The 115,343-nt window shown below is 54.9% G+C and carries 104 protein-coding genes (2 of these 104 cut by a window edge); 59 read left to right on the forward strand and 45 right to left on the reverse strand.

The features are described from left to right. Both DYY88_RS03330 and DYY88_RS25160 read left to right on the forward strand, forming a co-directional pair. Positions 1-205, forward strand: the 3' end of a protein-coding gene (locus tag DYY88_RS03330) for a lipase family protein (protein ID WP_039725383.1). Its footprint begins 551 nt before the window's first position; the window shows 205 of its 756 coding nt (coding positions 552-756); the start codon falls outside the window, past its left edge; the stop codon is at positions 203-205. Positions 206-291: 86 nt separating this feature from the next. Next, positions 292-444, forward strand: a complete 153-nt coding sequence (locus DYY88_RS25160; protein WP_496559536.1) for a DUF8639 family protein — start codon at positions 292-294, stop codon at positions 442-444. A 358-nt stretch (positions 445-802) separates the two neighbouring features. On the opposite strand, the gene DYY88_RS03335 is transcribed toward DYY88_RS25160, so the two are convergent. From DYY88_RS03335 to cbiT, 5 genes are all read right to left on the reverse strand, one after another. After that, positions 803-1,189, reverse strand: a complete 387-nt coding sequence (locus tag DYY88_RS03335) for a type II toxin-antitoxin system VapC family toxin (RefSeq protein ID WP_039725384.1) — start codon at positions 1,187-1,189, stop codon at positions 803-805. Continuing rightward, positions 1,186-1,407 (reverse strand): hypothetical protein, encoded by a 222-nt coding sequence (locus tag DYY88_RS03340; protein WP_039725385.1) that lies wholly within the window; start codon positions 1,405-1,407, stop codon positions 1,186-1,188. Before DYY88_RS03340 ends, DYY88_RS03335 begins: the two co-directional genes overlap by 4 nt. A gap of 499 nt (positions 1,408-1,906) precedes the next feature. Next, positions 1,907-2,566, reverse strand: coding sequence for a hypothetical protein (locus DYY88_RS03345; RefSeq protein ID WP_039725386.1), 660 nt, complete (start codon positions 2,564-2,566; stop codon positions 1,907-1,909). 155 nt (positions 2,567-2,721) lie between these two features. Beyond that, positions 2,722-6,951 carry a DEAD/DEAH box helicase gene (locus DYY88_RS03350; protein WP_039725387.1) on the reverse strand — a complete coding sequence of 1,410 codons (4,230 nt, stop codon included), beginning with the start codon at positions 6,949-6,951 and terminating at the stop codon, positions 2,722-2,724. Positions 6,952-7,146: 195 nt separating this feature from the next. Then, on the reverse strand, positions 7,147-7,746 hold the full coding sequence (gene cbiT / locus DYY88_RS03355; protein WP_039725388.1) for a precorrin-6Y C5,15-methyltransferase subunit CbiT: 600 nt from the start codon (positions 7,744-7,746) through the stop codon (positions 7,147-7,149). 344 nt (positions 7,747-8,090) lie between these two features. Here cbiT and DYY88_RS03360 point away from each other — a divergent pair, with 344 nt between their 5' ends. The 7 genes from DYY88_RS03360 (at position 8,091) to DYY88_RS03390 (ending at position 14,480) form a co-directional block, all read left to right on the forward strand. Next, on the forward strand, positions 8,091-8,993 hold the full coding sequence (locus DYY88_RS03360) for an RnfABCDGE type electron transport complex subunit D (protein ID WP_039725389.1): 903 nt from the start codon (positions 8,091-8,093) through the stop codon (positions 8,991-8,993). Between the two features lie 206 nt (positions 8,994-9,199). Beyond that, on the forward strand, positions 9,200-10,579 hold the full coding sequence (locus DYY88_RS03365; RefSeq protein ID WP_044150938.1) for a DUF2330 domain-containing protein: 1,380 nt from the start codon (positions 9,200-9,202) through the stop codon (positions 10,577-10,579). A 195-nt stretch (positions 10,580-10,774) separates the two neighbouring features. Next, positions 10,775-11,377 carry a hypothetical protein gene (locus DYY88_RS03370; RefSeq protein WP_130199312.1) on the forward strand — a complete coding sequence of 201 codons (603 nt, stop codon included), beginning with the start codon at positions 10,775-10,777 and terminating at the stop codon, positions 11,375-11,377. Positions 11,378-11,476: 99 nt separating this feature from the next. After that, on the forward strand, positions 11,477-12,220 hold the full coding sequence (locus DYY88_RS03375; protein ID WP_039725391.1) for a DUF554 domain-containing protein: 744 nt from the start codon (positions 11,477-11,479) through the stop codon (positions 12,218-12,220). Positions 12,221-12,522: 302 nt separating this feature from the next. After that, positions 12,523-12,972 (forward strand): tellurite resistance TerB family protein, encoded by a 450-nt coding sequence (locus tag DYY88_RS03380; protein ID WP_039725392.1) that lies wholly within the window; start codon positions 12,523-12,525, stop codon positions 12,970-12,972. A 191-nt stretch (positions 12,973-13,163) separates the two neighbouring features. After that, positions 13,164-13,670, forward strand: coding sequence for a DUF2085 domain-containing protein (locus DYY88_RS03385; RefSeq protein ID WP_039725393.1), 507 nt, complete (start codon positions 13,164-13,166; stop codon positions 13,668-13,670). Between the two features lie 72 nt (positions 13,671-13,742). Beyond that, the gene (locus DYY88_RS03390) at positions 13,743-14,480 is read left to right on the forward strand and encodes a 2-phosphosulfolactate phosphatase family protein (RefSeq protein WP_039725394.1); all 738 of its coding nucleotides are present in this window, start codon (positions 13,743-13,745) and stop codon (positions 14,478-14,480) included. A gap of 156 nt (positions 14,481-14,636) precedes the next feature. Here the strand turns inward: DYY88_RS03390 and DYY88_RS03395 are convergent, their stop codons facing one another. Further along, positions 14,637-15,854: a DUF3747 domain-containing protein gene (locus DYY88_RS03395; RefSeq protein ID WP_039725395.1), complete on the reverse strand. Its 1,218-nt coding sequence runs from the start codon at positions 15,852-15,854 to the stop codon at positions 14,637-14,639. Between the two features lie 353 nt (positions 15,855-16,207). On the opposite strand from DYY88_RS03395, the gene DYY88_RS03400 reads away from it, so the two are divergent. Next, positions 16,208-16,792, forward strand: coding sequence for a pentapeptide repeat-containing protein (locus DYY88_RS03400; protein ID WP_052288223.1), 585 nt, complete (start codon positions 16,208-16,210; stop codon positions 16,790-16,792). An 82-nt stretch (positions 16,793-16,874) separates the two neighbouring features. Here DYY88_RS03400 and DYY88_RS03405 read toward each other — a convergent pair whose 3' ends face one another. Next, the gene (locus DYY88_RS03405; protein WP_236146298.1) at positions 16,875-17,795 is read right to left on the reverse strand and encodes a lysophospholipid acyltransferase family protein; all 921 of its coding nucleotides are present in this window, start codon (positions 17,793-17,795) and stop codon (positions 16,875-16,877) included. A 209-nt stretch (positions 17,796-18,004) separates the two neighbouring features. Between DYY88_RS03405 and DYY88_RS03410 the strand changes: the two genes are divergently transcribed. The 4 genes from DYY88_RS03410 to DYY88_RS03425 all read left to right on the forward strand — a co-directional run bounded on the left by DYY88_RS03410 (position 18,005) and on the right by DYY88_RS03425 (position 22,508). Next, the gene (locus tag DYY88_RS03410) at positions 18,005-19,315 is read left to right on the forward strand and encodes an ABC transporter substrate-binding protein (protein WP_039725396.1); all 1,311 of its coding nucleotides are present in this window, start codon (positions 18,005-18,007) and stop codon (positions 19,313-19,315) included. A 135-nt stretch (positions 19,316-19,450) separates the two neighbouring features. Continuing rightward, a complete protein-coding gene (locus tag DYY88_RS03415) occupies positions 19,451-20,359 on the forward strand; it encodes a carbohydrate ABC transporter permease (RefSeq protein WP_039725397.1) in 909 nt (302 codons plus the stop codon). A 2-nt stretch (positions 20,360-20,361) separates the two neighbouring features. Next, a complete protein-coding gene (locus tag DYY88_RS03420) occupies positions 20,362-21,252 on the forward strand; it encodes a carbohydrate ABC transporter permease (RefSeq protein WP_039725398.1) in 891 nt (296 codons plus the stop codon). Positions 21,253-21,440: 188 nt separating this feature from the next. Then, a complete protein-coding gene (locus DYY88_RS03425) occupies positions 21,441-22,508 on the forward strand; it encodes an ABC transporter ATP-binding protein (RefSeq protein ID WP_039725399.1) in 1,068 nt (355 codons plus the stop codon). 39 nt (positions 22,509-22,547) lie between these two features. Here the strand turns inward: DYY88_RS03425 and DYY88_RS23955 are convergent, their stop codons facing one another. Then, positions 22,548-22,688 carry a hypothetical protein gene (locus DYY88_RS23955; RefSeq protein ID WP_160299500.1) on the reverse strand — a complete coding sequence of 47 codons (141 nt, stop codon included), beginning with the start codon at positions 22,686-22,688 and terminating at the stop codon, positions 22,548-22,550. Between DYY88_RS23955 and DYY88_RS03430 the strand changes: the two genes are divergently transcribed. The 4 genes from DYY88_RS03430 to DYY88_RS03445 all read left to right on the forward strand — a co-directional run bounded on the left by DYY88_RS03430 (position 22,687) and on the right by DYY88_RS03445 (position 26,244). Next, positions 22,687-23,661, forward strand: a complete 975-nt coding sequence (locus tag DYY88_RS03430; protein ID WP_052288224.1) for a hypothetical protein — start codon at positions 22,687-22,689, stop codon at positions 23,659-23,661. The genes DYY88_RS23955 and DYY88_RS03430 overlap by 2 nt on opposite strands. A 71-nt stretch (positions 23,662-23,732) precedes the next feature. After that, positions 23,733-24,479 carry an undecaprenyl pyrophosphate synthase gene (uppS, locus tag DYY88_RS03435; protein ID WP_130199351.1) on the forward strand — a complete coding sequence of 249 codons (747 nt, stop codon included), beginning with the start codon at positions 23,733-23,735 and terminating at the stop codon, positions 24,477-24,479. Positions 24,480-24,549: 70 nt separating this feature from the next. Continuing rightward, positions 24,550-25,350, forward strand: a complete 801-nt coding sequence (locus tag DYY88_RS03440; protein WP_039725401.1) for an SAM hydrolase/SAM-dependent halogenase family protein — start codon at positions 24,550-24,552, stop codon at positions 25,348-25,350. 114 nt (positions 25,351-25,464) lie between these two features. Next, positions 25,465-26,244, forward strand: a complete 780-nt coding sequence (locus DYY88_RS03445) for an ABC transporter permease (RefSeq protein ID WP_039725402.1) — start codon at positions 25,465-25,467, stop codon at positions 26,242-26,244. Between the two features lie 92 nt (positions 26,245-26,336). Here DYY88_RS03445 and DYY88_RS03450 read toward each other — a convergent pair whose 3' ends face one another. After that, positions 26,337-27,281, reverse strand: a complete 945-nt coding sequence (locus tag DYY88_RS03450) for a serine hydrolase (RefSeq protein ID WP_039725403.1) — start codon at positions 27,279-27,281, stop codon at positions 26,337-26,339. A 249-nt stretch (positions 27,282-27,530) separates the two neighbouring features. On the opposite strand from DYY88_RS03450, the gene DYY88_RS03455 reads away from it, so the two are divergent. Then, positions 27,531-28,220, forward strand: coding sequence for a GDSL-type esterase/lipase family protein (locus tag DYY88_RS03455; protein WP_039725404.1), 690 nt, complete (start codon positions 27,531-27,533; stop codon positions 28,218-28,220). Between the two features lie 366 nt (positions 28,221-28,586). On the opposite strand, the gene sigC is transcribed toward DYY88_RS03455, so the two are convergent. Together sigC and psbD are read right to left on the reverse strand one after the other, a co-directional pair. Continuing rightward, positions 28,587-29,846 (reverse strand): RNA polymerase sigma factor SigC, encoded by a 1,260-nt coding sequence (gene sigC, locus DYY88_RS03460; RefSeq protein ID WP_039725405.1) that lies wholly within the window; start codon positions 29,844-29,846, stop codon positions 28,587-28,589. 460 nt (positions 29,847-30,306) lie between these two features. Then, on the reverse strand, positions 30,307-31,365 hold the full coding sequence (psbD, locus tag DYY88_RS03465) for a photosystem II D2 protein (photosystem q(a) protein) (protein WP_039729310.1): 1,059 nt from the start codon (positions 31,363-31,365) through the stop codon (positions 30,307-30,309). Between the two features lie 236 nt (positions 31,366-31,601). On the opposite strand from psbD, the gene DYY88_RS03470 reads away from it, so the two are divergent. From DYY88_RS03470 to DYY88_RS03490, 5 genes are all read left to right on the forward strand, one after another. Further along, on the forward strand, positions 31,602-32,168 hold the full coding sequence (locus DYY88_RS03470) for a photosystem I assembly protein Ycf4 (RefSeq protein ID WP_039725572.1): 567 nt from the start codon (positions 31,602-31,604) through the stop codon (positions 32,166-32,168). Between the two features lie 80 nt (positions 32,169-32,248). Beyond that, positions 32,249-33,037: a peptidylprolyl isomerase gene (locus tag DYY88_RS03475; protein ID WP_039725573.1), complete on the forward strand. Its 789-nt coding sequence runs from the start codon at positions 32,249-32,251 to the stop codon at positions 33,035-33,037. A gap of 9 nt (positions 33,038-33,046) precedes the next feature. Continuing rightward, on the forward strand, positions 33,047-34,165 hold the full coding sequence (locus DYY88_RS03480; protein WP_039725574.1) for a beta-ketoacyl-ACP synthase: 1,119 nt from the start codon (positions 33,047-33,049) through the stop codon (positions 34,163-34,165). A 133-nt stretch (positions 34,166-34,298) separates the two neighbouring features. Then, a complete protein-coding gene (locus DYY88_RS03485; RefSeq protein WP_039725575.1) occupies positions 34,299-36,974 on the forward strand; it encodes a TIGR03960 family B12-binding radical SAM protein in 2,676 nt (891 codons plus the stop codon). A 5-nt stretch (positions 36,975-36,979) separates the two neighbouring features. Then, positions 36,980-37,771 (forward strand): hypothetical protein, encoded by a 792-nt coding sequence (locus tag DYY88_RS03490; RefSeq protein WP_130199313.1) that lies wholly within the window; start codon positions 36,980-36,982, stop codon positions 37,769-37,771. On the opposite strand, the gene DYY88_RS03495 is transcribed toward DYY88_RS03490, so the two are convergent. Further along, on the reverse strand, positions 37,754-38,896 hold the full coding sequence (locus DYY88_RS03495) for an extracellular solute-binding protein (RefSeq protein ID WP_052288244.1): 1,143 nt from the start codon (positions 38,894-38,896) through the stop codon (positions 37,754-37,756). The two genes, DYY88_RS03490 and DYY88_RS03495, sit on opposite strands and share 18 nt — an antisense overlap. A 1,101-nt stretch (positions 38,897-39,997) precedes the next feature. Here DYY88_RS03495 and DYY88_RS03500 point away from each other — a divergent pair. Then, entirely contained in the window at positions 39,998-40,372 is a 375-nt protein-coding gene (locus DYY88_RS03500; RefSeq protein WP_039725577.1) for a hypothetical protein, read from the forward strand. Positions 40,373-40,536: 164 nt separating this feature from the next. On the opposite strand, the gene DYY88_RS03505 is transcribed toward DYY88_RS03500, so the two are convergent. Continuing rightward, complete coding sequence (locus DYY88_RS03505; RefSeq protein WP_039725578.1) at positions 40,537-41,625, reverse strand: class I SAM-dependent methyltransferase; 1,089 nt, start codon at positions 41,623-41,625, stop codon at positions 40,537-40,539. A gap of 184 nt (positions 41,626-41,809) precedes the next feature. Further along, positions 41,810-43,228 (reverse strand): type I glutamate--ammonia ligase, encoded by a 1,419-nt coding sequence (gene glnA / locus DYY88_RS03510; RefSeq protein ID WP_039725579.1) that lies wholly within the window; start codon positions 43,226-43,228, stop codon positions 41,810-41,812. 660 nt (positions 43,229-43,888) lie between these two features. Between glnA and apcB the strand changes: the two genes are divergently transcribed. Next, a complete protein-coding gene (gene apcB / locus DYY88_RS03515) occupies positions 43,889-44,398 on the forward strand; it encodes an allophycocyanin subunit beta (protein WP_039725580.1) in 510 nt (169 codons plus the stop codon). A gap of 89 nt (positions 44,399-44,487) precedes the next feature. Further along, positions 44,488-45,795 (forward strand): FGGY-family carbohydrate kinase, encoded by a 1,308-nt coding sequence (locus DYY88_RS03520; protein WP_039725581.1) that lies wholly within the window; start codon positions 44,488-44,490, stop codon positions 45,793-45,795. 143 nt (positions 45,796-45,938) lie between these two features. On the opposite strand, the gene petG is transcribed toward DYY88_RS03520, so the two are convergent. Continuing rightward, positions 45,939-46,055 carry a cytochrome b6-f complex subunit V gene (gene petG, locus DYY88_RS03525; protein ID WP_039729373.1) on the reverse strand — a complete coding sequence of 39 codons (117 nt, stop codon included), beginning with the start codon at positions 46,053-46,055 and terminating at the stop codon, positions 45,939-45,941. Positions 46,056-46,265: 210 nt separating this feature from the next. On the opposite strand from petG, the gene DYY88_RS03530 reads away from it, so the two are divergent. Continuing rightward, a complete protein-coding gene (locus DYY88_RS03530; RefSeq protein ID WP_039729374.1) occupies positions 46,266-46,658 on the forward strand; it encodes a c-type cytochrome in 393 nt (130 codons plus the stop codon). 237 nt (positions 46,659-46,895) lie between these two features. On the opposite strand, the gene DYY88_RS03535 is transcribed toward DYY88_RS03530, so the two are convergent. The 3 genes from DYY88_RS03535 to rsmA form a co-directional block, all read right to left on the reverse strand. Then, positions 46,896-47,351 carry a DUF3531 family protein gene (locus DYY88_RS03535; protein ID WP_039725582.1) on the reverse strand — a complete coding sequence of 152 codons (456 nt, stop codon included), beginning with the start codon at positions 47,349-47,351 and terminating at the stop codon, positions 46,896-46,898. Positions 47,352-47,409: 58 nt separating this feature from the next. After that, positions 47,410-48,357 carry a 4-(cytidine 5'-diphospho)-2-C-methyl-D-erythritol kinase gene (ispE, locus tag DYY88_RS03540; protein ID WP_084606963.1) on the reverse strand — a complete coding sequence of 316 codons (948 nt, stop codon included), beginning with the start codon at positions 48,355-48,357 and terminating at the stop codon, positions 47,410-47,412. Between the two features lie 61 nt (positions 48,358-48,418). Continuing rightward, entirely contained in the window at positions 48,419-49,288 is an 870-nt protein-coding gene (gene rsmA / locus DYY88_RS03545; RefSeq protein WP_236146309.1) for a 16S rRNA (adenine(1518)-N(6)/adenine(1519)-N(6))-dimethyltransferase RsmA, read from the reverse strand. A gap of 396 nt (positions 49,289-49,684) precedes the next feature. Between rsmA and DYY88_RS03550 the strand changes: the two genes are divergently transcribed. The 7 genes from DYY88_RS03550 (at position 49,685) to DYY88_RS03580 (ending at position 56,920) form a co-directional block, all read left to right on the forward strand. Then, positions 49,685-50,698 carry a coiled-coil domain-containing protein gene (locus DYY88_RS03550; RefSeq protein WP_039725584.1) on the forward strand — a complete coding sequence of 338 codons (1,014 nt, stop codon included), beginning with the start codon at positions 49,685-49,687 and terminating at the stop codon, positions 50,696-50,698. A gap of 343 nt (positions 50,699-51,041) precedes the next feature. Next, the gene (locus DYY88_RS03555; protein WP_039729376.1) at positions 51,042-51,590 is read left to right on the forward strand and encodes a P-loop NTPase family protein; all 549 of its coding nucleotides are present in this window, start codon (positions 51,042-51,044) and stop codon (positions 51,588-51,590) included. A gap of 219 nt (positions 51,591-51,809) precedes the next feature. Next, positions 51,810-54,443, forward strand: coding sequence for a beta strand repeat-containing protein (locus tag DYY88_RS03560; protein ID WP_084606964.1), 2,634 nt, complete (start codon positions 51,810-51,812; stop codon positions 54,441-54,443). Positions 54,444-54,568: 125 nt separating this feature from the next. Continuing rightward, positions 54,569-54,997 (forward strand): cupin domain-containing protein, encoded by a 429-nt coding sequence (locus tag DYY88_RS03565; RefSeq protein ID WP_236146310.1) that lies wholly within the window; start codon positions 54,569-54,571, stop codon positions 54,995-54,997. A 106-nt stretch (positions 54,998-55,103) separates the two neighbouring features. Further along, positions 55,104-55,490, forward strand: a complete 387-nt coding sequence (locus DYY88_RS03570; RefSeq protein ID WP_039725586.1) for a nuclear transport factor 2 family protein — start codon at positions 55,104-55,106, stop codon at positions 55,488-55,490. A 6-nt stretch (positions 55,491-55,496) separates the two neighbouring features. Beyond that, the gene (locus DYY88_RS03575) at positions 55,497-55,832 is read left to right on the forward strand and encodes a VOC family protein (protein ID WP_039725587.1); all 336 of its coding nucleotides are present in this window, start codon (positions 55,497-55,499) and stop codon (positions 55,830-55,832) included. Between the two features lie 122 nt (positions 55,833-55,954). Further along, on the forward strand, positions 55,955-56,920 hold the full coding sequence (locus tag DYY88_RS03580; protein ID WP_039725588.1) for a 3'(2'),5'-bisphosphate nucleotidase: 966 nt from the start codon (positions 55,955-55,957) through the stop codon (positions 56,918-56,920). A 178-nt stretch (positions 56,921-57,098) separates the two neighbouring features. On the opposite strand, the gene DYY88_RS03585 is transcribed toward DYY88_RS03580, so the two are convergent. From DYY88_RS03585 to DYY88_RS23960, 3 genes are all read right to left on the reverse strand, one after another. Continuing rightward, positions 57,099-57,794 carry a DUF5666 domain-containing protein gene (locus DYY88_RS03585; RefSeq protein WP_039725589.1) on the reverse strand — a complete coding sequence of 232 codons (696 nt, stop codon included), beginning with the start codon at positions 57,792-57,794 and terminating at the stop codon, positions 57,099-57,101. Between the two features lie 81 nt (positions 57,795-57,875). Beyond that, positions 57,876-58,121: a hypothetical protein gene (locus DYY88_RS03590; RefSeq protein WP_039725590.1), complete on the reverse strand. Its 246-nt coding sequence runs from the start codon at positions 58,119-58,121 to the stop codon at positions 57,876-57,878. A gap of 85 nt (positions 58,122-58,206) precedes the next feature. After that, positions 58,207-58,356, reverse strand: a complete 150-nt coding sequence (locus DYY88_RS23960) for a hypothetical protein (RefSeq protein ID WP_160299507.1) — start codon at positions 58,354-58,356, stop codon at positions 58,207-58,209. Positions 58,357-58,366: 10 nt separating this feature from the next. Here DYY88_RS23960 and DYY88_RS03595 point away from each other — a divergent pair, with 10 nt between their 5' ends. Together DYY88_RS03595 and DYY88_RS03600 are read left to right on the forward strand one after the other, a co-directional pair. Next, positions 58,367-59,239: an inositol monophosphatase family protein gene (locus DYY88_RS03595; protein ID WP_039725591.1), complete on the forward strand. Its 873-nt coding sequence runs from the start codon at positions 58,367-58,369 to the stop codon at positions 59,237-59,239. Positions 59,240-59,299: 60 nt separating this feature from the next. Continuing rightward, a complete protein-coding gene (locus DYY88_RS03600; protein ID WP_044151011.1) occupies positions 59,300-59,695 on the forward strand; it encodes a HesB/IscA family protein in 396 nt (131 codons plus the stop codon). Between the two features lie 37 nt (positions 59,696-59,732). On the opposite strand, the gene DYY88_RS03605 is transcribed toward DYY88_RS03600, so the two are convergent. Next, entirely contained in the window at positions 59,733-61,547 is a 1,815-nt protein-coding gene (locus DYY88_RS03605; RefSeq protein ID WP_201278938.1) for an ABC transporter ATP-binding protein, read from the reverse strand. A gap of 860 nt (positions 61,548-62,407) precedes the next feature. Here DYY88_RS03605 and DYY88_RS25015 point away from each other — a divergent pair. After that, positions 62,408-62,896 (forward strand): hypothetical protein, encoded by a 489-nt coding sequence (locus DYY88_RS25015; protein WP_236146311.1) that lies wholly within the window; start codon positions 62,408-62,410, stop codon positions 62,894-62,896. Between the two features lie 7 nt (positions 62,897-62,903). Here DYY88_RS25015 and hpsE read toward each other — a convergent pair whose 3' ends face one another. The 3 genes from hpsE to DYY88_RS03625 all read right to left on the reverse strand — a co-directional run bounded on the left by hpsE (position 62,904) and on the right by DYY88_RS03625 (position 65,547). Continuing rightward, positions 62,904-63,875 (reverse strand): hormogonium polysaccharide biosynthesis glycosyltransferase HpsE, encoded by a 972-nt coding sequence (gene hpsE / locus DYY88_RS03615; protein ID WP_039725594.1) that lies wholly within the window; start codon positions 63,873-63,875, stop codon positions 62,904-62,906. Positions 63,876-64,029: 154 nt separating this feature from the next. Next, positions 64,030-64,464 (reverse strand): YggT family protein, encoded by a 435-nt coding sequence (locus tag DYY88_RS03620; protein WP_039725595.1) that lies wholly within the window; start codon positions 64,462-64,464, stop codon positions 64,030-64,032. Positions 64,465-64,848: 384 nt separating this feature from the next. Next, positions 64,849-65,547: an AAA family ATPase gene (locus DYY88_RS03625; RefSeq protein ID WP_201278939.1), complete on the reverse strand. Its 699-nt coding sequence runs from the start codon at positions 65,545-65,547 to the stop codon at positions 64,849-64,851. Between DYY88_RS03625 and DYY88_RS03630 the strand changes: the two genes are divergently transcribed. From DYY88_RS03630 to DYY88_RS03660, 7 genes are all read left to right on the forward strand, one after another. After that, positions 65,539-66,879 (forward strand): glycosyltransferase family 4 protein, encoded by a 1,341-nt coding sequence (locus tag DYY88_RS03630; protein ID WP_207223283.1) that lies wholly within the window; start codon positions 65,539-65,541, stop codon positions 66,877-66,879. The two genes, DYY88_RS03625 and DYY88_RS03630, sit on opposite strands and share 9 nt — an antisense overlap. Beyond that, positions 66,876-67,790 carry an NAD-dependent epimerase/dehydratase family protein gene (locus DYY88_RS03635; protein WP_039725596.1) on the forward strand — a complete coding sequence of 305 codons (915 nt, stop codon included), beginning with the start codon at positions 66,876-66,878 and terminating at the stop codon, positions 67,788-67,790. The genes DYY88_RS03630 and DYY88_RS03635 overlap by 4 nt, the downstream gene beginning before the upstream one ends. Then, entirely contained in the window at positions 67,787-68,800 is a 1,014-nt protein-coding gene (locus tag DYY88_RS03640) for an MraY family glycosyltransferase (RefSeq protein ID WP_039725597.1), read from the forward strand. Before DYY88_RS03635 ends, DYY88_RS03640 begins: the two co-directional genes overlap by 4 nt. A gap of 107 nt (positions 68,801-68,907) precedes the next feature. After that, positions 68,908-69,300, forward strand: coding sequence for a nuclease A inhibitor family protein (locus DYY88_RS03645; RefSeq protein WP_039725598.1), 393 nt, complete (start codon positions 68,908-68,910; stop codon positions 69,298-69,300). 418 nt (positions 69,301-69,718) lie between these two features. After that, entirely contained in the window at positions 69,719-70,426 is a 708-nt protein-coding gene (gene rpiA, locus DYY88_RS03650) for a ribose-5-phosphate isomerase RpiA (RefSeq protein ID WP_039725599.1), read from the forward strand. A 117-nt stretch (positions 70,427-70,543) separates the two neighbouring features. Beyond that, positions 70,544-71,728 carry an aldo/keto reductase gene (locus tag DYY88_RS03655; protein ID WP_367889256.1) on the forward strand — a complete coding sequence of 395 codons (1,185 nt, stop codon included), beginning with the start codon at positions 70,544-70,546 and terminating at the stop codon, positions 71,726-71,728. Positions 71,729-71,997: 269 nt separating this feature from the next. Next, on the forward strand, positions 71,998-74,136 hold the full coding sequence (locus DYY88_RS03660) for an FAD-dependent oxidoreductase (protein WP_063776163.1): 2,139 nt from the start codon (positions 71,998-72,000) through the stop codon (positions 74,134-74,136). A 116-nt stretch (positions 74,137-74,252) separates the two neighbouring features. Here the strand turns inward: DYY88_RS03660 and DYY88_RS03665 are convergent, their stop codons facing one another. From DYY88_RS03665 to pyk, 4 genes are all read right to left on the reverse strand, one after another. Beyond that, positions 74,253-76,109, reverse strand: coding sequence for an AMIN domain-containing protein (locus DYY88_RS03665; protein WP_044151012.1), 1,857 nt, complete (start codon positions 76,107-76,109; stop codon positions 74,253-74,255). Positions 76,110-76,468: 359 nt separating this feature from the next. After that, positions 76,469-76,906, reverse strand: a complete 438-nt coding sequence (locus tag DYY88_RS03670) for a protein tyrosine phosphatase family protein (protein WP_201278940.1) — start codon at positions 76,904-76,906, stop codon at positions 76,469-76,471. A gap of 8 nt (positions 76,907-76,914) precedes the next feature. Then, positions 76,915-77,697 (reverse strand): MOSC domain-containing protein, encoded by a 783-nt coding sequence (locus DYY88_RS03675; protein WP_039725601.1) that lies wholly within the window; start codon positions 77,695-77,697, stop codon positions 76,915-76,917. A 122-nt stretch (positions 77,698-77,819) separates the two neighbouring features. Then, positions 77,820-79,601, reverse strand: a complete 1,782-nt coding sequence (pyk, locus tag DYY88_RS03680) for a pyruvate kinase (RefSeq protein ID WP_039725602.1) — start codon at positions 79,599-79,601, stop codon at positions 77,820-77,822. 571 nt (positions 79,602-80,172) lie between these two features. Here pyk and crtR point away from each other — a divergent pair. The 4 genes from crtR (at position 80,173) to DYY88_RS03700 (ending at position 84,657) form a co-directional block, all read left to right on the forward strand. After that, positions 80,173-81,099 carry a beta-carotene hydroxylase gene (crtR, locus tag DYY88_RS03685; protein ID WP_039725603.1) on the forward strand — a complete coding sequence of 309 codons (927 nt, stop codon included), beginning with the start codon at positions 80,173-80,175 and terminating at the stop codon, positions 81,097-81,099. 82 nt (positions 81,100-81,181) lie between these two features. After that, positions 81,182-81,886 carry a DUF2301 domain-containing membrane protein gene (locus DYY88_RS03690; protein WP_367889257.1) on the forward strand — a complete coding sequence of 235 codons (705 nt, stop codon included), beginning with the start codon at positions 81,182-81,184 and terminating at the stop codon, positions 81,884-81,886. Between the two features lie 38 nt (positions 81,887-81,924). Next, on the forward strand, positions 81,925-83,133 hold the full coding sequence (gene dprA, locus DYY88_RS03695) for a DNA-processing protein DprA (protein ID WP_302849224.1): 1,209 nt from the start codon (positions 81,925-81,927) through the stop codon (positions 83,131-83,133). A gap of 120 nt (positions 83,134-83,253) precedes the next feature. After that, a complete protein-coding gene (locus tag DYY88_RS03700; protein WP_039725605.1) occupies positions 83,254-84,657 on the forward strand; it encodes a glycerol acyltransferase in 1,404 nt (467 codons plus the stop codon). Here the strand turns inward: DYY88_RS03700 and DYY88_RS03705 are convergent. The 5 genes from DYY88_RS03705 to sppA all read right to left on the reverse strand — a co-directional run bounded on the left by DYY88_RS03705 (position 84,629) and on the right by sppA (position 89,151). Beyond that, the gene (locus DYY88_RS03705) at positions 84,629-85,228 is read right to left on the reverse strand and encodes a DUF1802 family protein (RefSeq protein WP_039725606.1); all 600 of its coding nucleotides are present in this window, start codon (positions 85,226-85,228) and stop codon (positions 84,629-84,631) included. The two genes, DYY88_RS03700 and DYY88_RS03705, sit on opposite strands and share 29 nt — an antisense overlap. A gap of 61 nt (positions 85,229-85,289) precedes the next feature. Beyond that, complete coding sequence (locus tag DYY88_RS03710) at positions 85,290-86,030, reverse strand: HAD family hydrolase (protein ID WP_039725607.1); 741 nt, start codon at positions 86,028-86,030, stop codon at positions 85,290-85,292. A 111-nt stretch (positions 86,031-86,141) separates the two neighbouring features. Further along, on the reverse strand, positions 86,142-87,125 hold the full coding sequence (locus DYY88_RS03715) for a 30S ribosomal protein S1 (protein WP_039725608.1): 984 nt from the start codon (positions 87,123-87,125) through the stop codon (positions 86,142-86,144). A gap of 517 nt (positions 87,126-87,642) precedes the next feature. After that, entirely contained in the window at positions 87,643-88,044 is a 402-nt protein-coding gene (gene aroH, locus DYY88_RS03720; RefSeq protein ID WP_207223284.1) for a chorismate mutase, read from the reverse strand. 255 nt (positions 88,045-88,299) lie between these two features. Continuing rightward, on the reverse strand, positions 88,300-89,151 hold the full coding sequence (sppA, locus tag DYY88_RS03725; RefSeq protein ID WP_039725610.1) for a signal peptide peptidase SppA: 852 nt from the start codon (positions 89,149-89,151) through the stop codon (positions 88,300-88,302). 228 nt (positions 89,152-89,379) lie between these two features. Between sppA and DYY88_RS03730 the strand changes: the two genes are divergently transcribed. Then, entirely contained in the window at positions 89,380-90,396 is a 1,017-nt protein-coding gene (locus DYY88_RS03730) for a DMT family transporter (RefSeq protein ID WP_039725611.1), read from the forward strand. A 362-nt stretch (positions 90,397-90,758) separates the two neighbouring features. Beyond that, positions 90,759-92,063: a S41 family peptidase gene (locus tag DYY88_RS03735; protein ID WP_201278942.1), complete on the forward strand. Its 1,305-nt coding sequence runs from the start codon at positions 90,759-90,761 to the stop codon at positions 92,061-92,063. Between the two features lie 66 nt (positions 92,064-92,129). On the opposite strand, the gene DYY88_RS03740 is transcribed toward DYY88_RS03735, so the two are convergent. Beyond that, on the reverse strand, positions 92,130-93,245 hold the full coding sequence (locus DYY88_RS03740; RefSeq protein ID WP_039725612.1) for an ElyC/SanA/YdcF family protein: 1,116 nt from the start codon (positions 93,243-93,245) through the stop codon (positions 92,130-92,132). A 266-nt stretch (positions 93,246-93,511) separates the two neighbouring features. Between DYY88_RS03740 and larB the strand changes: the two genes are divergently transcribed. Beyond that, a complete protein-coding gene (gene larB / locus DYY88_RS03745) occupies positions 93,512-94,300 on the forward strand; it encodes a nickel pincer cofactor biosynthesis protein LarB (RefSeq protein WP_039725613.1) in 789 nt (262 codons plus the stop codon). A gap of 96 nt (positions 94,301-94,396) precedes the next feature. Here larB and DYY88_RS03750 read toward each other — a convergent pair whose 3' ends face one another. The 5 genes from DYY88_RS03750 to DYY88_RS03770 form a co-directional block, all read right to left on the reverse strand. Next, the gene (locus tag DYY88_RS03750) at positions 94,397-94,885 is read right to left on the reverse strand and encodes a GNAT family N-acetyltransferase (RefSeq protein WP_039725614.1); all 489 of its coding nucleotides are present in this window, start codon (positions 94,883-94,885) and stop codon (positions 94,397-94,399) included. A 12-nt stretch (positions 94,886-94,897) separates the two neighbouring features. Beyond that, on the reverse strand, positions 94,898-95,194 hold the full coding sequence (locus tag DYY88_RS03755; protein ID WP_130199314.1) for a hypothetical protein: 297 nt from the start codon (positions 95,192-95,194) through the stop codon (positions 94,898-94,900). 73 nt (positions 95,195-95,267) lie between these two features. Then, complete coding sequence (locus DYY88_RS03760) at positions 95,268-96,812, reverse strand: bifunctional aminoglycoside phosphotransferase/ATP-binding protein (protein ID WP_039725616.1); 1,545 nt, start codon at positions 96,810-96,812, stop codon at positions 95,268-95,270. Positions 96,813-96,878: 66 nt separating this feature from the next. Continuing rightward, positions 96,879-97,502, reverse strand: a complete 624-nt coding sequence (locus DYY88_RS03765; RefSeq protein WP_039725617.1) for a 50S ribosomal protein L25/general stress protein Ctc — start codon at positions 97,500-97,502, stop codon at positions 96,879-96,881. 51 nt (positions 97,503-97,553) lie between these two features. Continuing rightward, positions 97,554-98,891 (reverse strand): adenylosuccinate synthase, encoded by a 1,338-nt coding sequence (locus tag DYY88_RS03770; protein WP_039729389.1) that lies wholly within the window; start codon positions 98,889-98,891, stop codon positions 97,554-97,556. A 297-nt stretch (positions 98,892-99,188) separates the two neighbouring features. On the opposite strand from DYY88_RS03770, the gene DYY88_RS03775 reads away from it, so the two are divergent. The 3 genes from DYY88_RS03775 (at position 99,189) to DYY88_RS03785 (ending at position 102,812) form a co-directional block, all read left to right on the forward strand. Further along, positions 99,189-100,256, forward strand: coding sequence for an adenosine deaminase (locus DYY88_RS03775; RefSeq protein WP_039725618.1), 1,068 nt, complete (start codon positions 99,189-99,191; stop codon positions 100,254-100,256). Positions 100,257-100,432: 176 nt separating this feature from the next. Then, on the forward strand, positions 100,433-102,241 hold the full coding sequence (aspS, locus tag DYY88_RS03780) for an aspartate--tRNA ligase (protein WP_039725619.1): 1,809 nt from the start codon (positions 100,433-100,435) through the stop codon (positions 102,239-102,241). 172 nt (positions 102,242-102,413) lie between these two features. Beyond that, complete coding sequence (locus DYY88_RS03785) at positions 102,414-102,812, forward strand: DUF6464 family protein (RefSeq protein ID WP_052288246.1); 399 nt, start codon at positions 102,414-102,416, stop codon at positions 102,810-102,812. A gap of 208 nt (positions 102,813-103,020) precedes the next feature. Here DYY88_RS03785 and DYY88_RS03790 read toward each other — a convergent pair whose 3' ends face one another. Continuing rightward, positions 103,021-103,755: a circadian clock KaiB family protein gene (locus DYY88_RS03790; RefSeq protein WP_039729393.1), complete on the reverse strand. Its 735-nt coding sequence runs from the start codon at positions 103,753-103,755 to the stop codon at positions 103,021-103,023. A gap of 25 nt (positions 103,756-103,780) precedes the next feature. Beyond that, positions 103,781-104,995 carry a type IV pilus twitching motility protein PilT gene (locus DYY88_RS03795; RefSeq protein ID WP_044151018.1) on the reverse strand — a complete coding sequence of 405 codons (1,215 nt, stop codon included), beginning with the start codon at positions 104,993-104,995 and terminating at the stop codon, positions 103,781-103,783. Positions 104,996-105,294: 299 nt separating this feature from the next. Between DYY88_RS03795 and rpsB the strand changes: the two genes are divergently transcribed. The 3 genes from rpsB (at position 105,295) to DYY88_RS03810 (ending at position 108,195) form a co-directional block, all read left to right on the forward strand. Beyond that, positions 105,295-106,083, forward strand: a complete 789-nt coding sequence (gene rpsB, locus DYY88_RS03800; RefSeq protein WP_039725621.1) for a 30S ribosomal protein S2 — start codon at positions 105,295-105,297, stop codon at positions 106,081-106,083. Positions 106,084-106,142: 59 nt separating this feature from the next. Beyond that, on the forward strand, positions 106,143-106,802 hold the full coding sequence (gene tsf, locus DYY88_RS03805) for a translation elongation factor Ts (protein ID WP_039725622.1): 660 nt from the start codon (positions 106,143-106,145) through the stop codon (positions 106,800-106,802). A 265-nt stretch (positions 106,803-107,067) separates the two neighbouring features. Next, on the forward strand, positions 107,068-108,195 hold the full coding sequence (locus DYY88_RS03810) for a hypothetical protein (protein WP_039725623.1): 1,128 nt from the start codon (positions 107,068-107,070) through the stop codon (positions 108,193-108,195). 241 nt (positions 108,196-108,436) lie between these two features. Here the strand turns inward: DYY88_RS03810 and gcvH are convergent, their stop codons facing one another. The 3 genes from gcvH to DYY88_RS03825 form a co-directional block, all read right to left on the reverse strand. Further along, on the reverse strand, positions 108,437-108,832 hold the full coding sequence (gene gcvH, locus DYY88_RS03815) for a glycine cleavage system protein GcvH (RefSeq protein ID WP_039725624.1): 396 nt from the start codon (positions 108,830-108,832) through the stop codon (positions 108,437-108,439). Positions 108,833-108,912: 80 nt separating this feature from the next. Beyond that, positions 108,913-110,013, reverse strand: coding sequence for a glycine cleavage system aminomethyltransferase GcvT (gcvT, locus tag DYY88_RS03820; protein ID WP_039725625.1), 1,101 nt, complete (start codon positions 110,011-110,013; stop codon positions 108,913-108,915). Positions 110,014-110,118: 105 nt separating this feature from the next. Further along, positions 110,119-111,405 (reverse strand): Glu/Leu/Phe/Val family dehydrogenase, encoded by a 1,287-nt coding sequence (locus DYY88_RS03825; RefSeq protein ID WP_039725626.1) that lies wholly within the window; start codon positions 111,403-111,405, stop codon positions 110,119-110,121. A gap of 292 nt (positions 111,406-111,697) precedes the next feature. Here DYY88_RS03825 and DYY88_RS03830 point away from each other — a divergent pair, with 292 nt between their 5' ends. Further along, a protein-coding gene (locus DYY88_RS03830; RefSeq protein ID WP_084606967.1) for a bifunctional diguanylate cyclase/phosphodiesterase crosses the window boundary here: on the forward strand, positions 111,698-115,343 show its 5' portion. The gene runs 3,233 nt beyond the window's last position; the window shows 3,646 of its 6,879 coding nt (coding positions 1-3,646); its start codon is at positions 111,698-111,700; the stop codon falls past the right edge of the window.

Here is a 115,343-nt window from a genome sequence, read left to right on the forward strand (position 1 = left end):
TTCTTTTGATCAACGAGTACCCAACAGTTATCGCTTTGTCTACGGTTGGGATGTGGTGACGCGGGTACCGCGCCAGTGGCAAGGCTACGAACATGTGTCAGCGCTGCAACAGCTGGGCTCGCGGTGGACGTGGCGCGTGGTCAGCCGTCGAGTCTCAGACCACGACATTGATAATTACATTGACGCTTTAGAGGCTGAGGTCTAGTTTTCCCTCATGGTCGATAGAGGACTCACCCTGAAATGTAAACAACTGTAAAATTCAAGGGTAGAGACACGTACTCCAGCAACTCGATGACAGCGAATCACACCCAAAACTCACAGGGCGCCGCGACGAAAACGGCGGCGGCGACAACCAATGCTGACAAGATCTTGTGCCAGCACTGTGGACGGTCAAAAACGAATGGCATTAAGTGTCGGGGTTGGTGTCTGCCTGACGATTATTGAGCGATCGGGAAGTTGGCTGTCCTTAAGGGACCGGGTGCCTTGTGTTTGAGTCGTTAGTTATTTGTCAGGAAGCGCCCGAGGCACCTGGTCCCTAGCATCCATCAAGCATTCATACTCTGGAAAGCATTGGGATCGCCCTGCTCATGTCTTTCAGCTCTGAATCAGGGCGAGCAGTTCGTCGGTGGAGAGCTTGCTGCTGACATCGGTGCCCGTGAGCAGGCTGTCGGCCAGGTCGCGTTTGGTTTTGTGCAGGGCGACGATCTTATCTTCGATCGTGCCCTGGGCAACGAGGCGGTAAATGGTGACGGGGCGCTGCTGGCCGATGCGGTGAGCGCGATCGCTCTGGCATCGTCACCATCTACCAGAGTGTTTGACAGTCATATGATGCAAACGCTGGATCTTTTGAAACCAGCACCGCCGCTTCAGTTCGACTCTGGGCAATGAGCAGGCGATCAAAGGGATCTTTGTGATGCCAGGGCAACTGATCAAGCTCAATGATGTGATCAAGCGTGATGGGAAGAATTGAGATCGCGTTTTGACTTACCTGCCGTTGAACGATCTCAAGCAAAGGGGCTTGCAACTCAAGCTTGCCTAGATGCACTTTAATCTGGATTTCCCAGACGCTGACCAGACTGAGAAAAAGCGCACTATCAGGATTTTTCAGTAAGTCCAACGTAGTTTTCTGGATCTGACTCGACTGGCTATCCCACCAGATAAATGTATGGGTATCCAGCAAAAGCTTCATTCTTCACCTAGCCAGAAGCAATCGGATAGAGGCTCATCGAAATCATCTCCGATCGCGATCGCCCCTGGATGTAAGTCTGGCTGACGCTGGTTGACAGTCCGACTGTCGGATTGGGCGGGTATCTTTGCCTCCGCCCATTGCAACAACTGAGTTGCGAGATGCAACTGCTCTTGCCAACTCAAACGCCGAGCCTCTTGGATTAACTCTTGCAAGGTCACAGTTTACTTCCCTCCAGCAAGCTTGCTTTCAGCATATCTAATGCCAATTGGTGTGTGGCTATCGATCTCCGCAATTCCGGCAAGTGCTCGTAGCATTTCAGAATGTTGAGGTTATGCCAAGCAACAGCAACAGCAACAGCAAAAAGATAACAGATCACTACGAGGTGATGCTGTAGGCGAGATCGCCCCTAATCCTAGGTGTAGTGGTGTCCCTAAAAGTGTCTCCCCCGGGTGTGGCGATTTCAGTTCTGTTGTGCTACCTTGCATTCGGCCTTGAAGCTTGGGTCAGTTGTTTCGTAACGTACCAGGATCTCCTGAGGACACCGTAGAGGCTGCCCAGGAGGGGTTAGCTCAGCCCTGTGACCTTTATTCTGGCTAACTCCCGAGGGTTTTAAGGAACCTCCCTTCCTTTGGATCCCTAAGTCTGGCTCCAGGGTCCCCTCATGTCTTACCAGGGGACTCTGGGATTCTACCTAGGACGGCTTACCGTTTAAGTCAGTTAAGCTAAAGGGTTGCCTTTTTTCACGGTCTCTTCCAGCAGTGTCAAGAACCCTCTACGCTCCTCTTCTTCCTCTATTAACCTCTGCCTCTTCTGCCTCTCCCTTGCCATATCTACCGGATCTCTTCTTATATCCATCTCCATCACATTAACGGTTACAGGTGGCACGGGTTTATCTTGATAAAGCTCTTTGTTTTGTATTACTACATCCACTACCCGGTAGAACTTATAAACCTCTCTTATTTTTCCTCCGTCTGATATTGCTAGAGGAATATCCGCTATGAGGCTATCCATAGCAGTTTTCTGCATGATCGACTTACTTAGGCAAGTATTGATACTGGGGGCACTCCGGTCTCCTATCCATCTTTTTAACCCCTCTGAGAGAGTTTGCATCTCCTCTATGTTGTGATGTATTTCCGACATTAATAAAGTTCTGACGGCATCTGCTTCTTTTTCATCCTGTTGCTTTTGGTCCCTCTCGGATGCTCGTCTAGCTAAGACAAAGGCCAAAGTAGGACCTGTAGTAGCTTTGGCAAAGTCCCAGGCATAGCTACCGAGGGTCTCAGCAGGTTCCCCTATGGTCATCCACAGAGCACTCCCCCAACTCTCAATCGCCTCCAGGAGCCCCGTTAGTCCTTCTACAAAAAATTCCTCTACCATCGGTCTCATCTGAGCTAAACAGACCTATTTTGGCCCAACCTCCCAGGACCCGCCAACAGAAAAACCTTCCAGACTCCCGGGAGGGCTCTATGGTGCTGCGCTGTCTGCGAGCTACTCTAAAAATCCTGTGATTAGACTTTCAGGTATTGTCATTATCAGCCCTGAATCAAGGCTAGCAGTTCGTCGGTGGAGATCTTGCTGCTGACGTCGGTACCGGAGAGTAGGCTGTCGGCGAGGTCGCGTTTGGTTTTGTGCAGGGCGACGATTTTGTCTTCGATCGTGCCCTGGGCGACGAGGCGGTAAATGGTGACGGGGCGCTGTTGACCGATGCGGTGAGCACGATCGCTGGCCTGGTCTTCTACCGCCGGATTCCACCAGGGATCCATATGGATGACGAAATCGGCAGCGGTGAGGTTCAGCCCCGTCCCCCCAGCTTTCAGGCTAATGAGAAAGACATCGCCCTCGCCGTTCTGGAAGGCATCGACCCGCTTCTTGCGCGTCTTGGCCGGAGTGCTGCCATCTAGATATTGGTAGGCAATCTTCTGCCTGTCCAGATATTCCCGCAGGATGGTGAGGTGATCGACGAACTGGCTGAACACCAGAGCCTTGTGGTCGTTGTCCAAAATTTCCGCCAGCACCTCGCCGAACTGGTCGAGCTTGGCGCTGGGCAGACCGAGTTCGGGGCGCACCAGTTGCGGATTACAGCAGGCCCGGCGCAGGCGCATGATTTCCGCCAGCACTTGCAGGTGCTTTTGTCCGGCATTAGCGTCGCTGTCAGCCAGTTTTTCCACTGCTTCCCGGCGCAGGGCTTCGTAAAAGGCCATTTCGGGTTTGCTGAGCTCCACTTGCAGGGTGATCTCCGTGCGAGAGGGCAGTTCTTTGAGCACCTGGTCTTTGGTGCGTCGCAGAATGAAGGGCTGGATCAGTCGCCGCAGGGCTTCCCGCGCGGACTCATCGCGATCGCGCTCAATCGGGTTAGCAAACCGCTGGTTAAAGCTATCCAGCGACCCCAGCAGTCCCGGATTGATGAAGCGAAACAGATTCCACAGTTCCCCCAGATGGTTTTCAATCGGGGTGCCCGTGGTGAGAATCTTGAAGTCGCCTTGCAGAGCCATGGCCGCCTGCGATCGCTTCGTGTCTTGATTTTTGATGGCTTGGGCTTCGTCCAGCACAATGTTTTGCCACTGCACCTGGGCGAGCATTTTCGCTTCGTTGTCTTGCTGCAGCAGGCCGTAACTGCACACCACCAGATCGCCGGGTGCCAGGGTGTCGAGCATCTGCTGGCGATCGCCGGGACCAAACGGCTTCACCGTCAGGCTGGGGGCAAATCGCTCTGCCTCGCTGGCCCAGTTCATGCACACCGAAGTGGGGGCGATGACCAGGGTGGGGCCGGTGTCGCAGCGGGTGAGGATGAGGGCGATCGCCTGCAAGGTTTTGCCCAGGCCCATGTCGTCCGCCAGACACGCACCGACGCCCCAGTGAGCCAGCCGCGATAGCCACGTAAAGCCTTCGTGCTGATAGTCCCGCAGCTCCGCCTGGAGGGTTTTGGGGACTGACGGCTCGATGGACTGAGCGGTTTTGATGCGCTTGAGATGCTGTTTCCAGGCTTTGTCCACCTTGAGCTGGGCGACATCTTCCACCATGTCTTCGAGGGCGAGGGCGGCGAGGCCGTGAATGCGCAGGTCTTTACCCTTGCCGTCGGAGAGTCGCTGCAACGTTTTCAGCCGCTTGCGAAATTCATCGGTCAAGGCCAGAAATTGCCCGTCTGACAGTTCAATGAAGTTGCCGGAAGACTGGGCCATCAGCGCCATCAACTGTTGCAGATCCATCACCTGGGTGTCGCTGACCTGAATCTCGCCGCTGGCGGCAAACCAGTCTTGCTGACTGCGAATATTGAAATTGAAGTTGGACAGGCCCAACTGCTGCGACACGCGAAACTTTTCGCCCTCGGGCCACTCGATACAAACGCGATCGCCCATCTCCTGCAACTGCACCAATAGATTGAGACAGTCCTCGGGTTCGTCGATCACCCACTCCCCTTTGCTGGGCTTGTGGGTTTGCAGTACCGGACAGGTGGTTTTGAGCTCCTTAGCCCGGCGCTTCTCTTCCTTGAGATCTCGCTCGGTTTGCAGCCGCTTGCCCTCCACTTCCGCAATCACCGTTTTGCCGCCATCACCCGGCTTATAGTAAGACCCGCCTTCTGGGAAAGGATGGGCCAGCAGCGATACCCTGAGTCCTTCCCCAGCGGGCAACAGATGCACTCGGGGCGTGGGGTCGGCGGGCACTTCCTCAGCGGCAACGCCACCGCCAATGTCGGATTGAATGGTGATTAACGACGACATGCCCGTAATCGCCTTCAGGACTTGGTCTTTGGCGAAAGCGGGGACTTCCAGACGATTATCGGGCGCGAGAAGTTGGGCAATGCGGCGATGATCGGCGTTCACGTCTAGTACCTTGAGCCGAGTCGGCGTTTCCTTGAGGGCCAGTACCGCATCGTAGGCGTTGATTTGCGGCATCAGGGAAATGCGCAGGCGATCGCCCGCAATTTCCTTCACCAGCAGTTCGGGCTCCCCTTTCACCACATCGATGCGAATGTCGGGCATGTCGGCCCAAAACACGAGGGGATGCCCCACCAACGCCAGCAAGGCACCGTCCCCAAAGGTATAGGTCGGGGAGCCATAGTAGTAATACTGCTGATGTTCGACTTCTAAATGGGCGACGATTTGGCGATCCTGATCGGTCAGATAGTCGGGCGTGTCGCGGGGTGAGGTGAACCGCTTGAGGGAAATTTGCTTGCCCCGCGTCCAACCCCCTTTGGTGCTCAGCTTTTGCTCCACCGGCGTCAGATTCCAAAACTCCATGCCGGTGAACTGGAGCCGCCACGCCAGCCGAAAGACAGGTTTCGCCGCCGGACTGCCGGGAGCCACGGTTTTCGTCAGCTGGCTCAAAGCCTTGAGCGACAATTCCCACGGCTCTTGAATTTTGACGATATCCAACAGCGGCTGACTGCCGCACTCTTCCCGCAGAGCCTCGGCCAATTCGCCGTAAATGTCGTACTGCTCGACGCCTTCGCCCAAATGGGCCACCAGGGCCGCAAATTCCATGGCAAACCAGCCATAGTCGGCTCGCGAGGCATCGCGATACAGCCGCTCTAAATAATCCGGTAACCACCCACGAAAGTTGCCCGTATTCAACCAGTAAATACAGTAGGCTTCCAGCAGCGCCGGAATACCGGGAATGTCGAGAAAATAATCTTCGTTGCGCCGCAGGCGATCGGGGACCTTGCTAATCAGACCAGCCTGAATCTGAATCACCTTTTCCAAAAGGGACATGCTGTCATGTAGCCAGTGACCTTTGTATTGCTGCAATAGCTGGCAGCAAGCCAGCGCCTGTTTGTAGTCTTCGGGCTGACCCTGTTGCAGGAGCGCCAGCAAAAACATTGCCGTTGCTGGGGAGTCGAACCAGGCCGCCTGCGCCCCTTTCGATTTTCCCGCTTGTTTAAGACTGGTGCGAAAATCGGCGATCGCTTCCTCCACATCGCCCGTCAGAAATGCGATCGCGCCCTTCAGCGCCAGATACTTACTGGGTTCCTCCCCCGGTGACGATTCCGATAAAATTCCACTGGCTTCGCGCAAATGCCCGCGCAACCAGAGCTGCTCAATGTAAACCAGCGTTGTAGCCGCATCGAGCTGGTTGTCTTGATACAACGCTTCCACGTTATCAAAAGCAGTCTCCGCTGCCTCCCCGGTGCGGGCGGCTTCGGCCAGGGTCAGCCGCAGCCCATATTGCCGAAATGCCAGCGAGAGGGAGTCAAACCAGTCGGCATCAAAGGGATTATTGACGATGTGTTGCAGGATTTCAGGAAACGATCGCGTCCGCCGCCAATAGGCTTGATCTGCATCGGCCAACAGTTCATCAATTTCGGCGGTGTCTTGGCGATAAATGGCGATGCGTAATTCTCGCAACCAGGCGGTTTCATCCACAAAGGTACGCGGGCCGTGGGTGTTGTAGCGGCGTCGCGAGGCCACTTGTTGATGGAGGGCCTGGACAATGGGCTCAAAGGTGCCGAGGGCGATCGCATCCCGCACCACAATATCCACCAACTCATCGGGACATGCTGGTCCCAGACCCCGTTCTTGAATCAATGCCCCGGTTTGCAGCATTTTGGTCACCTGGGCGCTGAACTGCGGCGCGGTCAAGGGCTTGATGCGACTGCGTCCCGCCCATTCCGGCATGACCGAGTTCCAAATTTGGCCCGCATTCACCCGACTCACGGGCTCATAATAAATGGCAAACACCTGGGCGATCGTCCGCTGCACCTCAGGCAGTTGCCGATAGGTGTTTTCTAAACGTTGTTGCTGTTGAGCAGGTGAGTTAGCAGCCATCGTTGAACATCCAGTTGCGGGATAACGTCAGTCAGAGCGAGTGAAGCTGAATCGACCAAGCGGGTTGCGACATCAAGAATTTCGGTCATCTTAAAACGCTTTTGGCGATTGATGCGATGGCTAGCTGCTAGGGGACGCACCCTTCCCACCAACAGGGGACGCACCCTTCCAAAGGGTGCGTCCCCTGATAGGCGCTTAATCGAGCTTTTCACCACTGAGCAAAAAGACCGGATCGATCGCCTTAAACACCTGCTGATGGCCCCGTGTTTCTAACCGATTGATCGCGGGCTGCACAATCTCGACATTGCGGACGCAGAGCTGGGCAAAGGTTTCAGCAATGCCATACAAAGTTTCCAGCGTGCCCGTGGTGACGACGAGACGCCCCCCGCTCGGCAGGTGATGCCAAGCCGCTTCCACCACTTCGCGCATAGATTTGCCCCCTTCGATCATCACGCAATCGGGGTGCGGTGGCAGGGTGTCCAAACAATCAGGGGCCATTCCTTCCACCACTTGCACGTTGGAGAGTTGAAAGCGATCGCAGTTCAGCCGAATCAGGTTCGCCACCTCGGGATCGCGCTCTACCGCCACCACCTGACCCTGGGGACACAGCAGCGCCGCTTCCACCACCAGGGTGCCAGTCCCCGCGCCCAAATCCCAAAGCTGAGCATCGGGCTTCAGGCGCAACGCCCCCACCATTAACAGCCGTACTTCCCGCTTACTGATGGGAATGCCGGGTAATTGCTCAAACAAGTGATCGGGAATGCCGGGGGTAACGTAAGGCCAAAGAGGTGCCATAGGGCGATCGCTCAAAAGATACAGTCAGGGGATACCGGCTGCGCCTGAGTTGGGCGCAAGTGGGGAAGCTGCGGCCCCAATCATTTGGTCACTCTAGCTCACAGCCGCCATCAAAATCATCCACCCGAGAGCTGAGTCCCGGACTGACGCAGCCAGTCATCGCTATCAACTTAAGGGCGTTGGCTGAATCCTGAAGCCGACACTATGTCACAGATAAATGTGATAAGTCGCCCGCCTGACGGCTTTTGCCCAATGCTGTTACAGAAGCTGAAACAAGGCCACTGATTTCCAGAGTGCGTCGTCATACTAGCCACATGCTGTTGCACTGATTGGAGCTCTGGCCGATGTTTCGAGACGCCCGTGACTATCAGATTTTATTTTTATCGCTGTTTTTGTGTTTGGGGTTGGCTACGCGCGATTGGACGCTGCGACCCGCCGTGATTGGGGTCGCGATCGCCACTACCCTGCTGACCCAAACGCTCTTGTCGCTATGGTGCAGCTATCAAGCGGCCAGTGTGGGAGCAACGGGCGAACTGTTGTTGCCTGTCACCCTCACCACTGGCACCTCCAGCCCGCGCTGGCAACTGATCCGGGAAAACTTTTCGTTCAATTGGCGGAGTCCGCTAATTTCGGCGTTGGGGCTGAGTTTATTACTGCGGGTCGATCACTGGCCCACGATGGCGTTAGCGGCGTTTGTGGCGATCGCCAGCAAATTTTGGCTCAAAGTCGATGGCAAGCACTGCTTCAATCCGGCCAACATCGGCATTATTGCCGCGCTGAGTTTCACCCACGACGCCTGGGTATCGCCAGGGCAGTGGGGCGAGGAAATTTGGTACGCGCTGATTTTTCTCGGAGCGGGGGGCATGGTGCTCAAGCGGGTGGGCCGCTGGGACACGACCGCCGCTTTTTTGGGCAGCTACGCCCTGCTCGAAGCGATGCGAAATCTGTATCTCGGCTGGACCTGGGATGTGTGGCTGCATCGCCTGTCTAGCGGATCGCTGTTGCTATTTGCGCTATTCATGGTGACGGATCCGCGATCGATTCCCAATGCGCGGCCAGCGCGACTGATCTGGGCGCTGAGCATTGCCGGACTGACCTTCGTTTTGCGGAATTATTTTTATCTCTCAACCGCCGTGTTTTGGGCGCTCTTTCTCCTATCGCCCCTGACGATCGCCCTTGATCGCCTGTGGCAATCCGACCGCTTTGTCTGGAAAGTCGGGACCGCCCGCAACCCCGTGATTGGTTAGCGCCAGTGCCGATTGCAGCTTAGGAGCAGTAGAGCGCTGACGGCGACACTAGTGCTGCATGGCCGAAATAAGAATACCCTGCCAGTTTCTACCCCCCCTGGCTCCCCAGCCCCTCTGCTCATCACGAATGGTATGCAAACTTCCGCCGAGCGGTACTGGTGCCATTGCGACCGCTGAAACAGGTCTGTTGAATTCAATGAATACCCATGAAAAATTTGCGTGTTGTCTTAATTGGGGCGATCGCGGTGATTGCCTGTCTCTGTTTTGCTCGTCCCGTATGGGCTTTTTGTGGCTTTTACGTGGCGAAGGCCGATACCAGTTTGTATAACGAAGCGTCGCAGGTCATCATCGCGCGGGATGGCGATCGCACCGTGCTGACCATGGCCAATGACTATCAGGGCGAGGTGAGCGACTTTGCCATGGTCGTGCCAGTGCCGACGGTGCTGCAAGAGGGTCAGGTGAATGTGGGCGATCCGGCGATCGTGCAGCGGCTGGATGATTTCAGCGCTCCTCGCCTGGTGGAATATTTTGACCCCGACCCTTGCGCCCCCGTTCGCCTGTTTGATGAAGCCGAATTGATGCTGCCAGCGGCGGCTCCCCAGTCCGCCGATCGCGGGGCCGCCAGCAATGAAGCCCTGGGGGTGACGGTCGAAGCGCAATTTGCCGTGGGCGAATACGAAATCGTCATTCTCAGCGCCGAGGAATCCAACGGGCTGGAAACCTGGCTCATCCAAAATGACTACAATATTCCGCGCGGTGCCAGCGAACTGCTACAGCCCTACATTCGCCAGGGGCTCAAGTTCTTCGTCGCCAAGGTGAATCTGGATGAGTTCGATCGCGCGGGCTTTCAACAGTTGCGCCCCATCCAAATCGCCTACGAGTCGCCCCGCTTTATGTTGCCGATTCGCCTCGGCATGATGAATGCTCAAGGCGACCAGGATTTGGTGGCCTACCTGCTGACCCCCGACGGCCAGGTGGAATTGACCAACTATCGCACCGTCAAAATCCCCTCTGATGTCAATTTGCCAACCTATGTGGAAGAGGAGTTTGGTGGGTTTTACAGCGCCATGTTTCAGCGCAGCTACGAGCGGGAGAACAAAGAAGTCGCCTTTTTGGAATATGCCTGGAGCATGGCGGGCTGTGATCCCTGTTCGGCAGAGCCGTTGAATGCGGCGGAACTGCGACAGGCGGGGGCGTTTTGGGTCGCGCCCAACAGCTCCCCGTGGGAGAGCAATGTCTTCATCACCCGTCTGCATGTGCGCTACTCCCGCAACAAATTCCCCGAAGATTTGGTCTTTCAGCAAACCAACAACCAGGAATTCTTCCAAGGTCGCTATGTGATGCAGCATCCCTTTTTGGGGGAGGCCACCTGTCCGGCGGGGCGCGACTATCGGCGATCGCTGCCCGCCCGCTTTGAACAAGAGGCCCAAACCCTGGCCCGCCTCACCGGGTGGGACATCAACGACATTCGCCGTCGGTTGCCCGCAGTGGGGGTGCGCCCCGTCGATGAGTCCGACGACTCCTGGTGGGAAGAACTGTGGCAGCGATCGAGCCAACTGTTCCAGCAAGTCGCTACAGCGGGATAAGGGAGAGCCCACCGCTCAGTTTTAATCAACAGTCTTCGTGCGGTGCCTTCCCTGTGACAATGGGGGAGGCATTTTTTTGCCTAGAATTTCCGAACTCAGCCACCGAACAGTACCAACATTGCCAAATTCCGGTAGTGAAGCAGATCCGAACTTATCACCGTGGGAACTCTAAAGCTAGATTTTCGGGTGGCCATCATGAGTTCTCAAAACGACGAAGACCTGCACCAGTATTTATCTCAACAACCGCGACGACAACCCAAACCGAAACGCCAAGTCAGCTCATTGACTTTCTCGTATGAGAAATGGAAGCAACAACAGTCAAAGCAGGCAGTTCTAAATTCTTTGAAGAACTTACCACCGTGGATATGGTTTGTTGGTTTGTTGGGTGGAGTATTTTTGTTTTCGCTGACGCAGCCATACCAAAGTGGTCCTGTTTCTGATGGCAATTTGGCTAACTTCCCACCGCCAAATCCCACGCATGAAGTCATCTCCGATGGTCAATCTGCTGTTTTAGTCACAAACGCTGCACCAGAAACAATGAGGCTAACCTTGAAGGGAGACAAGGACTACATCTTTGTAATCGAACCTTGTCGTGACTGTGGCTACACAGATGATCCGCAAGTCGGTCAACAGTTTTGCGATCGCGCTCCCGAGCAAGTTATTTACGTATCACCCGGTGAGTACGAAGTTTTTGTGAGTTTTGGAGGCCGAATTAATCGCTTTCGCAGCGAGTGGAGCCTCACCGAAAACTGGCAGTATGGGCAATGCATCTTTGCCCGAAAATCATGGCAACCCTGAAACAGCTTGCACCAAGTTCAGCCAAAGTTGCATCAATAATGTCCAAATGATTCTTCCCTGTGAGAATGGGGAAGGCATTTTTTTGCAGATAGAAAAAGTATGTTGAGCTTTTGGGCACGCACCAGCGGCACATGGATCAATGTGGCCACGGTCCTCGTCGGGTCAGGATTGGGCCTCTTGCTGCGGCAGCATTTGCCGCTAGCCATGCAGCAAGTCATCACCCAGGCGTTGGGGCTGCTGACCCTCGTGATTGGGTTTGCTATGTCACGCAGCTTGTTTGAGGTGCAGGCTGGCCCGATTGATGGCGTCATTTTGGGGCTGTTGGCCCTGGTCATCGGCGGTCTACTGGGGGAATGGTGGCAGCTTGAGCAAAAGTTGGTGGCGATCGGCGACACCCTCAAGGCCAAAGTCAAAGGGGGCGGGCGCTTTACCGAAGGATTTGTTGCCGCGAGTCTGCTCTTTTGCATTGGCCCGATGACGATTTTGGGCAGCCTCAACAATGGCCTGTCCGGTGACAATGCTCTGCTGATGCTCAAAGCCGTGATGGATGGCCTTGCCGCGATCGCGCTCACGGGCTCTTACGGCATCGGCGTCGGCTTTTCCGCATTCACAGTATTGCTGGTGCAGGGGGGGCTGTCGCTGCTTGCTGGGAGCCTGTCCACTGTGATCGTCGATCCCACCACCGATCCCTCGGTGATGCTCACCACGGGCATTGGCGGCATGATGATCATTGGGTTGGGCCTGGGCCTGCTGGAAGTCAGCAAAATCCGCGTCGCCTCATTTCTCCCTGCCCTGGTGATGGGGCCATTGGTGGTCGCGATCGCCCTACGCCTGCCTCAGTGAAGACATTCAGTGGGCGGGCATCCTTCAATGAGGGGAGCGCTAAGGAGAGATGGGGAGTAGGGGAGATGGGGAGTTGCAGTACCAGGAGCTAGGGGGCTAGGGGGAGGGGGAGCTAAATTCCTGAAAATAGGCTACTGATTTTGGCCTCACTCACCCTGCCACTCATCCACCCTGCCACCCTCACACTCATCCACCCTGCCACTCTCACACCCTGCCTGTAACAACTCCGTAAAAACCGCTGAGACTCTTAGCAACCTGAGCCATGATGGGGAAGGTTTACCGTGTAGGGACTTCGGGGACGTATGGGGTTATTCGATAGCGTATTTAACGAAGGGCAAGCTGAGCAGCAGATTGAACTCAAGCCAGAAGAAGCGTTTGCTGCCGTCGCCTTGGTGGCGATCGCCGCTGATGGGTATTTATCCGACCAAGAGGGGCGCGACATGACCCATATGCTTGAGCGGATGCACCTGTTTCAGAGCTACTCTCACGAAGTCATGCACCGCATGTTTGACAAGCTATTGTCCATCCTGAAAATTCAAGGCCCTGGCAAGCTGATCGATTTGGCCAAAGCGCAACTGCCCGCCGATCTGCGGGAGACGGCCTTTGCGATCGCCACCGATCTGGTCTTGTCTGATGGCACCGTCACTGCTCAAGAACAAGCCTTTTTGGATGACCTCTATCGCATTCTTGAAATTCCTGGCGACACCGCATTGCAAATTGTGCAGGTAATGACCATCAAAAATCGTGGTTAACGTGGCGAAGGCTCCGATATCCCCAAGAGGGATCGCTTCAGGCACCCGGTCCCTGGGGCACGACCTTGATGTCTGGGTTATCCAGCAGGGACCGGGTGCCGCCGCGTGATGTCATCAAAAAAATTGCGATCGCCCACGCGACGGCACTGAGGTGTTTACAATCATTAACAGTGTATTGAGTCGTTTCCCCGATGCAAGGTTCTGTTTCTGCGCGTCCGTTTCAGCGAACTTGGTTAAGTTGGTTTGCTGACCTAGTATTGTTGGCTATGGTGAGCGGGCCATTTGCCGCGCCTTTTTTGGCGGCATCGGGTATCCCCATCCTGGTGCAGATTAGCGACATCATTTATTTCATGGGGCGACAGGTTTGTCCTCAACCGGAGATGGGGGTGGCGCTGGCGGGCGACCACATCGCGGCGGTGTGTATGCGCTGCTACGGCACGATTTTTGGCCTGATCGGGATGCGCTGGCTCTATCAGCGCGATCGCGGCCAATCGGCCTACTGGTTAGATCAGTATGGCTTAGTGGGGTTTGGCCTCACCTTTGCTCTCTGTATGGCTTATCCCGCCGAGTTGGCGCTGCAAGGGTTTGACTGGTGGCCGATGGATAACGTCCGTATGACTCTGTTCGGGGCGATCGCGGGGATCGGCCTTGGAGCCTACATCATGCCCATCTTCCATGGTCATCCCAAAGAAGATTGATAACCTTTTGGGATGCTCTGCCCCTAGAATGAAAAGTTGGCACCGCTAGCTATGTTGGAGCATCCCTGATTTGTGAAGGTATTTGTCTATCACACCCCCGAAGAAGTTCCGGAAGGAAATTTACCCGATTGCGCGATCGCGATCGATGTTTTACGCGCCACCTCGACCATGGCCGCCGCTTTCAATGTTGGTGCTGAGTCCATTCACGTCTTCAGCGACCTCGACGAACTGCGCACCAAAAGCGACGCTTGCCCAGCCGACAAACGGCTCCTGGCAGGAGAACGAGGCGGGGCAAAAGTTGAGGGGTTTGATTTGGGCAATTCACCCCTCGACCATACCCAAGAGCGCTCCCATGGTCGCCACTTATTCATGAGCACCACCAATGGCACTCGCTGTCTACAGCGCATTCAGCAAGCTCCGGTAGTCATTACCGCAGCCCTCACGACTCGCCAGGCTGTCGTCAACTTTGTGCTGCAACAAAACCCGGCTGAGGTGTGGCTAGTGGGTTCTGGCTGGCAAGGCGATTATTCGTTAGAAGATACCGTCTGTGCCGGGGCGATCGTCCACCAGTTAGCCGCTCAGTTAGGCTCTGATCTCAAAACGCTGGCGGGCAATGACTCCGCGATCGCCGCCGTGAGCCTGTATGAGCAATGGCAAGACTCTTTGCTAGAACTGCTGCAATGCGCGAGCCACGGTCAACGCCTGCTGGGCCTCCATCAAGAAGAGGATCTGAAATATTGCGCGCAACTCGACGTGTTGGATTTGGTGCCCATCCAATCCGAACCCGGTACGCTTGTCCTCAATTCCTAAATCGATCTGCTCAGCTGCTAGCTTCCATAAAACAGCTTGTATAGCAGGACATACCCTTGCCATACAGGCTGTTTATCAGGAGGAAGCGATCGGGGTTGGCCCCCTCCTGACCATATCGTCATCAACTTAGCAGCTAGATGATGCTACCCACGCCTATTAGGGCAGAGGGGTTGCACCACAATCGACCATGCGGAAGGTCGCCGCTGTCGTGTAGTTACGCAACGAAGCTGCATTGGGTTGGAAGGCCGTGCCTCGCTCGTTGTAAGGCGTCGCGATATTGCAGTAAGCCGACATCATGGCGATGGTTTCTTGGTTCCAGTGACCTGCCGTGTCAGAGAAGTTAAAGACATCTCCCGTCGGCGTTAACCGAGCTGCCCGCACATCTTGGGAACCCGCCGCCACGATTTGCTCAGATGCCCGCCGCAACATTGACATCACCTCAGCCCGCGTCACGGTATCCGTGGGGCGGAACAAGCCACTGGGATCCCCTGCGAGAATACCCCGACTTGCCAGGGCAGAAATCTTGGCCGCACTCCAACGATTTGCTGGCACATCGGGGAAGGGGGCTCGCGTTGTCGTATCGGGGATGGTGAATCCTCTAGTCCTGAGTGCTTCTACCACGATGGAAGCCGCCTCTTCTCGGGTGACGGGCCGCAGCGGATCAAAGTTGCCGTCGGTGCCCCCAGCGACGATCCCCATGTTGTAGGCAGCGGTAATCTCAGCCGCATAGATATCTCTCTGAATATCAGGGAAGGGATATTGCGGCGGCGTGGTTGGCGGTGTAGTTGGCGGCGTGGGATCGGTGACAATCGGGCCGTCATCTAACAATGAAGCCAGCGATGCATCATTGGTGTAATAAAAATGGCTCAGCCGACTCCCGTCATAAAAGCGCTGAGTAATGCGCCAACCGGGATCCAAATCGATTTCCATATAGCCACCGGGGACGATGCCCCCCGTACGACCAATGACAAAAGAGCGGCCCCGGAGAGGTTTACCCAGCAGCAGTAACTCGCCGTTACGCTCTTCAACAGTCAGGGCATACTGGCCGCGCAATTCTTCTCCCCCAACGCGAATGGAGTAGGCGTTGGAATCAAACCCGGCGCCACAACCGCTGTTAACTTGCCACAGGGGCTCTACAATGCCCGGGTTATCGCCATTAACAGAAAAGCAGTTGGCCCCAGGTTGCGTTTCGCGAATTAGCCAGAGTTTGTAAGGGACGAGACTGCCGGCAGGAATGGCCACCGAAATCATGCTGCTTTCGTCTACTTCAACGGCTTGAAAATCGATCGCTTGAGCCGACGTAAAGCTCCCCATGATGCCAACGGTGGTGGCGGCGGCGGCCACCATCAATTTCAATGCTTTCACTGATTTCATAATTAACTCGTTGTATCTCACTCTTTTTAGAGACGGTTGCTGGTATGTGCGAGTGCCCTCAGAGGCCATGGACTGCTGAAACGTAACAGCGGTGATCAACGCGGGCAACGAAAAGGGAATCCGGCGAGTTTGATCAACCAAGTCTAGGTAACTTGAGGCATGGCTATTATGAAAGGAATCGCGGAGGCAGGAGCCGATTTGTTCCAAAATATTTAGGAACTCTTTCCGGATGCGGTGTTTTTTCGAAGAAGTGTTTCATCGTCCTGCTTTTGGCTTGAGAGTAAAGTGTTGGGCGGGGCATGCTAGGAAAAGTTCTCTAAACAGTCTCCGACTAGCGATAGGAAAAGGATGCGATGATGCGCTGCGATCGCCCGGTTCAATCTTTATCTTTCTGCTCTACGTTGGTGCTGGCCGTATTGGGAGTAGCGGCTTGGGCAACGCCGGGTCGCACTTTGGATGAGGCCGCGCTCAGCCAGCTATTGCAGACGCGATCTTGCCCTCGGTGCGATTTGTCGGGCGCTGATTTGCGGCGTTTAGATCTGAGTGGAGCCAACCTCGAACAAGCTGATTTGTCGGAGGCCAATTTCTTTCAGGCCAATCTGGACAATGCGGATTTGAGTGGGGCCAATCTGACCGGGGCGTATTTGACCTCGGTGTCCGCGATCGCGGCTAATTTCAACTCGGCTCAGCTTGATCAAAGCCTGATTTATTTGAGTGACTTTACCGACGCCTCACTGTACGAAACGCGCTTTGGCAGAGCGTTTGTCGAGCGCACCCAATTTGTTAACACGCTGATGGTGGGGGCCGACTTGAGTGATGCCACCCTGGTCAGCGTCAATTTTCAGGGAGCGATTCTCTGTGGGGCCGATATTGCCTATGGCGATTATCGCTATGGCTGTGTCTCGGAGCCAGCCGGCGAAGCCGTCACCAATGAATGAAGCGCTCGCCGAAAGCAAATAACACCTGACCATTGTCTAGGCTGACTAGAGCAATCTCGCCGTGGCTCACTCTTACACCCTGCTACCCCGTCACCCTGCCACCCTCACATTCGACCACAAGCTGATCGAGGTGCTGCTGCATCGTCCTCTCGACTAGCCGATAACACTGATCGACATAGGCGCGATCGCGGGCAGCGGCTTCGCCATACCGCTCGAACCAAATCGGCGGACAAATACGGGTGTGGATGGGGCGCGGAAAGGGAATGTTGGGCAGCGGGCCGATCGCGAGCCCCCAGGGCCAACCGAGATAAATCGGAAATACGCTCGGGTCAATGCCAAATAGCCAGGGAATTTGACCGGGGGCGATCGCCTTGATGTTGTCGTAAATTTCCGCCAGCACAATCAGCGTTTCGTGCGCGCCATGGGAAATCATCGGCACAATCGGGACTTCATGGGCCAGGGCGAGTTTGACAAAGCCCTGATTGCCATTGAGAAAGATGCGGTGTCGCAGCGCATAGGGGCGAAATACATCCTTGGCGCCGCCCGGATAAATCGCTAAACTGGCTCCCCGTTTGAGGGCCGCGATCGCCATGCGCGGTTCCGCCCGGATGGCGCCCATATGCACTCCCATGCGGGCCACTGCAGGCATGATGATCTGCCACATGCGCGAATCCATCAGCGCATAAATGAGCCGTTCCGTCCCAAATTGGTGAAACCATTCGTAGGTCATGGCCAGCGTATCGGGTGCCGCCAACCCGCCATTATGAGAACCGATCAACATCACCTGACCATCGGGTATGTGCTCCCATCCGTCGGTTTGGGTGTGAAAGTAGGTATTCGTGACCCACTCCAGTAGCGGCAATAACCGCTCAATATTTTCGGGGGAGCGCTCGTCTAAAGATAAACCGCTGAGCTTATCGGGGGGGGCGATCGCCGCTTGCTGGGCCAGTTCGCAAAAGGGGCGAAAGCGGTTCTGCCAATCAGTCAACACCTGCAAAGTCAAAAATCTTCTCGCAAACAATATTTATTAGTGTGGCCGACAGCTGCCGAGCCTCCACCGCTTTCTTCAGCCCTCCACGCAATTCTTAAAATTCTATTTATCGATAGAGGAGTGATCCCCTCTTTAGATGGGTGAAGGTCGTTGTTGTCTCGGATTCAATGACTATATGGATAGTCAAGTGCGGCTATCCGATTGGTGAATTGGACAGCTTGATGACTCACACTCTTCGCAACTGGCTTCACTTCGGTAGACGTCAACTGCGTCGCTGGGTGCTGCTGGCGATCGCAACCGGCATGACCCTTGCCGCGATCGGTGCGGTGGGATGGTCACAGTCCGAGCCCATTACGATTACGTTCCTGGTTAGAGCGGTGGAGGCGCAGCAGCTGCAACTTCTGGCCGACGAGTTCGAGGCCGAGCATCCCGATATCAAGATTGACTTAGTGGAAGGGCCGAATGCCGCCGACAACGTCGAAAACCTCTACACAACCTCGTTTCTACTGGGCGACTCGCCCTACGATTTGGTCTACTCCGACGTGGTGTGGATTCCTAAGTTTGCTGCTGCCGGGTGGTTGCAAGATTTGAGCGATCGCGTCAGCGACGACGACCTCAGCGCCTTTTTGGATGCCGACGTGGCCGCGGGCCGCTATCAGGGAGGACTTTATCGGATGCCCTTCCGCTCCGCCATGGGCATGCTCTACTACCGCACCGACCTGCTGGACGAAATTGGTGCGGCTCCCCCCGAAACTTTTTCCGACCTGATTCAGGCTTCAGAAACCATTCAAGAAACGACCGACGTGCCCTATGGCTATGTGTGGCAAGGGCTTCAGTACGAAGGCTTGGTTACCAATTTTGTCGAGATTATTGCGGGCTACGGCGGCTATTGGGTGAATCCAGAGACCCTGGAAGTCGGGCTCGACAGCGAAGCGGGCATCAACGCCGTCAAGTTTATGAAACAGGTCATCGACAAGGGCATCACTCCCGCAGGGGTGACCAACTATTTGGAAGAAGATTCCCTGCGGGTGTTTGAAAACGGCAACGCCGTCTTCTTGCGGAACTGGCCCTACGTCTGGGCAGAAGCCAATAAGGACGGTTCCCCAGTGCAGGGCAACATTGCGTTGAAGCCAATGGTGCACGCGCCTGACGAAAATCCAGCGGCGTGTCTAGGCGGTTGGGGCTTTGGCGTCGCCGCGTCTACCTCGCACCCTGAGGAAGCCTGGGAAGTCGTGGACTTTTTCACCAGTCGCCAGGGGCAAAAGCAGTTCGCGCTGGAATACGCCTACGTGCCCAGTCGCCGCGACCTGTTCACCGATCCTGACATTCTCGCCAAGTTTCCCCATTACGAGCAGCTGCTAGAAGTGGCCGAAACGACCGTGCCACGTCCGCCCATTGGTCAATACGCGCAACTTTCTGACATTTTGCAGCGCTACCTGAGCTCAGCCCTGACGGATCAGATGACGCCCGAAGCCGCCATGGCTAAGGCCGCCGGGGAAAGCCGTCGCGTCCTCAACAGCGATCGCGCCTAGCTCCTCCGCCCCTCTGCTCCTCCGCCCCCTGGCTCCCAGGCTCCCCTGCCCTCCTTTTATCCCAGGCTCCCCTGCCCTCCTTTTAATTGTTGTTCTCATTAATTGTTGTTCTCAAGAAAAGAGTGCGATCGCGCCATGACTCAAGACTACATTCGCCAAAGAGAGCACCGCACGGGTTGGTATCTCACCATTCCCGCTGTGCTGGTGCTGCTGCTGGTTTACGCTTACCCCATCATCTGGGCCTTCGTTTCCAGCCTATTCACGGAAAACCTCAGCACCAATCTGAACCGTGAGTTTTCTGGCTTAGACAACTATGTGCGGCTGGCACTCGACGGTCGCTTTTGGAACAGCATTTGGAACACAGCAGTGTTCACCGTCGTGTCCTTAATCTTTGAGTTAGGACTCGGGCTGGGCATTGCCCTCACCTTAGACCAAACGTTTCGGGGACGAGGATTTGTCCGCACCGCCGCGATTTTGCCCTGGGCCTTGCCGACGGCGCTGATCGCCCTCGCCTGGCGCTGGATTTTCAACGACCAGTTCGGCGTGTGGAACGACATGCTGGTGAACTGGTTTCACATCATTCCCGACTCCATCAGTTGGCTAGGCGATCCCGTCTGGGCCATGGTGGCGGTGATTGCCGCTGACGTGTGGAAGACCACGTCGTTCGTCGCCATTTTGCTGCTGGCGGGCCTGCAATCGATTCCCCAGGATCTTTACGAAGCGCACGCGATCGATGGGGCATCCCCCTGGCAGAGCTTTCGGCAAATCACCCTGCCGCTGATCATGCCGCAGATTCTCATTGCGATGCTGTTCCGCTTTGCCCTGGCCTTCGGCATTTTTGACTTGGTGCTAGTGATGACGGGCGGTGGCCCCGGCGGCGCGACGGAAATGGTGTCGCTCTACATTTACGACACCGTCATGCGCTATCTGGACTTTGGCTACGGTGCCGCGTTGGTGGTGGTCACGTTCCTGATTTTGATCAGCGTGGTGGCGATCGCTGGTCTCAGCATTTCCAAATCACGTACTGCAACGGGGGTTGAATAATCATGACTACTGCACCACAGCCTGTCACACCACAGTCGAGTGAGTCTCAGGGGCGCAGCATTCCCTGGCAGCGCATCGCCATGTGGGCCGCCGTCATCTTCACGGTGTTATTCAGCCTCGGCCCACCCATGTGGGAGCTGCTGACCTCCATCAAGACGAACGACGCCATTACCGCCGATTCCGTCGTCTACATTCCTTCGTGGGATCAGTTCACGTTCGAACACTATGTGCAGCTGTTCACCCTCAACCAATTTCACATCTACATCTTGAACAGTTTGTTCGTCGCGGTGGTATCGACCCTATTGTGTTTAGGCATTGGCTCCCCTGCCGCCTATGCGCTAGCCCGGTTGCGGATTCCCGGCGAGCGTATCGTGCTCACCTGTGTCATGGGCGTCACTCTATTCCCCTATATCCTGCTGTTCTTGGGACTGTTGCGATTGGTGCAGTTCACGGGACTGGCCAACAACTACCTGGCGCTGATCATTCCTTACACCGCCATCAACATGCCTCTGACCATTCTGGTGATGCGCAGCTTCTTCCAACAGTTGCCCAGAGATCTGGAGGATTCCGCCAAAGTCGATGGCTATAACGTCATCCAAATGCTGTGGCAAATCATTCTGCCGATGACCCTGCCCGCCTTGGTCACCACCGGCATCCTGGCCTTCATCTTTGCGTGGAATGAGTTCATTTTTGCCCTTACCTTCATCACCCAAGAATCGATGAAAACGATTCCCGTGGCAGCGGCGCAACTCGGCGGCACCAGCCTGTTTGAAGTGCCCTATGGTCCCTTAGCCGCCGCGACCGTCGTCGGCACCCTGCCGCTGGTGCTGCTGGTGCTGTTCTTCCAGCGCAAAATCGTCCAGGGCCTCACTGCTGGCTCCGTCAAAGGCTGATTCCATCTCCTCCTCTGTACGGGCGAGGCATTTTGGGAACAACGTGACGGTTCTCATCCGCATAGTGACAACCCATCAACCTCTGTACGGGCGAGGCATTTTGGAAACAACGTGACGGTTCTCATCCGCATAGTGACAACCAAAATGCCTCGCCCCTACCCGATCCACCCACCTACCCCAACAAACCCATGTCTACTCTCGAACTCGAAAACCTGACCAAAGCCTACAGCCGCAAAGTTGTGCCCGTGAAGGATCTCAGCCTCAGCGTGGGCAACAACGAGTTTTTGACCCTGGTGGGGCCGTCTGGCTGCGGCAAGTCCACCATTCTGCGCGTCATCGCGGGGCTAGAACAGGCCACTGGCGGCAAAGTCCTGATCAACGGTGAAGACGTGAATCCCCTGCCGCCGAAGGAACGGAACATCGCCATGGTGTTCCAGAGCTATGCGCTGTATCCCCACATGACGGTGTACGAAAACATCGCTTCAGGGTTGAAGCTGCGCAACATGCCAGCGGGCGAAATTCAGAAGCGCATTCAAGATGCGTCGCAGGTGCTGGGTCTTGATCCGCTAATGGATCGCCGCCCCTCCCAGCTTTCGGGCGGACAGCGTCAGCGGGTGGCCTTGGGCCGCGCCCTGGTGCGAGAGCCAGACGCCTTTTTGCTTGATGAGCCGCTGAGTAACCTGGACGCTCTGCTGCGAGAGCAGGTGCGGGCCGACCTGAAGCAGATCTTCGATCGCCAAAAGTCGCCCGTGGTGTACGTCACCCACGACCAGACCGAAGCGATGACTCTCTCGACCAAGGTGGCAGTGCTCAGCGAAGGCTACTTGCAGCAATTGGGTACCCCCACCGAAATCTACAAGACACCTGCCAATAAATTTGTGGCCGGATTCATCGGTAGCCCCCAGATGAATTTGATCGACACCGAGCAAGTCGGTGGCGCGGTCCTGTTGGGCGACTTCAAAGTGGCGATGCCCGAAGCAGCACAGTCTCAGAGCACGGTGGTTTTGGGCATTCGGCCCGAACATGTGCGATTACCTGAGGAAGGTGACAGTCAAACGATTCGCGGCGACGTCTTTTTGGTCGAAAACCTGGGCATGAGCGACCTGGTGAGTCTGCGCGTCCACGGGGATGAAAATCTGGTGATCCGCTCTTTGATTCCCGCCGACGCCACCTGGCAGCGAGAAAACTTGGAACTGGCGATTCCTCCCCACGCTGTTCACTGGTTTAGCACTGAAACGGGAGCCCGCATTGAATAAGGCAAGGCTCGCGATCGCGCCTCAATGCTTGCATTGGAGCTAAACGACCAGCGTGATCACAACCGACATTTTCCGACCTTGAAGGGCGGATAAGTAACTGCGGTAACGGACTTTGACCGACTGACGATCGCTGAGGCAGTGGCTAAGTTTGGCGAGACACCACACCTTAGGTATCGCCATGACTTACGTCCTCACTGAGAATGTCCGCTATACAGATTTGGCGGGGGAATTTGCCCCCAGGATGAACGGGCTGCAAATCTTGCAGCGGGTGCGGCGACTGCGGCAGTGCTATGTCACAGAAGCGATTTTGTGCGATCGCTTAGCCGAGTTGCCCCAACAGCTCGCCCATCCCACCGTGCGCCCTTGGGGTGCGATCGCTTGGGGCGACGTCCATCCCGACCAACTCATTGGCATCGACCGCGCCACCTTTTGCGCCACCCTGCTCGGCACCATCAATACCGAAGCGCCCATTCGCGGCTACACCCAGAGCAGCCGTCAATATTTAGCCCAGCTGTACCCGGCCATGGCGCGATACGTTGGGGGGCAACTCGACGAGTCTGGCAAGCTGGTAGAGGTGGGTCTCTGGGAACGGGAAGAGAAACGCCACACCCCCGCCCTAGCCAAGCTCTACACCCTACTGAGTGGCGAAAAGCCGGACATCGTGCCCCATGCGGCGCGGCCCTATCAACCCGCCGCCGACCCCCACGAAAACCTCTATCGCCACGGACTCCATCGAGTCGCCACCGAGTATGGCGCTACCTGCTTATACATTTGGATGATGGCCCACTCGACTGGCGCCTTGCAGGCGGTGCTGGCCGAGTTGCTCATTGACGAAATCAACCATATGACTAAGTTTTGGGGCTTTGGCATGTGGGCCTATCCCGATTCTTCGCTAGTCAAAATTGGGCACACCTTAGGGCAGGCTATGGTGCGGAAACTGAGCGATCGCACCACCCAAGGCAGTTTATTGCACACCCTCCGCCGCATGATGCACGAGCTGGCTTGGCAACAGTGGTCACCGTCCCATCGTCTGGCGCTGCTCTATACCTTCGACCAGGTGATTAAAGCCCTGTGGGACTGGAATCGCACCCTGACGCCAGCCCATTTAGACAGTCTGTTTGGTCCCCCGCCCGCAACCGCGAAGACCCCCTAGTCGTCTAAGACTCAGCCCCGCCATCAACTCACTCACCCTATTTGAATTCACCCTTTATGACGTTTGCCACTATGAAAACCTTGCCTGTGGATCTGGATCGCGATCGCCTGCCTCGACACGTCGCCTGCATCATGGACGGGAATGGCCGCTGGGCCAAAGCTCGCGGTTTGCCCCGCATTGCGGGCCATCGCCAGGGCGCGCGCATCCTCAAAGACTTGGTGCGCTGTTGCCAAGACTGGGGCATCCCCAACCTAACGGTTTATGCTTTTTCGACCGAGAACTGGCAGCGCCCCCTGCAAGAAGTCGAGTTCCTCATGCGCCTATTTGAGCGGCTCTTGCAGAAGGAATTGGCCGAAATGCACCGAGAAGGGGTGCGGCTCCGGTTTCTTGGTGATTTGTCCGCTCTCCCCGCCACCCTCCAAACCGCCATGCGCCACGCCTGTGAAACGACCGCTGACAACCGAGGCGTCACCTTTAACGTTGCGGTGAACTATGGAAGTCGACTAGAAATCACCCGTGCCTGTCAGGCTCTGGCCGCCCAGGTACAGCAGGGTCACTTACAGCCCGCCGACATTGACGAAACCGCCATCAGCCGCCAGCTGTATACCCTCGATGGCCCCGACCCAGATCTGCTGATTCGCACCAGCGGTGAACAACGCTTGAGCAATTATCTGCTCTGGCAGTTGGCCTACACCGAACTGTATTTCACCGATCGCTACTGGCCTGATTTCGACCGCGTGGCCTTTCATGACGCCCTGTTGGCCTATCAGCAGCGCGATCGCCGCTTTGGCAAAGTTCCCACCGCCCTGAGCGCCTAACGGAGTCTTGCTGCACGAGCGGCCAAGATCTGGGATGCTGAGGGCGGAAGCCGCACTGGGAGACTGCGCCATGCCGCCGCCAATTACCTTGCTGACCGATTTTGGCGATCGCGATGGCTATGTCGGTGTGATGAAGGGCATCATCGCGGGCATCTGTCCCGCTGCGGCGCTCATCGACCTGAGCCACAACATTCCCCCGCAAAATCTCGCCGCCGCCCGGTTTACCCTGCTCAATGCCTATCCGTTTTTTCCGGCGGGGACGGTGCATTTGGTGGTCGTCGATCCGGGTGTGGGGACGGCCCGCCGGGCGATCGCCCTCCAGACGCCCCAGGGCACTTTCGTAGGGCCAGATAACGGGGTGCTCAGTGGCGTTTTCGATTCCCTGCCAATGGCAGATATCAACGCCGTAGAACTGACCAAGCCCGAATATTGGCGATCGCCCCAGCCCAGCCAAACTTTTCACGGACGTGATATTTTTGCCCCGGCGGCGGCCCACCTCGCGGCGGGGGTTGCCATTACCGAACTGGGCAAAAAGCTCGATCCGCAAACGCTGATGCGCATCGCCATTCCTCAACCCAAGATTTCAACCGAGCAGATTATTGGCTCCGTGCAGCATATCGATCACTTCGGCAACCTCATCACCACCATTCCCGCCACCGCGATCGCCGATCGCCATTGGGTAATGCAGGTCGGCTCGGTAGAAATTCCCGTGGGGCAAGCTTACGGTGAGGTGGAGATCGGCCACGCGATCGCCCTCGTCGGCAGTCATGGTTGGGTCGAGATCGCCCTCAACAGCAGCAGCGCCCAGGCCCGGCTCCGACTCGCGATCGGCGATGAAGTGAGACTCATTGCTAAAGGGAAGTCTGATTAGCGATCGCCTGACGGCCTGAGAGCGGTGATGAACCTCAATCACCGGTCGCCGTAGTTGTATCTGGGCAAAGAGACGTATCATTGCAGACTGAGGCTAGGCGAGTTTTTGAGATCTATGAGTCTGTCGCGCATATTTGTCGTTGCCACCAACGTTTACAAGGAAGTGATTCGCGATCGCGTCTTGTACCTCATGGGGCTGTATGCCTTGCTCATGTTTGCTGCCGCTGCCCTGCTGCCCAGCGTGGCCGCCAATGCCCAAGACAAAATCATTCTCGACCTCGGCATGGCGGGTATCCACCTGCTGGGCCTCGTTGTCACCGTCTTTGTCGGCACGGGCCTCATCAATAAAGAAATTGAGAAAAAGACGGTGCTGGTGCTGATTTCTAAGCCCATTAGCCGTCTGGAATTTATCTGGGGAAAGCATTTCGGCCTTTCGGCAGTGTTGGCGGTGCTCCTGGCCTGCTTAACGGTGATTTATTTCGCCGTGCTCGTGCTCAATCAAATTGAGTTCACCGCCGTCAGTCTGCTGCTCGCTATTTTCTACACCTTTATCGAGTTGATGTTGCTGACGGCCGCGGCCCTGCTGTTCGGAGTGTTCACCAGTTCTTTACTGGCAACATTGTTGACGATTGGGGTCTACCTCATGGGGCATTTGAGCCAAGACATTGTGGCCCTCGGCAAACTGACTGAGAGCCCCCTCTTTCAACGAGTGACCAGTGCCATGTACCTGGTCTTGCCCGATTTAGAACGCCTCAACTTTCGCAACGAAGCCGTCTACGGCATGACCCTGTTTCCATCCCCGCCAGAACTGCTGAGCCACTTACTGTATGGCTTGCTGTACACAGCGCTGCTGCTCACGATCGCCGTATTCATCTTCGCCCGCCGCCAATTTTAGGCCATGGGGATCGATTTGGTTTGAACAGTCGTCTCGGCTGTTCATCGTCAAGCACTGGATGATTCCAACAGCACTCGATCTTGAGGCCAGTCTCATCCCTCAGGTTTATTCTGGGCCAGTAAGGTACGCATCACAAAGGGCAAAATCTCCTCGTTTTGGCTGTGTTCCGCCCCCTCAGTAAAGACCACCAGCTGAAAGGGTGAGTAGCCATCGAGTTCGACGTAGACGGCATCATGGCGCACTTTGCTGGTGAGTCCCGCCTTTGACCAGAGCGCCGCCTGCAGCGGCAAGCCCGCCCCGAGGAACCCCGTGACCTGATTTTCCGGATCGGCAGCAAGAACACGCGGATCGAGCGTGCGACGCATGAGGGCCATCATCATTTGCGATCTCGCTCCACTCACCGCCACTCCCCCCACAATGCTGTGCAATAAACGTGACGTGGCTTCCGTGGTCAGCATATTGCGGTTTTCGTATGCTTCTCCCAGAAAGAAGCGTTCGCGACCGTAGGGACCATCACACCAGGTTTTTTGGTTGGCGTTAATGGTTTCTAATTCGGCCCACTGGAGCGACTGCAAAAAACGGTTGATAATATTGCGCTGAATCTTCCACGTTTCAAACGGGCCAGGTGGCAATTCCGGGCCGCTCGTGGTGCCCGTGAGCACGTCAATCACAAACCCTGTCGCATCGTTGCTCGAGTCCACAATCATGTCCCGCAGGGCGCGTTCCAGCTCAGGGGTAGCGGGCACCATGTCCCGTTCTAGCCACTCATGCGCTGCCACTAAATAAAACAGCTTCACCACACTCGCCGGATAGATGAGCTCAACGCCCCGATAGCTGGCCCCACGCGGTCGATGCTGCCAAAAATCTGCGATGCTAATTGCTCCCCCCGTGTTGATCGGAAACGGCGGATCATAGACTAGCCAGGTGGCCGCAATTTGGTTACGGGCCAACCGAGGAAACGCCTCCCAGGTGGCTTCTAGCACTTGGTCTAAAACCGTTTGTAACTGAGCATCTCGCTCAAAAAAAGTTGCCGCCACGATCGCGCGTCCATTTCCCTACATATCAGATCAACCTTACCGGGTTATGGCCGGAGACATGACGCTGAAGCCGAATTTCTCAGGCACCTCAGGTCAGCGACGACGGTGAGTCCGAGAGCGATCGCCATCCCCCCGAAATCACAGTTAGAAGCGATGATTATTTGAAAAGAAATCTCGGGAATGCTAAATTCCGTTAGAGACGTAACAGAAAGTTACGCACCTCCTTTAACCTTAGTGAGCAACCTGAACATGATGGCGGTATCTCCGTTTTCGCGATCGCTGGGCCAATCTCCCCAGCCTGCTGAAAAGCGTATCGTCGCCATTGGAGACAGTCTGGTATACGGATTTGGTGACCCTGAAGGGGGCGGCTGGGTTGAGCGGTTGAGACGACAGTGGCTACAACCAGAAACCCCCGGTCACGCCATTTATAACTTGGGGGTACGGGCCGATACGACTCACCGGGTGGCCCAACGATTGGTGCAAGAGTTTCAAACCCGAGGTGAATTTCGCAATCGCGTACCAGACTTGATTTTGCTCTCGGTGGGCCTGAACGACACATGCCGAGTTGGCAAGCCTGATGGTCGCCCGTTCACAGAGTTCGCCCTGTTTCAGGCACAAATGTTAGAGCTGTTGGAGACGGCTCAAGCACTCTGTCCGGTCATGTTTATCGGCATGACCCCTGTGATTGAAACACAGATGCCCTTTGCTGAAGTCCTCTATTACAACCAAGTTGACCAACACCGCTACAAGGAATTTACCAAACGGGCCTGCGAGCAGCGAGATATCCCGTACTTAGATGTGTTGGATTTGTGGCACCGTCGAGGAGAATCTTGGTGGCGATCGCGCATTGCTAGCGATGGTCTGCATCCCAACGTTTTGGGCTATCGCTCTCTACTCGCCGACATCATGGATTGGTCTGCTTTCCGCAGTGTGCTGTAGTGGCGGCTTTCCTGACGACTTCGTTATCTTTGCACTGAGCCCACTTGCAAGCGTGGCGCCTCCAAGATTACTTCACACAAAATCAGAGCACTGTTGCAGCCATAGCGCCGCGTAGATAGCTCCGTGCATCCCCATGCTGCGGAACAAGGGGCTTAAGTCCCTTGCCTGTTAGTACCTCACTGCGGACTGCTATAACTGAGTTTGCACAGCGATCGCTGCTAACCGATCATTGTGCTCAGCAACCGTCCCACAGCACCACTCCGGACAATCATCAATGCAAAACACCCTCTCAATAAAGCGCTCAGGCTGATCAAGAGGGTGTTGAATGAGGACCGCTTTGGTCGTCAGTTAGAGGCGGTTGGCAAATTAGCCCAGCGCTTCTAAATAATCGCGCACGCGGTTACGACGCTTAGGCTGGCGCAGCTTTTGCAACGCTTTCGACTCAATTTGGCGCACCCGTTCCCGAGAGAGTTCTAACGTACGGCCAATCTCAGCCAGAGAATAGGGTGTGCCATCTTTGAGACCAAACCGCAGATGAATGACATCCCGCTCGCGATCGGTCAGCTCCGACATGAGCTGTTTCAAATCACGACGCAGCGACTCTCGCATCATTAACTCTTCGGGCGAGATGCTGTCGGTTTCTAATAGTTCGCCCAGCTCGGTGTCGCGCTCTTTGCCCACCTTCGTATCTAAGGAAACTGATCGCGGTACCCGCACCAACACCTCACGCACCTGCTCGGGTTCCATCTTCAGTTCCCGCGCGATGTCTTCTAATGAAGGCGTATGGCCTTTCTCTTGCGAAAGCTTGCGCTGAGCCTTCTTAATTTTGTTGAGCTTTTCGGTGATGTGGACAGGCAGGCGAATGGTCCGGCTTTGAGTGGCGATCGCCCGGGTGATGCCCTGACGAATCCACCAGTAAGCGTAGGTGCTGAACCGATAGCCTTTTGTTGGATCAAACTTCTCAACGGCTCTTTCGAGTCCCAGAGTTCCTTCTTGAATCAGGTCGAGTAGCTCCAGCCCTCGGTTTTGATATTTTTTCGCGACCGAAACCACTAGGCGCAGGTTGGCTTTGATCATGTGCTCTTTAGCCCGGACGCCTTCCCGAATTACGATGTCAAGTTCATCAGTGGTAATCCCAGCCAGCTCCGCCCAAACACGTTTACCTTCCATCAGGGTCGGCTTGAGGTCAGCCAAAAGGACATCTGACTCTTTGGCCCATTTTTCTAAGGAGGGGCGATAGCCGAGATGGGACGTTAAGCGATCGCGGGTGCGCATCAGCCGCGCGTAGACTTCCAGCACTCCACCACTTTGCTCACCCGTACTGTCCCGCAGTTCAATCATTTCCATGTAACGCTGTACATGCTGCGCTTCAGAGACCTCTTCATCCCGTTGCAGTAAGCGCACTCGGCCAATTTCTTGTAAGTAGAGGCGCACGAGGTCCGTGGTGCGGCGAGTCTTGGTCTGACTCACACCAACCGTGACGCCGGCAATCAGGTCATCATCATCCGATGCCATTAAATCGGCTTCTTCCGGCGGGGCAACTTCAGTCAGCCCCTGCTCATCCTCCAAATCTGGATCAGTCAGAACCTTGCTCGTGGTATCCGGTTGGCTGGTGGTGTAAGTCATAGGACGTATGAAGTATTTCCAGGGTGGCACGGTGAGGTGCCGTCAGCTATGGGCTTAATATGCCCATTTGCCACGACTTAGCATCAAGGGAATGAGTTCCAAGTTACGAACTGAAACTCCCCAGAGAAGCCAAATGAGGACTAGGCTTAGTGTATGGAGTCGATTGACTCTGCTATGTGACCTGGGTCAGGTCAGTAAGATAACCTTCGTCACGCGATCGCTCGATTCCAGAAGTTTTTCGAGATTTTTCACAGTCGACTCACCCCTTTGCCAGCGACCAACACCGTATTGGGATGTCAAGTGCCCTCCGAACGAAGCTCGACTGCTTTCCCAACAGCTCAATCTAAATCGCTCAGGTATCCCAAGGCAGAGCATTTCCCAGCCGCAGTCCAAACATGGGCATAAAAAAAGAGCGCCCGTTATGCGGACGCTCTTGAGTGCAGTTTTCCTAAATTGGTGTCTACAGCGCGTTACCGCGAGGCAACACCTCTTCAGGGAATACAAACTTCTCGTGGGGCTGGTCGGTCGGTGCCATCCAGGCCCGGATACCTTCATTCAACAAAATGTTCTTCGTGTAGAAGGTCTCAAACTCAGGGTCTTCCGCCGCGCGGATTTCCTGAGACACGAAGTCATAGGCCCGCAGGTTCAGACCCAAACCCACGACGCCCACAGACGCCATCCACAATCCCGTCACTGGCACAAACAACATGAAGAAGTGCAACCAGCGCTTGTTCGAGAACGCAATCCCGAAAATCTGCGACCAAAAACGGTTCGCAGTCACCATCGAGTAGGTCTCTTCGGCTTGGGTCGGCTCGAACGCCCGGAAGGTGTTGGAACCGTCGCCATCTTCAAACAGCGTGTTCTCCACGGTCGCTCCGTGAATCGCACACAGCAGGGCACCGCCTAAGACGCCCGCTACCCCCATCATGTGGAAGGGGTTCAGCGTCCAGTTATGGAAGCCCTGGAAGAACAGCAGGAAGCGGAAGATGGCTGCGACGCCGAAGCTGGGGGCAAAGAACCAGCTGCTCTGGCCCAAGGGGTACATCAAGAAGACGGAGACAAAGACGGCAATCGGGGCGGAAAACGCGATCGCGTTGTAAGGCCGCAGTCCGACCAGACGAGCGACTTCAAACTGACGCAGCATGAAGCCAATCAGGCCGAAGGCACCGTGCAGAGCGACGAAGCTCCACAAGCCGCCAATTTGGCACCAGCGCACAAAGTCGCCCTGGGCCTCAGGTCCCCACAGCAGCAGCAGGGAATGGCCCATGCTGGCAGCGGGAGTGGACACTGCCACGGTCAAGAAGTTACACCCTTCCAAGTAGGAAGAGGCTAAACCGTGGGTGTACCAGGAAGTTACAAAGGTGGTGCCGGTCAGCCAGCCCCCCACCGCCAAGTAGGCGCAGGGGAATAGCAAAATACCAGACCAGCCGACGAAGACGAATCGGTCGCGCTTTAGCCAGTCATCGAGAACGTCGAACCATCCTCGCTGGGCTTGCGCTCGTCCCATTGCTATGGTCATAGCGCGATTCTCCATCTATAGCTAGAAATCCAGCATGTCTAGCATGCAAGACTTTGCAGGTTTATTGCAAAGCTGCGATCGCATTAACGGAAACCCTGTACTCTGTGAAACGAGTCTCAGCCCCGTCAATGCATCCTATTGCGAGCCACAGAGGCTCTTAACTAGGAAATGCAGGTTTCTAATTATGATAGGGAGAGATCTAAATTTTTACAATCTGATACTTAAACTCTCAGAGCATGACTGCATCAATTCAAACTAGTACCGATCGCGTTTTGAAATATTCCGTTCTGGGAGCCCGCCGCTTCAGTAACTATTGGTGGGCAACGATTGTGAGCCTCGGTGCCACCGGATTTTTCTTGGCTAGCTTGTCGAGTTATTTGCAAACGAACCTACTGCCGTTTGCTGATCCCACTTCATTGATTTTTATTCCTCAAGGCGTGGCCATGGGGTTTTACGGGGTCGCGGGCATTACCCTCGCGAGCTATCTCTGGGTGATCATCGCCTTAGATGTGGGGGGCGGTTACAACGAGTTCAATAAAGAAACTGGGCAGGTGCGAATTTTTCGCTCAGGTTTTTTTGGCAAAAACCGGAAGATTGAAATTGAGTATCCCCTCGACAATGTACAGGCCATTCGCGTGGATATTCGTGAAGGCTTGAATCCAAAGCGAGCCCTCTATCTAAGAATCAAGGGTCGTCCTGATATTCCCCTGACGCGGGTGGGGCAGCCTTTGCCCTTGTCTGATCTCGAAAATCAGGGGGCGGAACTTGCTCGCTTTTTGCAAGTCCCGTTAGAAGGACTTTAAGCGAGCTCACTGCTTAGCAGTGAAATCACTGAGTAAGGCCGCTATGGTGGCTTGATGATGCAAATTGGAAATTCGTCAATATGATGCAGCAACTGCGGAAATGGAGTTGGACACTCTGTCTGGTCGTCATGGTGGTCGGCCTGACTGCCTGTACTAATACAGAAGACACCAGTGCGGCCTCTGAGTCGATGGATGAAACTACGGCGATCGATACTCCCGTTGAGGAAGCCGGCGAAGCGCCTGTTGCCTCTGAATCAGGCACAGTGCCAGCCGGGCTGCCAGTCCTGAATGGGGCGGCCACGGTGGAGATGCAAATCAATGGTGGCACCGTCGTTATTGAGGTAGATGGCGATCGCGCCCCGGTCACAGCGGGTAACTTTGTTGATTTGGTCGAACGCGGGGTTTACGACGGCGTCTCTTTTCATCGCGTCGTCAAATCGCCGGAACCCTTTGTGGTGCAAGGGGGCGACCCCCAAAGCAAGGATCCTTCGGTATCGCCTCAGATGTTAGGCACAGGCAGCTTTACTGATCCCGATACCAATGAACCTCGGTACATTCCGCTGGAAATTCAACCGAGTGGTGCTGACAGCCCGCTTTACAGTCGCACTTTTGACGAAGCCCAGATCGGCGAACCTCCGGCCTTGACTCATACGCGGGGAGCCGTAGCGATGGCGAGATCGCAGCTGCCCGATTCGGCCTCGGCCCAGTTTTACTTTGCTTTGGCAGATTTGCCTTTTCTGGATGGTAGTTATGCCGTGTTTGGTTACGTGACCGAAGGCATGGACATCGTCGATAACATTGAGCAGGGCGACATTGTTGAATCGGCCACGGTGGTGTCGGGGATTGAAAATCTCCAGCAACCGGAATAGAAACTTTCAATGACGGTGGTCGTTACGGGCATCGGTTTGGTGTCGGCTTTGGGGGCCAATGCCGACCAAACTTGGCAACGCTTACTGCGAGGGGACAGTGCGATCGCCCTCCGCCAGCCATTTTCGGAACTGGAGCCAAGACCGCTGGCCATGCTGGGCAAGCAACCGGCTCATTTGGACCCGTTGTTGACCGCCGCGGCTCAAGCCACCATTCAAGACGCCGGACTGTCAGGACAGTTACCCAACTGTGGTGTCGTTATTGGCAGCAGTCGCGGGCATCAGGCCCAGTGGGAACGGTTTCTCACGACTGGCCTGATCGATGATTGGGCAGCCAGCCTGCCGCACATGGGCGCGATCGCTGTCGCTCGGCACCTGGGATCGCAAGGTCCGGTCTTGGCACCGATGGCCGCTTGCGCCACGGGGGTGTGGGCGATCGCTCAAGGGGCTGACCTGATTCGCTCGGAGCAGTGCGATCGCGTTCTCGTTGGCGCAGGCGAAGCGGCCATTACGCCGCTCACTTTGGCCGGTTTTGAGCAAATGCGGGCACTGGCGACAACGGGCTGCTACCCCTTTGATCAGCGACGCGAGGGCTTGGTACTTGGCGAAGGAGCGGCTCTGCTATTGCTGGAATCCGAGCATGTGGCCCGCGATCGCTCCGCTCGTATCTATGCTCGGCTGCTGGGAGCGGGACTCACCGCCGATGCGAATCATGTGAGTGCGCCGGATGCCACCAGCTATGCAGGCGGGTTGGCAGCCATTCGCACTTGTCTGGAACGCAGTCAGCTAGCTCCAGAAACGGTCGATCTCATCCACGCCCACGGCACCAGCACCCGGCTAAATGACCTTTATGAGAACGAATTGATCCAGGCCGTCTTTCCCCCATCCGTCTGGGTAACAGGAACGAAGGGGGCAACCGGTCATACCTTGGGGGCATCGGGAGCGATCAGCGCGGTGATGTGTGTGCTGGCACTGCATCACCAAATCGTGCCGCCTTGTGTCGGTTTGCGAGATCCCGCCTTTGATCTGAGGTTGCCCCAGACAGCTGTGCCGACCTCGTTGACCACCGCCCTCTGTTTTAGCTTTGGCTTTGGGGGCCAAAACGCAGTGATTGCCATGAGTCGGCCTTAACGTTGAGCAATAGTCGCACAAGGGCAGCCGCGTCAATATTTGGTCACTGATCCCCGCGATCGCCGCTAAACCGAGGGAAGCTTTTCGCTATAGTGATGCTTGCGCTGACTTGCATGTTTTCAAAGGTATTGCCGTGGCTGTTGCCGTCGAATCGCTGCTCAACACTGGGATCAATAAACCCGCTCGCTATTTAGGAAACGAACTGGGAGCAGTGCATAAGCCCTGGCATGAGGCCGATGTGCGCTGGGTGCTCACCTATCCCGAAGTTTACGAGGTGGGCGCGTCTAACTTGGGGCACATCATTCTTTACAGCATTTTGAATGCCCAGCCCCGACAACTGTGCGATCGCGCTTACCTGCCCGCTGCCGATCTCGCCACCAAACTCGCTGAGGCCGACCTGCCCCTGTTTGCGGTGGAATCGCGGCGATCGCTCCCCGACTTCGACATTTTGGGCTTTAGCCTCGCCTATGAATTGGGCGCAACCAACATTTTGGAAATGCTGACCCTGGCCCGAGTTCCGCTGACTTCGCAGGAACGGGATGCCGATGGTCCCTGGAATGTTGAGACCGGAAGCTGGCCGCTTATTTTTGCCGGAGGGCAAACCGCGACTTCCAATCCCGAACCCTACGCCGAATTCCTCGATTTTGTCGCGCTGGGGGATGGCGAAGAACTGCTGCCCGAAATTGGCCTGGTCATCGAAGAAGGCAAAGCTGCTGGCCTAACTCGCGAGGAGTTACTGCTGGATCTCGCCCAAGTGCCCGGCGTTTATGTGCCTCGGTTCTACGACATGGCGACGGATGGCTCGGTACATCCCAACCGTCCCGATGTGCCGGCCCGCGTGCTGCGTCGGGTCGCGACACCGATGCCCCATTACGCGATCGGCTTGGTGCCCTATGTGGAAACGGTGCACGATCGCCTCACGGTCGAGATCCGCCGGGGCTGCACGCGGGGCTGTCGCTTTTGCCAACCGGGGATGCTCACTCGTCCCGCCCGCGATGTGGATACGACGGAAGTCGTGGATGCGATCGAAAAAGGGATGCGAGCCACCGGCTACAACGAATTTTCGCTGCTGTCCCTCAGTTGTTCAGATTACCTAGCGCTGCCAGCGGTGGGATTAGAGGTCAAAAATCGCCTGAAGGACGACAACATATCCCTCTCACTGCCCAGTCAGCGGGTCGATCGCTTTGACGAAAACATCGCCAACATCCTGGGGGGAACGCGCCAAACCGGGCTGACCTTTGCGCCCGAAGCCGGGACGCAGCGAATGCGCGACATCATTAATAAAGGCTTGACCAACGAAGAACTACTGCGCGGCGTGAAAACGGCCTACGAACAGGGCTGGGATCGCGTCAAGCTCTATTTCATGATTGGGTTGCCCGGAGAAACTGATGCCGATGTGCTGGGCATCGCCGAAACGGTGCGCTGGCTACAACAGGAATGTCGCCAAAAAGGCCGCAAACCCCTGAAGGTAAATCTCACCATTTCCAACTTCACGCCGAAACCCCACACGCCCTTTCAGTGGCACAGCGTCTCCACCAGCGAGTTTTTGCGGAAACAGGAACTGCTGGGGGCGGAGTTCCAGAAAATGCGGGGCATCAAAGCCAACTTCACCGACGTGCGCATTTCCGCCATGGAAGATTTTGTCGGCCGGGGCGATCGCCGCCTCTCCGCTGTTGTTCGTCGCGCCTGGGAATTAGGGGCCGGGATGGATTCTTGGTGGGAAAGTCTGGAGCGCGCCTTTGGCGCTTGGACGCAAGCGATCGATGAAGCGGGTCTTTCTTGGAAATATCGCCAGGTCGAAACCGGGGAATGGAACCTGATGGACACCCACACCGCCGATCAGGTCAGCAACCTCGACAGTCCCCTGCCGTGGGATCACCTCGACACCGGCATTGATAAACAATGGCTCAAAGATGACCTGCAACGTGCGTTGGAAGCGGCTACAGTACCGGACTGTTCCTTTGAAGGATGCTCTCACTGCGGTATCTGTGGCCCCGACTTTGGCCACAACGTCGTGGTGCCGCCGCCGCCCATTCCCGATTTCACCGGCCATTTTCAGCCCAACCAAAACCGGGCACAGCGCATTCGCGTGTGGTTGGGCAAGTTGGGGGAATTATCTTTACTCGGCCATCTGGATTTAGTGCGCCTGTTTGATCGCGCCGTACGGCGAGCCGCCCTCCCCGTGGCGTTTACTGGCGGCTATCATCCCGGCCCCCGCATCTCGCCCGCCAATGCCTTGCCCTTGGGAGCCACCAGCACCGGTGAAATCGTCGATTTTGAACTGACCCAACCGCTTGAGTTAACCGAGTTTCGGGAACGATTGGCGGCGCAGTTGCCAGCCGACATGCCCGTCTACAAAGTGGCCGACGTGTCGCTAAATGACCCCTCGGCGACGAAATCGCTGGATCAGGCGGAATATGTCTTGGCCATCGCCCTCGAGACAGATCCGGAGTTAGCGGCATCCCCTGATTGGCAGAGCTGGCTCGACGACATTCTGCACCGTGATGAGATCGCCTGGGAACACACCACAAAATCGGGCAAAAAGAAGCAGGTCAACTTGCGCGATCGCCTCTTTGAGTTGACGATGGCCGAGACGGCGGAGACGGTCCTCATGCCTGACCGCCTGCAACGGAACAATCTGGGCGCTCAAGCTATCATTCGATATAGAGGTAGCTGTCGTAACGACGGTACTCTGCTGCGTCCGGAGCATGTCGTTTACATGCTGGAGCAGGCGGCAGGCGTGCCCATTCAGCTACTCCATGCCCATCGTTTGCGGCTCATTTTAGAGTCGGCCTCGGTCACAGTCTGAGGCCGATGAGCGGCGCTCCCCTTGGTGAAAACCCGCCGGAGATGGGCATTGTTCAACGTCATGCAGCGATCGCTGCATTGCCGACCATGCCAACTTTTGCCGCGCCTTCTCTCACAGCACGTTTTCAGCGGGTCGCTTGGGGCAGCCTCATCGGCGGCATTGTCTTGGCGGTTGGTCTAGCTAACCGTGCCATCGCCCAAACGCCCGCCCCCCCCACAGGGATGCCGGCTGAGGAGGCGATGCTGCAATTATTAATCGATATTCCGTCCAGCTACGGCAACGATTTGGGCTTCTTTGAAGAAGCCGACGAAAACTGGCCAATCGTTTCTCAAGATTCAGTCTCGCTCTTCCAAGCCACGCTGCCCAGCGTTTGGTGGAGTCGCGATAGTCTGCCGACCCTCTGGCGAGTTTCGAACGACACCATTATCAGGGTGGCAGGCTATCGCCTCGTTCGCGGTTGGACGGCGTTTTACAGTCAAACTGCCGCCGCGCCAGTGATTGATGTGCAAGTTGACCCGCAATATTGGAACCGCTTTAACGACTTTCAGCAATTTGCCGTGCTGCGACAGCTTGGTACCGCTGGGATGAACTATGGGCACCACGTCAGAATTTATAACTCGATCGATTTGGCCGGGATTCACGCCTGTGACTTTAGCAATATTCCCGGCATCAATGACCGACCCAGCCAAGAAGTCCCCACCGCTCAACTACTTGATGTGAATTGTGAGGCCGCTATCGGTTCATTCGTAAACTATGAAATCCCCAACTTTGGCGATGACCTATTCGCGCCCCCGTAATTGCTGCCATAGCTGGTTGTAGTTAGCGATCGCGGCATCTGCCAAAGGTTCCACAAATTCGCTGTTTTGCAACTGGGCAGGGGCAGGCATCACCGTATTCGCCGCCAACTCAAAGTCGAAGTCTAACGGCTGATCGGCCAATAACAATGGCGACAACCCCTGAGTCAATAGGCTTAGAGGGGTTACCACGTCGGGTTGCCACCAATAGCTGAGCCAGGCTTGCTCAAAGTCAGACATTGGCATCGTTGCAGTTGCGGCTGTTCCCTTAGGACGAGTCCAAACGTCTGCGGATAGCAGCGTACCCGGCTCAGGAGCCACCGCTTGCAAATAGCGATAGCGCGACAACAGCGGCTGGATATCACCGGACCACCCCACGGCCACGGGCGCATCACCAATCACGAGCGACTGTAAATAGGTCGTCGTGTCATAGGCCTTAACTTGCGTTCGTAAAGTCTCCAAAGCTGACACCACATCCGCATGACTGGCCGGATCGGGATCATTCACGGAATGATTGAATGCCTTGAGCATGAGCCCCAGCACCAAACGGGGATGATCAGGCAAGATGATGCGCTCTTGCAACTCTGCTCGCAATAGATCAGACCAGGTGGTGGGCTCCCAACCTAATGAATTAAAAAAACGGCGATCGTACACCATCATCAGATGATGCCAGCGGTAGGGCGTCCCCCAAGTCGGCCCAGTCGCCGACAACAACCCGTCCTGACTGCGCTGAAGTAAACGCGCCCAAGAGTCGGGTAAAGACTCCCAGCCAGCAATGGCATCAACATTATCCAGTGGGCTGATCAATTCCTGTTGAATGGCTGGCAACAGCCAATAATCGCTCAGCAAGGCCCAATCGGCTCGACGCGGCCCAGCCTCAGGAGTGGCTGATTGAGCTGCCGCTTGCCAAGCCTGCAACTGTTGGAAGAGCGCCACCAAACTCTCCTGGGCTTTGAGTCGGAGCACGATGTCCGCCGATTGGCGGCTCTGTAGATCACGGAGCATTTGGGGCGATAGCGCCCCCGCGATCGCGGCCACCAGCAAAGTATTGTCTGAGCGACCTTGGCAAGCGGTCATAGAGGTCGCCATAACGGCCATGAGCCCCATCAGCAGACGTCGTCGATCCATACACTCCCAACCGTCATTCCAGAGAACGTAACACCGTGGCCAATGGCGCTGGGCCAAAGCTCTACAAGCCTATCAAACTGATCGCCCTTAGAGTTGGTGTGCCGACCTTAGCGAGCCTGACGTGGTGCGGTTCAACGTGATCGAGATAGAGGGCCGTGGTGGCTCATGCAAGCCCGTCTGACGGGGTTGACTCGGAGAATACCCACTTAAATCGGTGTCACTTTCACCATGCCGATGCAATGCGATCGCCGAACACATCACATTCCGCCACCGCATCGAGGCCCCGACCTCTGCACCAGCCATCCTCTAGCATAGGGGTGCCCTCTTTCCCAAAATAGAGGCCCAATCGCCCTCAAGACGCCAAAGACAACTTATGGAAAATAATGATATTTCCGCTCCGGAAATGATTACTCAGCAACACTTTTTCTGATTCAAAAGCAACTCGGAAAATTTTCTTGGAAACTCGCCATCGCTAACTCATTTAGGGCGATCGCTAACCTCTAAATTCCAACCAAGCGTTCCTTATGCCGTCACACCATTCTCGACATCGTTAGGCTTGAACATTTAATTCTCTGTGCTGACAAAACCGCCAAAAAACCGACCTGTCCATGGCGCTCAAACCCCATCATTACTTCCCATTCCGCAAAATATTTTCGACTCCAGTGCTAGTTCTCCTTTAGCAACAAGAATCGATCAACACCCCTGAAGCATCACTGAAATCTTCGTAGGCAGATAATTCGAGGCCATAGTATCCCCAGATTCTCTACCCAGCAACTCAAAATCTCTAGCCCTCAGCACAACTGCCTAACTGCCGACCAATCAGTCAAAATCTCGACATTTCTAGGGTTGTATTTTCAGACAAAAACCGTCTCAGCCCCTAATCTCAGATTCCTCAATTCAGGGAGTCTTCACCTTTCCGAAAAAGAATTCACAAAAGCACATCAAAAAATCTATAAGTACAGCAAAGGGAAAGTGCATTCAGCGACAGATTCTTAAGCTGACATAAAATATCAACAAACTTTAAATCCCTCTGTAAAATTGGGGCATTGAAAAATACTGGCTATAGGATGGAGATCATTCTATTCAGAGCTTTAGCGTCATATGCAACCAATCGAGTCCCAGGTCACTTTGCTGACCCAGAAAGTTGACGCACTTCATCAGCTAATTGATCAAGTCAATTATCGAGTCACTGAGATTTTGTCGTCTTCTCAGTCGCATTCAGCAGCAGGTGTATTGCTAGATGACCATTCCGCCGCCTCAACGCCATCGACTGGTCACATTCATCGTGGCGAAGCCTTGCTCATGCACAAAGACATTCTCATGGATTCTGTTTATCTAGAAACTGACCGTACGGGGGAAGAAAGCACTTTGTCGCCCGAAATTCAAATTCAACGGTTGACGGCTCAGCTGACCGCTGCCTACAACCGCATCGCCACATTGGAAGAGCAACTGCTGGCCAGTCGCGCACACTATTAGAACAAGCAGAACAAGGCCGCTGCCATCTTCCTCCGTTATCAAGCAATCGCTCAGCGACGTATTGCCGAGTGATTTGTCGAGCAGCTTTATTGTCTGAAATTGAGCGATCGCGTCAGATTCTAAACCTGAGCGCGATCTCTTGTATTGCTTTTCCCAACCTGGCATCAAGCGCCCGGTTTTCGAGCGACCCAATATTTGCTGAACAGGTGAATCTCGGTATCAATCTCCGTGAAGCCCGCCTGCGTCAAGCGATCGCTCAAATTGTCATAGGTGTAGTCTCGATAAAACGGTTCATGAAATAGCTCGGGAAAATTGATCATGATTGGCTCTAACTCCGGCGTATCAATTCTCTGAATCGAGTCACAGATAATGAACGTGCCGCCAGGCTTAGTCACCCGATAAGCCTCATCAATCACTTGCTGCCGCACCGGCCCCGGCAACTCATGAAACAGGAACACACACACCAGGGCGTCAAAAAAGTCGTCACGGTAGGGCATATCCTCTGCTTGCCCCTGCACGAGTTGCGGCAAGGTGCCAGGGGTTTCTGACAGCAGCTGATTGGCTTTACGCAAATATGCTGGCGACAGATCAATCCCAAACAGCGAAGCATCGGGCAACACTTGGCGCACCATCCTCAGAGTACGAGCTGTGCCACAAGCGACATCAAGCAGTTTGGGCTGTACCCGTTGCAGCGATTGTGTATCAGATGACGATGTTGGCGTTGTCGATGCCGACAGGGCAGCTTTGAGTGGCTTCAGAATCCGCCGCCGCATTGCGTCAGTCACCCCGCCAAACAGCAACTCCACCTGCGTGTCATACAGGTTGGCCGAAAGATCACTCAAATATCCATTGGTCTGGTTATGAAAGTTGCGACGGTAGTAGCTGGGATAGAGCGTCGTATCAATCTCTGGGTCAAATGCCGCAGTCTGCTTGTCTTCGGCGCGATCCCAGATAGCGGGAAGATCTAACCAGATCGCAGGATAGTACTGAAAAAAGTCCTGCCAGGGGTTGTCAAACAATAAAGACTTGTCGTAAATTCCCGCTTCGGCATCTTGCCAATCGGTTTCAATCAGCGCTTGACGACGGCGGTCAATGTCGGCCAAAAATTCCGGGGTGATGGATTTCAGCTCAAATTTAATGTTGGGACGCAGCCATAATCGCAGTTGAGTCGCGATCGCTTTATGGCCCAAGCCAAAGTAATTTTTACCCTCTTGAAAGGCTTGATAGGCCAGCTTAGTCAAAGTGTCAGGCATTGGCAGCAACGCAGAATTGGAGTCAAAAACAGAACGAATATTATGAATTGTAACGAATACACCTTGCCGCTACCGAAGCGAGAATATTTTTCTTCCCAAAAAAGAAAAGGCCGCCCGCAGGCGACCTTTTAACCACAGATTCACAGAGGGAGTTGAACGCTCTGTTGCAACTTAGATTGCGACCTTAGCAATCGTAGTAGAGAGACAACTCGTAGGGATGAGGCCGCAACCGCATGGGGTTAACCTCATTATCGAGCTTGTACTCAATCCAGTTTTGGATGAAGTCTTCAGTAAAGACACCACCGGAGATCAAGAACTCGTGATCTTCCTCAAGCGCTTTCAACGCATCCAACAAAGAACCAGGCGTTGAAGGAATCTTCGCCAGTTCTTCAGGGCTGAGGTCATAGATGTCCACATCGAGGGGATCACCGGGATCAATCTGGTTCTTAATGCCGTCAATACCGGCACAAAGCATGGCAGCAAAGGCCAAGTAGGGGTTGGAGGTTGCATCAGGGCAACGAAACTCCAGACGCTTTGCTTTCGGGTTATCCCCAGAGAGCGGAATCCGCACCGAAGCCGAGCGGTTGCCCTGAGAATAAGCCAGGTTCACCGGAGCCTCAAAACCAGGCACCAAACGCTTGTAAGAGTTGGTCGTCGGGTTTGTGAAAGCGAGCAATGCCGGGGCGTGCTTCAGAATGCCGCCGATGTACCACAGAGCAGTTTGGCTCAAGCCCGCGTACTTATCACCGGCCATCATGGGCTGCCCATCTTTCCAGATGGACTGGTGAGTGTGCATCCCAGAACCGTTGTCATTGAACAAAGGCTTGGGCATGAAGGTGACCGTCTTGCCGTACTTCTTGGCGACGTTCTTGATGCAGTACTTGTAGATCATCAACCAGTCAGCCGCTTGAATCAGCTCACCAAACTTGATCCCCAGTTCACACTGTCCACCTGTCGCTACTTCGTGGTGATGCTTCTCAATGGGTACACCTAAGCTGGCCATGGTCAGCAGCATTTCGCTGCGCATGTCTTGGGAAGTATCAGTCGGCGCAACAGGGAAGTAACCTTCTTTGTAACGAGGCTTGTAACCCAGGTTGCCGCCTTCTTCCTCACGGCCCGTGTTCCAGCGACCTTCAACGCTATCGACGTAGTAATAAGCGGAATGCTCGTTTTGGTCGAAGCGAACGTCATCAAAAATGAAGAACTCAGCTTCTGGACCAAAGAAAGCAGTATCACCAATGCCACTCGATTTGAGGTAGTCGATCGCCTTAGTTGCCACCGCCCGAGGACAACGCTCATACAGCGCCCCAGTCCGCGGCTCCTTGATGGTGCAGATCATGCTCAAGGTCGGTTCCGCATAGAAGGGATCGATCCAAGCGGTGTCTGGATCGGGCACCATCATCATGTCGGACTCGTTAATGGCTTTCCACCCCCGAATACTGGAACCGTCGAAAGCGACGCCATCGGTGAAGCTATCAGCATCAATCTGGCTGACGTGTAGGGTCAAGTGCTGCCAGATGCCCGGCAAATCGATAAATTTCAGGTCGACTAATTGGATATTTTCATCCTGAATTTTTTTCAAGATGTCTTCAGCGGTCGCCATGTATTACTCCTTATACTGTCTAAGTCCGCAAGGGCAACTCGTATTCATTGGCTAGTACAGTAGACACCACGTTTTAAGAAGCGGCAAGGACTGCTGATTGCACAATGCAGTCACTGTTGATCCTCTCAATGGCCAATGCACTTAAATTTCTAAGATGTCCGCGAACCAAGCCTTAAGTTGTCTGACTCATCCTATGGATAGGGATTCGCGTCTTTTGTATCAGTTTTTACGAAAGCTGAAACCCATTGCTCAGACGAATATTCAATTGCCGCTTTCGGCTTGCATTGACTGGCAAGCCGCACCCATTTGCCGCCAACACACCGGCAAATAAAGCCTTGACACACTCATTTTTGTAGAAGGTTCCCCTTGCTGTCGAGCAGCCGCATATTGCGAAATGTATCTGAATGTAACAATCACCTGGGGGTTTCTTCGTCTTTCTCATTGGAGTCACCTGCGCTCTCAGGTCGCGTGATAGACTGGCTTCTGGATTGCTCAAGAGTCGATGAGCCAAGCTTTTCGGTGATTTTTAGCTGAGTGGTTCAAGGGAAATTTTTTTCCTGAAAATGCTGGTTTAGATTTGGCATTTTTTCTCATACGCGCGATCGCAATTCCGGTGCGACTGGGCTGGAATTTTTAAGACTGATTGGGAGAAGAACGTACATGCGGGATGCCGTAACGACATTAATCCGAAATTACGATTCGAGAGGCCGCTATTTGGATCAACTGGCCCTCGATTCTCTGAAAGGCTATTTTGATACTGGCTTGGCGCGGGTGCAGGTGGCGACCATGATCAGCGCTAAAGCCGCTGAAATTGTGAAAGCAGCCGCGAGTCAACTGTTTGAGACCGTGCCGGAACTGATTCGCCCCGGTGGCAATGCGTATACCACTCGTCGGTATGCTGCCTGTCTGCGCGATATGGACTACTACTTGCGCTATAGCAGCTACGCGCTGGTTGCCGGCAACGAAAATGTGCTGGATGAGCGGGTGCTGCAAGGTCTGCGCGAAACTTACAACTCCCTGGGGGTGCCCATTGCGCCCACGGTGGTCGGCATTCAAATCATGAAAGATATGGTCAAGGCCAAGGCAGCAGAAGCGGGGATGGAAGATACCAGCTTTGTTGACCAGCCGTTTGACCATATTCTGCGCGAGCTCAGCGAAGTGAGCGTTTAATTCGATTTTTACTATTCCACTTGAGAAACTGGAATGTGGGGTGCCTAACGGTGCCCCTTTTTTTTGCTGATTGATTCGCCGAGGGCTGCATGGTTTACGCTGCCGGTCTGGATTTTGGAACATCTGGCGCTCGCTTAGTGGTCATGGATGAGGCCCAGCGGCTGCTCACCGAGGTGCGAGTTGAGTTTGCGGAGACTGACCGATCGTGGGATGTGACGTGGTTGCAGGCGCTAGAGGCGTTGTTGAGGCAGGTAGAGCCGGGGGTGCGATCGCAACTCGACGCGATCGCCATCAACGGTACTTCGGCCACGGTCTTACTCTGTGACGATCACGGACAGCCGGTGACGGCACCTCTGTTATATAACGACGATTGCGGCCAGGCTTGCATCTCCCAAGTCGCGTCTGTCGCTCCCGCTGGCAGTCCTGCCCGCAGTGCCACCTCCAGTCTGGTCAAGTTGCTGTGGTGGGGCGCGCACTTATCCGCAGAGCGCCAGGGACGCGCCCGATATTTTCTGCATCAAGCTGATTGGTTGGCCGCACATCTGCATGGCCATTGGGGGCGCAGTGATTATCACAATGCCTTGAAGCTGGGGTACGACGTGGGAGGACTGGCATATCCGGATTGGTTGCTGCAGTTATTAGAAAGCGAAGGGGGCAGGCAGTGGTTGCCCCAGGTGCAGGCTCCGGGCACCCTCTTCGGGCTAGTGAGCACAGCGGCGAGCGATCGCTATGGCATATCTCGCGACTGCATCGTGATCGCAGGAACCACCGACAGTATTGCCGCCTTTTTGGCCAGTGGAGCGCAGGCACCTGGGGATGCCGTCACGTCCCTTGGCTCAACCCTGGTGATCAAGCTTTTGAGCCACACACGGGTCGAAGACAGTCGCTATGGCATTTATAGCCATCGCTTAGGCGACCTGTGGCTGGTTGGGGGCGCGTCGAATACTGGCGGCGCCGTGTTGCGGCAATATTTCACCGATGAGGAATTGGCGAGTCTCAGTCAGCAAATTGATAGCGATCGCCCGTCACCGCTGGACTACTATCCCCTGCCGCGCCCGGGCGAACGCTTTCCCATCAATGATCCCCAATTGCTGCCGCGCTTGAGCCCACGCCCCGCCGACCCAACGGACTTCTTGCAGGGCTTGTTGGAGGGCATGGCCCGCATCGAGGCGCAGGGGTATGAGCGGTTGATCGCCCTCGGGGCCACACCGCCCACTCGGATTTTTACCGCTGGGGGGGGCGCGCAAAATCCTGCCTGGACGCAGATTCGTCAACGATGGCTGCCCGCGCCAGTCATGACGGCAGGCTCGACGGAGGCGGCGATCGGTACTGCCAAGTTGGCCCTGCAAGGCTATGCTCAGGCCCAAGCAACGGCGGCGATCGAGGGTTCAACCTGAGTCACCCCCACCGCCCGGGAGCGACAGCTGCACGACACAAAAATCCCCTCTGTCGAACCAAACGTCAACAGAGGGGCGATCGCCCACAAGGAGCGGCCGAAATACTGGGACCACCAGGCACGGCAGCCCCAGAGCGAGCCAACTTAATCTAGGTCAAGCTGGTTGCCACGGCGATATTGCAGGTAGGCAGCCACAAACAAACCAGCCAGAGTCACCGGAATGAGGCCCAATACAATTCCACTCAATAGAGGTTCAACCACGCCAAACGGCTCCTTACTAATGACAAGCAATCAAAATTTTGGTGAGATTTTATTATCCCATCCATGCCGAAAAGTACCCAGATTGCAGCCCAAATCTCGGCCAACCACTTAATCTTTCGCAACACAGAAACCTTAAAGGAAGCTGATTGCAGCTGCTTTCTGAGATATCTTTAAGCTATGTTAATAACGAAACGTAATTCTTTGGACGCTTTGGCTGATAACGCACTTAACCCGGATCACTCCAAGCCAGCTTCGGCTACTTCACGCTGGCTGCTGTGGGCGACCGTAGCGATCGCGTGCCTATTGGCTACGTTCTTTGTGGTGCGCCATGTCCAAGCGGCGGCTGATCCCTATGTACAAGAGGTGTTGGCCCTGCAGGGCGATCGCGATCGCGGCCAAGAAATTTTCCAGATGAACTGTGCGGTTTGTCACGGCATTGAGGCCGATGGCGAAGTTGGTCCCAGCCTTTTAGGCGTTTCAGCCCGGAAATCTAAATCCAAACTGATTCAGCAGGTTGTTAGCGGCAACACTCCACCGATGCCCCAGTTTCAACCAGAAGCTAAAGACATGGCCGATCTATTGGAATATTTAGAGCAGCTTTAAGCCGCCGTCATATTGAAGCAAGGGCCTCCAATCAATGCAGGCAAGCCTCAGTATTGATGACTTGAGGCTAAAAGTTAAGTGCAGTTAGGTGTTCTCTAGAAATAAATTCCCCATCGTAGGTTGGTGTCGAGGAACGAGACCCAACATGCTTGAATCCTTGATACTGTTGGGTTTCCTGACGTCAACCGCAACCTACGCCGCACCTTCTTTCAGGTAATTTCTTTTTCAGAGATCTCCTCAGTTGTATTCGCCCCCGACAAAATCGGCCTGAGCATGGTCTGGGGTCGGCCAGTCTTCGTTTTCGCCCCCGACAATCACTTGCTCGATTTCAACATAATCCTTACTGAACTGCTGTAGCGCATTGATCAGCACATCGAGGGCCAAGGCGTCTGAGGTGCCGAGATCAAACCAGCAGCGCGCCCAGAGGCCTTCATATTCCACCGGGCTCATATTGTGCATCAGCGATACCAGCGTGTCATCCGCTTGGGAGTCGTCGTAGTGCATGTAGCTGATTTCGAGTCCGGTATCTTGCACTTGCAGATTTTCGGCATTAAAGCCACCAAGTTTGCCTAAGAAAAACCAGGAATTCAAAATTTCATCAATATATTGCTGCTCCATGGAGGAGGGGACGGTGGAAAACTGGATCCAAATCCAAAGGTTAAAAAAGTCACATTCGCGGAATTGGATTTGCATACTGGGCTATCACTCCTTCATCAACAGTCTTTCATCAACAATGCGCTATGGACCCAGACTAGGACTCAAGCAGCTGCAAACTGCTGGGCAGCAGGGGGGCCACCCAAAGTCCGAGTTCCGCCTCTGAATAATGCGATCGCATTTGCTGCACGATGCCCTCAGCGGCAGCTTGGCTAGCAGTCAGGGTAAAGAGGGTAGGGCCAGAACCCGACATCAGCGTCCCCAGCCCGCCACAGCTGGCGAGGGTAGTTTTCATCGCTTTGACATCGGGGTGGGCGGGCAACACAACCTTCTCTAAGTCGTTATAAAGATGTTGACCAATCGCGGGCCCATCTTGGTGAGCGATCGCCGCCATCATCGGACTGGCATGGAGCTGGGCTTTGCGGGTTTGGCTAGCAGTCGCCACATCTAAATAATTATCGGCAAAGGCTTGGCGATAGCTTTTATACGCCCAAGGCGTGGAAACCGACAACGTGGGTGATTTAGCCAAGACTACATATAAGCCGTCGAGGCCATGCAGCGTATCGATTTGTTCGCCGCGCCCCGTGGCGATCGCGGTGCCCCCAGCAATGCAAAAGGGAATGTCAGAGCCGAGTTCAGCGGCCAGAGTTTGCAGCTCGATCTGGGTGAGGCCCAGCTGCCACAGCATATCGAGCCCCACGAGAACGGCAGCTGCATTAGCGGAGCCCCCCGCGAGTCCGGCCCCAACGGGAATATTTTTCTGGATGGTAATTTCGACGCCGCCTTGCTGCGTCATTACTTTGGGGAACCGCTGGTGCAGCAGGGCTGCTGCCCGATAGGCCAGGTTGCTGGCGTCGCTGGGCACCTCGGGATGGTCGCACCGCAAGCGAATTTCGTGAGCCCCCAGGCGACGGACGGTCACTCGGTCAGCCAAGCCTACACTCTGCATCACCATCACGAGTTCGTGATAGCCGTCGGGGCGATCGCCCACGATCTCCAGGTACAGATTAATTTTGGCCGCAGCCGAGAGGGAATAAGAATCCATAGCGTCTTCCATAAACCAGGCCGCGCGCCCTAACCGTTGTTAGCGACCAGAGCGGTGCCCCTCAGGGTGAATATCCTTCCTCAAGCATCTTATTACTCAACGCTACCCAATCGGTGACGCTCAAGTCTTCGGCGCGGACATTATCGGCAATGTTCAGAGTCGTGAAAAATTCCAGGAGCCGCGATCGCTCAATCAAGGGCGACAAATTATTCCGCAGCATTTTGCGCTTGCTGCCAAAGCCTAACTTCAGCAAGCGTTCTAACAAAGCGGCATCGATCGCGACATCGGGAAAGGGACGGGGTCGCAGACGAATCACTGCCGACATCACTTTGGGGGGCGGCTGAAACGCCTTGGGCGGCACGGGGCAAATGATTTCGCACTCTGCCAGGTATTGCACTTTGACGGTGAGGCTCCCGGCCGCTTTTGATCCCGGCGCGGCACAAAGGCGATCGGCAATTTCTTGCTGCACCAGCAGCACAATCGAGCTCAACGGGTGGGGATTGGGATGCGAGATCGTCCCCAAGAGCTTTTCGAGAATCGGGCCGGTAATGTAATACGGGATGTTGGCAACCACCTTATTGGGAAAATCACCCGCCATTGCCGTAGCAATCTGTTCCCAGTTGAGTTGCAGAATATCGCCCTCAAGGAGCTGAAAATTTTGGGCAGCGGCGAATTGCGATCGCAAGCGCTCAGACAAATCTCGATCAATTTCGACCGCGAGTAGCTCCGCGACGTGGGGCAGCATTCGCTGGGTCAAAATTCCTGTACCGGGGCCAATTTCGAGGATGCGATCGCTCCCTTGCAGTTCTGCCGCCGCGATGATGTTAGCCAACACCGCTTCGCTCTTTAGCCAGTGCTGACCAAAGCGTTTGCGCGTTTTTGCTGAAAAAGTCATGCCGTCGCCCAGGCTCAGAGTTAGGTAGGGCTTCATCCTACCCCATGCTCAGAGCGGGTTTTCTCAATGCACCGCGACCAGAGGGACCAGCGCATCGTCTGACCCGATCACAGCCGCGAATAGATGCATGAATGGGGGGATCGCGGGGGAAGCGCCGGTCAGCCAACGAGATGGGCATAAAAAGTAAGCATCGCTTTCGACAGCCATACTGGGTCCCTTCAGCCCCCTATACTGTGAAACAGGAAGGGATATTGGCGCAGCGAGTCCTCGGCTTTTGGTCGGTGATTCATCAGTGATCTAGGCGTCCAATTTTCGCAAAGAAATGTCTCATAGATAACAAGTGTGGTGTAGTGAACAACATTTTCTGAGGCGCCTTGTTACATTAAATACCCAACTTTAGGAACTGCTCGCTTCTCGCCGTGTGTATCCGCTATGCAACAGAGCCATTCTCTAGATTTCAAGCTCGTTCAGCGGGTGTGTCTACTTCAGCAAGCGCTTGACCAAGCCTTAGATTCCCTAGATGAATTAACCGCACAAGTACAAGACAAATATTGGGTTGAGACTCAGCTCGCTAGCACTGAGAAGTACGCCAACGTTCAGCAGCAAGCGATTAACCATCTCAAGCAGCAACTGGCACAATTTACGGAAATCCAGGATCACCTATTGGGGGTGATGGGGTTTCGGCTCAATGAACTGATTGATCAGCAGCAGCAAGGGTTTGATCAGCTCAATCTGCAATTTCAACAAAGTCATACCGAACTGCAAACCTATCTGCAATACCTCACCCAACAGCAGCAAGCGGGCTCCATGCTGCCCAAAGATGCCGATGCGTACTATCGATCGCTAGAAGAAGAGGTGATGGTGGCGCGATCGATGGCGGTGCATCTGAGTCAGTATTTAGGCTTAGCCAAACAACATCTTGATCACCTCAATACTGATTTGGATAATCACCATCTCAATCTCGGGCACATTATCCAGACCATTCAAGCGATGATTGCTGAGCTGGCAAAATTTGATCAAACACCTACTAGGCCGCAGCCACAGGCAGTGCAACCCCACCAGACCTTGACGGAGGTATCGGATAAGCGATCGCCTGCCGACCTCGACACTGCCGACCCACCGGATATCGAGGCGTTGCAAGCCACTGTGCGCCGACAAGCCGCCCGCATCCAAGAGTTGCAGGGGGCACTCGCAGCCCATGTTGATCAGGAAACCCGACTGCGCCAGCGGTGCCAAAAAGTAGCCGTAGAGCGCGATTACTATTACCGCCAGCTCCAACAGCAAGCATCGGCTTCTAAGGCCAAGATCGAGCCCTTGCCGTCGGCGCCCACATCATCATGCCCCTCTCCTCAAGCCGATTCTGACTTGCCCAGAATTCCTCAACGCCGCCCGCGATCGCGGCCTTCTCAGCCCATTCAACCCTTGCGCTTGCCAGAAGAGCTTTAGTGCTGCGATCGCTTTGCCCAGACAGGCATCGTCGTCAGTCGAGGAGAATCGCCACTCGCGCTAACCCAGGCGTCAGGTCAAGCGAGCTGGGCGCAAGTATTTGACATCGCCAAGCCATCGCTGTGCTTGTCGTTGATGCTAAGGGTCATCCAAATAAATGACCGTTAAATGACCGTTCGACGACTGGATTGTGTCACTCTCTGATGGGAAAAAATGGCCCACCTCGGAGAGTGATTTTTGAGAGGCCGAGTCGTGAACGGATATTTTCAGGTTTTTGGGAACTCACGTTGAAGTGAGTCACAAACCAGACCAATTTCTGGGAGGACGCCAAGAGGACGCCAAAATGCAAAAGGTCGCAGTCTTTGGGAATGCAGGGGCTGGAAAATCCACCTTGAGTCAAAAACTGGCCGACATCACCGGGTTGCCGTGGGTGCCCCTCGATGCCATTAAATATCAACCCGGTGGGGCCGCACTGCCCCCCCATGAATTCAAAGCCGCTCACGATGAATTGCTCCAGCAAGATCAGTGGATTATCGACGGTTTTGGCTCTCTTGACACCGTGTGGCAACGGTTGGCAGCGGCCGATACCCTGGTGTATCTCGACCTGCCCGTGGGGCGACATTATTGGTGGGTGACGAAACGATTTTTGCAAAGTGCTTGGTCACCGCCTGCGGGCTGGCCCGAACACAGCCCATTACTCAAGGGGACGCTGAATGCTTACTACACCGTGTGGCTGTGTCACACCAAACTGACACCGAGATATCGCGACTATGTGGAGCAGGCAAAGGGTGGCAAGTCGGTTTACCATTTGCGATCGCCCCAAGCCATCCAGCAGTTCTATGAGGAGATCGCGGAACAACCAGCCAGCTATGCTCCCAAGCAAGAACCATGACACCACCGACTAAATTTTGAAACAACATCAGCCAATGTCACCTTTACCGCAGCGAGCAACGAGCCAGTCATACAGGCCGGTCTAGCAACCCGATCGCACACATCTCATCAACAAATCACTATTCAATCGGTTGACAAAACTCAACTTAGCATTCGCGCTTTTCTCACGGGGCTTGGGTAATCTCACAGAGATAGTTGACATCGTTAACAGCGCATCCGCATGAGTTACCAATCTCTGATGAGCCTTTTTCTGGGTAGCCTGACCGTGAGTGGGGCGATCGCGCCAGCCGCTTGGGCTCAAATTTCTGACTCCCGTCCGGCGATCGCCCAAGCCACGGGCACCGCTAGCGACTTAAACATTCCCGCGCGCTTGCATGTGGAGTATCAGAACTTTGCCGGAGATGGCGAAGGCTATGGCCGATTAGAGGGCTTGATTCCCCTGGGGCAAACGCCCGGGCAGTCGCTGACCTTTTTTAATCCCCAAGTGGTTTGGGATGCAACCTACGGCACTGTCGGCGGTGGGCTGACGGTCGGCCACCGCTGGCTGCAGGACGACACCATTTTCGGCGGATATGTCAGCTATGACCTGCGCCAGACCGATGACAGCACCTTTAACCAAATTGGGCTGGGCCTGGAAGCCTTTGGCGATAGCTGGGATGTGCACTTGAACGGCTATTTGCCTGTGGGCGATACCCGTCAGCAGGTAGGCACGACGGGGGGCACCGCCAACCAGGTAACCGATGCCTTTTTTCAAGGCAACAATCTGGTGCTGCAACTGGGTGGACAAGTCATCGATGAGTATGAGGCCGCGCTAGGCGGGCTAGATTTAGAAGGCGGCATCCAGCTCACCGAGTTTGCCAATGGCGGCGACCTGCGGGGCTATGGCGGTCTGTATTATCTGGCGGGCAACAGCAGCGACAGCGTAGTGGGGGGCCGGGTGCGACTCGCCGCCCGCCCGACGCCCTTTTTTAACCTGGGGCTAGGACTCCAGAGCGATGGTTTGTTTGGTACGCGGGTGCTGTTTTCTGTCGGGGCTACTTTTCCCGGCTATGGGGCCAGCACGCCCCCGCCAACGGCATCGACTGAGGAAGAAGCGCGATCGCCCCTTTGGGCCAGAGCCGGCGAGTCGATCACCCGCAACAACACGATTTGGGTTGATCAGCAGGTTGAGGTAGTCGGGGTGCCCACCCGAACGGAAGTGGCCGTCAATCCGGCAACGGGCCAACCTTACGTATTTCTCCACGTGATTCCGGATGGGGGCGACCCCAATACTGGCGACGGGACTATTGCCAGTCCTTTCACCACCTTGGGCACGGCGGGCGGCGCAGTGACCACGGCTTTGGGCACGGTCAACGCGGGCAATATTGTCTACGTCCGTCCTGGCGACACCGCTACCAATCCCCTCGCGGCGTTCACCATTCCCGGAGAGGTGCAGGTACTATCCACCGCGTTGGCCCGAACGTTGACCATCAGCACCTCGCTGGGCACGCAGTCGGTGCTGCTACCGGAGTCTGGCACGGGTACGCGCCCGCTGGTGGATGGGGGTGGGGGAGCCTTTGCCGTATCGATGACGGGGGGCAACAACGTGCTGGATGGCTTTAGTCTGCGCAATGCCGCCGATACGCTGCTCATTGATGGGGCAGCGGGCGCGATCGCCCGCAATAACCTCTTAACGCAATCCACAAACACGGGCATTTCGATCACCAATGGTTCGTCGAATGTCCTCATCGACCAGAACGATATCTCCCAGGCGGCAAACCTGGGCATCTTGGTGAGCAATGACTCCAGCGGTGTCACGCTGCAAAACAACACGATCGCCACCACGGGGGATGCCGCCATTGTTACCGAGGGCGACAACACGACGATTCAGAGCAATCGCTTGGCTGATGTCGGTCTCGGCATCATTGCGACGGGTAATGCGGGGCTCACCATCCGCAGCAATACCCTCACCAGCGTGGGGACGAATGCCCTGCGAGCAGGCACCGCTGCCCCCGCCGCCATTACCATCTCTAATGCCACGGGCACGATCGCCATTGATGGCAACACCATCACCAATGTGAGTGGGGTGACGCCGCTCATTGTCCCGGCAACTCTGCAAGCCTGGGCCACCGAAGCGGGGGGAATTTTCATTGGTAGCGATACCACAACGGGTGACTCGCTGGCGGTGTCGATTACCAACAACACGATTACCGACACGCGGGCGACCTCAGCCAGTGGCGATGCGATCGCGGTGGCCTTTGCCAACCTAGCGGGCGGCACTGCCGCGACCCCCACCGCCACCGTCACTATCTCCGGCAACACGGTGAGCAATATCGGCACGGTGGAAGCAGGGCAGCGCCGGGGTGACGGCATCCGCATCGGCCTTGAAGAAGACAGCGTCATCAGCAACTTGAGCATTACCAACAACACCCTGACTGGCCTTGCTGACGATGGTCTCGACCTCAGCCTCGGCCTATTAGAAGCGGCGACAGTTCCGGGAATCGACGCGAGCAATGCCCAAATCCAGGCGGCGACCATTAGCGGCAATCAAGTATCCGATGTGGCAGGCGACGGTGCGATCGTGCGCGTCACGGGCAGCAATAGCCGCGCCATTTTATCGGTGCAAAATAACAACCTGAATGCCGAACAGTTTGATGCAGCGGTGGCCGATACCGCTGCCCCGCTTTCCACTACCCTGTGCCTGGAACTGTCCGGCAATACCAGCACTGCAACACCAGGCTTTAACCTGACCACTGCTGGAGTTTTCGCGATCGTCGATCTCGCTAATTTAGCCGCAAATAATACTGGTACCGTTAACTTCACGCCAGGGGTAGGCGCTTTCACCAATCTCCCCAGCCTGAATAACTGTCCTTAAAGTTGACCTGACCGCCCAGGGATTCACGCTCAAGGGTGGATGCTGAACCGAGCCAATAATCGCGATCTCCCCAGGCCAGTCAGCAGTCAACGTTTAGCACCAGGCGATCGCTGTATGATTCGCTCATGAATCAATCGATTTTTAGCGCGGTTACCGACGGGCAAAAAACGATGGCAAAAACCACTGCACCTTATTGGAATCCTTTGCAAGCAAATCATGCCGACCAGTGGACTGCGATCGAGGGCAGCAACGGCCTAATTGAGCAGTTGTTTCTCGCTGTCGATGAAGTCACCGGCGACTTTACCCGGTTAACTCGTTTTAAGGCCGGGGCCGATACGTCAGAGTTTGGGCCACAGATCCACGACTTTCCCGAAGAGATTTTTATCGTCTCAGGGGAGCTCTATGACCAAGCCTGCGATCGCTGGCTCACCGCTGGTGATTACGCGAGTCGGCCCCCCGGAGAAGTCCACGGCCCGTTTATCGCCAAAACCGATTGTCTCGTGTTGGACTGTTCTTATCCGAGTCAGGTCATGCCACATGCCGCGGACAGCTGAGCCCCCATCGGCCCCCAGCCGCGATCAGAATCGACGCTGACGACCAACCCCGCAATGGTTGAGGATCATGATTGACGATTTGCCCTGATAGACCGGGAGCCCTGCCATGAGCACTAGCCTAACCAGCGAAATTCAAGCGGCTGAAGCAGCTTTGAGAGAAGCCATGATGACCTCCAATGTGCCCCACCTCGATCACCTGCTGGCGGATAACTTGGTGTTTACCAACCATCTGGGGCAAGTCATGACCAAACAGGCCGATCTGGAGGCCCACCGTTCAGGGGCGATCGCCATCCACCAGCTAGATCTGTCAGATCAGCAGATCACCCTCCTGGGTCAGGTGGCGGTCGTCACCGTAGCGGCTGACATCAGCGGCACCTTTGCCGCGCAACCTTTTGCCACAACGTTACGATTCACCCGAGTTTGGCAAGCTCAGGCCCCAGGCCGATGGCAAGTTAGAATCGCCCAAGCAACGGCTGTTGTTCATCCTGCATAACTCACTGTGAAACGATTCCATATTGCGATCGCCACCCCCAACATCACTGCCACCGTCCAAGACTACACCCAACGATTGGCAGCAGCGCCAGTGCTGGTCGTGCCTGGAGAATACGCCCTGTGGCGCACCGAGACGCTGAATTTTTCCGTCCGTCAGGACTCGACTTGCCCACCCGGAACGCTGCGACATCTCGGTTGGGAAGACGATGACGCCCCAACCTTCACCGCCGCCACTGACTGTAATGGTCTGCTGTGGGAGCAGTTTGCCGCGCACCACCAAGCCGCCGAAATCCACGAAATTTGGCCGGGCACCTCATACCTGACTGAGCCGCCGACCGCATAATCAGGCAGCCCCTGGCGGCCTCCGACAAAACACGTAAATCACATCATCGAGAAGGTCGATTTGGCTGAGGCGCTTGGGTAAACTAAGCCTGAATTTTGGCCCACTGGGACGAGGAATATTGCATGGCTTACGAAACTGAGTTGGCGATCGCACAAAAAGCGGTGATGGCCGCCGCCCAACTTTGCGAAACGGTACGCCGCGACATGGTGCCCGAAGCCATGGAAAAGCAAGACAAAAGTCCCGTCACCGTCGCCGACTATGGCTCTCAGGCGATTATTTGTAAGGCATTAAGCGAGGCGTTTCCCGGTGATCCCGTGGTCGGGGAAGAAGATGCCGCCGAACTCAAGCAGCCAGAAATGCGAGATCGCCTCCAGCAAGTGACCCAGTTCGTCAAGGGCGTGATGGGCACCGTCACCCCAGAAGATGTGACCCAATGGATTGACCACGGCAATGGCACCCCCGCCAAACGCTTTTGGACTCTCGACCCCATCGATGGCACCAAAGGCTTTTTGCGCGGTGACCAATATGCGATCGCCCTCGCCCTGATCGAAGACGGTGATCTCAAAGTCGGCATTCTCGGCTGCCCGGCGCTGGATTTGGGCTACGGCTCCACTGGCCTGCTGTTTACCGCCGTGCGGGGCGAGGGCACCTATATGCAGCCCATTGCGGGGGGTGACGCCAAGCAAGTCAAAGTCGTGCAACCCGGCGACGCCGAGCGACTCCGCTTTGTCGAGAGTGTGGAAGCCAGCCACGGCAACCAGTCGGAGCAAGAAGCCGTCGCCAAAGCCGTCGGCATTACCCAAGCTTCGGTGCGCATGGATAGCCAGGCCAAATATGGCGCCGTCGCCGCTGGCGAAGCCGCCCTCTATCTGCGTCTGCCCTCGCCCAAATATCCCGACTATCGCGAAAAGATTTGGGATCATGCCGCTGGGGCGATCGTGGTCGAAGAAGCCGGGGGGAAAGTTACTGACATGTATGGCAAGCCGCTCGATTTCTATTCCGCAGCGAAGATGAACGATAACCGGGGCGTGGTCGTCAGCAACGGCACTATTCACGCTGAGGTGATGTCGGCACTGCAGGCTAGTTAGGCCGTTCCAAGAGACTGTCCCCTAATAGAGGGATTAACAGGGGACGGTTCCCTAACAGGCCATCCGCAACCATCGGATGAACGAATAGGGGACCGTCCCCTTACAACCAGGAAACCATCCCCGTTGATGTCCGAGATTGCTGGATGGGCGATCGCCGTAACGGCGTGCATGAGAGCAATTACAGAACCACTAAATCGGCGCGCGATCGCGGCATCACTTCATCATTCTCATCAAACTGGCTGCTAAACCCCGTCACCTCAACCCATTGACCCACGGTTAAATTCGCCAGCGCTTCCGGGTCAATCTCAGTAGACTTAGCAATATAGATTTGAATTTCGCCCGTCTCATCTTGCAGCCAGAGGCGATCGCCGTAGGGGGCATCGGCTTTCAAGGGTCGACTAATCTGTCCCTTTACAGTCACAATCTGACCATCTAAGACCTGCCCTGCCTGGGCCGTTGAGGCCACCAGCGGCGAAATCGGCAACAGTGGGCGCTGACTGCGCACCCAATCAGTTAATCGCAGCATCTGCTGACCGTGACCATCATTAACCAGTTCACCCGTCACCTGAACCGTGTCGCCCACATGTAGCGGTGTCGGCTCCTGAGTGGTCACATAAATGCCACCCGTCACATCTTGAATCGCAAAGCCCGCGTCCAGATTTGCTGAGCCAAATGCGCCACTGGGCACCGTCACTCGGCCAGTCACCGTCACCGCAGCCCCCTCTGGCAGATGCCGCGCCTGATGAATAAAACAGGTTTGCGGAAAGGCGATCGCGCCAGACATGGCTCCCAGCCACAGGGCCACAACCAGCAGTCCAAAGATGAGCCAACGTTTTCCCGCTGACGTCATTTCAACCCATTGCCGTGCTGCCATAACTCACTTCACAGTGAACTCGGTGATCAGAATCACTGTATACCGAGGACGCTGACAGTCTCAGCGGCATTGAGAAAGACCTTAACAATAGAACTGACTGCGATCGAGCACAATTTCGCCGTGGTTGGGCATCCACGCAATCCAGGTCGTTGGGGATTCTGGCAGCAATAGCTGAGCCTTGTGCAACGGCGGACCCTGGGGCGCTTGAGTCAGCGTCACCCAATCACCGCGCCGGGGAGCGAGTGTGCAGTGCACGTAGCGGCGCGGGCGATCGCTCGCCAGCTGAGGCTGCAGCACACAACCGGGAAAATGAGTCAAAGGAGACATAGCAGTCACCAACAATTGGGGCGAAGCGGTGAGAGCATTCCTAAAACGTATCGAGGAATACAAATCAACCGACTTGTATATAACCTTACATCACAATGCGGCCTGGCACCGATGCGGGCTGCTTTTGGTACCAGATGTCATTCCCGTAGCGGCAACCCGGCTCAATCTTGACACCACAACGGCGATCGCCGCCCTCAGTCAGACCATTAATCGTGATAATGGAAGCGCTGCTCATCCCCAGTGCCATGTCCTCCCCCCCCACGCCCCGTCAAATTTTGGAAACGCTGTTGCCGCCCTTGCGATTGGCAGCGGGCTATGCGCGGCACATTCAAGACAACATCGTTGCCCAACCCGCCAAAGCTGGCCCTAACCCATTTTCAACGGCCCTCACCGATGCCGACCTATCCGTGCAAACGTTTGTCGAAGTGGCGCTGCTCGGCAGTTTTCCCAACCTCCGGTTTTATGGCGAGGAGTTTGAGCAGTCTTACAACACCAAGTATTTTCGCGCGATCGACTTGGGGCCAGCGGGCGATTATCTGGTGACCCTCGATCCCATCGACGGCACGCGCTTTTATATGGATGGCTTTCCCAACTATCAGATTATTTTGACGGTGCTCAATGCCGCTGGCTTTGAGGCGGTGCTGGCGGTGAGTCCGGCGGAAGATCAATATTTTTACGCGCTGCGCGGGCAGGGCACCCGTGTGGGTCAACTGGCCCAAGCCTTAGATGACTGTGAACCGCTCCAGCGCTCACCGAATCAGGCGGTGCTTTTAGGAACGCGCATGGCCCCGCTGAAGGACAAGTTGAGCGATCGCTACACCGTCATCAGCGTGTCAGAAGACTATTCCACTGATCAGCCGATCCCTAATGTGAATGGCATTCTCAAGGGACATCTTGGGGGCGTCATTCTCGCAGCGGGCAAATTTATTGACGGCGCAGCGCTGGCGTTTTTGGCGCAAGAGGCAGGCTGCATAGTCACCGATCATCAGGGCCAGCCTTTGCCCCGGCTGGATGAATGTATCGACTATGCTTGGCCGGGGCTCGCGATCGCCGCCTCCCCCGATATCCACCGCGATTTGCTCACCGCCCTCGAAGGATTTCAGATTCCCTCGGTTTAGGTTTACGGCGGTCGGCTTAGCGATAAGCTAGACACTGCATGATGAAGTTGTCCTGTTGCCATGATTCACCTGAGTCAAAGTGCCATTCGTGAACTCAAACGTCTGGAAGCCAGAGATCCCTACGGCAGTGGTGTCGTGCGCTTAGCCGTATTGCCAGGGGGCTGTGCGGGCCTGGTCTATGATTTGCAGTTTCGTCAGGCGACAAAGGCGACGGATGAAGTCTTGAAAATTGATCAGCTTAAATTTGTGATCGCGGCGGAGCACCTGGCCAGTTGCGACGGGCTCGCGATCGACTACTCCGAAGACTTGATGGGGGGCAACTTCCGCTTTACCAATCCCCTCGCGCAACAAACCTGTGGCTGCGGCGTGTCCTTTAGCTTGGAGGCCACCCCCCATGCCCCCATCCCCGACTGCAGCGAAACCGAAGCGTCCCCCTTTCCGACTAGCCCTGCGTAGGTTCAGCCGTGCAGTCGGGGATGCGAATCATCCATCCTTACTGATAACCCGCCGCCTGCATCCGAAACAGACGCGCATAGCGGCCATTTTGGGCTAGCAGCGCTTCATGGGTGCCATACTCAATCACCCGTCCGGCGGATAGCACTAAGATTTCGTCCGCCCGGCGCACGGTCGAAAAGCGGTGGGAAATTAAAATCGCCATCTGATTTTCCGTTGCAAGCCGAAACTGATCAAAAATTTGGGTTTCTGCCTCCGCATCCATCGCTGAAGTGGGCTCATCTAGCACCAACAGGTCGGCATCGGTACGCATGAAAGCTCGCGACAGAGCAATTTTTTGCCATTGGCCGCCCGAGAGTTCTTGTCCCCCCCGAAACCAGCGTCCCAACTGCGTTTGAAAGCCGTCGGGCAGGGTCTCGATGAAAGGCTTCGCGGTGCCTTTTTGCGCCGCGATCGCCCACTGCGATTCTTGCTCTAGCCGCTGCACATCGCCCACACCAATGTTTTCACCCACTTTGAACTGGTAGCGCACAAAGTCTTGAAAAATGACGCCAATGCGCTGGCGCAACACCGCCACGTCCCATTCCTGTAAATCCCGACCATCCAGCAAAATCCGGCCCTGGGTCGGCACGTACAACCGGGTCAGCAGCTTGATCAACGTCGTTTTGCCCGATCCGTTTTCCCCCACGATCGCTAGCTTTTGGCGCGGCTTTAGATGAAAGGACACCGCTGACAAGGCCAGTTTGTCTGACCCGGGATAGGTGAAAGAAACCTGCTCAAAGCGCAAACCATCCGTCGGATCAGGACCAGAGCTAGCGGTGCCCTCCGTCTGGGGAATCGGCTGCTCCAAAAATTCATACAAGTTCGACAGATACAACCCGTCTTCATACATGCCGCCGATCGCCGTCAAAATGGCGGCAAACGCATTCTGCCCCTGACGAAATACGGTGAGGTACATCGTCAACTCACCTAGGGAAATACGGCGGGCGATCGCGGCCAACACAATCCAGCAATACGTCCCGTAAAAAGCCGCAGTGCTCAACAGTCCTAGCCCATAAGTCCACCCACTGCGCCGCACTGTCAGATCCCGATCTTCGCCATAGAGCTGGTCAAAAATGGCCTGATACCGTTGCAGTAGCATTGGCCCCAGCTGAAACAGCTTGACCTCTTTGGCATAGTCTTCACGCCCGAGCAACACTTCCAAATAGTTTTGGCGGCGGGTTTCGGGCGATCGCCAGCGAAAGAGCCGAAAGGCTTGCCCCGCAAACCGCGTCTCCGCCACAAACGCGGGCACCGTGGCCCCCAACAAAATCACCACCGCCCATCCCGAAAATTGCAGCAGCAGGCCGCTGTAAGTCAGCAGCGACAAAGCATTCTGCATCAGGCCAAAGGTGCGGTTGACCATACTCAATGGCCGACTCGACGCCTCCCGACGGGCTCGATTCATCTTGTCGTAAAACTCCGAATCCTCAAAGTAGGACAGCGGCAGTTGCTGCGCTTTTTCAAGAATCAGCAAATTGACCTTTTGGGCTAGTAGCGCCCGCAACAGCGACGTACAAAGATTTAGCCCCTGTCGTGTCCCGGCAAGCGCCATCACGAGTACTGCTTCGATGGCGAGATACCGCAACGCTTGATTACGATCCGCGATCGCTCCCGACTCCGCCGCTTGAATCACGCCATCCACAATCAACTTGCCAAAATAAGCGATCGCCCCTGGCAACAATCCAGAAACCAACGTACACAACGCCAGCGCGATCGTTAAGCGGCTGTGAGTTTGCCACACTAACTGAATAGCCCGGCCACAATATTGATAAATATCGAGCGTCCCTTGCCAAAAAGCTAACTGACGCTGCATTGCTCGCTGCCAACGTCGTCTGTGTCGTCTCACCATCCTCTCAGCATACCGGGCTTGCCGCTCATCCTCACTATTCAAAGCCTTGCGAAAAAGTATTGCGACTAGACATCATCTAGCCTCGGCCCAGACATTGAGAAGTTCCACCATATCAAACGCTTAAATCGATGCTGACAACACCTTGCAAGACTGGCATTAAAGCGCCTTAACCTTGGCAAGAAAAGGAAACAGCAGTGCTAGCTAATTGACACTCAACACAGCATTTTGACAACTGGCAAAATCCCAACATGCGTGTAAGTTCCTCGTAACAAGTGTGCCCCTGCCCATTGCCAGGGCAGACCTATGACCTTTCGATACAACATTCAAGCAGAAAAGATTAAACCGCCAAAAGATCAAATCGCCACCAGCACTTACAACTCATTACTTTTTTAAGCTTTATTCCCCAAAACCATGGCAGACTTCTTAAAATATTCAATATATGGATGTATCTTGTCACCGAACTCCTGAAGCAACATGCAGGCACAAGGCTGACGAAACTTAACGACCTCTAAGCATTTATCGCCTAAACTCAGATGCTCGTATTTATCATCCCCCTCAAAAGTCAAGAGGTCTCCAAGTCTTGGCGGTTAACCTGCAAATTACTTGAAAGATGTCTTCGCTCAATTTGCAGTCAGACAGACCCGCACTTTAGAGTATTAGTAGTCTGCAATAGCAAGCCAGAAATTCCATACTCTCACTCTCAAATCGAGTATCTAGAAGTCGATTTAAAGACCCCAAAAACCTACGAAGAAAAATCTTTTGACAAAAGTCAAAAAACGATTTTAGGTCTGATGTACTCACAGAAATTTTCTGCGAGTCACGCCATGGTTGTTGATGCTGATGACTGCGTTAGTAACCGCATCGTCGCTTTTGTGAATAGTCACCCAGAATCTGATGGCTGGATCCTGAAAAAGGGATACATCTACAAAGAGAATGACCTCATGATGCGCCGTGAGGGGTCTAGGTTTAACCAATTATGTGGCTCTTGTAATATCCTAAAATTCAAGCTTTACCCTTTGCCTGAAAACACTGATCACTTTTCGGATGAGCTCATTTATTTTTATAGCGGCTTCAATCACGGCAAGTTCGAGCGTTTTTTCAAAGACCAAGACGTGATTCTAAAACCACTCCCCTTTGCTGGCGTCATCTATATCATTGGGAATGGCGAAAATATATATCAGAATGACTTCTCAAAAATAAACGGATCACATCAAGGAAAATTATTTTTTCACATCAAGCAAATGCGAAAGCTTCGACCTTTACTGCCTCCAACAAGACGTGAATTTAGTCTTTATCCAATATCAAGAGCGTAAATCAAGCTTAATCAACCTCTCCAACCCGCTTTTGTGTCCAACGTGATTTCAACATACTAAAAGGACTCACAAATGTTCCTAGCCTGTAAGCCAATTCTATTTTTCTGAGAATAGTTTCCTCATTTTTCTTCTTTTGAAAAGGTAGTACATAGCTAACCAACTTGTAAGAATCATGAAAAATATGAAGAGGCGTCAGGAAAATGTTTTGCCATAGTGTGTAGCGAGCTACTCGAATTTGGTGTCGACAAAGTCCGGTGCCCCAGGCAATTTTCAATAAGTATTCTTCTTCAAGCCTTGCATTAGGGATATCGTGATCCATTTCCATTTCAGGGTTGTACCAGATTTCCCAACCGGCTTTTTGAATATGAACGAGGGCCTCAAGGTCTTCTCCTCCCACCATTGAACCTCCTACCCTACCAGCCAAAGATAAAGAATCGGGCACATGCTTGAGCCAGGCCTCTCTTTTCACCACTAAACCTGCTCCTGGTGGCAGCATACGTTTTTCAGGCAGATATTCAAACGAATGCTGCCCTTTTTCGACAACCGCTAAAAAGTATTTAATTTTATTCAGATAGGGCGGCGGCGATGTGCCAAATTTTCCGTGAATTTGCCCCCCAAATGCACCTATCTCAGGATGCACCTCAGCAAACGCAATTGCTCTATTCACCCAGTTTGGGAACAACAAGTTATCGTCATCGACAAAAGCCACTAAATCAGAATTTGCTTCTTTCAGAGCTCTTGTCCGCGCAAAAGCTAATCCTTGCTTTAGTTCGACGACATATCGAACCTTGCAAATCTCCTTGAAGGCAGACTGATATGCTTGCACTACTTGGAATGTGTTGTCTTTGCTAGCATTATCAACTACTAAGATTTCCCACTGTTCTGGTGTCACATCGACTTGCTTCGCTAAATGCTCAAACACCTTAGGTAGACGTGACTCGCCATTATATGTGCATACAGAGACTGTAATTTTAGTCATGCCTATCGCCTTGATTCACCATCGATTCATTCGTATAAATTGCAGGTTTTCAGAATCTATGGCATTGACATTTTTACCTGATAAAAATATCCAAAAATAAGGAATTCCAATCACAAGCAAGCACTGTTGATCAGACCAACTCCATCAGATTGCTTCACTTTTGGGCCGGTTCAGGTCCTTGTAAATAGTTGACGAGGGCGATCGCCAACCCACCCAGCAGCCCATAAACAGCCATGGCAACCAGCACGTTTAAATCGAAAATACGTGAGGCATCGGCATTCGTGGGGCTAATGAATAAGGTAGAAAACGGCCGCATAAACGGAGCCGATAGATTCATGATGAAGCTGGCAAACATATTCTCTAGATTGGCCAACGAGATTCGCAGCAAAAAGCGAATAGCTAACAAGATTTCGAGAGCTCCGACGAGTAAAGCAATTGAGTTGCGAATCCAAGCGAGGGTGCGATAACGATTGGCGGCTTTCAGGCGCTGCTTTTCTTGCTTGAGGATGAGAGCTTCGCGCTCTTGCTGCAATTGGTACCGTTGTTCGCGTTCGTTAGGGTTTTGGGGACGATTGGGAGGTTGATTCATCGGGAGTTACAGCAAAGTAATGATTGACAAATAAATGAACTGCTTTTTGTTGCTTTGATATTAGCGAAGAACATAGCTATCGATAATCAGCGTCAATGCTCTCCGGTAAAACTGTTGCGGTGATGCTAGGGCGCATGATTCCAGCAGTAAGTTTGTTGCCCACCGGCACAAAGGTTAAGCAAAGTTTCGGCTGAGACTGGCCGCCGCTAATTGATAACTGGAACCGCTGATCAAACGTAAAATGTGCATCCCGCATTCTCTCGCCTCTTCGGGAAACTGCGAATAGACGGCATTGCCAATATAGTTACCAGCATAGGAAGTTCAGCGTATGCTGCTCGTTTTTTTAGGGTTTCTCTACATTCCCTAGAACGCGAGAGTGCGCTTTTAGTCGCGAGTCGTTGCCGGGTGCTGGGTGGCCGATCGCAAACGGATGATTTCTTTGCCCAACTGCTCAAACTCCGCTGAAGCTTCGATCGCGGAGCGTCCGGCTAGATCAAAAACCGTAGCCCGTTGCCCAAAGGAATCGGCCACGATTTGGCGCTGGTGAATGATGGTTGCGAAGGTCGGCACCTTCGCTTTTTTGAGAATGGCGATCGCCTCTTCCTTGAGGCGCGTGCCCTTGACTGCTCGTGAGAACAACACTCGGGCATCGGGCAGTCCCTGGCGAGCTTTCCGAATTTTCCACGCCAGGCGAATCGCATCTGCGGCGCTGCGCAGATCGACGCCGGTGGGCTGGCACGGGATAATCGCCAAATCGGCACCGGCGAGAATCGCTTTCGTCGCATCGGATAACCCAGCTGGCCCATCGACAATGCAGTAGTCATATTGCTGAGCGATGGTGGGCACCTGCTGGCGCAACGCTGCCGGTGATTGCATCACCTGATAAGGAATCTGCACATCAATCAGTCCCTTAAGCCAGATGGACGACGATCGCTGGGCGTCGGCATCAATCACACAGACGGTATGCCCCTGACTCTGCAGCCAGTAAGCCAAATGCACGGAAGTGGTGCTCTTCGCACACCCCCCTTTTTGATTGACTACGGCCAAAATCGTCACGTGCTCACCACTCGCTAGATGCTGCATATGTACTGCATTATGGCGGGCGATCGCAACATCGGAGCCATCAACGACACAGCCGGATGGTCAACGGTGGGCGAGATCCGGAATTTCGCAGAGCCGGGCGCTGGCCTCAGATGGATGACACTGCCCCAGGTCACCCAGCCTGAAGATTACCGCGATCGCTGTCCGCTCGTTCCCGCCGCCCCATTACTATCAAGATTAGTTTTGGAACGTGCTGAACCCATTGTGAGAATTTTGTTTGTGATTACCCGCGCCGATACGGTGGGCGGGGCCCAGGTGCATGTGCGGGATCTGGCGCAAGCCTTGATAGGCGATCGCCACGAGGTTTTAGTGGTGACGGGACAGGCGGGGGCCTACACCCAAGCGTTGATCGAGCGGGGCATTCCCCAAATTGCCATTGCCCATTTTGGTCGCGCCATTAGTCCGCTGCCGGATGTCAAAACTCTGCTGACACTGCGACAAATCATTCACTCTTTCCAGCCGGATCTGATCAGTACTCACTCCAGCAAAGCCGGGTTGCTAGGCCGCCTCGCAGGTCGTTTGTCCCAAGTTCCCTGTTTGTTTACGGCCCATGGCTGGGCGTTTACGCCCGGTGTCCCCCCTCGACGTCGACAGGTCTATCAAGCAATTGAAAAACTGGCAGCCCCCTGGGCCGCCAAAATCATTTGCGTGTCGGACTACGATCGCCAACTGGGCCTCCAATGCGGCATGAGGGCAGATCGCCTGATCACCATTCATAACGGCATGCCCCAAGTCGCGGCGCAGCACCAGGCGAAGCCAAGTGGCAACAATCCCGTCGTGATGACCATGGTGGCTCGGTTTGATCAGCAAAAAGACCATGCCACCTTGATTCGAGCGATCGCGGGAATCCCCAATCTTCAGCTCCAGTTAATTGGCGACGGCCCCACGCTGCCAACCGTACAAGGCCTCGTTGCAGCATTAGGGCTCACGTCGCAGGTGAAATTTCTCGGCTTCCGCTCCGATATTGCCGACTGTCTCGCCCAATCGCAGATTTTTGCCCTCATTTCCCATTGGGAAGGCTTTCCCCGCACCATCTTGGAAGCGATGCGGGCAGGGTTGCCAGTGGTGGCTACGCAAGTGGGGGGCGTCGCGGAAGCCGTGTTGGATGGCGTTACCGGATTTTGCATTCCGCCCGAGGATGAGGCGACACTACGGCAGCGATTACAGCAGCTTGTGCAAGATGCGCCGCTACGGCAACGGTTGGGCGCAGCGGGTCGCCAGCGGTACGAGGCACAGTTTACGTTTGAGCGCATGTATACTCAAACCTGCCAAGTGTATGAGTCTGTGTTGTCAGCTAGCGAGGCCAACCCATGAAAACGCCACTGCTGCTGACGGGTGCGACGGGGTTGATGGGTCAACTGCTGGTGGAAGCACTGGGTCGCGAGCGGCCCGAACAACCCATTGTCTGCATCACTCGGACGGAGGAACGCCACCAGCAATTGCAGGCGTTACATCCGCAACTGACTTTTCTAAAGGGCGATACAGCGATCGCTAGTAGCTGGGATGCGGCCTTTGCTCAACACCCACCGGAAACCATCATCCACTTAGTGCAACTGCGGCAGGTGCCCACCCTGTTAGCCAGTTTGCAGCGGGCTCAGTTGACGCCGCGCCTGATCATTATTGGCACGACGGGGGTCTATTCCCGTTACAACCAGTACTCGCAGGAATATCGCGAGGCGGAAGCGGTTTTACAGCAGTATGCAGGTTCGTATTGTCTGTTCCGCCCGACCATGATTTACGGTTCACCCCGTGACAAAAACTTGCACAAACTGATTCGGTTTTGCGATCGCTACGGCAGATTTCCAGTTTTTGGCTCGGGGCAATGTCTGTTGCAGCCCGTCCATGCGGGCGATTTGGCTCAGGCCTTGCTGACAGCTTATTTGAACCCAGAGATCCAAGGCGCGTATGATCTCAGCGGCGGCAGTATTGTGAGTTTTTTGGAGTTATTGGCCCTCGTCGAAAAACTGCTCGGAAAACCGGTTCAACCGCTCAAAATTCCGTACAATCTGGGCGTGTGGTCAGCCACGCTGCTGGAATCGGTCTTGGGTCGGCGATCGCCCGTGCGGCGAGAACAAATTCTGCGATTGCAGGAAGACAAAGCCTATTCCCACGCAGCGGCGACGGCAGCCTTTGGCTATCAGCCGCGATCGCTAGAAGTCGGCCTAGCCCAAGAAGTCGAATTGCTCCGAGCCACGAGACTCATCCAAGCATCAGGGAAAACATGATCGGGGTACTGCTATCTATCGGGTTCAGTGGCGTCGCCGCCTGGGCGTTAACTGGCTGGCTGCGACAACGCTTCCAACAGACCTTGCTAGACATTCCCAACGATCGCAGTTCCCACACTCAGCCCACGCCACGGGGCGGCGGACTCGGCTTTTTCATCGCCTTTTTGGGCAGCGCTCTCGGGGCGTGGCTGGGCCAACAATTTTGGCCCACGTTGTTTGCGCCCCTGTTTCCCCCGGTGCTGGCGGTTGCCGCCGTCATTCTTCCTTTAGCAATCGTGGGAATGCTGGACGATCGCTATAATCTGTCGGCCAAAATCCGCTATGCCGTGCAATTGGGAGCCGCCGCGATCGCCCTCTTCAGTTTTGGCCTCTGGCCCCAGCCCTGGCTCACCCTGACACCAGTCACGGACATCCTGCTCGGGGGTGTCACCCTATTTGGCTTTACGGCCCTGGTCAATTTCTACAATTTTATGGACGGGTTGGATGGCTTGGTCGCAAGCGTCACCGCTGCCCAATTGGCGTTTCTAGCGGTGTATCTACAACAACCACTGTGGTGGCTCATGGTGGCGGCGCTGCTAGGTTTTCTGGGATGGAACTGGTCACCCGCCAAAATTTTCATGGGGGATGTGGGCAGCACGGTATTGGGCGCTTGCGTGGCGATCGCCCTCATTGCACCCACCGTTGACCCGACGCGGAGTTTTGGCGCGATCGCCATTACCCTTCCCCTCACCGCCGACGCGATTTACACCCTGAGCCGCCGTCTGCTCAAAGGCGAAAATATCTTTCAAGCCCACCGCACCCACCTTTACCAACGCTTACAGCAATCGGGGTGGAGCCATCGCCAAGTCGCCGGGGCTTATTTGGGCTTTACTGCGATCGTGGCGGGCTTGATTGGGTTCGGGCAGGGGATCGGCAGCCTCGTGGCGGTGGGCCTGAGCGGGGCCCTGATTTTCCTGGGCGAACGCTATTTGCACCAACGGGCACGGCTCTCCGAATCCACCAGTTCATAATCGCTCCGGGTGGCAACTCCCCCAGCAGCCCATGCCACAGCGGTCCCTTCCTTTCGCCCCATCTCCTAAGATCAAGGGTGAAAGGACACATCCTTGCAGCATGCCCCATGACGGATACCGCACTTATTGCTCAACTCAAACAGTCGATTGACGGGCTGTGGCTCCCGAGCGAAACCGAAGCCCCGTGGACAGTCCCGACTTGGGAGCTGACCACCGGCGAGACCGACGAACTGTTGCGGGTTTTACGACGCGCTGCCGACACTCCTATCACTGAAATCTCTTTGCCAGCTTTGATGGCGCAGATCGAGCGACGCTGTCGAGGCTATGGCGAGGAGGGTAAGGCGATCGCTGAACGCCATCACGCCTTATTTGATTGGTTGGAGTCGGTGGGCGATCGCTGGCGCGTATTCCGCGTGGGTGAGGTGACGGTGGATGTTGTGGTCGTCGGGGAAACGGCAGCGGGCTATGTGGCCTTGCAGACCCAGAGTGTGGAGACGTGAGGAGCGGAGTATAAGGGTAGTTGGGTAGTTGGGTGGCTGGGTAGAAAAAACTGCACGTTGAAGCCCCCTTAAAAAACGACCACCTGTTGGATAGGCCTCCTGGCCTGTTCGCCCCCACCTACTCCTGAATATGGGCATCCGGTTGAGAATCCTTGAAAAACGACCACCTGTTGGATAGGCCTCCTGGCCTGTCAGCCCCCACCGACTCCTGAATATGGGCACCCGGTTGGATCGGCTGAGTAACCTGGCTCCCCTCTCCCGCAATCTAAGTCAGGCGATTCACCGCATCCAGCGTAAATCTTCAGAAATTCCAGACTGGCGGCGGTGCTGATCCCGCCTCCCCGATCCCCAGGGCTAGAAACGGTGCGCACTTTGGGTCATGCTATTAACGCATGCAATTCCAGTTGGGAGATCACCGATGGCAGAGATGGATCCGGTTAAGTTGATGAAGCAAGAGGTGGGCCGAGCCGCCGCCGCCAAAGTGCAGTCCGATACGGTGGTGGGCTTGGGCACAGGTTCTACGACGGCTTTTGCCATTCAGTTTTTGGGCGATCGCCTCGCGTCTGGCGAACTCAAGAACATCAAAGGCGTACCGACTTCATTTCAGGCATCGGTGCTAGCGAAAAAGTACGGCATTCCGCTCACCACCTTGGATGAAGTGGACAAAATCGATATCGCGATCGATGGGGCGGACGAAGTCGATCCCCAGTTCAACTTGATCAAAGGCGGCGGGGCAGCTCACACCCGCGAAAAAATTGTGGATGGCTTGGCGGAACAATTCATCGTCGTGGTCGATAGCTCCAAATTGGTAGAGAAGTTAGGTTCGACCTTTGCCTTACCCGTGGAAGTATTGCCAATGGCGGTGGCTCCCGTCACGCGGGCATTGACCGCGTTGGGCGCAACGGTCGATCTGCGCATGGGCGTTAACAAGGACGGCCCGGTCATTACCGACCAGGGCAACATGGTGCTCGATGCCAAATTTGAGGCGATCGCCAACCCGGCGGAAATGGAAGCGCACATCAACAACATTCCCGGCGTGTTGGAGAACGGGCTGTTTGTCGGCGTCGCTACCGAAGTGCTGGTGGGCGAAGTCAAAGACGGCCAAGCTTCAGTGCGCAGTCTGTAGTGAGTCTGCTTGACTCTGGGATTAGGGCAAATGGGACGACTGTTTGCCCCAACCCCCCACGGCGATTCTCGCTACGATAAGTTCAATCTCACCGTCCGATTACTTGATTTCTCTAGAATGATGCAATACCGACGCTTTGGCCGCACGGAACTCCAGATGCCGGTATTTTCTTGTGGGGGTATGCGCTATCAGCACGCCTGGAAAGATGTGCCTGAGTCACAAATTCCCCGCAAGAATCAAGAAAACTTAGAAACCACCATCCGGCGATCGCTCACCGTCGGCATCAACCATATTGAAACGGCCCGTGGCTACGGCACTTCGGAAGTGCAGTTGGGCAAAGTGCTGCCCAAGCTGCCCCGCGAGCAACTCATCGTACAAACCAAGGTGTCGCCCAAGCCCGATGCCAAAGAGTTCCGCATGACGCTGAAACAGTCCTTGCAGAATTTGCGGCTCGACTACATTGATCTGCTGGGTATTCACGGCATCAATACCCCGGAGACTTTGGAATGGGCCATTCGTCCCGGCGGCTGCTTAGATGAAGCCCGTCAGCTGCAAAAACAGGGCCGCATTCGTCACATTGGCTTTTCCACCCATGGCCCCACTCACGTGATTGTCGATGCCATTAACACCGGCCAATTCGACTATGTGAACCTGCACTGGTACTACATCAATCAAGACAACTGGCCCGCGATCGCGGCCGCCACCCAGCAAGACATGGGCGTTTTCATCATCAGTCCCACCGACAAAGGCGGTCACCTGTACAATCCGCCTCAGAAACTGGTGGATTTGTGCGCGCCGCTGAGTCCCATCGTGTTCAACGATCTGTTTTGTCTGAGCCATCCCCAAGTCCACACCCTGAGTCTGGGGGCGGCACAGCCCAGCGATTTTGACGAGCACCTGAAAGTGTTGCCCCTGTTAGCGGAAGCGGACACGGTGCTGCCCCCCATTTTGCAGCGGTTAGAACAGGCGGCGATTGATGCCCTCGGGGCCGACTGGCTACGCACCTGGAAATTGGGCTTGCCCAGCCCCGATCAAACTCCCGGCAACATCAACATTCCGATCATTCTCTGGCTGCGTAACCTGCTCGAAGCCTTCGACATGCAGGAATATGCCGAAGCCCGGTACAACCTGCTGGGCAATGGCGGGCACTGGTTTCCGGGCAACCCAGCCGACAAACTGGATGAAATCGACTTGCGGGCAGCGATCGCCCAAAGTCCCCATGCGGACAAAATTCCCGCCTTTCTCGCCGAGACCCATCAACGGCTCCAGGGCAAAGCCGTCCAGCGACTCTCTAGCTCCTAAGCACGACAGTATCTGCAACCGCCCCGCATCACGCGGCGGCTGACTCGTCTCTCCAGCGGCCAAAGCTCTACGCCTGATGTTGGGGGCGGTGAGGACTCGGCTCGTCGTGGTTTCCTGGCGAAAGCCCTGTAAGAGAAGAACCCATAAGGGTTAATGTAGGAGACATCACAAAATCCTAGAACGAGCATGATCGCCCCAGCGGCCATCACCGGATTCTAGTCTTTATTCAGCCCGCCCGATTTTAAGAACGCCTGACTTGATCTGTCCTGATGAAAGAACTGCTTTATTTAGAGGTGCCCACCCCCGATACGCTGGCCGTGCGGGCGTGGTTGCAGGAGCGATGGCAACCCTCCCAGGGGACGGCGATCGCCACGGTGGATGGGGTGCGGCTAGAGTTTGGTCAGCCCGCCGCTCCCGAGGCGTTACCCCCGGCGCTCTCCGTGTTTGTCTGGTCGCTGCAGCGCACCACGTACCTCAAGGTGTTTCGGTGGGGCGATCGCGCCATGCCCCAAGAAGCCGCGCTGCTTCAACAATTAGAGCGATCGATCCGCACCGCGTTTCCGCCCACGTATCCCGAACTCCCCCCGTTCAATCCCGCCGCAGAAACCATTTTTGAGGCCCTCACCCCCCATTATCCCAAGACCGTTCAGTACTTCCAGCGGATGCCCAATGGCGAGGCCGATTTGCAACGGGTCTATTGGTGGGAACAACGGTGGCGCGACAGCGTGCGATCGCCCAAAACTCCCAAACAAGTTATCTTCCGCACCACCGAATCCACTGACACAGCGCCCGGTGACGCCGCATCGTTTGACTTGATTTATGTCGGCGGGGCCTTGGGCGTCATCCATGCGGCGGTGATGGCCAATCTCGGCTATCGCGTGCTGCTGATCGAGCGGTTGCCCTTTGGCCGCATGAACCGCGAGTGGAACATTTCCCGCCAGGAATTTCAAAGTCTGATTGATTTGGGTCTGTTCACCGCCGAGGAATTTGAGGCGCTGATTGCCCGGGAATACGAAGACGGTTTCAACAAGTTTTTTGACGCGAATAATCCGGCGATCGCGAAAGCCCCGGTGCTGCATACGCCGACCGTGCTCAACATTGCTCTGAACTCAGAAGCGCTGCTCAAGCGCTGCGGCGAAAAGCTGCTCGCCGCCGGGGGCACCATCTGGGATGAAACGGACTTTGAAGAGGCGCATGTGAGCGATCTCGCTGTCGCCGTAGACACCCGGCACCGCTCCACCGGAGAGGCCAGAACCGCTCACGGTCGCTTGCTGATCGACGCCATGGGCACGGCCTCCCCGATCGCGTGGCAGCTCAACAATGGTCGCGCTTTTGATAGCGTCTGCCCGACCGTCGGGGCCTGCATTTCGGGCGGCTTTGACCCCGCCGTGTGGGATTCCACCTATGGGGACGTGTTGTTTAGCCACGGCGATATTTCGCGCGGGCGGCAGTTGATTTGGGAACTCTTTCCCGCTCAGGGTGATGAGTTGACCATTTACCTGTTCCACTATCACCAGGTCAATGCCGAGAACCCCGGCTCGCTGCTGACCATGTACGAAGACTTTTTCCACATCCTGCCAGAGTATCGCCGCTGTAGTCTGGATAAACTCACCTGGCGTAAACCCACCTTTGGCTACATTCCCGGTTACTTCGCCCAGGGCAAGGACGATCGCACCGTCGCCTTCGATCGCTTGGTGGCGATCGGCGACGCTGCCTCGCTCCAGTCACCGCTGGTATTCACGGGCTTTGGCTCACTGGTCAGAAATCTCCCCCGCCTCACCCACCTGCTCGACCTCGCCCTGCGGCACGATTTGCTCAAAGCCCAGCACTTGAATCAAATTCGTGCTTTCCAGAGCAACATCGCCATCACCTGGCTCTTTTCTAAAGGCATGATGGTGCCCACGGGCAAGGCGATTCCCCCGGCGCGCATCAATTCCATGCTCAATACCTTTTTTGGCATTTTGGAATCTGAAGACGCCGAAGTCGCCGATCGCTTCATCAAAGATCGCGCCACCTGGAGCGAATTTAACCGCATGGCCCTGACGGCAGCGACCCAAAATCCGGCCCTGCTGTGGTGGATTTGGCAGCTCGCAGGGGCCAAAGATCTGCTGCGGTGGATGGGCAGCTACCTCAATTACACCTGGCAAACCTTTATTCTGTGGCTATTTAGCTGGTTCCCGACCTGGCTAAGTGGTAACGAGCAGTGGCTAGAAAAAACGAGTCCGCGTCTCTTTTTCTGGATGATGGCTCAGAGTTACCATCTCACCTACGGCATGGGCACCCCGCCCCAAAGTCAACGGGTCAAAATTCACCCCCAAACAGCCCCCACTGACGAACCATCGAGCAGCCGTACATCCCAACCCCCGCGATCGCCCGCCAATCGTCGGGCGATCCCACAGTCTGACTAACGCCGCAGGGAACCTTTGTCACAACGACTAGACAACGGGACGGCTCATACAGGCGACCCACCATAATTAAGCTTCGCCCCCAGCAAGTTAGCGCTTACTGGGGTCATTCTCATCAGCTACGGTCGCGAAGCGGGCAAAGGCTCACCAAATGGCAACGGGCCACTCCCCCGGGGAATCGGTGGGGGTGGGGGAATAGACGGCTGTTCCCGATTGGACAGGGCGTTCGTGGCCGTTTCAGACTCCGCTTCGTCATCAGTCAAAAATGGCGGGGCTGCGATCGCGGCTGTCGTGACCCGTTCCGAACGAGGGGCCACGTTAGGAACCTGCGTCGGCACACCAGCTTCGGTCGGCGGTCTGACCTCATTCGGGGCGATCGCGCGATTCCCCGGTTCACGCCAATGATCGGGCGGTGACGGCAGGGTCGGAATCTCTAGCGAGTTGGCAGCTACCACATCGGGAGCCGCCTGACGCGCTGTCTCCGCTCCAGGGGGCCGAATCGTCGCCTCCACGGGCAACGTGTCCGGGCGAGACGCCGTCGTCGTTGGTGGCCGCATGGTAGATTCCGCTGGCAAACTCTCCGGGCGATTAGCCGCTGCAACAGGGGGTCGCATGGTGGATTCCACTGGCAGCGTGTCCGGACGAGCCGCTGCCGTTGTTGTCGGTGGCCGAATCGCGGATTCCGCTGGCAAACTCTCTGACGGACGATTAGTAGCAACCACTGGCGGCCGCACCGTCGATTCTGGGGGCAAAGTTGCGGCCACAGACGAGGACTCACTAGGTCGATTTTGCGAACTCGGCGGCCGGATTTGTTCAGGGACCACGCCTGCCGCCGTCACTGAGGGGACAGGACTCGTAGGTGGAGGTGCCACACTTGGGCGACTAGTCGGCACATTAGCTGTCGACGACGGCGCAACCGGAGCACCCGCACGACTGGGAGGACGCACTTGATTCGGGGCGCTGGCCGTGGTGGATGGCAACGGTTGATTAGGAGGCGGAGCGGCACTGGGGGAGGCAGCGGGCACCGTCGCTAAGGGCGGCACTGCGACCGCTGGCGCTGGCGTCCTATCAGCCTCGGCCAAAGACGGCACAGAAACCGTCGAGGATGCCCCAGCCATAAAGGGATCAAGGGGCAGTTCTGCCGGTGGCTGGTCGCTCAGATTGTCACTGATGGCCCCTGATAATACTGCGGCATCGGTGCTCACCGACGAGAGCGGATCCGGCCCTGTCGGCAAAGATCGCACCGCGCCGGTCGTCGCCGACGTGGCAATATCTGGCAAGGAGGCAGGCGCGGGCAAGGGCGCAGCGACCGGGTCGCTAACCGACGAGGCCGGCGGCTCTACGGCAATCGTCACAGCCGGGGCATCTGCAGCCGAGACTTCATCCTCTGCTGCCGCGACATCATCCGCCGTGGCCATCGCTTCCACTGGCTCCGAGGGGGTCATCTCGGAGGACTCATCAGCAATAGTCGACGCTGGGGGATCAGCGATCGCCGCCCTTGGAGCGGCCACGCTAGCGGCTGGAGCAGAAGACTCAGGCGCTGCCACCTCAGGCGTATCGGCAGCAGCTGGACGGGAAGGCACAGGAGCGGTTGCGATTGGGACTGTGGGCGCATCTTGCAACAGCGGTTGTAGCACCCACTCGGTTTGGCCGTTGCCCAGATCGGTTGCCATCAATTCTGCATGGCGTGGATCTAGCCGGGTATTGGGCGCAAGTTCAAGGACGAGGCGCGAGCCCCCGGCTACCTCAGTCAACCGAATGCTGCTCACCGCCCCACTGTATTGTTCAGCCGCCGTCACAGTTCCCAAGGTCGTGTTGGGAATCTCCAAAATGATGCGGGCCGGTTCTGCCAGCAAGAAGAAATCCGGCGTAATGCCACTCGGCAGCGTCAGGCTCACCGCTTGGCTCGCTGGGTCAAACATCCAATCATTGAGCACCACCGCCCTTGCCGGGGCGATGATTGCAGCTGGACTCATCATTCCCGCGATCGCAGCCGCGGATAAGGTCCAGGCACCAAACCTAGATTTAGGATTTTGTCGGTTCCGGGGTGGCATGCGTATTTCCCCACAGTTTCCCTTTCCACACAAGGATAGGCGCATTTTCCACAAATGCAACCCTAATTTGACATCACGCTAGATATAGTTGTCACGGCGAAAAATTAGGGTTGCCGAAATCGACGGGGCGACCACGCATCGCCCCGTCTAACACAGATCACCAGTTAGTGCTATCGAGCGGTGACGCTCTAGCCCTCACAAAAGTTCCGGCCTGCTCCGCCGCCGCGAAGGGATTAGGTAAGCGTCGAGACGGTGCGCGCCATTGGTTGCAGCTTCACACCTTATTCCGGCAGCACCGTATCAATGAAATTTTGCCAGGTTTCATTCGGCTGCCAAATCTTCGCCAAATCAGCCGCAGCGGTATCCCGAGGCACCCCTCGCAGACAACGATACAGATACACAAAAGTGGAAACCCGCATGTTCATCGCACAGTGAACAAATACCTTTTGCTCAGCATGTTGAGCCATCACCGTGGCAAATTGCTGAAAATCTCTCAAGGTTGGATATTCCCATTCCACCGGAATCGGATAGTAGGTCATGCCCTGCGCTTCGACAACGGCGCACTCATCGGGCAAGGCATTGGTCGAGGTGGGCAGCGCCAAATTGATCACGACGGCAAAGTCAGCCTGAGCGATCGCAGCAAACTGTTCGGCTGTCGGTTGCCCAGCGGTTGCCAAGCGTTCAGAAATGGGCAAATAGTTGTAAATATCTGTCAGCATCGGTAGCGCTATTCCAAAATCGTAACTGAGTCCCCCACTGTTAACGGTTGTAACACTGAATTTGGGGCCACACGGGTGTTGACGGCGAGGCGATAAAAATGGTTGAACCGCGATCGCGCGACCGCTGGCGGTAACGTAGCGGCCCGGTGCTCACTAAAGAGTTTCTGAAAGTGCTGGGTGCGATCGCCGGTTTGCGAATCGCGGGTAGGGACAATACAGCGCTGACAGGGATTGATCCCCCAAAACGTCACCGCACCAATCTGAAAGGGCATGGGCGCTCCCGACTCCGAAAACAGCCGATCCTCCCAAAAAGCCGGGACACCATCAATCTCCAGGTTGGAACGAAAGCGCCGCCGCGTTTCTGCCAAACTCAGGCCATACCAATCCGCCACTGTTTGCAGCGTCGCCGTACTGATCACCGTCGGCCCCGGCGAATCGGTGTCATCCGGAAAGCCCATCTCCCCGTTATGTTGCAGAGTCACAGGCTGCCCAAAATAATTGCTGCCCCACTGTTCAAAGTCCGCAGTTGGCGATGTCAGATGAAAGGTCGTAGCTGACGTCGGCTCATTCAACCAAACAGTAATCTGGCTCAGATCGTCAGAAAAGCGCGATCGCACTCGATGCATACTGGCAAAGCGTTTGCCGTTGACAAACTTCCCTGAAGCATCCACCAGAGCATAGGCGCGATCGCCCTGCAACGCTCCACTCGCAAGAACCGCGATCGTCTCCACCGCCACGCCATCAAACGACTTGATTGGATAAATATCAATGCGAGCGAGATAGGGAGCCACGGCAGTCGTTCCTAGCAATGAACATCAGCGATCGAATTCATCTAGACAGCACACAGATTTACTCTGCGGGCAATCTCAAACATTCAGCCCTGATCCCGGTCGATGCCAACGCCAATGAGAACTCAATTCACCTCGGCCTTCACTGCCCCTAACGCGCCGGAATAGACCAGTCCCCGACGAGTATCCAGAGTCAGAATAGTGCCATCGCGAATCGTATCGGTTGCCCCCTGCACTCCGACAATCACCGGAATGCCCAAACGCAAACCCAGCACTGCCGCGTGACCTGTGGGGTTGCTATCTTCTGTAACAATGCCCCCCGCCTGCCGAATCGCTTCCACAAAGTCAGCACTCGTGCTACGCACCACCAAAATTTCTCCCGGATTGAAATCCTTCACGTCGAGCCCCGAGTGGGCTACCCGTGCCCGCCCACTCACCGACCCTTCACCAATGCCGACGCCGTTGCCCAGTACTGCCGTGACAATATCCACCTTGATCAGGTCAGTCGAGCCTGAGACGCCCTGCAAGGTTCCCGCCGTCATCACGACGAGATCCCCTTCCCGCAAAAAGCCTTTTTCCTGGGCCACATTCATCGCCGCCTGAAAGGTTTGGCTCGCCGAAGGCAAATCCAGCACAATCAAAGGCCGAACGCCCCACACCAACTGCAATTGGCGAGACACATCCACATGGGGCGTCACCGCTAAAATCGGTGTCTTGGGCCGAAACTTTGACACGTTACGCGCCGTGGCCCCCGACTTAGTCAACGTCATAATCGCCGATGAATTGAGCTGCGACGAAATGCGTGCCACTGCCTGACTAATGGCATTAGGAATCGATCGCGGCGAGCCCACCATCTCATGGGCTTCGTGACCAAATGTTTCCTGCTCCGTACGCAGCGCCACCTGCGCCATCGTCTTCACCGCTTCTACAGGATATTTGCCCACTGCGGTCTCATTCGAGAGCATCACCGCGTCAGTACCATCCAAAATGGCATTGGCAATATCTGACACCTCGGCCCGCGTGGGTCTAGGATTGTTGACCATGCTGTCCAGCATTTGAGTCGCCGTAATCACGGGAATGCCCAGACGATTGGCCGTGCTAATCAGACGCTTCTGCAAAATGGGGACGTCCTCTGGCGGCAGTTCTACTCCTAAGTCGCCCCGCGCCACCATCACCCCATCCGACAGGGACAAAATGGCATCCATTTGCTCGATCGCTTCATGCTTCTCAATCTTGACGATAACGGGCACCCGCTTACCCGCATTCGCAATCAGCTCCTTAATCTCCAAGACATCTTGAGGATTGCGCACAAAACTCAGCGCGACCCAGTCCACCCCTTGATCCAGACCAAAGACGAGATCCTTCTTATCTTTTTCGGTCAGCGCTTTGATGGATAAATAAACGCCCGGGAAGTTCACCCCTTTGTTGTTTGACAAGACGCCGCCAACCACTACTCGGCAGTGCAAATCGCCTTTTTCCGGCTCCACCGACTCCACGACCATCTCAACTTTGCCGTCGTCCAACAAAATCGTCGCCCCATTGGGCACTTCTCGAGCCAGCGGTTCATAAGTCACAGAACTAATGCGGGCACTCCCGGGGACGGCCCGACTCGTCAGGGTAAATTCATCCCCTTTGCTGAGATGAATCGAGCCATCTTCAAAGCGGCCCAGACGAATCTTGGGGCCTTGCAAATCTTGCAAAATGCCGACCGGTTGGTTGAGCTCAAAGGAAACCTGGCGGATCAGCTTCACGCTGCGCTGGTGATCTTCGTGGGTGCCGTGGGAAAAGTTGAGTCGTAACGTCGTGGCGCCAGCTTCGATCAGCGATCGCAAGACTTCGGGCTTTTGAGTCGCGGGTCCGATAGTCGCCACAATCTTAGTGCGTCGCAAAGCATTTCGAAGTTGCATAGCCGTTCTACGAAAAGGGATGAAGGGAAATTACAAACTGAAGAGCGCTGTAAAAATCTAATGGCTTAGCAGCATCTCTACATATAAGACTACGGGATAGTAGCACGTTAACTCCGCTTACTGGTGTCAACGATTGGCAATCACGACTGCCCCAACCACTGTTCAGCCTCGGCATAACAGTCAGTCAGTCTAGGTTCTCAACAAGGCTCGTGCAGCCAGAGCACAAGGCCGACTCGCCCGGCCCATTACCCAGATCATCACTCAACGTTCAGCCAGCATTCCAGTTTCGCCATTCATTCGCCGTTCATGATGGCAACCTGCCTCCAGGGGAAAAGCGGTCCGCCAGGGTCTTAGTCACAGTCGCTCTGGCAGCCCTGACTTCGCCATCGGCCCTGACCACTCCGACGCGAGCGGCGCCCCCTAACCTTAAGCCCCTGGGCGAAGCGCCTTGAGCAGATTAATAAATCGCTCTCCAGACGATTGACATGACTAAATGAGACGATGTCACAAAACTTTATTGTTGCTCCTAAGTGCCGTATACTACCGAAGTTAGATTAAAGGAGCTTTGCGTATGTCGGTGGCCGGTCTGCCCCTGACAATTCCCAAAACCGTACCCTCTAGCTACCTCAAGGCAGACGGTGGTTTGAGTCCTAACCTCCTGATGTTGCTAGCCTCGGTGGCGCTCATTACGACATCAACACTAGGGTATTTCCTTTGGGGATGGTTCGGCTGGTGCGTGTTTTTGATGAATGTGTTGGCATTACACTTGGCGGGCACCGTCATCCATGATGCTTCACACAACGCCGCACATCGTAACCGGGCGGTCAATGCGGTATTGGGCCACGGCAGTGCATTAATTCTCGGGTTCTCCTTTCCCGTCTTTACCCGAGTGCATTTGCAGCATCACGCCCACGTCAACGATCCTGAGAACGACCCCGATCACTTCGTTTCTACCGGGGGACCTCTATGGCTGATTGCTGCCCGCTTCTTCTATCACGAGATTTATTTCTTTCAGCGTCGTCTCTGGCGTAAGTGGGAAATGCTGGAATGGTTCCTCGGTCGCTTAGCTGTGGGACTGCTGGTGTTTGCTGCCGTGCAGTTTGACTTTCTGGGCTACATTTTCAACTATTGGTTTTCGCCAGCATTAGTCGTGGGCATTGCACTCGGGCTGTTTTTTGATTATTTGCCCCATCGCCCGTTTGAAGAGCGCGATCGCTGGAAAAATGCCCGCGTCTACCCCAGTGGCATTTTGAACCTGCTGATCATGGGCCAGAACTATCACTTAATTCATCACCTGTGGCCGTCGATTCCTTGGTATCGCTATAAGCCGACCTATGAAGTGATGAAGCCCCTGCTGGATGCCAAAGGATCGCCTCAATGCCTGGGCATTCTCAACGGCACGAAAGATCTGTTTGGCTTTCTGTATGACCTGGTGCTGGGCATCCGTTTCCATTCCCACAAGCCGACCCAAGAGTCTGACTCTGAAACGACTGGGTGAAAATTGGTCGGCGATCGCGAAGCCCAGTGAATGTGCCGTTAGGATAGAGAGCAGCAGTTCTGCCACCCAAAAGTAGCGGACTGTGACTGCTGAGTTGATGGCACTGCGCATGACGGCGAAGATTAAATCCCCTGCAGAACCTGCAGTTTACGAAGGGCAGTTTGGCCCCTTCACCATTGATGCGAGCGATCGCCAAGAAGTCATCCAATATCGCGCTGGCCTTGCGATCGCAGCGAGCAGCTTTGCCTTAGGCACGGCAGGTATTCTCTGGCGCGGCGATGTGGACTGGGTGGTGCAAGGTATTAGCGCACTCTACACCGTATTTTGGTTGGCCTTAGGCTATAGCCTGCTCAAAATTCATATCTACTTGCGGCCCTTGCATCGACTGCTGCAAGCGTTTTGGCTCATTGGTGGAGTGGCATCGTTGGCGATCGCTCACTTTTCTCCAGAGCCGTTTGCTCAAACCGTGTTCGACTATCCCGCTACGATTTGGGGCATTGGCTTTACCTTTGCCGCCCTGACCGGCATTTACTTTAAGGAAGCGTTCTGCTTTAACCGCATTGAGACCAAAGTGATGACGCCCCTCGTCCCGTTGTTACTGCTCGGGCACCTCTTCCAATTCCTATCACCAGAGTGGGAAGCGCTGCTATTAGCAATTTGGGCCGCTAACTTCGTGTTGTTTGCCTTGCGGAAATCAGTGCAACCTTGCCCCGATGATATTGGTGACAAAAGCGTCTTTGCTTATTTAGAACAGCAGCGCCAACAGCCGACCACCAGCGCTTCTTAGATGGTACGACGTTGGGCAAAATGATGGTCTAATGCAGTGTGATTTTGTCCCCTCGCCTGTCGCGATCGCTTGATGCTCAGGGCTCCCATATCGGGCATCCTAACCGTAGGGTTGAGACCAACATCGGGAGCATCGTCTTGTCGCAGGAAAGCATATTGTGGTTTGCCTGGAGCCAGATTCCAGGGCTGGGGCCAATTTTGCAAAAACGCCTGGCACAGCACTTCGGTTCTTTGACGGTCGCGTGGGAGACGACTCCAGACGAGCTCTTGGCCGTGGAAGGTATTGGCCTCAAGCTCGCGTGGGCGATCGCCGAACACCGCCCCCAAATTGCGCTGGAGTCTCTGCGTCCCCCGACCGACCACTTCATCACCCCGGCTGACGCCGCCTATCCCGAGTTGCTGTACGAAATTCCGGATCCGCCCCCGATCCTTTACTACCAGGGAGATTTGGCCTTATTAGCAGCCTGTCAGCACCGTCCGGGGGTGGGCATCGTCGGCACTCGCAGCCCCTCAGACTATGGCAAACGGTGGACTCGTCGCCTCACCAAAACCCTGTGCCGAGCTGGCTTTCTGGTGATCTCGGGGCTAGCAGACGGCATTGACCGCATCGCCCATGAAAGCTGCCTGGAAGCCCAGGGCGAAACCATTGCCGTTTTGGGCACGGGCGTTGATGTGGTTTATCCTTACCGCAATCGCGACCTTTATCGCGAGATCGGTACATCAGGGCTGCTCCTGAGTGAATATCCCCCTGGTACACAACCCGAAAAAGTCCACTTTCCTCGTCGCAATCGCATCATTGCCGGGCTCAGTCGCGCCACCCTGGTCACGGAAGCGCCGCGCAAATCAGGCGCACTCATCACCGCTAAATTAGCCAACGATTATGGTCGTGATGTGTTTGCGCTCCCAGGCTCGCTGGATAATGTGCGCGGTCACGGCTGTTTGGATATTCTCAGTCAAGGGGCGCAGATGATTTTACGCGAAGACACCTTAGTGCAAGCCCTGGGAGCCATTCCGGTTGAGCCGCCGATACCAACCCCTGCGCCCGCGCCTCCCCCTGATTTGTCACCGCTGTTGTCAGCCGTCTTCCAAGCTGTCACTCCCGAGTCGCGATCTCTGGATGCGATTGTTCAGCAGGTGCATGACCTGTCCACCGGCGATATTCTCAGTGCCCTGATGCAGTTAGAACTCATGGGGCTGATCAGCAGCATTCCTGGCACGCAACAATATCAACTCAGTACGGAGTCATAAGGCTCTAGGCCCGCTAAGTCCACAGTCCGTTACAAGTCGTCGCCCTGAGCGATCGCCTCCCTTACACTAGCGGACAAGCCTTGTCGCTGTTCAGCCCGTCCCCTTCTGCGTAATCAGAACATGACTCAGACCGTTCACTACGCCCAGCCACCGCTAGATTTTTTACCGCCCAAGTTTGATCCCAAGATCCTGTGGCTGATGCAAACTGTGCTGCCAGTTTGGATGCGCTGGAAAAGCAGCGTTAAAACCCTCAACATTCAAGGGGCCGATGTCCTCATTGACCTGTTCCAGCAATTCGCGGCACAAGAGGCGCGATTTCTCATTGCCTTTCGTCACCCCAGCCCTGACGACGCCTACTGCCTGATGAACCTGCTGTGGAATCAGCTGCCCAAAATCAGTCGTGAACTAGGCAAACCGCTGCCCCAAACGCCCCACGTCCATTTCATTTACGATCGCGGCATTCCCCTCTGGGCCGGCGATTGGATCGGGAATCTGTATTCTCGCCTCGGTGGCACCTCCATCCAGCGGGGCAAGGTCGATCGCCAAGGGCTCAAATCCGCACGCCACTTGTTTGCCAACGGCCAATTTCCCATGGCCGCCGCTCCCGAAGGGGCCAATAACGGCCATAGCGAAATTGTCAGCCCCTTTGAGCCGGGGATTTCCCAGATGGGCTTTTGGTGCGTCGATGATTTACACAAGGCCCAGCGCTCGGAAGCCGTCTTTATTGTGCCCCTGGGGATTCAATATTTTTATCAGGATGCCCCCTGGCAACCCCTGGCAGATTTACTCGCCCAACTCGAGCGAGAAGTCGGCATCACGCCCCCAGCAGCGACCTTACCGACTGCCCCTGAAGCGATCGCCCCAGCCCTTTATCCCCGACTGGTGCAACTCGGCTGGCGACTGCTCGAAATGATGGAATCCTACTACAGCGATTTCTTCGAAGCGTCGTTTATGCCGGCGGAAACGAGCATCAATCAGTCGGCCAATGAGCTCGCGGAGCGGTTAAATCGCCTATTAAATGCGGCCTTGCAAACCGCTGAGTCATTTTTCCGGATTCCGGCTCAAGGGTCGGTGATTGATCGCTGCCGCAAAATTGAGCAAGCCGGTTGGGACTGGATTTATCGAGAAGATTTGCGACCTGACAAAATCCTCTCCCCCGTTGAGCGCGGACTCGCCGATCGCATCGCCGAAGAAGCCACCTTACGGATGTGGCATATGCGCCTGGTAGAAAGCTTTGTCGCCGTCACGGGTGAATATGTGCAGGCGAAACCGTCGGTTGAGCGCTTTGCCGAAACGCTATTGTTACTGCGCGACACCATTGCCCGCATCAAAGGCGAAAATCCTTTTCCTCGGCCCACCTTGGGAGAGCAAATTGCGTACCTGGCAGTAGGAGCACCACTGTCGGTGAGCGATCGCTGGCCCACTTACAAAAGCAACCGCCGTCAAGCGATCGCTGATCTCACCACTGATTTACAAACCGCTGTGCAAGCCCTCATCACGGCGGAGAAACCGCCGACGCCGTAATCGGCGCGATCGCCGTCATCAGGTCAGCTACTCGTTGTTGATAGGCCGCTGTCGTCAAGACAGGGGTACTGTCAGGCAAGTTTCCAGTCTCTGGCAACTCGACCCAAGAGCGACAGCCACCATAGCGCTTGGCATACACAAGTTGGAGCGGGGTCGTAAAGCGATACCCCCGCAAGCACAAAACATACGCTGGGCGTTCCGGCTTCCAAGCCAAGCGCTCGGTCAGCCAGTCATCCGTCCAAATATGGAAAGGTCGTAGCCGCTCAATCATGTCAGAGCCTTGCAAAGCCAACTGATGGGTAATCTCAACCCACCCTGGCAACAGCATCGCGTCACCCTCTTGGGGCACCCCAGTCGCAGTAACTCGCGCCGACCACGGCTGACGCATCGCCGCCACAGACTGATGCTCATAAGTGGGAAACAGCACAACGCGATCGCTCGGCACTTCAAACACGGGCTTCGCTTCCCGAATGCCCCCTTTTCGGATCAAGAGAATCAAATCCCCTGATAACAAGGCGTCCACCGCCACGGCCCATTCCTTCAGAGCCCAAGTCATGTTAGTCAACGTCATGCCTCCTGCCGCTGCGCCGATTCAATTGCCTCAAGCGTAGCGTGACAATCGATAACCTCGTTCAGAGCAACAGTTGTAATGCCTGAGGCTCACTTAAGACCGCCTGGGCTTCCGCGATCGCCGGACTACCGCCCCAGGTGACGCTCACAAACCCTGCACACTTGCCATTGTGAGCTAACTGCTGATCTAAGGCTGAATCACCAATCACTAAACATTCCTCAGGGGCGACCCGCAATTTTTCACAGGCCGTCCACACCATTTGCGGATCTGGTTTAACTGGCGGGGATTCACTGCCCGCGCTCCAAGCAATCTGAGCCGCCAGGTCATAACAGTCCAGAAAATCTTGAATATTTGCCGTCGTATCACCTGACAAGACCGCCATCACGAGTCCCATCTGCTGGGCCTGCTGCAAGAGTTCAGGAATGCCCGCCAAGGGGGGCGTCAGGTCAGCTTTGCGAGTGACACTGCGATCGCTCTCCGCAAAGCTCGACTGTACCCATTGCCGCGAGTCAGCCCAAGCATGGCCACGGGCTGCCACATAGGCCGCCGCCGCAATTTCATTTTCATAGCGGGTACCGACCGCCATGAGTCCCGCCGGGTCATACTGCCCAGCAACACAACCAAAGGCCGCCATCAGGTCATCGTAAACACCGGGCACCTTTTGGTTGAGGGAGTGCGATCGCTGATGTGCCAACTTCTGTAAAAAGCCGTAGGAATCTGCCAGCGTCCCATCCTTATCCCACAAAATGGCTGCAATGCCTTCAAATCGGCGAGCCCCGCATTGTACGTTCAACCCCTTCATCTCAACTCCTCATCAACATTGGCAGCCACGTTCACCGCCACCGCATAGCCACAAAAAAGGGCCGCAACCTATCGCTACGACCCTCAGATATGAATCTAATTCAAGCGAAGTCTAGTCTTCAGTAGCGGAGAAATCATCATCACTATAGTCACTAGTATCCTCACCGCCCGATTGAGCCGCTTCTTCTTCCGCTTTCTTCGCCATCGCTTCACGATACTTTTCAGCCATCTCCTCCGCTTTGTCGAAGACCAAGTCAGGGTTCTTCACCATGTCACCGGGCTCCGGCTCAAGCTGCTTAGTAGACAGTGAGATCCGACCACGCTCAGCATCCAGGTCAATGATCATGACTTTGATTTCGTCATTCACATTAAAGACGCTGTGGGGCGTATCGATGTGATCATGAGAGATTTCGGAGATGTGTAGCAAGCCGCTGACGCCGCCGATGTCGATAAACGCACCATAAGGCTTCAAACCGCGTACGGTGCCGAGTACTACTTCGCCAACTTCCAGGCCGTTCATCTTACGCTCTACCAGAGCACGACGATGGCTCAAGACAAGGCGATTTCGTTCTTCATCCACTTCTAGGAACTTCAGCGGCAACTCTTCCGCCACCAAATCTTCCTTGGGCTTGCGGGTGCTGATATGAGAACCGGGAATAAACCCACGGAGTCCCTCAATGCGCACCAGAGCACCACCTCGGTTGGTCGCAAAGACTTCAGAACGGACGGTTGCGTCTTCCTGTTGCAGCTGGCGGACTCGCTCCCAAGCACGCATGTACTCGATGCGACGAATCGACAGCGTCAACTGACCATCTTCGTTCTCGTCAGTGAGAATAAAGAACTCGCGAGTTTCATCCGATTGCAAAACCTCGTCCGGGCTTTCCACACGGTTGATGGACATTTCCTGGATGGGAATGTAGGCGGCAGTCTTGGCACCAATGTCAATGAGGGCGCCTCGGGGCTCTAAGCTGAAAACTGTGCCAGCAACGGTATCACCGGGGCTAAAGTGATAGTCGTACTTATCTAATAGTGCTGCAAAATCGTCGTGGGTGAACCCAATATCCGTACCCTTTTCCTGCTCTACCTGATTGACCATGCTAATGTTTACCTACCGTTTTCTCCGTGATGAGTGTTCTCCTCAGTTCGCAAGGGACCGAGCCAAATGGGCCAAGCCCATCAAGTTGTCTCACTTCTAAGCAGACGAGGTTAGCGGGAGACTGATCTCTCGCAAGAGTTACGATTATACCTGAAAACACCGGCCTTAGGGTCGAAAACTTGTATGGTGCGGCCTGGATTAGTTCACTGCGAACCGTTACAGAAATTTTCTGAAATTTGTCTGGCATCATTGCGATCGCCGAACTGTTGCCAACACATTCAGCAAACTATACGCTCCAGCAAGCTGAATTCTTGAGTACTGCCAGGACAGATCTCCACTCCACGGCACCGCAAAAATCGCCCCAACTCTAGTCAGTTGCCAACACAGTTTTGACAATATGGCATTGGCGATATCGTGCCTGCTTAACTCTCGGCATTGACCGCAAGTCGCCACTGCGAAGCCTAGTCAACAATCAGGAAGGGTAGTTTTGCCTGCAGACGGGTGCAGTACTGCGCCGCTAATCATGCCGCGAAGGAACCGAAACGGCACGGTCATCGAGATCAGGGCGTAAGTTTCGGGCTTCTCGCAGATACACGTGAGACACTTGTTCGTGGAGAACTGGCACTTGTGTGTGCATCAACACGCGAATGCAGCGCGGCAGGCTACCCACGACATGCATATGTTGTACATCTAGTAGCGGAACGACATCCCAACCGGGACGCTGCCGAGCCGCCGCTGCCGGGAACAAAGCGTCTAAATCTTGAGTAACGGAAAACGTGACGCTAATTAAATATTCAGGGCTGAGACGATTTTGCGACTCGATGGCATCTAACAGCTCATGGGTAGCATCGGCGATCGCTTCGGCCGAGTTTTGAGACACGGTGATGGCGCCACGGATGCCTTGAATTCGCCAACCCACATTTATTTCCTCCAACATGCCTTACCAAAATATTAAGTACTCTTTCGCTTTGAAATATGTAAAACGGGATTGATTAGCGTCAATCCTAGCAGCCTGTGCTGATGTAAATTGTGTGGGCTGTATCCGAGGAAATCGGCTAAGTCTGCAAAGTTAGGCCCGCGCGCTGTCGTCTCAATGATCGGGCTTTCAGGCGCTTCCATCTCCTTTAACGCTAGTTACCTGCCGAGCCCGCGATCGCCCTCCGGCAAATCTCCATCAGGGACGATAAAGCCACAACGGTAAACCCGAGGTCGAGATTTCAAACTCTAGCCAATTGGTGACCGTCTGCAAATTGGTTGAAGCTTCGGGAAAGATTTGCGCCAACATTGACTGACTGCGCCCCGGCAAGAACTTTTGCAGTCCGGTCTTTTTGGCTTCGAGCTTTTTGACGGGGGCCTTGTCAGGGTCTAAACCTGCCAGTTCAGCGGCCCAGCGGCGGGCATCTTCTTCCGTGCCGAGACGATCGACGACGCCCAGTTCCAGCGCTTGTTCTCCCGTAAAGATGCGGCCATCAGCAAACCCCCGCACCACCTCTTCTGCGAGGCCCCGCGCTTGGGCCACGGTTTTAACAAACTGACCGTAGCTAACGTCAATCAACTCCTGCAAAATCGACTGTTCGGCATCGGTCAGTTCGCGATCAAAAGCGAGAATGTCCTTATACGGACCAGATTTGATCACCTTAAAGGAAACGCCAACTCGGTCAAGCAGCCGTTCTAAGTTGTTGCCACGGAGGATGACGCCGATGCTGCCCGTAATCGTGCCAGGATTAGAAACGATATGCTTTGCGCCCATACCGATGTAGACACCGCCCGAAGCCGAAATATTGCCAAAGCTCGCTACGACGGGAATGTCCTTGTCTTGGAGCCGCAGCAAAGCATTGTAAATTTCTTGAGAGTCACCGACCGTTCCCCCAGGACTATCAATTCTGAGTAGCACCGCGGGAAATTTCTTTTCGATCACTTGCTCCAGGGCTTCTAAAACATGTTTGCGAGTGGTGCCAGCGATCGCGCCACTAACTTCAATGCGAGCGATCGATTGTTGAGCACGGGATTTAAATGGCCAAATCATAGATGGAGCAGACTAAGTAAAGATGATGAGCTTGCCACAGTTGCCAAAACAGAGCCATCACTGGCGAAGAATGACTGGCTGTAGAACTAACGTTTATCGCCCATTGTACTCGCCTGGCTGAACCCTCTGGGCAACCGTGAGAGATTAGGGCAACTAGCTAGTGACTTCAAGTTTCTTTATATTGAAGTAATGTTTGTTCAATAACTTTGGCGATCGCTGACCCCGTCCATGGCCCTAACCCCATCCACCCCTAAGCCCCTTTGGCGGCTACCCATCATCATTTCGCCCTTTTTTCTATGGGGCACCGCGATGGTCGCCATGAAAGGGGTCATTCCCGACACAGCGCCCTTCTTTTTAGCCACGATGCGACTGTTGCCAGCGGGGGGGCTAGTGCTCATCGCAGCGATGATTATGGGCCGCAGCTTTGAGGTTAGCTGGCGCGGCTGGTTTTGGATTGCTTTTTTTGGCCTGGTGGATGGCACCCTGTTTCAGGGATTTTTAGCCCAAGGGCTCGTGCGGACTGGCGCTGGTTTAGGGTCCGTCATGATTGATTCGCAGCCCTTGGCAGTCGCGTTAATGGCGCGGTGGCTATTTCAAGAGCAGGTGGGCGCTTTAGGCTGGCTGGGGCTGGCAATCGGATTGGCTGGCATCACCTTGCTCGGCCTACCGGATGAATGGGTCATTAGTTTTTTTCAAGGTCACTTCACGCTGTCTGAGGTGCCCGCTGATGGCCTCATGCTGCTGCAGTTGCTGTTCGACCAAGGCGAATGGCTGATGCTGATGGCCGCGCTGTCGATGGCGGTGGGCACCATTTTGATTCGCTACGTTGCGCAAGAGGCTGACCCAGTGGTGGCGACGGGGTGGCACATGATGCTGGGGGGCCTGCCGCTCGCAGCCCTCTCGCTCATCGGTGAGCCCCAACCTTGGGCGGGCATTAGTCTCACGGGTTGGGGGGCGATCGCCTATTCCACAATTTTTGGCAGCGCGATCGCTTACGGCGTGTTTTTCTTTCTGGCCTCTCGCGGCAATCTGACGAGTCTGAGTGCCCTCACCTTCCTGACGCCAGTCTTTGCCCTGTTGTTTGGCAATTTATTTTTGGGCGAAGTGTTGAGTCCGCTTCAGACCTTAGGAGTCTCATTCACTATCGTGAGTATTTATTTGATTAACCAGCGCGAAACCTTGACCCAGTGGGTGCTGAGTAAGTGGCAACTGTTGCATGAGCCACCGGTTGAATCCAAAAGTTAAGTCGTTTTGCCCCGAGGTGCTGGGCTGATGCTCAGCGCTTACCCAGTGCGCGATGCATGGCGAGGGCTTGGTTGATCCGCACTAGCACGCTGAATACGCCCCTTCGACCAAGCCGCCAGAGACAAATACCGTCATCCCACTTGAAAACTTAATACAGTCTAAGAATTGGAACACCGTGACGCTGTTGCTCAACTTTTTTGGCTAGACTAACCTTCAATTAGTTTCAGTGCCGTTTACTTGGCTCTGACAAGCTCGCCAGGTGCTTGTGCGCTGATGGCGTCGCTGCTGATTACCTGCAAAAATCTCAATTTCCGCCATTTACACCTATGACCCGCGCTGCGAATCGACGAGCTTCTTCGCTAATGGCTGTTACTAAAGGCGCGATCGCCACGTCGCTACTGACAGCTGTCTCCACTGTGGCAAGCCCTTTTCAAGCGATCGCTGAGGCCGCAGAGTTAGCCGAAAACAGTCCCAAAGCAGTACTGGATGAAGCCTGGCAGCTGGTTTATCAGGAATATGTTGACTCCACCTTTAATCAAACGGATTGGTTGGCCGCTCGGCAACGATTATTAGATCGCGATTACACATCGACTGAAGCGGCCTATGATGCCTTGCGAGACGAGTTGCGCCGTCTCAACGATCCCTACACGCGATTCTTAGATCCTCGCGAGTATGCCGAAATTTCAGATCAGACAGCTGGCGAGGTTTCAGGTGTCGGCTTACAGGTGCAACGCGATGCTCAGACCCGCAGCATTGTCGTCACTACAGTTCTGGAAAATTCGCCAGCCGCGGCACGGGGGTTGCGCGTCGGCGATCGCATTTTGCTGGTCGATGGGCAATCAGTCGAACGGCTCACTGCTAACGGCGTGGCCCAACTGCTGCGCGGCACCGAAAACTCTCAAGTCACGGTGACCTATTCCCGCAACGGGAGCGATCCCCAATCGGTCATTTTGACGCGAGCCCGGTTAGAACTGCCGACGGTGGCCCATGACCTCAAGCAAATCGATGGTTATCGCATTGGCTACATTCGCTTAGATGAGTTCAATGGCCACGCGACTGAGCAAATGGTCGAAGCGATCGAAACTTTGTCGGACCAGGATGCAGAGGCATTCATTTTAGACTTGCGCGGCAATCCGGGAGGGCTGCTCTCAGCCAGCATTGAAATTAGCCGTCTGTGGCTGCAGCGTGGCCCCATTGTCCGCACCCTTGATCGCAACGGCGAACCGTCCGAAATTAACGCCAATCGTTCTGCATTGACTGATTTGCCGATGGCCGTGTTGGTCAACAGTCGCTCCGCCAGCTCAAGCGAAATTTTGACGGGAGCCTTGCAAGACAATGATCGGGCCACTATTGTCGGCACGACGACCTACGGTAAGGCGCTAGTGCAGTCACTGTATGGACTCTCCGATGGCTCGGGGCTGGCGGTGACGATCGCTCACTATTACACCCCCAACGGCACTGACATTAGCCACAAGGGCATCACGCCTGATATTGAAGTCGAATTGAGTAATAGCGAAGAGCGTGATCTGTTTCGCGATCTGACTCGCTTGGCTTCAGAACAGGATACCCAGTTTATTCAAGCGGTCGAGTCCCTGGCACCGACGATCCAAAGTCATCGCGCCATGCCAGCAACGCCGACCCAGTTAGGGCGATCGCCGGACGAGTAATGCTCCTGGCTGATGAGCCCAGCGGCGGTCACTCAATTAATTAGACAAGAGTGCAGGCCTCCCGACTTACGGAGTTTCATCAGGTACCAGCTCAACCACCTCATTCCACCGGACGTTGAAGCCGGGTAACCAACCCCGTAAAAAGTAGTAAAACGAGGTCAACACCTCGTTCCAATAACGACTGGTCAGTCGCAGTGCTTCAACGCTGGGGACTAAGTCTGACAATTTTGCGAGGGTATCGCCGGTGGGTCGGCTGCTGCCGTACAGATTGGTAGGCCAAGCAATCACTTGTAGCCCCTCTTTCTCAAACGTGAGCGCGGCGCGGCGCATCGATAACGCGGGCGCGACCAAAGCCACCCGTTGCGTCTCGCGCTGTGGCAAATCTGGATTCGGTAGAATTCCTCGTTCTTCCAACAGGCCTTTCACATCGCGCATGGCCCCATGAATATTCATACCCGCATCACCGACTGAGATGCTCGTCGACGGCACTCCTTGGCTAATGAGGATTTGGCGTAATGTGTTTTCTTTGGCACCTTTTTCTTCGGCAGAGCCGTACAACGGACCAGCGGTCACATACACGAGAGGCGAGCTGCCCTGGGACCGTAACCGCTGCTCTAATCGAGCGGCACTAGCGAGGCGAGTCACCAAGATAGGATCGAGATCAACCTCGCTATCAATGCGACTTGGGAAAGACTCCAGCGGGGCGATCAAGTCCATATTTTCGGCGATGACAACCTCAACCACCACTTGACCGAGGGGAATCGTTGTGGGAATACCCGTCGGGCAGACATCTTCGCAAATACCCTGCTGGACACGATAGGCTTCTTGCACCGCTTGCTCTGCCTGATTCACAATGGTGCGCGCAAAGAGTGGCACACTCGCCACCAGTAAGATGGCAAAGGCAACGCTCACATAGCGACCTTTAATTTTTTTTTCGGCCAGGGCCAAAATCAGTAGCCCTAGAGTCGCACCAAGCGGCGTCAGCGGTAACGAAATAATTTGCCAAATCGAACCAATCGTTTCGTCGTTGGGGTCAATGAATGACAACACAAACAACGTCAAAATGATGGCTCCCCCAAACCAGGTCAAAAAGTTACGGGGGATAAATTTCAGCAGCACATACCAGATGAACAGCCCCATGGCCGCCCATACCAAGATGCGAGTAAGCAGTTCTAAAACCATGCTGCGCGGGAAAAGCCTAAGACTGCGATCGCTCATCCACCCTCAACGCACGGCAATTGTTGGGGGCAGATAGGCGGCCCTGCATGTGGAATGATACATGCGTTCAATCTTTCTGGCACACTTCAAGGGGGATGTTTACAGCCGCCCAGCGATCAGCCATGAGTAGTTTTTCTTAGCCGCCGATTCTCCTGTGCTACACCCATCGGTGACTGCCCTGAACCCTCAGCATCGCGATACGCTAAATAGGTTGTGGTTAGGAATCTTGAGTGACACAGCCAGAGGCGTTGCGGCAGTTATTAGAGGCGATCGCCCAGGGACAGATCAGTCCCCAGTCAGCGTTTGAAAAGCTGAAATATCTAGAGTTTGAACCCGTTGATGAATTTGCCAAGGTCGATCATCATCGATCGCTACGCACGGGATTTCCCGAGGTGATTTGGGGACCAGGCAAGACGGTGGAGCAAATTGTGGCGATTATGCGGGCGATGCGAGATCGCACCCCTGTGGTCATGGCCACCCGCATCGAACCTGACGTCGCACAACACATTCGGGCAGCGCTGCCAGCAGCCCTGTATTTCGAGGCAGCCAAAATTTGTGCGCTGGTGCCGATGAACTTGCAACCCCAGCATCCCGGCATCATGGGCATTCTCACAGCGGGCACCGCCGATTTGCCCGTGGCAGAAGAAGCAGCAATTACCGCCGAACTGTCGGGGTTTAACGTACTGCGACTGTGGGATGTCGGCGTGGCGGGTATTCATCGCTTGTTGCGCCATCGCGATGTGGTAGCCCAAGCGGACGTGTTAATTGTGGTCGCAGGCATGGAAGGGGCGCTGCCCAGCGTCGTGGCAGGCTTCTCGGATGTGCCCATTGTGGCGGTGCCCACCAGCGTCGGCTACGGGGCCAACTTTGGCGGCGTGTCGGCTTTGCTCACGATGCTCAACTCCTGCGCCACGGGCATCGGCGTGGTGAATATCGATAACGGCTTTGGGGCGGCGATGTTGGCCGGACAAATCTTGCGCACGGCCCAGCGGCTTCAGGCTAAGAGCGATCGCCCGTAGGGGGCGCAGTTGAGTGGCTGTGTGGCTGGGTAGTTGGGTGAAGAGACTTAGTGGGGGTATCCTAACCGAGTTCGACGACTTGCTTCAGTGATCGTTTTACGAGTTGAACCACCGCACAAAGAACCGATTACAACTGTTGTGGCCGGAGTCGCCCAAAGGCGTTTTGAGAGGTTCAAAGCCTGATTTTTGGTACAGGGCGATCGCCCCGTGCATCGCATCAAAGGTTTCTAAGTAGCAGCCACGATATTGCATCGCGACGGCAGCCTCGAGAGATCGCTGCATCAGGTGTCGGCCGATGCCTCGACCGCGAAATTCTGACAACAGATACATTTTTTGCAGCTCGCATACTTGCTCATATTCACAGGGAAACGGGGCAATCCCCGCGCCGCCAATGACGCGATCGTCATGGACAACGACATAGTATTGGGCGAGATCGCCTTGATAAGCCTGGGATAAATGATCAAGTTCGGGATCTGCCCAGGCAAAACCGGGACGATTAGCACCAAATTCGGTCAAGACCTGGCGAATGATGGCAGCAATAGCGGGATCATCCGACGGCTGAATCTCGCGAATCTTAAACGTCATAGTAGCGATGAATTAGCGCGGGCCAGGATAACGGCGATCGCGACGGGTAAAGAGTTTCAAAAAGGGCAGGCGGTTTTGGACCTGTCCAGGATTGAGCTTTTCGCCCAGTTTGTTGAGGGCATTGGGTTCCATCGTGGGGGGCGCGGGCTCACCACCAGGGGTTTGCCACCAAGCCGATACCGTTCCACCCGCCAAGCCGGCGATCGCCCCAAAGATAATGCTGGGGACAATTTCATAGCCCAACAGCAAAAAGGCCAGCAAAAACACCAGCCACAGTTTCAGCGCAACGGGAAAGATCTTGTCAGTCACAATGGCCCCGCAGATCAACAGACTTCCTGAACCGCCTTACCCCATTCTCGTGGGAGCAGACTGCCCAACTGATTTACGCCTCTACTATAGTCGCCAATTGAGCAGGCAGCGGTTGGGTTGTATCAACCCGTTTTACATAGGGCTGCTCTGCTGCCGTAAAGGGTTCGAACTGTTGGTTGGCGAGGACGGCGACAGTCGCATCGGCAATATCGCCCTGGCGATCGCGCACCCGCTGTTCCAACACCGCGAGAGGCGCGTCACAATGAACCACTGTCACGGGCACGTTGTGAGCGTGAGCTTGGGCGATCGCCAGTTGTCGAGTGGCCACGCGATCGAATTTCGCATCCAAAATTACGGTGTTGCCCAAGCTGGCCAGCAAGCCCCCGAGTTCAGTCAACCGGGCATAGGTCTGCTGCGACATGGCTGGCGTATAGAGACTGTCGTCGCCTCGCTCTTGCAAGGGGACTCCGGCCAGATGCTTGCGCACGGCATCTGAGCGGAGATAAATGCCCCCCAGTTGACGACTCAACTCTTTGGCAACTGTACTCTTACCCGCCCCGGATAACCCCGACATGACCAGTAATTGGCCCGCTTGGGGTTGCACGTACGACCAGGCCAGGGTGTAATACTTCGCCGCTTTATCTGAGGCCGCTTGTTTGGTCGCCTCGTCAATCGAAGGATCCCCTAATAAGAACGAAGTGACCTTGGCCCGCACGTAAGATTGGCGGCTGACATATAGCGGCAACACTTGCAGGCCTTCCCAGTCGCCCGTGCATTCGACATAGTGGCTCAAAAAGCTAGCCGCCAAATCCTGCCGTCCGGCCACGGTCAAATCCATGATGATATAAGCGATGTCAAACATGACATCCACAAAACGGAAGGGTTCGTTGAACTCGATGCAGTCAAACAGCAGCAGTTCGTCTTGCCAATAGCAAATGTTGTTGAGGTGCAAGTCGCCGTGGCAGGCGCGAATCTTGTTCTGATCCATCCGCTGCTGCAAAAGCGCTGCTTGAGTGGCAAAAAACTTGTCAGTGTAGGCTTTGGTGTCGTCGAACTGCTGTTGAGTTTGTGGCCCACCAATGAAACCGACCGTCTGCTCGTAATTTTCGTCGATGGACTGGCGCACGTTTTCGACGGTGCCAAATTCGCGAATGTAGTCATTGGTCTCGGCTTTGAGGTGAAAGTCCGCGATCGCCTCCGCCAGTTTTCGTAACAATTCCTGAGACAGGCCACCCTGTTCAAACAAGTGACTCAGCAAAGTTGCTTGCGGAAACTGCCGCATCTTGACGGCATATTCCACCACTTCGCCGCCCTCAGCATCCCCCAAAATATAGCGATCGCCCTGTTGCGCGATCGGCACCACTTCCAGATACAAAGGTGATGCCGCACGCTGATTCAGCCGCAGTTCTTCAGCACAAAAATGTTGCCGCTTAGCCAAGGTGGAATAGTTGAGAAAGCCAAAATCCACCGACTTTTTCACCTTGTAGGCAAAGTCTCCAGTCAGCAGCACGTAAGAGACGTGAGTCTGCATCAGCCGAATGGGAGTCTCAACCTGGTGGGCATAAAACTCTGGTTGGAGCATTTGCTCAATGAGTGGGGGCAGCGATACGTCAGCCATAAACACCTATCTTTGGGCAATAAAAAACCAGGGATGGCTATCCCTGGTTCGTCATATCAGTCAAAACTATTCTGCGGCGGGTTCAGTACCGAGAAGACTAACCGTAGTACTGGTTTCTTGCTCACTGGCGACCGTTCTTGGTGCCGCAACATTCACCAGTGTTTTGTCGGTATCAGCGATCGCCTCCACCCCAGCAGGCAACTTGAGGTTGCTGATATGGAGATTTTCACCCACTGCCAGGTCAGAAACATCAATATCGACTGACTCAGGAATCGCACCAGGCGCACAGCGAATGGCTAGCTCAGACACCATGATGTCCAACGTGCCGCCTTCGTCTTTCACCCCTTTGGCCGTGCCGACGTAGTGAACCGGAACCACAACATCTACGCTGGACTGACTCGCAATGGAGAAGAAGCTCAGATGATAGAGCTTATCTTTCCAAGGATGAGTCTGCACTTCACGCAGCAAAGCTTGCCCCGTCCAAGGCATCTCAGGCACACTGACATTAATCAGCGTATTGTTGATGGACGCGCTGCGCACCAACCGCTCAGCCGAGCGCTGATCCACCGTGAGCGCAACGGACGCATCGCCATCATGACCATACAAGACGGCAGGGATTTGTCCCTCACGGCGCAACGCTCTCGGATTCACGCTGGCATCGCGTTTTTGACATTCAATTGACAGTTCCATAGGACTTACTTACAACTTCAAAAGGATTTCGGTAGGCAAACAAACAAACGATCAAGCAACTTGCGAAGCACTGCCATTTTCATGAAGCAGGGCTCGTTTGGGGCCGTGGATAGGGTCTTCCACGATGATGGTCTGGTCACGACTGGCCCCCAGCGACACGATCGCGATGGGCACTTCCATTAACTCAGCCAAAAACTTGAGATAGTCCAGCGCTTGGGACGGCAAATCTTCGAGCGATCGACAATCAGCGGTGGATTGCTTCCAACCCGGAAGAGTAGTGTATATCGGTTCGCACTTTGCAAACAACCGTCCGCTATTGGGCAATTCTTGATGAATCTCCCCATCAATTTTGTAAGCGGTGCAAACCTGAATCTCATCGAGCGCATCCAACACGTCTAATTTAGTGATTGCCAGACAATCGATGCCGTTGATGCGGACGGCGTAACGCCCGATGACGGCGTCGAACCAGCCACAGCGGCGGCGGCGGCCGGTCGTCGTGCCAAACTCTGAACCCAGTTCGCAGAGCTTATCGCCCAGCCCCCCTATCAACTCGGTAGGAAATGGCCCCTCACCGACGCGGGTGGTATAAGCTTTGGCAACCCCGATCACGCGATCGATCATCGTTGGCCCCACGCCAGAGCCAATGCAGGCTCCCCCCGCTACAGGATTGGAAGACGTCACGTAAGGATAAGTGCCATGATCCAGGTCAAGGAGGGTTCCTTGCGCTCCTTCAAAGAGGATGTTTTTGCGATCGCGAATGGCCTGGTCAATCAACAGCGAACCATCGACGACATGGGGACGTAAGCGATCAGCGTAGCCCTTATATTCTTCAATGACCGCTTTGGGATCCAGCGGTTCCAAGCCGTAAAGCTTCTCGAGGACAACATTTTTGTACTGAATTGTCCACTCGATTTGTTCATCGAGCCCGTCCATATCCACCAGGTCAATCATGCGGATACCAACCCGCTCGGACTTATCCGCATAGGTGGGGCCAATACCGCGACGAGTCGTGCCAATTTTCTTGCTGCCGCGCCGCTCTTCCGAGGCTTGGTCGAGCAAGCGATGATAGGGCATCGTCACATGCGCCGATTCAGAAATGAACAGGTTCTGAGTCGAAACCCCGAACCCTTCCAGCATGTCCAATTCTTTAATAATTTCGCGCGGATCAACGACTGTGCCACTACCAATGACACACTCAGTGTCGGGATACAAAATACCGGAGGGAATTAAGTGCAGCTTGAAAATCTGATCTTGAACAACGACCGTATGACCTGCATTTACGCCGCCCTGGTAACGGACGACCACATGAGCCGAACGGCTCAAGAGGTCAGTGATTTTCCCTTTCCCTTCGTCGCCCCACTGGGCACCAATTACTACGACGTTTGCCAATGTCTTTAAGGTCTTCTGTTCACACAAATGACCATTATCCGCAAATTTTTGCAAGCCTGTCAAGACACTATTTTTCAGCCTAAGCCAGAAAACTCTAATCCCTAATTTCATTGGCGATTAGCTGACGGTGCTCAGCTGGCCGTCAGGCATTGCGCTCAATATTGCAAGTCGAGAATTTAGAACAAAACTTTTTATCTTAAAACGGAATCAAGTTGTTTACGTTAAAACAGTAGATAACTTCCAGATCGTTTTACGGTTCTTTACACTTTTCCTGCCCATTTTATCCAAGAGGTCTCCATGAGTTTGTACGCTGAGTTGCACCGCCATTTGGGCGGTTCCGTTGTACCTAGAGTGCTGTGGCGCTATTTTGAGCGCAACCGTCCAGACGTTTCTGAGCGCTTTGAGGGGTATCCCGATTTTGAAGCGTTCTACACTCGCCCTCGCAATACCCTGGCCGAGTATTTAGAGTTGCATACGCTGGTGGAAAGTGTGCAAACCCAGGAAGCTCTCCCTTATTTCGTCTATCGCTTAATTCGCGGCGCTTATATTTTTGAAAACTTGGCCTACTTGGAACTGCGCTATACCCCGTATCTCCGCACCCCCGAGCATCTGCCTCAGCATGAACGTATCGAAAAAATGGCAGAAATTATTGAGGTGGTAGGACAAACCAGTCAGCAGTCGGAATATCCGATTGTGACCAAACAGATTCTCTGTATGCACTCCAAATTGCCCTACGAAGTGAACCAGGCCATTGTGGAGCTAGCGGCTCAATATTCTCAATATGTCTGCGCGATTGACCTGGCCGGGGGCGATGCCAAGTACGGCGATCGCATGGACGAATACACCACCCTGTATGCCCACGCTCGGGAATTAGGTGTCAGCACTACCGGGCATGTCTTCGAAACCCAAGATGGCTGTCACCCCGAATTGTTGCCTTACCTGATGCGCATCGGTCATGGCATTCAAATTCCCCTTCAGCGTCCCGACTTATTGCGCGAGGTCGCGGCTCGTGGGCAGTGCTTAGAAGTGTGTCCGACCACCTATCTCAAAACGGGCACGCTAGAAGACTTGCAGCAGTTAAAAGTCGTGTTCGATCGCTGCTTTGAGGCTGGAGTTGATATCGCCATCTGCACCGATAACGCCGGATTGCACAATGTGCGGCTGCCCTTTGAGTACGAAAACTTGTTGACCCAAGACATCATCGGCTTCGAAGAATTGCAAGCCTGCCAAGCCGCTGCGTTCCGTCATGCCTTTGCTTGGCCTCACGAACGCCAGCCCGGCTCCGTCATTGAGTCAATGCTGCGGCGCCAACAACTGACCCACCTCATGGGAGAAGAAATCGATGAGCCGGCAGTGCACGGGTAAACCTTTACCATCAACCGACAGGGAGATTCAAGACAGGCATTGGTTTTGCCCCAGTGCAAAGATGCCACCCTTTCGTCAACAAAATCTGCGATGAAAGGGTGCGACTAGCGGCATGATCCTAGATAATGGGAAGGTTTTGTAATTATCTGTCGCGTTCAAACAGCACTAAGCACATCATGCGTACCCATTACTGCGGCCACTTGCGGGCCTCCCACACTGGCGAAACAGTCACCCTATTTGGTTGGGTCGATCGCCGTCGTGACCATGGGGGCGTGATTTTCGTCGATTTGCGCGATCGCACCGGCATCGTCCAAATTGTCAGCGACCCAGAACGCACTCCCGGCTCCTTTGCCACCGCCAACGACCTGCGCAACGAATATGTGGTGCGCATCACCGGCAAAGTGAGCCAGCGTCAAGACGGAGCGATGAATCCAAAATTGCCCACGGGCGAAATCGAAATTTATGCGGATGAAATTGAACTGCTGAATGCCGTGCGCAAGCAGTTGCCCTTTCAAGTTTCCACGGCTGAAGCGGAATCCGTCAGGGAAGAACTGCGCCTGCGGTATCGGTATTTAGACTTGCGGCGCGAGCGCATGGCCCAAAACCTGCAAACTCGCCATGCCGTTGTGAAAGCGATTCGTCGATTCTTGGAAGACGAAGAGCAATTCATGGAAGTGGAGACGCCGATTTTGACCCGCTCCACCCCCGAGGGCGCGCGCGACTTCATCCTGCCATCGCGGGTGAATGAGGGCGAATGGTTTGCTCTGCCCCAGTCGCCACAGCTGTTTAAGCAGATTTTGATGGTTTCCGGGGTCGATCGCTATTACCAGATTGCCCGCTGTTTCCGCGACGAAGACTTGCGGGCCGATCGTCAGCCCGAGTTCACTCAACTCGACATGGAGATGAGTTTTCTCACCCAGGACGAAATTCTCGACCTGAACGAACGGCTAGTGTGTCACATTTTCAAAACCGTGCAGGGGGTGGAGGTGCCACGCCCATTCCCTCGGTTGACCTACGCCGAAGCCATGGATCGCTATGGCACCGACAAGCCCGACACCCGCTACGGACTGGAACTGGTGGAGGTATCGGATCTGGTGGCGGACTCCGGTTTCAAGGTCTTTTCCGGCGCGGTGAAATCTGGTGGCATGGTAAAAGTGCTGCCCATTCCCAATGGCAATGAGGTGATCTCGAATGTTCGCATCAAGCCCGGCGGCGATCTCTTTAAAGTTGCTGCCGAAGCAGGCGCGAAAGGCTTGGCCTATATCCGCGTGCGGGAAAGTGGAGAAATCGATACGATTGGAGCCATTAAAGACAACCTCACCGCCGAGCAAAAGCAAGAGATGCTGCGCCGGACGGGGGCGCAACCGGGGACACTGCTACTGTTTGGGGCTGGCCCCGATGACATTGTCAACCCCACACTGGATCGGGTGCGACAGGCGATCGCCAAAGAAATGAAGCTGATCCCTGCCGATCGGCTCAACCTACTGTGGGTCACCGACTTCCCCATGTTTGAGTGGAACGCAGATGAGCAGCGACTCGAAGCCTTGCACCACCCATTCACAGCGCCCCGACCTAGCGACCTGGATGATTTGAAAACGGCCCTCGCTCAAGCCTACGACCTTGTGCTCAACGGCTATGAAATCGGTGGCGGCAGCTTGCGCATCTATCAGCCAGAAGTGCAGCGACAAGTATTTGAAACCATTGGCCTGTCGGCAGAAGAGGCGCAAGAAAAATTCGGCTTTTTGCTGGAAGCGTTTGAATATGGCACTCCGCCTCACGGGGGGATCGCCTACGGCTTAGATCGTCTGGTGATGTTAATGGCGGGCGAAGAGTCCATTCGCGATGCGATCGCCTTTCCGAAAACCCAGCAGGCCCGGTGCTTGCTCACCGACGCTCCCTCTACCGTGGATGCGCAACAGCTTAAAGAATTGCAGGTCGCTTCGACCTATCGGCCCAAACCCAAGCCTGAGGCAACTGAAAACTAGCCGCAATCAATCGAAAAATCCTTGATTCATGAGCTGTTCCACCCTCAAGTTTTCACAACTTTACAACGAGTCATAAGGATTACTACAAATACATAAAGCTGAGACCATGTGCTCTCAACATCACGATAGGATCTCATCAATTGATGTCAGAGACGATTCTCTTAGAACCCCTATGCTCATAGTTTTGTTGATTTTTGGTCTTAGTTTAGTACCGGCTTTAATCTCGACGTGGATTAGTCTACGCTCGCGTGGGCAGGTGCGGGCCGAATTTGGGCGAGCCATGGAAGCAGCGGCTCGGGGTGGTTTGAAAGCTGCCATTCAGCGCGATCGCGACCTGAACTATGTTGAAGGCATTGGTTACGTCATTGGCGATTTTAGCTGCGAGATGAACGCGCGATCGCCCTACCTGCGCTGCGCGATGAACCCTTGCGGTCCTTGTCACGGCTGTCAGTTTTATGAGGCACCAGTGGTGCGCGAGGTCGTTATGACACCGCCAGAAACAGCGAATGCTTGTCCGATTCCGCCGATGCCGAATACTTGCCCCTTACCGGCTTTTTCCAGCGTGGCCTAGTTCAACTTGCGGCATTACTTCATCGCTTGCCAGTTGTAACCAGAGATCATTCCGTCGCTCTATAGCTAACACCCCGGCCCAGGATCTCTCCTGGGCCTTTGTTTTGGCATGAAATATCGCCACCACGGCAGTCTAATCAGCACCCTGCATAGCGAGTGGCCCCGCTCGGGACTGCGACGAGTACGGCCCGTTGCCCCACGACGGCAGACTAGGAATCTCTCAAAAGGGTCAAGATCGCCCTTGGATTATCTAATTCACCCACCAAGCGTCGCACCGGTAACGGTGCCACTCGCACCAACGTCGGTGTCGCTGCCACTTGATCGGCCTCTGCCTGTTCCGGGTGTTTAGACACATCAACCATCTGCAGAGTATAGGGTTGGCGACGCGCCCCTTCTAACACCTGCTGTAACGTTGTGAGAATTTTTTCAGTCGCTGCCGAAGGACCAGAGACAAAGAGCTTTAAGACAATTCCGGTCGTTTCATGGGGAAGTTCCACCGTCTCTTCAGGTTGGTGAGCCAGAGCTGGTGATTCAGACAGATCCAGCACTAAATTGTGGCTTTCCCACAGTTGTGGAAAGCGCGATCGATAGGTTTCTAACACCGATAAATCGAGACTATCAGGGTCAAAGCGCAAGCGCGTCCACTCCAGATTACCCAGGTCAAAAATGGCATTCAAGAGACCCTGGTAGTGATAAACAAAAGGATAGGCCTCAGCCGCAATGTGAGTCGTTGCCGTGGCTGAGTTTTGCCAGCAATCAACCGTCGCAGTAAAAGCCGGCACCAAAAAATGCGGCGACTCCGGCAAGCCCAATTGCTCTTGCAACGCTCCACAGAGATTCAGATGCCACTGCACCCGTTTCTGATAATCACGGCAGTAAACCAAATCCCCCCCCGGCGTAAAGACAGCAATGCCCTTAAATGCTGGAGGAGGAAGTGGATGCATCGAACTCAACATCAGTTATGGAACTCTAAACCCGTCCTCTGAGCATTTGCGCCATTTCGTTCTGTCTAGGTGACATTTCCAGCGCGGTTTCCTCGGTAATTCTGCCCGTTTCATAGAGGGCATACAAAGACTGGTTCATAGTACACATGCCATCAAAGCCGCACTTCGGCATCAGAGCTTCAATTTCATCCAAGTCACCCCGAATGATGTAGTCCTTAATAGCATCTGTGTTGATTAGGATGTCGTGGAAGGCGGCCCGTTTGCCATCGGTGGTGCGGCACAGCCCCTGGGCAATTACCGCAACGAGCGATTCGGCCAGCGAAATCCGCACCGGGGTTTGTTGATCGGGTTCATACAAATTTAGAATCCGCTCGACGGTTTTAACGGCGCTGTTGGTGTGTAGCGTGCCCATCACCAAGTGTCCGGTTTGGGCAGCTTTCATCGCTGTGTTGACCGTTTCCTTATCACGCATTTCACCTACGAGAATAATGTCCGGATCTTCCCGCAGGGAGGCTTTCAGCGCATTTTTAAATTCCAGCGTGTGCCGTCCAACTTCCCGGTGCTTGATCAATGATTTGCGACTTTGATGCACAAATTCAACTGGGTCTTCGATGGTGATGATATTTTTCGCCATCTCTTTGTTGATGTAGTCAATCATCGCCGCCATCGTGGTGGATTTACCGGACCCTGTGGGCCCCGTCACCAACACCAGGCCTTTGTGATAGTGGCAAATATCTCGGAACACATTTGGCAGGTTGAGCTGCTCCATGCTCAAGATCTTGTTAGGAATCAAACGAATAACGAGCGCTGGCCCTGTTAATGAGTCAAAAATATTAATCCGGATCCGAGAAAAATCGAACTGGCCCGCACCGTCAAAGTCTAAGGTCTGCTTGAACTGCTGGATTTCTTCTGGTTTAAGCACTTCGGCGAGCCAGCCGTAAAACGTCGGTTCGTCGATCACGGGATAATCGGTGGTCGCAATCTGACCGCGATCGCGGAAGCGAGGCACCTCCCCAACGCCCAAGTGAATGTCAGAAAAGCCCTTATCGAAGGCTTCCCGACAAATCTGCTCTAGCGACAACGTCGATTTTGCAGGGGTGGTGGGTGGGGGCGGCGCACTGCGACGAGGCGCCGCCGCACTGGGCGGAGCGGGGGGTCTACCAGCTGCTGCCCGGCCTGGAGGGGGAGGCGGCGGCATACGCGAAGGAACCGCAGGTGGACGTTGAGATTCGGCAGACATAGGACGCTTTCCGTAGATTTACAAACATCTCACGAGGGACATTGCTGACGCACTGACAGATGCCCTTGACCATTTTGATCACTCTGTAGGTTTCCCTATTGTGCAGCCGAATTTTCGCTCTGGGCCACTCACTTATTAACTTTGTTACGCCGACTCAAAATAATTCGTCCTGACCGCCACAGGCAGGCGCTTTCCATGTTACTTTTGTAAAGTTGTCTAAAATCGCACGCTCGACCTTTTGGGTGTCTTGAACTAAAGACTGTCGAGCGGAGGTTAAACCCGAAAGGAGTTACAAAATCATGCCTGTTGTTTCTTTACCCCAATTGTTGGAATCTGGGGTTCACTTTGGTCACCAGACCCGCCGCTGGAATCCCAAGATGTCTCAGTACATCTTTACATCTCGCAATGGGGTTCACATTATTGACCTGGTGCAAACCGCCCAACTCATGGACGAAGCGTTTGCCTATGTCCGTGACGCTGCGGCTCAAGGCCAAAAGTTTTTGTTCATCGGTACCAAGCGCCAGTCGGCTGGCATCATCGCGCAGGAAGCCACCCGCTGCGGTGCCAACTATGTCAACCAGCGATGGTTGGGAGGCATGCTGACCAACTGGGAAACCATCAAGACCCGGTGCGATCGCCTCAAAGAATTGGAAAAAATGCAGGAAACGGGTGCCCTAGCCCTCCGTCCAAAGAAAGAAGCGGCTGTGTTGCGTCGTGAACTGGAAAAGCTGCAAAAGTATCTGGGCGGTTTGAAGACGATGCGTCGTCCCCCCGATGTTGCGCTCATTATTGACACCCGTCGGGAATACAACGCCGTTCAGGAATGCAAGAAGCTGGATATTCCTATCGTGTCGTTGCTAGATACGAATTGTGATCCAGACGACGTTGATATTCCCATTCCGGCTAACGATGACGCCATTCGGTCCATTAAGCTGATTGTGGGTCGTTTAGCGGATGCGATCTACGAAGGGGCTCACGGCAGAGTCGATTCCGGTGCCATGTACGACGACTACGATGGGGCGGAAGCCGATTTTGACGATGAAGGCGATATTCCGTCTGCTGATAGTCAGGATGATTCTGAAGAATAACCTGGCGATCGCGTTACACAAATCATTGATGAAGCGACTAAGTAAGCAACGAGGGTAACATGGCTGAAATTTCGGCAAAGTTGGTGAAAGAACTGCGCGAAAAAACTGGCGCAGGCATGATGGACTGTAAAAAAGCGTTGAAAGAAACCGAAGGCGATCTAGAAAAAGCCGTTGAGTGGCTGCGCCAAAAGGGCATTTCTTCCGCCGCCAAGAAAGAAGGTCGGGTCGCCGCTGAAGGTCTCGTTCATAGCTATATCCATGTGGGTGCCCGCATTGGCGTCTTAGTGGAAGTCAACTGCGAGACTGATTTCGTGGCCAAAGGGGATGACTTCAAGAGTTTGGCTCAAGATGTCGCCATGCAGATTGCAGCCTGTCCTAACGTAGAGTACGTCAGAGTCGAAGACATTCCCCAAGAATGGATTGAGAAAGAAAAAGCCATTGAAATGGGCCGCGAAGATTTGGCTAAGAAGCCCGAGAATATTCGCGAGAAAATTGTGCAAGGTCGCATTGAAAAGCGTCTGAAAGAGCTCTCCTTAGTGGATCAACCATTCATCAAAGACCAAAATATTACAGTCGATGAGTTGGTGAAAAAGGCGGTTGCTCAGTTAGGCGAAAATATTCAAATTCGCCGCTTTGCCCGGTTCGTTCTGGGTGAAGGTATCGAGAAAGAAGAGGTCGATTTTGCGGCTGAAGTCGCGGCTCAGACGGGTGGTAAGTAACACCAGCGAGTGTTTTAGTTCAATAACTGCGAGCCAGGTGAGTCATTTATGATTTACCTGGCTTGTTGTTCAGTATTGCTATATCGGCCCTTAGTGCAAACTAGCGCGTGACTCATGGTCGAACGCAGATGCTTCAGCGCATTAGTCAATCCAACATCCACTTACTCTTGGAAGTTACATTGAAAGCTGAAATTGTATCCACCTCAAGATGTGAACAACGACCTTAATTCAGTTGTCCACATCTGCTGCTACTGTGTTTAATCTTATGGCCAGAAGCCTTGACCAAATTGCGACAGACCTCGCCAAATTAGACGCCTCAACTCAAGCGCTCGATCAAACGCTGCAAACGGTTTATCAAAGCTATTTGGGCATCATCGGACAAGCCGTCAAACGGCAGCTCATTTTGGCCGCTTATCACCTCTGCACGCAGGCGTATCCAGAAGAATTTATTGAGCTCACAGTGGCGCAGCGGGAAAAGCTGCAAACTGGTTTGCGTCAGCTCGCAGCTCAAGGACAAACTCAAATCACGCAACTGGGCCAAGTCAGCAACCTTACTGATTTAGCCGCGCAACTCGAAGAGGCAGTTGTCGCGAAATACGAAGCCTTGGGCTCAAACAGCGATGATGACGATCATCCTCCGGCGACATCCGATGATTCCTCGCTGTTGACTGACGTTTCCTCCCCACCGGAGACGTCAACGGTGGAATCTGCGGATTCATCGTCGTCTATGGCTCAAGAGGCACTGTCTACCGAGGCTGACTCAACGGCAGATGCAGCGACAGAAAAGGCGAAACAGGCCAATTTCGATACGGCCTCTGAGGAAGCAGCTGTGATTTTGCAGCGGCTGAGTACACAACTCTCGCTCTTTTCAATTCTGGAAGCAGAACCGCTCACCCCGGTTAGCCTCGCCAAACGGCATGTGCTGTTGGAGCGCCATCTACGAGCGATTTTACGCACCCTGTCGAGCTTGGCCAATCATTTGCTGAAGCAGGCCAATGTTTTGCCCGATTTACCAGACATGGTGATTGCGGCGGCAACCGAAGCAGAGGGTGATAGTTCAGGGCCGAGTCAGCCCAATTTAGTCAGTGTGCTGATTGAAATGGCCGATCGCCGGAGCGACCTGTCAGACGATGAGGATGACGTCATCGAGGAAGACGACGCTTTTGATGAGGATGACGATGAACCAGAACATGAGATGACGCATCTGGTAGCGATTAATCTACGCTTAGCGGATGTTGAGTTTGCGGATGCCCAAGCGGCATTATGGCGCGGACGTTTGCAAGAAACGCTGCATAAGCTCAAACGTCTGGGTCGGCGGTATCGGACCTTGCGGCAGGAACAAGCACGGGCAGAAGCCGAACATGCTTGGCGAGCCATCTGGTTTGAGGACTGAGGCGATCGCACGATTGCGGCACTAACCAAAAGTCTGCCTATCTGCTTGGGAGCGATCGCGAGCAAGATACCGACCCTCAACCATTAACCACAGATGGATTAGCTAAGGAATTGGAATTAAATTAAGTTTGAACAGCCGTCTCGGCTGTTCAAGAGCAGGCAAGATGACTGCCCGACAAAACTTGGATTTTATAAAATCCTGATTCCTAAGCAGCGGCTCAGTGACCCAAACGTCTTCTAATCTAGCCGCCTTCTACCTGATCGCGATACTCATCAGCCGACATCGCATCGTCCAAATCATCTAAATTTTCGGCTTTGATTTTAATCAGCCAGGCATCACCGTAGGGATCATCCACAATCTGTTCTGGGGAGTCCACGATCGCCTCATTCCGTTCCAGCACATCGCCATTAACGGGGGACTTCAAATCTTCCACCGCTTTCACGGACTCCACAGTGCCAAAGGTTTCGCCCTTTTCAACGGTATCGCCCACTTCGGGCAATTCCAAAAAGACAATGTCACCCAATTGATCGAGGGCAAATGCAGAAATCCCGATCGTCACGATCGCCTCATCTTCATCAACCCGGGCATATTCGTGGGTGTCCAGGTATTTCAAATCATCGGGAAACTCAAGGGCCATGACCGTTCTCTCTTGTAATCACGCGCTGTTGCCAGTGTCGCACGCCTGCTAGCGTATTTATCCATGCAAGTTGTGTCAACTCATGAAGCTTTGCGTTTATAAAAAGGTTTTTTCACCACCTGGGCGGGATGCGTCTTGCCGCGAATTTCGACCCCGATGGATTGCCCCACTTTTGCCAAATTAGCGGGTACGTACGCCAGGGCGATGGGGTAGCCCAAGGAAGGCGACAGGGTGCCGCTCGTGACAGTGCCGACGGTCTTTTCCTCATGGATAACGGGATAATCGTGCCGGGCGATATTGCGCCCTGCCATCTGGAGCCCGACTAACCGCCGAGGCACACCGTCAGCGCTTTGCTGTTCGAGTACAGAACGACCGATAAATTTACCAGCCCCGTCCAGGTGAACCAGCCATTTCAGTCCCGCTTCGAGGGGGGTGGTGTCGTCGGTGATGTCTTGACCGTATAGGGCCATCGCGGCTTCGAGGCGCAGGGTGTCGCGCGCGCCCAAGCCGCAGGGGGTAACGCCATTTTCCAGCAGTGTTTGCCAGAGGGCTTGCCCCCCGTCAGGACTCATCATGATTTCAAAGCCGTCTTCGCCCGTGTAGCCCGTGCGGGCCAGAAACGCGGGTTGGCCTAATACCGTCCCTTCAAGGTGTCCGAAGCGCCCCACTTTATCGAGGTCTTCGGTAGTGAGGCGCTGCAACTGAGTCACAGCTTCTGGCCCTTGCACGGCGATGAGGGCGCGATCGCGCGAAACATCCTCAAACGCAATGTCCGACGGCAGATGCTCAGTCATCCAGGTTTTGTCTTTGTCGGTGGTGGCCGCATTGACGATCACAGCGACGCGCTCGGTGCCGTCAGTCTCGGTGCCCTGATAGTAGATGATTAGGTCGTCAATGATGCCCGCTTGAGGATTGAGCAGCACGGTGTACTGGGCTTCCCCTAGCGTTAGACGGCTGAGGTCTGACGGCACGAGGGTTTGCAAGGCCGCTAGCACCCCGGATCCGCGCAAAAAGAACTTGCCCATGTGAGAAATGTCGAACATGCCCGCCGCTGTGCGCACAGCCTGGTGCTCTTGCTTAATGCCGCTGTATTGCACCGGCATTTCCCACCCAGCAAACTCAGTGAAGCGGGCTTTGAGGTCAGCCGAGAGGTCGTAAAGGGGGGTACGCAAAGAGGTCATGGGCGATGGAGGAATAGGGCGATCGCTCTTGATTGTAAAGGCTATTGAGAACCCCAGCTTCTCGAAGAAGCCGGGGTTCTGAGAGAAGTCGGGGTTCTGACAACGCTAGCTGATGTAGTAGTCGCGGGTGCCGCGAGCGCTATGGGCTTCCTCCAACCGTTCCAAAGCGTGGACGTAGGCGGCGGTGCGGAGGGGAATGGCGAGGTTTTGGGCAATGCGCCAGATTTTCTCCCCTTCTTCGATCATCTTGGTTTTGAGCCGATCGCTCACTTCGGCCTCAGTCCAATACAGACCGCTACGATTTTGCACCCACTCGTAATAGCTGACGATGACGCCTCCGGCATTCACCAAAATATCGGGGAAGACGTACACGCCTTTATCTTCCAGAATGCGATCGCCCTCGGAAGTGATCGGCCCGTTCGCGACCTCAAAAATGTATTGCGCTTGAATCTGGGCAGCATTGTCAGCGGTGATCTGATTTTCCAGCGCGGCAGGAATCAGGACGTCCACATCGAGCGTCAGCAGTTCTTCATTGGTGAGGGTATCGTGGCCATCCACCAAATTACAGACGGTGCCCTCGCAGTAAACCGCTTTGAGGCTGCGGGTCGAGGCTTTGAACTGTTGCAGACTGGGGATGTCGAGGCCGCGATCGCAATATACGCCGCCGCGCGAATCACTCACCGCCACCACTTTGTACCCCGCGTCAAATAGCAGCCGCGCAATGACACTACCGGCATTGCCAAAGCCCTGCACCGCGACCGTCGTCTCGGCGGGCACGCGGTCAAACTTCGGCAACATCGCCTGCAACACGTAAAACGCTCCCGTGCCCGTAGCGCGATCGCGTCCTTGACTGCCGCCCATCCCCAAGGGCTTGCCCGTAATCACCGCCGGGCATAACTGGCGGCGAATGATGCTGTACTGATCCATCATCCAACCCATGATCATCGGGTTGGTGTAAACATCCGGCGCAGGAATATCGATATCCGGGCCAATAAAGTCGGCGATCGCGTCCACATAGCCCCGACTCAGCCGTTCCAGCTCAAACTTCGACAACTCTTTGGGGTTCAGCGTGATGCCGCCCTTAGCGCCGCCAAAGGGCAAGTTCACCGCCGCACACTTAAACGTCATCCAAAACGCCAGCGACTGCACCTCATCCATACTGACGTTGGGGTGAAAGCGTATGCCTCCCTTAGTGGGTCCCCGAGTGTCGTCATAACGGACCCGATAGCCCTCAAACACGCGCAGCGAGCCGTCATCCATCCGCACGGGAATGGAGACTTTAAGACTCGCTTTGGGAAATTGCAGGCGCTCACTCGCATCTTCAGAAATTTGCACATGTTTAAGCGCCCGAGCCAGCCGCCGATTTGCATCCGACAATAATGAAGCTGTCATGACACCTCGTTTAACCGCCGCCGACTCCTATGGGCAACGATTTAGGCGTCGTCCTACGGCTTAGTTAGTATTGATTGTTACTAACCATTGTCGAGGGTGGAGTCAATCCGGTTGGATTTGTTCAGCTGAATTGTTACTGGAATCCATAAAACTTAAAGGGTATGACCTTCGCATCTGCCGCAGTTCTACAATTTGGGCATACTAACTCGTAGCCTCCCATCTCCCAATTATACCTGCCAGCCTAGACTCCCTATCCGTGGTGCTTAGATGGCCGAGGTAATCTACCAGCCCCATGTCTAATCGCGATCGCGAGTCTCAACCAGTTGATGAACTCTCTTGGCTATCTATGGGAAAGTCACCCTTTTCCTTACCTTTAAGCCTGACCTTTTCCCGTGAGCATCTCAGTCAACTATTAGATGATTTACCCGTTGCAGGGCTACTGATTGATCCGCACGGTCAGCTTTTGGCCACCAATCAATCGGCTTGCGATTTATTTGAGATGAGCTCACCCGAGCTGCTGGAGCGATCGCTCACCCAATTATTGGTCACTCCCGAAAATCCAGAGCATGGGGTTTTGACGTTTCCCATTCAGGCCTCATGTTACGGCCTTGTGAACCTCCAAAATGAGCATCAACAATCGCGATCTCTGTCTTTTTCAGTGATCGCCCATGTGGGAGAAAATATTCATTTATTAATGCTGCAAGCAAGTCAACCAGACTACTTTCAGGGATTACAACTAGCCGCCGCGATCGCTCCCACTCTCCAGCCTGAAAAAACTTGTTATACCCTCGCTGACACCGCCGCACAACTGCACTTACAAAGTGTCGCACTCAGCGCCTGTGCTGACGCTATTGTCATTACCGATCGCCATGGGCAAATTGAATGGGCCAATCCCGCCTTTACCCAACTCACGGGTTACAGCCTGGACGAAGTCATCGGCTATGACCCGCGTGACTTGGTTAACTCCGGACAACAAGATCAAGCGTTTTTTCGCCAACTCTGGCAAACCATTCTCGCCGGCGAAGTGTGGCGCGGCGAAATCATTAACCGCCGCAAAGATCAGAGCCACTATGTCGAAGAGATGACCATTACGCCGGTATATAACCAGGCCGCCGAAATCACCCATTTCATCGCGATTAAACAAGACATCACTGAGCGCAAAATTGCTGAGCAGCGCCAGCAAGAATTGACGACCCAAGTCAACCAATACGCCCAAACGTTAGAGCAAATTAATCAAGCGTTGCGCCTGAGCGAGCAACGCTATCGCCACGTGATCGACACCCAAACCGAGCTACTTTGTCGATTGACCCCAGATGGCACGCTGACCTTTGTAAATGAGGCATTTTGCCGCTTTTTTCAACGCTCGTCTGCGGATCTGATTGGCAGCAGTTTTATTGACCTGGTGCCACCCGAACATCAGGCGCAGGTGCGGCAACAAATTGGTGAATTGCAACACCTATCAAGCGATCGCCCCATCGTGACTCATGAACACACGGTTGTCGGGGCCGATGGCCAAATCGCCTGGCACCAGTGGATTAACCGCGCCTTTTTTGATGATGACGGTCAGCTTACCGAGATTCAGGCCAGCGGTCGCGATATTACGGACTATAAGCAGGCTGAGCAAGCCTTGCGCGATCGCGAACGCCAACTCAACCTCTTTTTTACGCAATCGCTCGACGGCTTCTTTTTTATGATGCTAGATGAGCCCATCGCGTGGCACGACAGCAATCTTGATCAAACTGCAGCCCTGGACTATGCGCTCACCCATCAGCGAGTAACCAAAGCCAACCTGGCTTTTTGTGAGCAATATGGCTTTAGTCAGGTCGAAGACATGATCGGCCTCACCCCCGACGATGTTCTAAACCATGATCGCGCCACGGGCCGCGCCATTTTTCGGCAATTGTTCGATGCGGGACGCCTTCATATCCAGACGCACGAACGACGGGGCGATGGCACTCTGATGTGGATCGAGGGGGACTATCAGTGTCTGTACGACGACCAGGGACGAATTACCGGGCACTTTGGCGTGCAGCGCGACATCACCGAGTTGCACAATGCCATTGATGCCTTGGCTGAGAGCGAACAGCAATATCGGCTATTAGTCGAAAACCAAACGGAACTTATCCTCAAACTCACGCCCGATCGCCAGTTGCTGTTTGCCAGTCCGTCCTATTGCCAACTTTTCAACAAAACGCTGGCAGAGTTAGTCGAAACCGATTTTCGCCCGCCAGGGCATCCGGCTGATCAAGCTGCCGCGCAGCAACAGTGGGAGACCCTGTGGCAGCCCCCACACACCTGCCGTCTAGAGCAGCGGACCCTCACAAACCAGGGGTGGCGCTGGTTGTCTTGGTCAAACCAAGCCGTATTAGATGAGGCGGGCAACGTGACGGCAGTCGTGGGGGTAGGGCGCGACATCACAGATCGCAAACAGGCCGAGCAAGAATTGCAACTCTCTGAGCAGCAGTTTCGCAATGTGCTCGAAACCCTGATGATGGTCGCCATCATGACCGACTCACAGGGGAATGTGTTGTTCGCCAATGACTATTTGCTGTCATTGACGGGCTGGCGACGGGATGAGGTGTTAGGCCAAAACTGGTTCTCGATGTTTTTGCCTGCCGAAATCCGGTCAGAGCTACGGGCGCTCTTTAACCGGGCAATCAATACGACCGAGGGGGTCGCTGATTTTCCGGCATATCGCGAGAATGACATTGTGACGCGGACGGGCGATCGCCGTCTCATCGCCTGGAACAATACTGTGCAGCGCAACGCGCAAGGTGAGGTCATTAGCGTCACCTGCATTGGCGAAGACATTACGGAGCGAAAACGGGCAGAACAGTCCATCCGTGATTTATCACAGCGCCTGTCGCTCGCGACAGCCTCGGCCCAACTGGGCGTTTGGGAGTTAAATTACCAGACCGGTCAATTAATTTGGGACCAACGCACCTATGAAATTTACGGCTGCGCCCCGGGGATGGCGCCCCCCAGTTTTGAGGCCTGGCTGTCCACTTATGTTTATGCCGAGGATGTCGAGTTAATCGAGCGCGCAGCTCACGCGATTGAGCAAGGCCAAAACTATTTCCAGGTTGATTTGCGAATTGTGCGCGCTGATGGGGAAATGCGTTATGTCGAGGATCACGTTACCGTCATCCGCGATGATGATGGCCAGGTGCTCAGCATCCTCGGGCTCAATCGCGACATTAGCGATCGCAAAGCCAGCGAAAACAATATTCAACAACTCACGAGTCGCTTACAACTGGCCACCCAGTCTGGCCACATCGGCATTTGGGAATTTGCCCCCGACACCAATACGATGTGGTTTGACGCCCGCATGGCAGAAATTTATGGCTGGGAGCCGACTGCGAGAGAGGTTGAATACGATGCTTGGGCCACAGCGATTCATCCCGAAGATGCGCATGTTGTAGACAGCGAACTCGCCGATCTGCGCGGCAATGCCGCCGAAATGCATAAGGAATATCGGATCATTCGCCCTAGTGGTGAAGTCCGTTACGTCGAAGACCACGCCATCATCATTCGCGACGAGCGGGGGCAATTGCAGAAGATGATCGGCATCAACCTCGATGTGACCGATCGCGCCCGCAGCGAGCAGGCCATCCGAGAAACCTCACAGCGACTGGAGATCGCCAGTGACGCGGCCCAATTTGGGATTTGGGACTGGGACATCGTGCACGAAACCCTGACGTGGGATGAACGGCAGCATAGGATTCACGGCATGTCTCCCGGTGAGTTTGACGGCACCTACGCCGCCTGGCAGCGCCTAGTGCACCCAGATGATTGGCCCGGTTTGCTGGCAGCGGCAGAAGTGGCGCTACAAAAGGATGATATTTACAATGTCGAGTTTCGCATCATCCGCACTGATGGCGCAGTGCGATATATCGAGACTTACGCACAGATTTTGCGCAATGCGGCGGGGCAACCCA

This window comes from Leptolyngbya iicbica LK, assembly GCF_004212215.1.
Classification (GTDB): Bacteria; Cyanobacteriota; Cyanobacteriia; order Phormidesmidales; family Phormidesmidaceae; genus Halomicronema; species Halomicronema iicbica.

Coding starts and splice junctions, on each gene's coding strand:
- DYY88_RS25160 (WP_496559536.1), top strand. CDS start 292: ATGACAGCGAATCACACCCAAAACTCACAGGGCGCCGCGACGAAAACG.
- DYY88_RS03335 (WP_039725384.1), bottom strand. CDS start 1,189: ATGAAGCTTTTGCTGGATACCCATACATTTATCTGGTGGGATAGCCAG.
- DYY88_RS03345 (WP_039725386.1), bottom strand. CDS start 2,566: ATGGTAGAGGAATTTTTTGTAGAAGGACTAACGGGGCTCCTGGAGGCG.
- DYY88_RS03350 (WP_039725387.1), bottom strand. CDS start 6,951: ATGGCTGCTAACTCACCTGCTCAACAGCAACAACGTTTAGAAAACACC.
- cbiT (WP_039725388.1), bottom strand. CDS start 7,746: ATGGCACCTCTTTGGCCTTACGTTACCCCCGGCATTCCCGATCACTTG.
- DYY88_RS03360 (WP_039725389.1), top strand. CDS start 8,091: ATGTTTCGAGACGCCCGTGACTATCAGATTTTATTTTTATCGCTGTTT.
- DYY88_RS03365 (WP_044150938.1), top strand. CDS start 9,200: ATGAAAAATTTGCGTGTTGTCTTAATTGGGGCGATCGCGGTGATTGCC.
- DYY88_RS03370 (WP_130199312.1), top strand. CDS start 10,775: ATGAGTTCTCAAAACGACGAAGACCTGCACCAGTATTTATCTCAACAA.
- DYY88_RS03375 (WP_039725391.1), top strand. CDS start 11,477: ATGTTGAGCTTTTGGGCACGCACCAGCGGCACATGGATCAATGTGGCC.
- DYY88_RS03380 (WP_039725392.1), top strand. CDS start 12,523: ATGGGGTTATTCGATAGCGTATTTAACGAAGGGCAAGCTGAGCAGCAG.
- DYY88_RS03385 (WP_039725393.1), top strand. CDS start 13,164: ATGCAAGGTTCTGTTTCTGCGCGTCCGTTTCAGCGAACTTGGTTAAGT.
- DYY88_RS03395 (WP_039725395.1), bottom strand. CDS start 15,854: ATGAAATCAGTGAAAGCATTGAAATTGATGGTGGCCGCCGCCGCCACC.
- DYY88_RS03400 (WP_052288223.1), top strand. CDS start 16,208: ATGATGCGCTGCGATCGCCCGGTTCAATCTTTATCTTTCTGCTCTACG.
- DYY88_RS03410 (WP_039725396.1), top strand. CDS start 18,005: ATGACTCACACTCTTCGCAACTGGCTTCACTTCGGTAGACGTCAACTG.
- DYY88_RS03415 (WP_039725397.1), top strand. CDS start 19,451: ATGACTCAAGACTACATTCGCCAAAGAGAGCACCGCACGGGTTGGTAT.
- DYY88_RS03420 (WP_039725398.1), top strand. CDS start 20,362: ATGACTACTGCACCACAGCCTGTCACACCACAGTCGAGTGAGTCTCAG.
- DYY88_RS03425 (WP_039725399.1), top strand. CDS start 21,441: ATGTCTACTCTCGAACTCGAAAACCTGACCAAAGCCTACAGCCGCAAA.
- DYY88_RS03430 (WP_052288224.1), top strand. CDS start 22,687: ATGACTTACGTCCTCACTGAGAATGTCCGCTATACAGATTTGGCGGGG.
- DYY88_RS23955 (WP_160299500.1), bottom strand. CDS start 22,688: ATGGCGATACCTAAGGTGTGGTGTCTCGCCAAACTTAGCCACTGCCTC.
- uppS (WP_130199351.1), top strand. CDS start 23,733: ATGAAAACCTTGCCTGTGGATCTGGATCGCGATCGCCTGCCTCGACAC.
- DYY88_RS03440 (WP_039725401.1), top strand. CDS start 24,550: ATGCCGCCGCCAATTACCTTGCTGACCGATTTTGGCGATCGCGATGGC.
- DYY88_RS03445 (WP_039725402.1), top strand. CDS start 25,465: ATGAGTCTGTCGCGCATATTTGTCGTTGCCACCAACGTTTACAAGGAA.
- DYY88_RS03455 (WP_039725404.1), top strand. CDS start 27,531: ATGATGGCGGTATCTCCGTTTTCGCGATCGCTGGGCCAATCTCCCCAG.
- sigC (WP_039725405.1), bottom strand. CDS start 29,846: ATGACTTACACCACCAGCCAACCGGATACCACGAGCAAGGTTCTGACT.
- psbD (WP_039729310.1), bottom strand. CDS start 31,365: ATGACCATAGCAATGGGACGAGCGCAAGCCCAGCGAGGATGGTTCGAC.
- DYY88_RS03470 (WP_039725572.1), top strand. CDS start 31,602: ATGACTGCATCAATTCAAACTAGTACCGATCGCGTTTTGAAATATTCC.
- DYY88_RS03475 (WP_039725573.1), top strand. CDS start 32,249: ATGATGCAGCAACTGCGGAAATGGAGTTGGACACTCTGTCTGGTCGTC.
- DYY88_RS03480 (WP_039725574.1), top strand. CDS start 33,047: ATGACGGTGGTCGTTACGGGCATCGGTTTGGTGTCGGCTTTGGGGGCC.
- DYY88_RS03490 (WP_130199313.1), top strand. CDS start 36,980: ATGAGCGGCGCTCCCCTTGGTGAAAACCCGCCGGAGATGGGCATTGTT.
- DYY88_RS03495 (WP_052288244.1), bottom strand. CDS start 38,896: ATGGATCGACGACGTCTGCTGATGGGGCTCATGGCCGTTATGGCGACC.
- DYY88_RS03500 (WP_039725577.1), top strand. CDS start 39,998: ATGCAACCAATCGAGTCCCAGGTCACTTTGCTGACCCAGAAAGTTGAC.
- DYY88_RS03505 (WP_039725578.1), bottom strand. CDS start 41,625: ATGCCTGACACTTTGACTAAGCTGGCCTATCAAGCCTTTCAAGAGGGT.
- glnA (WP_039725579.1), bottom strand. CDS start 43,228: ATGGCGACCGCTGAAGACATCTTGAAAAAAATTCAGGATGAAAATATC.
- apcB (WP_039725580.1), top strand. CDS start 43,889: ATGCGGGATGCCGTAACGACATTAATCCGAAATTACGATTCGAGAGGC.
- DYY88_RS03520 (WP_039725581.1), top strand. CDS start 44,488: ATGGTTTACGCTGCCGGTCTGGATTTTGGAACATCTGGCGCTCGCTTA.
- DYY88_RS03535 (WP_039725582.1), bottom strand. CDS start 47,351: ATGCAAATCCAATTCCGCGAATGTGACTTTTTTAACCTTTGGATTTGG.
- ispE (WP_084606963.1), bottom strand. CDS start 48,357: ATGGATTCTTATTCCCTCTCGGCTGCGGCCAAAATTAATCTGTACCTG.
- rsmA (WP_236146309.1), bottom strand. CDS start 49,288: ATGAAGCCCTACCTAACTCTGAGCCTGGGCGACGGCATGACTTTTTCA.
- DYY88_RS03550 (WP_039725584.1), top strand. CDS start 49,685: ATGCAACAGAGCCATTCTCTAGATTTCAAGCTCGTTCAGCGGGTGTGT.
- DYY88_RS03555 (WP_039729376.1), top strand. CDS start 51,042: ATGCAAAAGGTCGCAGTCTTTGGGAATGCAGGGGCTGGAAAATCCACC.
- DYY88_RS03560 (WP_084606964.1), top strand. CDS start 51,810: ATGAGTTACCAATCTCTGATGAGCCTTTTTCTGGGTAGCCTGACCGTG.
- DYY88_RS03565 (WP_236146310.1), top strand. CDS start 54,569: ATGAATCAATCGATTTTTAGCGCGGTTACCGACGGGCAAAAAACGATG.
- DYY88_RS03570 (WP_039725586.1), top strand. CDS start 55,104: ATGAGCACTAGCCTAACCAGCGAAATTCAAGCGGCTGAAGCAGCTTTG.
- DYY88_RS03580 (WP_039725588.1), top strand. CDS start 55,955: ATGGCTTACGAAACTGAGTTGGCGATCGCACAAAAAGCGGTGATGGCC.
- DYY88_RS03585 (WP_039725589.1), bottom strand. CDS start 57,794: ATGGCAGCACGGCAATGGGTTGAAATGACGTCAGCGGGAAAACGTTGG.
- DYY88_RS03590 (WP_039725590.1), bottom strand. CDS start 58,121: ATGTCTCCTTTGACTCATTTTCCCGGTTGTGTGCTGCAGCCTCAGCTG.
- DYY88_RS23960 (WP_160299507.1), bottom strand. CDS start 58,356: ATGAGCAGCGCTTCCATTATCACGATTAATGGTCTGACTGAGGGCGGC.
- DYY88_RS03595 (WP_039725591.1), top strand. CDS start 58,367: ATGTCCTCCCCCCCCACGCCCCGTCAAATTTTGGAAACGCTGTTGCCG.
- DYY88_RS03600 (WP_044151011.1), top strand. CDS start 59,300: ATGATTCACCTGAGTCAAAGTGCCATTCGTGAACTCAAACGTCTGGAA.
- DYY88_RS03605 (WP_201278938.1), bottom strand. CDS start 61,547: ATGCAGCGTCAGTTAGCTTTTTGGCAAGGGACGCTCGATATTTATCAA.
- DYY88_RS25015 (WP_236146311.1), top strand. CDS start 62,408: ATGGTTGTTGATGCTGATGACTGCGTTAGTAACCGCATCGTCGCTTTT.
- hpsE (WP_039725594.1), bottom strand. CDS start 63,875: ATGACTAAAATTACAGTCTCTGTATGCACATATAATGGCGAGTCACGT.
- DYY88_RS03620 (WP_039725595.1), bottom strand. CDS start 64,464: ATGAATCAACCTCCCAATCGTCCCCAAAACCCTAACGAACGCGAACAA.
- DYY88_RS03630 (WP_207223283.1), top strand. CDS start 65,539: ATGCTGCATATGTACTGCATTATGGCGGGCGATCGCAACATCGGAGCC.
- DYY88_RS03625 (WP_201278939.1), bottom strand. CDS start 65,547: ATGCAGCATCTAGCGAGTGGTGAGCACGTGACGATTTTGGCCGTAGTC.
- DYY88_RS03635 (WP_039725596.1), top strand. CDS start 66,876: ATGAAAACGCCACTGCTGCTGACGGGTGCGACGGGGTTGATGGGTCAA.
- DYY88_RS03640 (WP_039725597.1), top strand. CDS start 67,787: ATGATCGGGGTACTGCTATCTATCGGGTTCAGTGGCGTCGCCGCCTGG.
- DYY88_RS03645 (WP_039725598.1), top strand. CDS start 68,908: ATGACGGATACCGCACTTATTGCTCAACTCAAACAGTCGATTGACGGG.
- rpiA (WP_039725599.1), top strand. CDS start 69,719: ATGGCAGAGATGGATCCGGTTAAGTTGATGAAGCAAGAGGTGGGCCGA.
- DYY88_RS03655 (WP_367889256.1), top strand. CDS start 70,544: ATGATGCAATACCGACGCTTTGGCCGCACGGAACTCCAGATGCCGGTA.
- DYY88_RS03660 (WP_063776163.1), top strand. CDS start 71,998: ATGAAAGAACTGCTTTATTTAGAGGTGCCCACCCCCGATACGCTGGCC.
- DYY88_RS03665 (WP_044151012.1), bottom strand. CDS start 76,109: ATGAGTCCAGCTGCAATCATCGCCCCGGCAAGGGCGGTGGTGCTCAAT.
- DYY88_RS03670 (WP_201278940.1), bottom strand. CDS start 76,906: ATGCTGACAGATATTTACAACTATTTGCCCATTTCTGAACGCTTGGCA.
- pyk (WP_039725602.1), bottom strand. CDS start 79,601: ATGCAACTTCGAAATGCTTTGCGACGCACTAAGATTGTGGCGACTATC.
- crtR (WP_039725603.1), top strand. CDS start 80,173: ATGTCGGTGGCCGGTCTGCCCCTGACAATTCCCAAAACCGTACCCTCT.
- DYY88_RS03700 (WP_039725605.1), top strand. CDS start 83,254: ATGACTCAGACCGTTCACTACGCCCAGCCACCGCTAGATTTTTTACCG.
- DYY88_RS03705 (WP_039725606.1), bottom strand. CDS start 85,228: ATGACGTTGACTAACATGACTTGGGCTCTGAAGGAATGGGCCGTGGCG.
- DYY88_RS03710 (WP_039725607.1), bottom strand. CDS start 86,030: ATGAAGGGGTTGAACGTACAATGCGGGGCTCGCCGATTTGAAGGCATT.
- DYY88_RS03715 (WP_039725608.1), bottom strand. CDS start 87,125: ATGGTCAATCAGGTAGAGCAGGAAAAGGGTACGGATATTGGGTTCACC.
- sppA (WP_039725610.1), bottom strand. CDS start 89,151: ATGATTTGGCCATTTAAATCCCGTGCTCAACAATCGATCGCTCGCATT.
- DYY88_RS03730 (WP_039725611.1), top strand. CDS start 89,380: ATGGCCCTAACCCCATCCACCCCTAAGCCCCTTTGGCGGCTACCCATC.
- DYY88_RS03735 (WP_201278942.1), top strand. CDS start 90,759: ATGGCTGTTACTAAAGGCGCGATCGCCACGTCGCTACTGACAGCTGTC.
- DYY88_RS03740 (WP_039725612.1), bottom strand. CDS start 93,245: ATGGTTTTAGAACTGCTTACTCGCATCTTGGTATGGGCGGCCATGGGG.
- DYY88_RS03750 (WP_039725614.1), bottom strand. CDS start 94,885: ATGACGTTTAAGATTCGCGAGATTCAGCCGTCGGATGATCCCGCTATT.
- DYY88_RS03760 (WP_039725616.1), bottom strand. CDS start 96,812: ATGGCTGACGTATCGCTGCCCCCACTCATTGAGCAAATGCTCCAACCA.
- DYY88_RS03765 (WP_039725617.1), bottom strand. CDS start 97,502: ATGGAACTGTCAATTGAATGTCAAAAACGCGATGCCAGCGTGAATCCG.
- DYY88_RS03775 (WP_039725618.1), top strand. CDS start 99,189: ATGAGTTTGTACGCTGAGTTGCACCGCCATTTGGGCGGTTCCGTTGTA.
- aspS (WP_039725619.1), top strand. CDS start 100,433: ATGCGTACCCATTACTGCGGCCACTTGCGGGCCTCCCACACTGGCGAA.
- DYY88_RS03785 (WP_052288246.1), top strand. CDS start 102,414: ATGCTCATAGTTTTGTTGATTTTTGGTCTTAGTTTAGTACCGGCTTTA.
- DYY88_RS03790 (WP_039729393.1), bottom strand. CDS start 103,755: ATGCATCCACTTCCTCCTCCAGCATTTAAGGGCATTGCTGTCTTTACG.
- DYY88_RS03795 (WP_044151018.1), bottom strand. CDS start 104,995: ATGTCTGCCGAATCTCAACGTCCACCTGCGGTTCCTTCGCGTATGCCG.
- rpsB (WP_039725621.1), top strand. CDS start 105,295: ATGCCTGTTGTTTCTTTACCCCAATTGTTGGAATCTGGGGTTCACTTT.
- tsf (WP_039725622.1), top strand. CDS start 106,143: ATGGCTGAAATTTCGGCAAAGTTGGTGAAAGAACTGCGCGAAAAAACT.
- DYY88_RS03810 (WP_039725623.1), top strand. CDS start 107,068: ATGGCCAGAAGCCTTGACCAAATTGCGACAGACCTCGCCAAATTAGAC.
- gcvH (WP_039725624.1), bottom strand. CDS start 108,832: ATGGCCCTTGAGTTTCCCGATGATTTGAAATACCTGGACACCCACGAA.
- gcvT (WP_039725625.1), bottom strand. CDS start 110,013: ATGACCTCTTTGCGTACCCCCCTTTACGACCTCTCGGCTGACCTCAAA.
- DYY88_RS03825 (WP_039725626.1), bottom strand. CDS start 111,405: ATGACAGCTTCATTATTGTCGGATGCAAATCGGCGGCTGGCTCGGGCG.